Below are 88,953 nucleotides of genomic sequence, written 5' to 3' on the forward strand. Positions count from 1 at the left end.
CCACCACCAAATGATGGCATGCCGCCACCAGCACCGCCACCACCAAATGATGGCATGCCGCCACCAGCACCGCCACCACCAAATGATGGCATGCCACCACCAGCACCGCCACCACCAAATGATGGCATGCCGCCACCAGCACCGCCACCACCAAATGATGGCATGCCGCCACCAGCACCGCCACCACCAAATGATGGCATGCCACCACCAGCACCGCCACCACCAAATGATGGCATGCCGCCACCAGCACCGCCACCACCAAATGATGGCATGCCGCCACCAGCACCGCCACCACCAAATGATGGCATGCCGCCACCAGCACCGCCATCACCAGATGACGGGATTCCGCTGCCACTCTGTGCCTCTTTAAGCCTTGAGTTAACTAGGTTATCAATAGTAACCCTCAAACCGAATGCGTCCGGTATTTCAGTTGTGCTAATACTACTGCCTTGGCTGCCAACACCAGTCAAAGGGTCAGTCGCACTACCCTGGTTAGCACCGCCTGCGGATGGATTTTTACCGCCTGCAAAGATATCCCAAAAGTTGTCACCAGCGAAAGGATTACCACCATAGGCTAAATCCGGCTTACTACCAGTACCAGTACCACTACCACCAAATGGTGAACTACCGTTACCTTCTCCCTTACCAACACCACTGAATATATTGCCAAGGTCTTTATCACTCATAACTTCACTCAAGCGACCCCAGGGTGAATCTCTCAACATATTGTCCCCGCCAGGAGAAGAGTTCCCAGTACCACTATTATTCAAATCTGCCATCAGGACTAATCCTCCTAATTCTTAGAATAAAAATCTTGCTAGCATAGCAACATAAAATGGACAAGATTAAATCTTGAGCATGAATTTTATGTTGTATTTTATTAGCAAAACTAGTTAGTAGCTCTTGGTTTATTTGATTATCCTCTAAAGTGGAGATAATCAATTTTTATTCAATGCTACTTACATTTAGAATATATGTAATTTAACTTCTAATTACAATGAAAAATGTTTTGATAAATGCATCCAAATATTAAATATATTTAGAGGACAAGATAGAATATTTGACTATGAAACTGTGTAATAAAATTGTATTTTGATTAAATATCATATTGCAATGAATAATTTTTTGATAAATTTGTCAAATCTTTAGAGGATGTTTGAAAAGTTATGAGAATTCAGATTATTTAACCCAAAACCATCCTCACCGGACTTAAACATTTTTGAGGGAAAAATAAGCCTCAAACCCATACAGGGTAGGGTAAATACACCAAATACCCAAAAATGACCCAAACGCAAATATATCAACCAGGACTAACGCACAGGTAAGGGAAAATCGAACCGCAGAGAACGCAGAAGACACGGAGGAATAAAAGTTTGAGAGGTTTTTTGCGTAAGTCCTATCAACAAACGAAGCAAAACGATGTCACGTCGCTTCTCTAACGAGACGCTGCGCGTAGCAAGATCCCCGTAGGAGTGCGCTCTAAATTCACGCATTCACTAATGATCCCCATAAATAAATTTAGGGGCTTGTATCATGAGTCGTTTTCGGTCAAAGTCAATCGGTATATAGATTTGAGACTATTTTTTTGGTGTTTTTTGTCTAAGTCCCACTAAGTAATAAAATTCATTACAGACGCTGCAATCACTACCCTTCTAGCCCGGATTTCTCAGTTGTGAGAAATCCAGGTGAAAACCCCGCCCTCAGTGTCACCAGGGTGGGGTAGTTTACAGCTATTTTCAGGTAAATAGACCACACGGTAGGGGCACAGCATTGCTGTGCCCTTACGACAGATGTGGTTCAAATACATGAAAACTGCTGTAAGAAAAACTGATCAACGGATTTTTTAAAGGAAAGAATCTGTTGATCAGGTTTAGCCGTTTGCAAAAAATCGGTTAAGATTACGCTTTATCTACTTTGAGAGTTCTGGTGTGAGGAGAATCTGGTTTTCGGCAATGCTATCAAATACAGGTGTAGACCAGCGATCGACTACTTTGCCCAGAATTGACATTTCTTGAACTAAGCGGTCAAATTTATCAGGGGTGAGAGATTGAGGCCCATCAGATAAAGCCTTCGCTGGATTGGGGTGAACTTCAATCATCAAGGCATCTGTACCAGCTGCGATCGCAGCCATTGCCATAGATGGAACATATTCAGACCTACCTGTACCATGACTGGGATCAATCATAATCGGTAAATGGGTAAGCGATCGCAACACCGGAAGCACTGATAAATCTAAGGTATTGCGGGCATATTTGCCATCAAAGGTTCTGATTCCCCGCTCACAAAGAATTACATTTGGATTTCCTGATGCCAAAATATATTCTGCCGCCATCAGCCACTCGTCAATTGTGGCAGACATCCCGCGCTTCAGCAGCACTGGTTTATCTTGAGCGCCTACCTTTTTGAGCAACGAAAAGTTGTGCATATTCCTAGCTCCGATTTGGATTATGTCAGCTGTTCTCGCTACTGCTGATAAATCGGCAGCATCCATCAATTCTGTGACAATACCCAAACCGGTAGCTTCCCGCGCTGCTGCTAATAAATCTAAAGCGCTTTCACCATAACCTTGAAAGGCATAAGGTGAAGTACGGGGTTTGTAGGCTCCACCACGGAGAAACTGTGCTCCTGCTGCTTTCACCCGCTTTGCCGTATCGACAATCATCGCTTCATTTTCAACGGAACAAGGCCCGGCTACCACTACAATCGGATGGTGTTCGCCGAAATAGACATCACCGTTAGGCGTAGGTACAACGACCTCGCTGGCTTGTCCATCTCGGAATTCTCGACTTACCCGCTTGAAAGGTTGTTGTACCCGTACTACTTGCTCAATCCAAGGGTTGAACTCCTGAACCTGTAATCTATCGATGCTAATGGTATCACCAATTAGCCCCAGCACAACTTTATGCGTGCCAACGCTTTTTTCTACTGTGACTCCCCAAGTCTGACTCAGTTCTTGGCTGATCCGAGTGATTTCCTCAACAGGTGTACCGCTCTTAAGTATGATAATCATCTGTTTTTCCTTCCGTATAGTTTTAGGTGTAATACAGTCTGTTCGTAAGGGCACAGCAATGCTGCGCCTCTACAGCATGTGCATTCAAATGAGAATCGCTTATAACTTAGTGGCTAATAGGAGTTAGCAATTAGCGCAAAAATTCAGCAAGTTGTTCTAGTTTTGTCCAAGCCGCACCACTTTGCAGAATTTTCTTGGCAAGGACAATACCTTTAACACAACCTGCTAAAACATCCGTTTCCCTATCAATCGGTTGACCAACTTGGAGCGCTAGGGCTGTATTTAAAGCGACTACATCCTGCTGCGCTTGAGTGCCTTTCCCTTGAAGAACTGCCTTCAAGATTTCGGCATTTTCTGGGACATCTCCACCGTGCAAAGCCGCAGTTGGTGCAAAACTCAAACCAAGTTCTTGAGGATTGAGCGTTAGACAACGCACTTTTTTATCTTGGAGTATAGCCAAGTCAGTGGCATCTGCCAAACCAGCTTCATCTAAACGTTCCCGCCCGTGGAGTGCGATCGCTTGCTGACATCCCAATTGGGATAAAGCTTGAACAATTTCCTCTAGTAAAAGCGGGTCGTTGACACCAATAATTTGCCCTGTCGGTCGCATGGGATTTACTAGCGGGCCGAGCAAGTTAAAAACAGTCCGCACTTTCAAAGTTTTTCGCAAAGTAGCGATCGCCTTGAGTGCAGGATGCCAGCCTGGAGCAAATAAAAAGGTGATCCCGACTTCGCCCACTGCGGCTTGCACTTTTTCAGGAGTGGCGTTGAGATTTATACCCAAAGCTTCCAACACATCAGCAGAACCAGTTTTGCTAGATGCCGAACGATTGCCATGTTTGGCAACTTTTACCCCTGCGGCTGCGGCAACAAAAGCGACAGCAGTAGAGATATTAAAGGTTGAAGCTCCATCTCCACCAGTTCCACAGGTATCTATTAGGGGAGTGGGGAGGGAGTAGGGAGTAGTAGAAGATTGGGATTGTAAGACGCTAGCCATGCCTACTAATTCTTCGGCAGATACGCCTTTGGCTTGAATTGCGGTTAAAATTGCTCCTGATAATACATGAGGAATGGCATTTATCAGCCAACCTTGCATCAGATCCGCAGCTTGGGAAACCGTCAACGATTGCCGATTCAGCAACTGTTGCAATAAAGCTGGCCAGTTGTAGAACTCAGGAAGGATGAAGATGTTATCGGGTGGAGTTTGAATTACAGCCATCATATTCGTAATGGGTATTGGGCATTGGGCATTGGATATTGGATATTGGGTATTGGGTATTGGGTATTGGGCATTAGTAAAAGACAGACTATTAGTGATTAAGGATTTTTGCGACGGTTTGCACATCCTTGTCACCTCTACCAGAACAATTGATGACGATGCGGGGACTGCCTTCTAACTGAGGACAAAGGGTTTCTAAATAAGCGATCGCATGAGCAGTTTCTAAGGCTGGAATAATCCCTTCTAGTTGCGAAAGTCTTTGAAATGCTTCTAAGGCTTGCTTATCGGTAACGCTGTAATATTCGGCGCGACCAAGATCCATTAAATAACTATGCTCAGGGCCAACGCCAGGATAATCCAATCCGGCGCTAATTGAATGAGCTTCGATTACTTGACCATCATCATCTTGCAGCAAATAGCTCATTGCACCGTGCAACACACCTATTTTTCCTTTTGTCAAGGTAGCAGCGTGTTTTTCTGTATCTACACCTTCACCCGCCGCCTCGACTCCAATTAGACGCACCGAAGGTTCATGCACAAACTCATTGAATAAGCCGATCGCATTGGAACCTCCACCCACGCAAGCCAGGAGAATATCTGGTAATCCTCCCCATTTTTCTAGAGATTGAGCGCGAGTTTCTACACCGATTATCACGTGGAAATCACGGACAATCATCGGGTAGGGATGGGGCCCTGCAACCGAACCCAGGATGTAATGGGTTGTTTCCACATTCGTTACCCAATCACGGATTGCTTCAGAAGTTGCATCCTTGAGAGTTCCCGTACCTGCCTCTACTGGACGTACTTCTGCTCCCATCAACTTCATCCGAAACACATTCAGGGCTTGGCGTTCCATATCGTGGACACCCATGTAAATCACACATTTCAAACCAAACCGCGCACACACAGTTGCAGTAGCTACGCCATGTTGGCCTGCACCTGTCTCTGCAATAATCCGCTTCTTGCCCATGCGTTTAGCGAGTAACACTTGAGCCAAAGCATTATTAATTTTGTGAGCGCCTGTATGATTTAAATCCTCACGCTTTAAATAAATTTGCGCTCCCGTGCCATCTGGTCTAGCGTAGTTTGTTGTCAGGCGTTCAGCAAAATATAATGGGCTGGGTCGTCCTACATAATCCCGCAGTAGGTTTTGCAGTTCTGCTTGGAAACTTGACTCATTGCGATATTGATGAAACGCAATTTCTAACTCACTTAATGCAGGCATTAAGGTTTCGGGAACGTATTTACCGCCGAATTTTCCAAACCTGCCTAAAAGGTCAGGTTGCACGGTCGTAGATGAAATCGCAGCTTTGATATCTTGTATGCTTACCATAGTTCAAAATCCTTTAAACTTTAAGTATTTTTTACTCTTGTTACGCTGTGTGCAACTTTCTCTCAAACCTAACCCCCAACCCCTTCCCTTCTAGCGTTGGGAAATAAGAATCAAAGCCTCTCAGGAGCAAAGGAGAGGAATGGAAGAGGGGTTCCAAGCGTCTGGTTCTAAATTTTTAGAACTTATCCCAGAGATAAGATTCTTTTCGCGTTTTCTTTTCAGAGGTTTGGTAGATATAGCCCAGTTCCCTGTGATTCAAAACGTCTATAGGGCGTACCAAATCGTCAGAGTTAAAATTTGGTAATAGCGATAGTAAATCTCCTAACGCCGTAGCTTTCGGGTTAGACATACCGCCGTCCCAAGGCCACATTAGGTCTTTAGGATTGTGTCCATAAGGCTGACTATGACCATCGGGAGGATAAAAATCGCTGCCTTTATGACCGTTGTCTTGCCATTCAGCCCAGAGGCGGTCTGCGTTGGCATGATGCAACCAAAACACTGGGTCATAGGGCGAACTTGGTATATTGCTCATCGTACCCAGACTCTTAAACTTTATCGGTGTCGTAGTTGCGTCTATCTGTACCCCACCGACTAAAGCATGAATGTAGTTGTGGATGAATCCTCCTGGCGTGACTTTACCCTGCTCATCTATAGAGATAAATCCTTCCAAAGCAGGGCGAAATAGAGAATAATCATTAAGAGCAAGGACACGCTGAATATCTTTTTTGGGCACAGGATAATCACTCGCAGGAGGTAGTCGGAGAAACCGGACAAGTGATGTACCTAAAGATGTTCCGGTATCTGGGTCAATGTTTAATGCTGGATTCATAACCCAGCCATTTGCAGCAGAAAAAGCCCCAGGCACTGGGCCGCCTGTAAAGTTTCCCTGATTTGGAATTTTGATGGTTACTCCTTGACCGTTAGAACCAAGAAAGTCATCGTTAAAAATCACATCAAGTGCTTTGGCGTCAGTCCAATCCCAGTATGGTAGGCTAACAGTTGGGTCTACTGCTTGCAAAGCTTGTTCAAATCTGCGGATATATTCTCGATGCCAAGGGAAAAATGCGGCATTTTCATGAGCAAGTTCGTGAACAGAACCATCGGAATGTCCTTTATGATTATGAATCAAGCGTGTTGCCCCTAGATGTATGGCAACGAATTGGTCGTAAATACTGAGCTTGCTACCTGCGGGAATTATCGTTTTTAAGGTTTTGATAGCTTTAACGAAAGCTGTTTTCTCTGCTGATGTCAGGTCAGTTACGTTTTTTCTTACAGCTAGGTGAGCCTGTTTTGCTGGAAAATTGTAATGCCAATGATATTCGTATTGTCTGTGATCAGTGCGATCATGGGCAAAGACTGTAATAGCACAGGCGCTAACTAGAAGTAGGCTATAAATTAATATTTTGACGGATTTCAGCAGGAGTTTCATTATCTTAATGGAAGCAGGGGGCAGGGGGCAGGGGGCAGGGGGGAGAAAGAGAAATTAATCCCCTATTCCCTATTCCCTATTGCCTATTTACTAAGTTTGCGGGTGAATTTATCCCACCTCCTGAAGAGATGGACTTTCGCGCCGACTTTCTGTAATGGCTGTTTTAAGTTCTTGACAAAGCTTTTCTACTGCTTGCAATCCTTCAGTTGGGCTACCTTCAGCTAACCTTTTAACAAAGGCACTACCAACAATCACCGCATCTGCTCCCCATTCCCTTACTTGATGTGCTTGTTCTGGCCCTGAGATGCCAAAACCAACGCCAATGGGTTTATCGGTGATGCTTTGCAAATCTCTAATTAAATACTTTACACGGTCTTGAATTTGAGCGCGGACACCTGTAACACCTGTAACGCTTACCAGGTAGATAAAACCGTGAGATTGACGAGCGATCGCTTCAATTCTATCTTTAGAACTGGTAGGAGCTACGAGTAAAATTACCTCAATTCCGAAAGATGCAGCAGTTTGGATTAATTCTTCTGCTTCTTCTAAGGGTAAATCTGGTACTACCAATCCTTGCACCCCAGCAGTAGCAATTTGCGCCAAAAACGACTCAATACCCCGGTACAAAATGGGATTGTAGTAAGTAAATAGAATTATCGGCGCTTTTAGGCTAGGAATCACCATGTGCAACATCTCTAGCACTTGGTCTAATTTCGTGCCTTTTTGCAAAGCGCGGGTTGCTGCTGCTTGAATTACAGGCCCATCTGCTAGAGGATCGGAGTAGGGAACGCCCAACTCGATGAAGTCAGCACCATTGCGATCTAAGATACGTAAAGCCTCGGCAGTGGTTTCTAAGTTAGGATCGCCTGCTGTGATAAAAGGGATTAAAGCACACTGTTGGCGATCGCGTAAAGTTTGAAAGGAATCAGAGATAGAAGTCATTCAAAAAAATGGTTAATGATTAATTAATAGTTCTGGAAGAATCAACATTTAGCAATTAGCGATGTTCACCCTAGATTTTTTGTCGTCGAGTCTTTGAACCTCGTGAATGAGTCTTTTAGCTCCGTTAACGAGTCTTTTAGCTCTGTCAACGAGTCTTTTAGCTCCGTCAACGAGTCTTTTAGCTCCGTCAACGAGTCTTTTAGCTCCGTTAACGAGTCTTTTAGCTCCGTTAACGAGTCTTTTAGCTCCGTCAACGAGTCTTTTAGCTCCGTTAACGAGTCTTTTAGCTCCGTTAACGAGTCTTTTAACTCCGTCGTCGAGTATCAAAGCTTCATTTTTTTAGATTGGAGATTCTAGCAATAGGTAATGGTTTACACAAAGACACAAATTAACCATGAGCGATAAATCATAAACGTTGACTCATACAACTTGTACAACAATCTTGCCGCGTACACCCTCACCGCCTTCCTCAAACGTTTTATGCGCTTGTCCCACTTGATGAAGTGAAAAAGTTTTACTGACAACTGGATTGATATCACCCCGTTCAATTAGGTTTCTCAAGGCATCAAGCTTAGGACGGGTGCAATCTAAGTGTGTAAAGTGGACAGTAATATTTTTGAAAATAGCGATGTTGAAGTCACCTGTCACGCCTGTTATAGTGACAGCGCGACCATCAGCTTTTGTAACCGCCAAACTTTTAGCTAAAATTTCGCCGCCAACAGTAGTAAAGGTTACGTCAACACCTGCACCGCCTGTTTCCTGCATAATGATCTTAATAAAGTCTTCGTTGCGGTAATCGATCGCTCTGTCTGCACCGATGGACTTGACAAAATCGATATCATAATTGCCGCAGGTTGTGTAAACATAAGCACCTGCCGCTTTAGCTATTTGAATAGCGAATGTGCCGACACCGCCTGCACCACCATGAATCAACACAGTTTCACCGATTTTGATATTTGCTCTAATGATAAGTGCAGCCCATGCTGTACCCCCTGCCACAGGTACGCTAGCAGCTTCTAAATGAGATATATTTGTGGGCTTTTTGGCAATAGTTGATTCATTTGCGACATGATACTCTGCATTAGCACCACCACCTTCTTCATGTGGGATGGCATAATAAACTTCGTCACCCACCTGAAAATCCCTAACATTTTCGCCCACTGCCTCAAGGACACCGGAAACGTCAAAGCCGAGAATTGCAGGCAGTTTTACCCTTGGCCCAAAAATTCCTTGGCGCACCCCGCAGTCGGCTGGGTTCACGGAGGTGGCATAAACCTTGACTAAAACTTCGTTGTTCTTTGGTGTTGGTTTATCCACTTCACTTTCTGCAAAGACTTCTGGACTTCCGAAGTTTGTAATCACCATCGCTTTCATACAATTGCCTCAAAGCAAAATCAGGAACAGGGAAAGGGTTAAGGGGGAAGGGAAAAGGGAAGAATTATTTTCTATGATCCCTTAAATGTCCCCTTTACCCACCTTCAGCGAGAAGCCTATTTTCGCAAAGAGCCACTCAACCGCCTTAGAAAGGCTTACTCTCATTCCCTCCTTAATAAAGCAGGGTTAGGGAGGATCAAGTTTTAACAAAGTACGCACAGCTTGTTCTACATCGCTTTGTTTAACTAAAGACTCTCCGATCAAAACTGCACGCGCACCAGCCTCAGCGACAAAAGATAAATCAGCAGGTGTATACAATCCAGATTCGCTGACGACGGTGATATCCAAACTTTGTAATTTTTGTTGGCGCTGTGCTAAAAGTTGCTGTGTTGTTCCTAAATCAAGGCTAAAATCTTCTAAATTGCGATTGTTGATTCCTACTAAACGTAAGTCCTCAAGCTTTAGCACCCGATCCAATTCAGCCAAGGTATGGACTTCTACCAGTGCATTCATGCCTAAATCATGAATCACTCGCAAAAAAGTCTGAAGTTCTTGATCTGATAAGATAGCAGCAATTAACAAGACAGCATCTGCACCTGCTGTCCGTGCTAAATAAATTTGATAGGGGTCAATGATGAACTCCTTACACAGTAGGGGTAATGCTACTTGTAATCGCACAGCCCGCAGATTATCAAAACTGCCCTGAAAAAACTTTTGGTCAGTCAAGACTGATAAACAAGCTGCACCACCTCGTTCATAAGCTTGAGCAACACCAACAGGGTCAAAATCTGCGCGGATAATCCCACGGCTAGGTGATGCTTTTTTTACCTCGGCAATTAAGCTAGGTTGATTGGGATTTTCTTTTAAAGCAGTCAAGAAATTTCGCACACTCAAAGTTGCATTTAGCTGTTGTCGCAAGGAAGCTAAAGGCAGTTCTTGCTGCATTTGTGCAACTTCTTGCCTTTTATGCAACACAATTTCTTCAAGAATATGGCGGGGAGGGGCAACTTGGTTAGTCATAAACTGCTAGGAAGAGTGGGGAGTAGGGAGCAGGGGGAGCAGGGGGAGCAGGGGGAGCAGGGGGAGCAGAGGAGAAGTTACAGTAGTCTTTCCTCCTGCCCTTTGGCTCCTCTGCCTCTTCCAATGCCCAATGCTCCATGCCTTATGACCCATGCTTAATAACTAATGATTCTTTGGTTTGAGTATATGCACGCACCACATTTTTAATGATTTCCAAACCGACTTCTCCGGCTAGAGTCATGATTGATTCTGGATGAAACTGAACGGCGGCGATGGGAAGTGTCTGATGTTCAATGCCCATAATTACGTCGTCATCAGACATCGCTGTTACTTTCAGTTCTTTTGGCAAACGTTCCGGTAGGGCAAACAATGAGTGATATCTACCTACTGTAAAAGATTCTGGTAAATTGTTGAAGGTAACAGAATCTGAATCAGTGACGAAAATCTGTGAGGATTTACCGTGTTGAGGATAGTTGAGAACTCCCAATTCTCCATCAAAAGCTTCAACGATGCCTTGCAGTCCTAGACAAACTCCGAAAATAGGAATTTGGCGATGAAGAAGGGCACCGACAGTCTCTGAAACCCGAAAATCACTTGGTCTACCAGGGCCAGGAGATAAAACAACTAAGTCAGGGCGTTCTGTGTCGAATAGCGATTCCGAGAAACCATGACGGAGTGTAGTAACACTTGCACCAGTTTGGCGAATGTAATTGGCTAGGGTATGAACAAATGAGTCTTCATAGTCTATTAGTAAGATGCGTTTGTCAGGTTTTACACTGCCAGGTTTTACACCTGGGATGTGTTTACTTAATTTTATAGAACTAGACTGATCAATTTTCTGACTAGTTTGCTTAACACGACGAATCGTCTCAAATAAAGCAGCACCCTTAGTAATTGTTTCTTGTTCTTCTGCTTGTGGTATGGAGTCATAAAGGACAGTAGCACCAACTCGCACTTCAGCGATGCAGTCTTTTAATCGGATTGTCCGCAGAATTAATCCAGTATTTAAATTCCCATTGAAATTTAAATAGCCAACTGCTCCACCATACCAACGTCGAGCGCTCTTTTCATGCTGTTCAATAAAATCTATTGCGGCTCTTTTGGGTGCGCCGGTGACTGTAACCGCCCAAGTATGGCTCAAGAATGCATCTAAGGCATCAAATTGCGATCGCAGTGTCCCCTCAACATGATCTACTGTATGAATTAAGTGGCTATATAATTCAATTTGGCGACGACCAATCACTTGTACTGAGCCAGGTTCACAGATTCGGGATTTGTCATTGCGATCGACATCAGTACACATCGTCAACTCAGCTTCGTCTTTGTGGGAGTTGAGTAAATGACGAATTTGCACCGCATCATCAAGAGCATCTTGTCCCCGGCTAATGGTACCACTAATTGGACAGGTTTCTACCCGCTTTCCTTCAACTCGCACAAACATTTCTGGAGATGCGCCAATTAGATATTCTCCACCTAGATTAAAAATAAATCCATAAGGACTAGGATTTATTTCCTTTAAAGTTTCAAATAACTTGCTGGGTTGGTCTTCATAGCCTTCAAAAAAGTTTTGACTAGGAACAACTTCAAATAAATCGCCTCGGCGGAAATAATCGAGTGCAAGCTCAACTTTTTTGGCATACTCGCCTACTTTATGGTCAGCAGTTTTATTCGGGAGAAGATGTTTTCCACGATAATCTACAGACTCACCTGTTCGAGGAAGATTATTAGTGCTGCCATGCGCTGTTTCAAATTCATATTGTAAACGAAATGCGCGTTGCTGATAATAGTCAACAACTATTAATTCATCTGGCAGATAAAGCACTAAATCACGCTGATCTGTAGGACGTTCCAGACGTTGGGTAATTGGTTCAAACTGAAAAACTAAGTCGTAACCAAACGCACCATATAAGCCTAAATGCTCGTCTTCTTCACTAGTAAAAGTATATAGAATTTCCCGGATAACAGTAAATGCTGAAGGTTGTTTACTACGTTCTTCTTCAGCGAATAATTTTTTGGCAGGTTTAACAAAGCCTACAATATGGTTATTATCTTGGGTGACTTTCTCAATTTTTTCTGACTGGGATAAGCGCTTTAAGAGGAATGGTAAAAGGACTTGGCCGCGTTCATTCAACGCTATCAAAGTAAAAGTATTCTGCTGTGTAGTCAATTCCAATGGTGGATTGACAAATCCGATCGCCCATCTCTTGTATCTCCCTGGATATTCGTAGCTGCTCCTTAGCAAGCCTCCACGTTGAGAATTTAAGTGGAACAGAACATCTTCAAGGGCAGTGTCCATCTTAACTTCTGTCATGGAGCGATAAACAGTTACACCACCAAAAGTTTTGTAGCAATAGGAATTAAAAATCATGAGTAACTTCTCTGAAGTAGTTATTAATCAGTCATTATTTGAGAGCAATCATTATTTATGTATAGATAAATATAAATCTATATAATTTAATTTTCATATAATTAAACTTTTTTAATTTACTGATTATTTGTTAAAAATATAAATACAATTTCTTCTTCTTATTTAAGAGTACTAGATATCAAGCAGACAAGACATTGAATATTTTTTCGATTTAGTGTCAATTTATTCGCTTTTTATATTGCTTTTCTAGTACTTTTCCTAAAAACACTATTTAAAAGTCTCCGCCTCCCTCAAAAGTAGTAGATGCTCTCACAAATTTATAACGAAAAAATTGCCTTGCATCAAACCTCTGCATTACTCAGTGTTCCTACCCTGTGGAAAGGCGAAGTACCTATACGTTTAAAATTCACCCCTCAATTCACCACTAAAAAGAACCTTAAAGCTTCCGCAATAGCGATATTGCTTGCCTGTACAAAAACAAATCCGCTTCGTGAACTTCAATTCCTTTTCCAATACGTTGTAACAGCGTTAAAGTCAATTCTCCACCCAAGTGTTCCCGGAACTCGGTTAAACCCCGGAACAGACAATCAGGATGTTCCAGTTGTGATAACTTCTCATCCATTTCTGGCACATACAACGTGAAACCCAACGCCAACAAAGTATTTAATATCCGTTGCCATTCTGAACAATCCAGCAGTCCTAAAAGATAAGAATAGGTACTATCCAAAGCAATACCGATCGCAACTGCTTCGCCATGACGCAAACGATAATCTGTCAAATGCTCCAGTTTATGAGCCGCCCAATGTCCAAAATCCAGGGGACGAGACGAACCCATTTCAAAAGGATCGCCGCTATTGGCAATATGTTCTAGATGTAACTGAGCGCAACGATAGATGATCTCTTGCATAGTGTCCATGTCTCGCTGCACAAGGGCTGCGGTATGGAAATAGATAAAATGAAAAAAGTTAGCATCCTTAATCAGCGCTACTTTGATTGCTTCTGCGATCCCACAACGCCAATCGCGATCGTCTAGGGTTGTCAAAAAGGTAGAATCATTTATAACTGCATAAGGTGGCGCAAATGTGCCCAGAAAGTTCTTTTTACCAAAGGCATTGATGCCGTTTTTTACTCCAACCCCGGAATCATTTTGCGCTAACACCGTTGTCGGAATGCGAATGACGCGAATTCCCCGGTGAGCAGTTGCAGCAGCATATCCTACCAAATCCAGCACAGCCCCGCCCCCGATCGCTAATATGTAGGAGTGGCGACATAATCCGGCTGCTTCAATCTGTTGGTGGATTTTCTCTGGCAAAGTGGGATCATTTTTGGCAGCTTCTCCTCCCGAAATTATCATTGGTTGGGCTGCGATCGCTAGCACCTCTGCATAAAACTTGGTATACGCTACTAATTGCTTAACCAATTCAGGTTGATACTGCAATATTCCTGCGTCTACCACTGCAACTACTTTCTTAGGCTTTGTCTCCCCATCCGCTGTAATCACTTGCGCTAGCGTCGGGTTTTTCAACTCAAATAAATTTTGGGTGAAGTAAACCTCGTAGTTGAAAGTAACCGAAACACGTTGATGAATTGGTTGCAGATTGAATCTACTTTTTTGCTTGATCTCAACTACCATATTTTTGCTGATCTATCTATAAGTGCGGCACGATTCAAAGCTTGAAGGAACATTTCTACCGAATGAGAACCATTTATCTTGACTTTGTTATTGATGACGAAGAACGGCACACTGTTGATGCCATTTGGCAGAGCAAATGTTGATTCAGCCACAAAGGCTTTAACCGCAGCATCATCATTTAATTGCAGCCGTAATTCCCTAGAATCCATTTTGTAAGCTGTACCTATAGTAATTAGAACGTCAATATCTCCGATATTCAAACCGTTTTCAAAGTAAGCTTTATAAATGGCTTCTACGACATCATTTTTTACGTTTGCTGGTGCGAGTGCAATCAGTTTGTGAGAAAGCTTAGTATTGACAGCCAAACGGATTTTGTCAAAATGTAGCTTGACTCCAGCTGCCTCACCTGCGCGTCGTGTAGAATCAAACAGATGTTGCAGTTCTTCCGCTTTGATACCTTTTCTATTTCGCATAAAGCTGTAAAATTCGTACCCGTCAGCAGGAACAGCATTGTCGAGAATAAAGGGATGCCAGCGGATATCTACTTCTTTTTCTTGCCATTGTGCCAGTGCATCAAACAAATTCTTTATTCCAATTCTGCACCAGGGACAAACAGGATCGTGAAATATGTCTATCAGCATATTTTTTGTTCCTTAAATGCTAATATTTTTGTGCATCTGTGGTTTAAAATCTGGTTGTAGAGACGTTTTAGCCGTTGTTTTTAAAGGCTGTAGCAAAGGATTAATTTTATCTTCAAAAAAGCTTTGAGTATTTTCAAATTCTTGAATTAATGCGTCTCTATCTTTCCTCAACACCAGTTTCGCTAAACGGCTGTAAGTCTTAGCTAAAGACTTAATTGCATCACACCTCTCTTCTGTAGCTAACATAATATCAACACATAAGTGAGGATTTTGAGAAAACAAACGTTTAACAATGTCAATTTCTTGACGGTAGTTAGGAGTTGACATTGTTAGACTTTGCTCTATGTCAACCCTTGTTTGTGCTAAGAAAATACCAAGACTAAATCTACAGAAATGCTGCGTTGCTTGAATAATCACCATCATTTGATCATGTTCTTCAGGCGTGCAAACAATCAACTCCCCACCTTGACTTTTAAGAAAATCTAATAACCATTGAAATGAATCATCGTTTCGACCTGGACACACTACCACTTTTTGTCCTAAAAACGATTTTATATTTGGCCCAAACATTGGATGTAAACCCATAACTGGGCCTGAATGGTGTTCGAGCATTGCTTGAGTTGGCTGAGTATTTACACTCGTGATGTCACATAAAGCTGTATTTGGGGTAAGGTATTTAGCTGCACGCTTGATAACATCAACTGTATATTCAAGAGGAACGCTTACTAATACTAATTCTGCCTGACTTAACAGTTTATCTGCATACTCCCAATCTTCATGTTCGAGAACACTAACATTGTGACCTATTTGCTGAAGCTGCTCTTTAAATAATCTTCCCATCCTGCCACGTCCACCGATGATGGTAATTTGTCGGAGGCTAAGATGATTTGTTGCACATTTAGGAATTAAAGTGGCATAACAACTATTTATTACACTTGCCCAAACAGACTCAGGAATACCAGCTTCAGCAAGTAGGGGAGCCACACTAGCCAGTTGTTCATCTAAAGAAAGAAATTCTGATGCTGCTAATAATGATAGGCGATCGCTCAATAAGGCGATCAAGCTTTGGTCAGTTTTTTTAAGCTGATCTGAATAAGAGGATTTCAAAGGCATTTTTGCTGTCCCCAATTTTCAAATATCAACAAGTGATTCTTTAGAACTCATTTCGGGCAAGATATCCAAAGTTGTTGCTCCTTTGGCAATTACATCAGAAAATAACTCTTCATACCGATCTAATGCTTGCTCAAAGGAATAGTTTTCTACCGCAAACTTTCTTCCTCTACGCCCTAATTGCGCTGCTAATTCTGGCTGATTATATAATTCCAATACCGTCGCTGCCAAAGCATCTGCCGACTCTGGCTCAACGATAATGCCACCGTTACTTTCTCGGATAGCTTTGGCAGCAGTCCCAGTGGCGGGAACTGAAGCCACAATTGGGCGACCACTGGCTAACAGCAGTGGTATTTTAGAAGGCATATTGAAGGAAATCACATTGCGCTTTTGCACAATCAACCCGACATCTGTGGCTGCTAACATTTGTGGTAGTTTTTCTCGCGGTTGCAATGGTAAAAGCAAAACGTTATCTGCTCCACAAGCAAGACAATGTTTTTGCAACCTTTCGAGAGCTTGGGATTCCCCAGCTATAACAAAGACAATTTCTTTTAGATGACGCAAGTGAGCTGCTGCTTCTATTACTGTTTCCAAACCTTGCGTCAGAGCAATATTACCTGAATAAAGTACTACAAATTTACCATCGAGTTGATGGCTAGCTCTCCAAGAATTTTTATCCTTCGGTAAAGGGCGGATAAAATTTAGATTCACCCAATTGGGAATGCAGGCAATTTTATTAGCAGGTACACCTTTATTTATTAAATTATCTACAAAGCCATCGGCAATCACGCTAACGGTATGTGCAGTTCGGTAGGCAAATTTTTCTAACGCTTCCAAAGCGAGAATCATCAACTTATTTTTAATTAGCCCAACACGCACGGCAGCTTCTGGGAGGATATCTTGCACATTCAACACTACTGGGCAGTTGTATAACCAACCTATTAAGGTTGCAGGTAAGCAAACTAATAGTGGCGGTACTGTTGAAAGAATTACATCAGGTCGTTCGCCCTTGAGCGCTTGTGGCAAACTCGTAAAGACAAAGCTCAACTCTAGCAGTAGCCGATCTAGAAGGTTAGGTTTAGACTTAATCCGCAGGTAACTACGTTGAATTCTGACACCATTTTTCTGTTCAGTAACGTATAACTTACCCTGATACCCATCGTAAATCTGGCGCTGAGGATAGTTAGGCATACCTGTGATTACCCGCACTTGATGCCCTCGCTTCACCAGCCCTTCTGCTAGTTCAGTCATCAAAGGTGCAATACCAATTGGTTCTGGATGATAGTTATATGAATAAATCAGAATGTGCATGAGCTGTTAATGTCCTGGAAGCACCTTGATAATGTTGGCTTTGTTGTGTTACCCAGTTTTTATCTCCCTTGTTTTGAAAATTTATTAGGGGAGCCAGTAGGGTGTGTTACCGCGAAGCGTAACGCACCAAAATTATTGAGATGGTGCGTTATACCCTTGGCTAACCTACCCTACGAAACTATTATTCAAGCATCAAAACTCAGCACTGTTTTTGCAGTTCCTTCTCTAAACTGAAGACTGGCTTTTGTTGCCCACGTTTCTTCAATGTAACGGTAGCAGCCCCAAATCCAAGTAATGCTAAACCCAATATTGAACTAGATTCAGGTACTTGAGTTCTGCCCTCTACGTTTAGCACTTGGACGCGACCTTGGAAGAAATCGCCCACATAAAGCTTGTTATCTTTAAGGGCTGTCCCACCCGTCCAGTTAAATTTGCCTGGAGTGAGGTCGAGGGGGTTGCCAAATGGGGGGTCAGTTAATCCTGGAGGCGGGACTGGTTTGCCTGATGCATCTAGGGCTGGTTGACCGTAGGAAGTCAAGAATTTACCGTTTTTATCAAATACCTGAACGCGGCTGTTGATAGCATCAGCTACATAAACATTCTCTTGGTCGTCCACTTCGATACCAATTGGGTTAAGAAGCTGTCCAGGTCCGCTACCTGCTGAACCAAATGTGTACAGAGGTTTACCATTTGGATCGAGTACTTTAACGCGGTTGTTATACTGGTCAGCTAGAAAGATATTTCCACTGACTGGGGAAATTCTTATACCTGCTACACCTTGAGTTTCTCCAAGTCCAGTGCCCACAGTGCCACCAATGACACCAATTTGCTTTCCGTCAGGTGTGAATTTAAGGATTCTTTCGCCGTTGAAATCACCAACGTAAACGTTACCAGTTTTGTCAAATGTTACACCAGATGGTCCAAAGAAAAGCCTATCATTTATACGAGGGGTAAAATCTCCGTTTGCAAAGGATCTAATAAAGTTACCCTGAGGATCGAATTGATTGATGCGGTTGTTGTAAACATCACCTGCATACAAATCCCCTGTTACGGGATTAAAGTCTACAGTTGTTGGCTCGTCAAACTGTCCGGGTCCTGTGCCGCCGGAGCCAATTGCTCCAATATACTGACCGCTTGGACTAAATTTTTCAATTTTGTCACCGAGGTTGTAGTTAGGAGTACCATCCGGGTTAACACCGCGTCCGTTAGATATGAGGGTATTCCCTTGGTCATCCACCGCTATGCCTTGGGGAACAAACAGTTGCCCAGGGCCGAAGCCTGGTTCGCCGATACTTCTGTCGTAAGTTAATGTTACAGCCTTGGCTTGGGCTGCTGTTGCCAACACCAAGAATCCAGTACCGAGAATGCCGATTGACAAATTTTTGACTAAACCCATGAGTTTGAAGTCCTGGTTGTATGAGTTATACTTTTTCCTAGACTAATTTTGTTCCCAGTCCTAGTTTGGGAACCCGGAAATTTGGGCTGCTGCCTCTTGTTTGAAATGCAACTTTCTGTGTGAGGCAGCAGCCTATTTTGTAAGCATTCCCTGACAGAGCCAGGGAAAGAGGAATTAGAGAGTCTCTGCTTTGGCTAGCAACTCTTCACCCAACTTTTCTTGGCGTTTGCGCTTGGCACGAGCAGCAGTTGCCCCTACACCAGCAAGTACTAATAAGCCAACTATTGAACCAGGTTCGGGGACTACTTGCGTAACGATACCATCCACCCGAACAACCTCCCCTCGTCCTTTGCCGACACCCTGATTGGTAATATAAATCTTGCCGTCAGGGCCAATATCAATTCCATCAGCCGAATCTAACCCTTGACCTGCTGCAACAAGTGTTGTGCGAGTGCCATCAGGAGCAACTTGGATCAGAGAACCAGGTAGATTTGTGATGTCACCCCCTAACTGGGACTTGTCGCTGAACTGTAAGACGAGCAAATCGCCTTTTTCATCAAAGGTTAGGTCGGTGATATGAGTAAATCCATCCAGAAAAACTTCTGGTTTGAGATCGTCGCCAATACGGAAAATCCGTGATTTACCTGCTGGATAAGGAAAACCCGTATATTCGCCAACGTATAAAGCTCCATCGGGGCCAATTGCGCCACCTGTGGGTACTGATTGAATTGCTGTTTTTCCTCCTGGAAGCTCCTCTAATAGCCCAGGAGGTAATTGTAATCCTGGTGGCAAATCTGACTTACTAATGATGTTTTTCGGAATTGCGATCGCCTCAGACTTACTTCCGTCAAGTTTAATTTTGTAAGCAGCGTTCCCACCCCCATCAACAACATAAGCATTATCGCCATTAATAGTCAGATCATAGGGATTGGTAACCACATCCCCTTTGTCTGGATTTTTGGTGATTTCATTCTTGGCAAAGTCAAAAATACTGTTGAGCGCTCCCGTCTTCAAGTCAACTTTGTACAGTTGTGCTAAAAGCGGGGTATTCAGTACTTTATCGGCTGTTGATGGCGGAAAACTACCAAGTTGATTTTGTGGGATAGGGGATTGAGTACCTAGTTTAAATGCTTCTGGATCACGGTTTCCTGGATAACCAGCATACCCAGTCAGAAGATAAGCATCTCCTTTAGAGTCAAATTGCACGTCTTCAATACCGGCCCCTTGATTGCCTGAAGGTTGTTCTGCTAGAGACTCAAAGTTATTAAGTAGACGCTGTTGGGTGCCGTCTGGTGAAACTTTGACGAGTGAACTAGTGTTACCAGCACAGATAGGCTGAAACAGCGTACTCGGAGATGGTTGGCAATTTCCGTTTCCTCCGATACCTGGCTCTGCTACGTACATACTGCCGTCAGGGCCAAAGCTAACACTTCGTGCATTACTGATCCCACTGGTATATGGCGTTAGGGTTGCAGCTTGTGCAGATAGTGTTCCACAAATAGCGGTAAAACAAAATGTAACAGATGTAAGAGCAAATGACTTGAGTTTCATACCTTTGGAGATTGAGAATTAAATAAGTGGAAACTTTTATGGTTTTAAAGACAACGAATCTCAGTCTTTAAGAAACGCAGAGTAGACAATGCCCTTTTGAGAGGCACTGATATTGGTTTGAAACTTTTTACTTGAGCGCCACAACTCTATCTATGGGTGGTTGGGTAGTTCTCTTCTTGTGCAACAAACCAACGCCCAAAGCACCGATCACTAATACACCTAAAGCAGAATCAGGTTCAGGGACAGATTTGGTATTTTCAATTCTGAGAACTTGTCCAAGTCCTGGGCGATCGCCTCGATTTGTGACGTATACTGCACCATCAGAACCAATAGTCAAGGCGCTAGGTGACTCTAATCCATTGCCACTCAGAAGAGTTGTGCGTGTCCCATCAGTAGCTATTTTGATTACAGAACCATCAAAATTACCCTTCCAGGCTGACTGATTGGCGTACTGCAAAGCATACAAATTGCCCTCAGGATCAAATTCCAAGTCTGTGAGTTGTGTAAAACCATCTGCAAAGACTGTTGGCTTGCCATCAGCACCAACTCGATAGATTTTTGCCCCACCTTCTGGGAAGGGAAAACCAGTAAATTGGCTGACATAATAAGCACCATCAGGCCCTTTTGCCACACTTGAGGGTACTGCTTGAGTTGCAAACTGTGATTGCACCGCTTCACCTTGAGATGGCACCTGTGCCGGTTCGTTGGATGGGGTACCGGAGGGTGGAAAGATAGGATTAGTCAATATGTCTTGGGGAAACGCAGCAATTGCCTGTAAATTCCTCCCATCAGTGTTAACACTGAGTAAGTCGTTTGCACCTGCATCAGATGCAACTAACTTATTGCCATCGATTAGCAAACCCAAGGGATTGCTATCGACATCACCACCATCGGGATTGTTGGCGAGTTCATAGTTAGCTAAATCAGCAATAGTCGTCCAGGAATTGGTATTAAAATCGGGAGCGATGATTTTACCGAGGTCAGTGTTACCTAAATTGCGATCGCGGAAGGCTGGATTAGCCCCATACCCAATCAGAACATAAGGTTTACCTGTAGCATCAAATTTGATGTCACGAGGGCCAGCGCCTCCACTACCATCTGGTAATGCTAAAGAAGGGAGTCCTGTAAGTATCCGCTCTGTCTTACCATTCTCAATTTTGGTAACTGCACCACTTTTGCCATAACACAAAGAACCGCCTTGACCACTTGGTGGTGGAACACAAGCTCCACTTCCCCCTATTCCCGCCTCTGTAACATAGAGATTACCATCAGGGCCAAAGCTCAAACCTCCGGCATTATATAGACCATTGGCGATTACCGAAAATGATCCAGCTGAGGCAGCTTTCATTCCAGAGAAAGTGGCAACACAAAAAGTGAGAAAAGTAATAGTAAGTGGCTTCAGTTTCATGTGTTGCAATACAGCTTTGGATAAAATCGTGAGGAATTCAGGGGTAATTTTTAAACGCAGGGAATACGGAGGTTTTAATTAGTAATTAATAGTTAGTGATTCTTGAATTTTTGGCAGATAGCTCATTCCCCTATCAAATGATTGGAGATTGCCAGCTTTGGCTTCAAGCAAACGTTTGATGTTCATGCTCTCAGCGCCAAAATCTTCAATTTGAAGTTTGCCGTGGCTAACAGTCCCATCTGTTTTCCAGAATGTGATCCGATGTAGGATAAAACCAGAAGCTTCGGGATCAGCGAAAGCATAGGCGGTTGGGATGAGTAGCGCTACAGAACGCTGATAATATTCGTAGTCTGGATAAAAGTGTTCTTGTTCGATTAAGTAGTATTTACTCAAACTATGAACTCGCACAGAAACTTTTACTTTCTGGTCATATTCATCCTTGAATTCACCTGATTCAAGATTAATCTCACCATTTGGTCGCAGTAGATGCGCCCACTCATCTATGTTTTGTAAGTCTTTTAAGTATTCAATGCCGATTTCAATGGGAGCATCAACATAGATAGTGTCAGTATCAATAAAGTGCTTTCCTTTGGCTGCTGCGGTAAGACCAGTCTTGCGTTCCAAATTACCTTTTAAAGACCGACACTCGGAAGTATGTACTGTGTGAATTCCCTGCATAATCATCTGAGTCTGCCGTTTTGGATCAACAAAACTCAACCAGTGAAAATACACACCTTTTTCATCTGTCCCAGGCTCAATGTAGTCTGTAGGAAACAGTAAAACAGGGTAAACCTGAAAATATTTCTGATACTCTAACCCACAGTGCCACTCAATGCCATAAAACAGTTGGTTTTCTAGTTTTTTAACGTGATAATAGAGATTTTTGTGATAACCAGATGCACTTCCCAGCCAGGTATCTTCATCAATTTGCTCTTTCATCCGGCTATAAAGCGTCCATTCATCCAAGTTCTTTAAACTACAAAGGTAGTCAAAGGCTTTCTCTGGTGAAGTAGCAATGTAAGCTGATGTTGCAAAGGTATTTTTTTCCACTTCTCACTCCTTAAGATAATAACAATTAAGCTGCGATCGCCTTATTTTTGTTTTGTTTACCTCTGTTAATCCGCTCTTCTGCTAATCGTTTAGCAGCATCGTTGGTGGTAATTCCCTGTTGTTTAGCAATATCAAAAATTGCTAATAGCGTGTCATAAATTTTATGCACTTGTTTGATAGCTATTTCTTCGTCATAACCAATCATTTCGTTGTAAACATTGATTAGTCCTCCGGCATTAATTACATAATCAGGGCTGTAAAGAATTCCTTTTTTAGCAAGCATTTGACTATGTAATTGCTCATTCTCCAATTGATTATTAGCTGCACCAGCAATAATAGAAGCTTGTAAAAAAGGAATTGTATGACTATTAAGAATTCCTCCTAAAGCGCAAGGGGCAAAAATATCTACATCAAGAGAGTAAATTTCGGTTGGTTCTACAATAGTTGCGCCAAAAAGCCGTTTTACCTCTTCCGCTTTGACTGGATCTACATCGCTAACAAAAAGCTTTACCTCATGCTCATGTAAGTGCCGACAAAGATTTTTACCAACATTTCCTAGACCTTGGACTGCAACTTTTATTCCATCAAGTCTTTTGCTTTGCCAACGAGACTCTACAGCAGCTTTAATTCCTAGAAAAACTCCTAGTGATGTTATGGGAGCAGGCCCGCCAGACTTTTCTGATACCCCAACAACATATTTAGTTTCTTGATTGATTGTCCGGACATCATCAGGAGTAATATTGACATCTTGTCCGGTAATAAAACGTCCATTCAGGCTATTAACAAAACGTCCGTAAGCTCTCAACAGGTCATCTGTTTTATTTTGAGGATTAGCGATAATGACTGCTTTTCCGCCACCAGCCGGAATGTTAGCACACGCAGCCTTATATGTCATACCACGACTGAGACGAAGCGCATCTTTTAAAGCAGTTTCTTCGTTGACATAAGGCATGAGTCTTGTAGCTCCCATCGCTGGGCCCAAAGTCGTGTCATGGATAGCAATAATTGCCTTAATTTCTGGATTTTTACCGTGACAGAAGAGAACTTGTTCGTGACCCATTTCTCTAACAGTTTCAAATAGTAGCATTTTCACCTCTCGATATTCTTTGGAATTGGTTAGAGAAAGTAATGACCATTACAAAATATAAAGATATAGACACAAAAACACTCTCAAAGATTAAGATTGTATGAAGTAAAAAGATTTAGGTTTCAACAATCACAAATTTCAGATCCCAGTTTATAAAGGTTACTTTTTGGCTGAAATAAAGTTTTGCAGCTTCCAAATTTATCCTTTATATTTTTCTGAATGGACGAATCCAAACTGTGGTGTAAATTCCGCCTTATTCGAGTGTCTTAGTATCTCTAACACTTGAATAAAATTGCCAGCTTTCGAAATCAAATCATTGGAAATGAAACTTGTTTGACTGAATTTTTAGCAGAATTTGATTTAATTCCTTGTGCTGCCAAACTCTTATTACGTCCACCAGATGGTGCTGGTCGATCAGCGTCAATCACTACATCAATCAGAAAAGGAACTGTTGAAGCGATCGCTTGTTCTAATGCGGCTTCGATATCTGACTCTCTAACGACTACAATCGCTTCTGCTCCCATACCACGAGCAATCATGGCGAAGTTTGTTGGTGGAATTGTTGCGTCTGCACCCTTTAATCCCAAGATTTTCATCCCTTGATGACACATGTTGTAACGCGCATCGTTGAGTACTATCCAGATCGCCGGAATTTTGTGTTTCACAGCTGTGCTGATTTCGTTATTCATCAGCATTGCTCCATCGCCGACAATACCTACAGCTTTACCATTGTTCGCTAGCGCTGCACCCAACACTCCTGTGACGGCGTGACCCATTGCTCCAACTCCAGTGCTGACTCGGTAACGATTGGCTTGGGCAAATTGCAGTAGATGAGTTGACCAAGTAAAGGAGTTACCGCACTCTGCCATGACTATTGCATCGCTACCCTCAACAATGATCTTTTGAATTGCTGCCATCAATACTTCTGGTCGCACTGGATAATCTACATCTAGAAGAGGTTCAATTGCTTTGTGTTCTGGATGAGGTAGCGACATTGGGGAATGAGGAGCATCTGGCAATTGCTGCAACAACTCTTGCACAAAGGATTTGATGTCAGACCGAACCGCGAAAGTTTCAACGTGTGGATACGCCACTCCTGGCACTTCTGGGTCAATATCTACATGGACAAAACCTCCTTTTGGAACTAGCGCCGAACTCCAGAAGGAAGTTGGTTCACCAAGGCGGGTTCCTAATACGAGTGTGCGTAGTGGAAGTTGCTCTTCCATATAAGTCAAGACGGAAGCATGACCCCCTAAACCTGTGACACCCACAAATTGGGGATGATCTTCGGGGAAGATACCTTTACCACGGGGTGAACACATGACGGCTGCTCCAGTTTTTTCTGCGAGTTGGCGGATTTCGTCTGCTGCATCACGCGCACCGAAACCAACCCAGATAGCAAAGGGGCCTGATGATAATAACTCTACAGATTTAGCGATCGCTTCTTTTGAAGCAGTCATCGCAAAAGGAGAAACATCTAGTTGGGGTAAAGCTATATCCTCAACTAAACTTGTCTGCACAGCTGTGGGAATGCTCAAATGGGCGACAAATCCGCCCGGTTGCGCTAAAGCCAAAGCCAATTTGCGAAAAATCTGTGGTAATTGAGCCGCAGATTCAATAGTGATTGCATAGTTGAATAGCGCTCCTGGGGTAAAAATTCCCCCACTGGGCAAGGTGTAAGTGCTAGTTTCTTGAATAGCCCAACGTCCACGCTGCGGTGCTGAAGTGCAAGCCGACAGCAGAATCACCTTTGCACCTTCACCACGAGCCGCAAATAATCCGGTGAGGGAGTTGGTGATCCCCGGCCCTGCTGTGGTAAAAACTACAGTGGGGCGATTATTGGCAAAGTATGCTTCAGTCGCTGCAAATGCTGCTCCTGCTTCATGGCGGAAGTTCAACACCTCTATAGTGCTATTCGACAGCGCACCCCAAAGGCTTGCCATTGCACCACCGGCAACACCAAAAGCGTAGCTTACTCCCAAATTTTCCAACATCTGAGCGATCGCATCGGCAACTGAGAGCGTTGGGGCTGTTTCGTTGGCTAAAAAAGGCTGAATTCCCCCGTTATTCTCCGATCCATCAAGCTGATGCGAAATGTCAGACACAGACTCTACATATATGTTTGATGGAATTTCCTTGTATGGCTCAGTAGTGATTAGAGGAGAGTTTGAACCAGTATAGTTTTTACTCATTGGTTTTAGATAATTACAGGAAGTTACACAAAGGCTTTTTAGTTTACAATCACAGCAATAGCAATATTTAATACAAACAACTCTGTTGCTTTTACAGCTATGATCTAGCTTGGTCGATTGAAACGGTTAATTGCTGCTGATTGATGCTTGTGAGCGCACTACCAAAGATTTTTGAAAAGCATACAGCAATCAATACTGTGCTTCTTGTGATCAGAATAAAGGAGATAAAGACTGTTGTGCAATCAAAAATCTTTTGATAAAAGGTGTCAGATTTTTTGCTGTTATTGTAATGACAACAGTGCTTATTAAGTAGGTTGGCAGGGAAAAATCAAACCATGTAAAGGTATATAAACGAGCAACTAAGCTTAACTCAAGCACATCTCATTATCTTTACAAAACTTTACATAGTTACCTTTAATTGCACCAACATACTTATTTAAGCGCCTGGGCAGGTTCTTAACTTATGATAATTACTATGATTAAAACCTATTTGCAATAAAAAATCTTTTGATGAGGGTATCAATTCTTTCGCTTTTACCGTGGTTACGACATTTTCAACTTAGTCATTCTGAAAAAATGATATTCTGCGATCGCAGAAGCGGTACATTACCAAATTTACAATAGAAAATCTTTTGATCTGGTTGTCAATTCTTTTGCTTTAGGACTTAGACAACTTTTTATCCGAATTAAAACATGAGTCGATTTAGCGGTCTTTATATTGCTACCAAAAACTCTTTGGGTCAATTATTTGTAACGATAAAGACATTATTTCTTAACTTTTTATATTTTCTTTGAGAGATGATTAAGCATTCAGTATGTAATTGGTTTATAAAATGTTTTTTGTGACATATAATCCAATAATATATACTTAGTATAAGAATACAGCGTTTCTGTATGAGAAAAGAAACACCATCATATACCTAAAAATATACGTATTTTTGCGAGACAGATGTACTTCTTACGACGGATGACTAAGCATATTTTTCTATAGTTAAATTGCTGAGAGAGTAAGTTAAGATAAATTAAGAAAATAATTTGCTCAGTAAAATTTGTTTGTTTAAGGCTAGTCCAGCATTGCAAATTAATTTATGTTGAAAATCAAACGACTCTATCCTAGTAGAGCACGGCATGAAGAGTACTGAGTTAAAAGACCGCCCACAAGGGGCGGGGTATCAACCTTTTCCTGACAAAAGGAAAAGCGTTGCTCTTACCAAATATATCAATACTTAGTACTTTTTCTTGACTGGCACTCAGCAAGGATAAAAATTTCTATCCTTTAACTTTTCCCCCAGTTGAAACCCAGGTATTTTAGATTGATGAACCATTAGTTAGCTCTGGTGCAGGGCTAGTTTAAATTTAAAATATCTTTTCTACTTATAGATTAAGAGTTTTGAACTCTTATCTAATAAGGTTTATTGACTAATCTGGATTTGATTTGTCGAAGTTTTGTGTTGCTATAAAAAACTGTTAAAGTCAATAAGAAAAATTTTTAAATATTTAGTTTTTTTTTAGGAAAATTTGGTTCAAAAATTCACATTTTATTGCTATGATAAGTTTTGTTAAGTTAGTAATCTTTTTTAATTTACTAACTCCTTTTATTTTTTAACAGCCTAACAGTGCACCAAAGATTTTAGTAAGTTATGACTATTAACTCATTAATAGCTATGGTGCTGATTGATTACTAGGAGTAAGTAGAAATATGAATTCTGGCGATTATACATTAGCTAGATCAAAGACTGAATCGGCGCTACAACCAGAAGTAGAGATGAAGTTTGCTCACTTTCTAATAAATCATGCTGTAGATGCTGCCTTCTGTTTAGGAGCAAACGCGCAGTTTCTTTATGTCAACGATGCCACTTGCCTGATGACTGAGTATTCCCGTGAGGAATTACTATCCATGAGGCTGCATGATATAGATGTAGACTTTTCTTTACACAATTGGTCAGATATTATTTCACAGGGTTCCCTTACCTTTAAATCTCGCTACAGGACAAAAAGAGGTCGGATCTTTCTGGTAGAAATATCCATCAGCTATGTAAAAGACCAAAATATAGAATTTGGCTGTGCCTTTGCTCGTGAGAAAGCTGATGAAATAGTTGAACTGAGTGTGGAAAAGTGGACTAATGAATTAAAGGATGCTAAAGACAATTTGCAACAGGAATTTTCTCAACTCAAGGCAAAAGAAGTAGAACTAGAAACATCTTTATCTTTACTTCGTTCTACTCTGGAATCAACTGCCATTGGTATTGTTGCAGTTAACTTTGAGGGAGATATTCTGAGCTTGAATCAGAAATTTGTGGATATGTGGCAAATCCCGGAGTCCCTAATACTATCTAAGAAATGTCCTCGATGCAAAGCCTTTTTTGAGAACCAACTTAAAGACCCACAAGCGTTTAGTCGGATGATTTGGGAAGTGTCTAGCCAATCTGATTTCGAGAGCTACGACATTCTGGAGTTGAAAGATGGGAGAACTTTTGCCCACTACTCTAAACCTCACTTGTTGGAGGACAAAATTATTGGTAGAGTGTGGAGTATTTGGGACATTACTAAATCGAAACAGACTGAAGAAGCATTGCGGTTGAACGCAGCTAGATTTCGGACTTTAGCAGAAACGACAGATGCTAGCACTTTTCTGATTCAAGGCACGCGACTTTGCTACATAAATCCAGCAGTGGAGAAACTCACTGGCTACACAACCGAGGAACTGCTAACAGGCTTTGAACTGCGCCGACTGATTAAAAGCAAAAAACGTAGGCAGGTACGCAACCAGGCTGAAGCAGGTAACTTTGAATATCAAGAGATAAATATTTTGACAAAAAACGGCACAGAGCGCTGGCTAGCCTGCGCGGTTGCCATGCTAGATGGAGTTTTGGATTTTGGAGGAAAGCCAGTCGAACTGATTGCAGGTATCGATATTACCGATTACAAATATGCAGAATTAGGTCTTAATCAAGCTTTAGAACAAGCAAAACAACTTAGCGAACTTAGAGCGCGTTTTCTTTCTATGGTTTGCCATCAATTCCGGACTCCACTAAATATTGTTTCATTTTCTAATAGCTTACTAAAGGAAGAAGTAGACAAACGCACACAGAAGAAAATACAACCATTACTCGATCACATTCAAAAAGCCACCGAACAACTCGGCCAGATGTTGGATGATATTTTGTTCTTCTCTAAGGCAGAATCAGCAAAAATAAACTTTCAGCCAAAACCACTTGAGTTAGTTCATTTTTGTAATGATTTAGTTGCACAAATGCAGATGAGTGTTAGCCAAAATCCGATTTATTTTGTAAGTCAAGATAAGTCACTAACAGCGAGTATAGATAAAAAATTGTTAGAGCCTATATTGAAGAATTTGCTCGACAATGCAATAAAATATTCCCCCTCCAACATGGCAATTGAGTTGAAACTCTATTGCAAAAATGAAAAATTAATTTTCCAGGTAAAAGATATGGGAATCGGTATTTCAGTAGCAGATCAACAACGAATATTTGAGCCATTTTACCGTGGTAGTAATATTGATCATATACCTGGTACTGGACTAGGACTATCGATTCTTAAAACTCTTGTAGATTTACATCAGGGTCAAGTCTCTGTAGAAAGTCAAATATGTGTAGGCACTACGTTTACTGTGATGTTCCCATTAATCAACTCAGAGTTTACTAGTTCCGAGTTATGAATGTTGAAATTAAGATAGTTGTTAATTAATAACTTCACAATTATAACTCTGGGAACAAAGTAATTGTTCTCATGCCTATTTATATATTTCCCAAAGAGTCTAGTAAGCAGCTTCTGCAAAAAGTTCTACTAATAGAAAATCATGTCCGAATCGTCAAATAAAATTCTCGTCATTGAAGATGACAACGTTACCCGCAATCTTTATTTAAAGGGTCTTGAGGCTAAAGGTTTTGATACAATAGGTGCTGACAACGGTCTTGCTGGTATCCAGCAAGCGCAAAAGCGCATACCCGACTTAGTGATTTGCGATATTACGATGCCTGATATGGATGGTTATAGCGTTTTAACTACGCTACGCCAAGATCCTCTTACAGCAATTATTCCTTTCATTTTTTTAACTGGCAGTAGTACCAGAGCAGATGTTCGCAAAGCTATGGAATTGGGAGCAGACGACTATCTTAGCAAACCCTCTACACTAGACGAATTGCTCAAAGCGATCGCTACTCGCTTGGAAAAGCAAGCTACCCTCCAATACTGGTGCAATATTCAATTCCAGAAAGCTACAAAATCAGTATTTGAAGATAATACTATATCGAGTGCTGGAGGCGTTGGCGTTGGCGTTGGCGAAGCCTCTCGTAGAGAAGCCTCTCGTAGAGAAGCCTCTCGTAGAGAAGCCTTTGGTAGAGAAGCCATGATCGCTGATAAGTCAATCTTTCCATGCATTCCTGAATTAAAAGAAGTTTTCGACTTTATCGAAGCCCATTATCATCAAGGAATTACTTTGTGTGATGTGGCTCTTGCTGTTGGTTACTCATCTGCTTACTTAACTAACCGAGTAGCAAAGCGGACAGGAGAGACTGTAAACTGCTGGATTGTCAAACGCCGGATGGCGGGAGCTCGTTCTTTACTCCAAAATAATAATCAGACAGTCGAGAAGATAGCGAAAGCATTGGGCTATCAGGATGTGTCTCATTTCTCCCGCCAGTTTCGCCAACATCACGGTTTACCTCCCCAGGCTTGGCGCAAAGAACATCTTCACTAAGGGACTTCCAAATAAAAAAATAATCTATCGTTTTGGTAAGCAGGGGGAGAAGAAATCGGATAGTCGTATTGGATTACAGGAATTGAGTAATTTAATTTTTGGAAGTCACTAAACCAAAAAGTTTTTCCCAAAAAGCGAATGTAAGCATTCAGGTCAAGGGGTATTGACAAGTGTGACATCTGAGGCGGAATATCACAATTATGCGAAAAAACCTGCCTCTAAAACTGAACTACCCTGGCTCAAACTTTTGCACAGCCAGAGGAAGTTTATTATCTGACTTTTATAGCCGTACAAATACATCCTTTAAATCCAACACATGTAAGCCGATTTTGAAGCCCTCTGTTTTATAGCCTCGATAAATATCGACTAAGGTTTGCTGATAGTTTCCCTAAAAACCTGAAGTGAGCTTACGAACTTTGGCTGTTAAGCGTTCCACCCTAGCTAAGATTTTAAAGCAAGCTCGTATAGACTTGGAAAGATTTTTAGATTTGTTGTAGCCAAAGATGACATAAATAATTACTTCCCATCCTCCAATATCAATGTAGACTCAGCAGTACGCCCAAATTCTTCTGGTGCATATTGCAAGTGAACTTGGGCACCAGGCCAAGAAAACGTACCAGGAGTAACAGAACGGACTAAGTAATGCAGACTATAAACTCCTGGTTCCAGGTGGTCGGCGTAGGCGATAATGCGATCGCGGTAGATATTTCTAAAGCCAAGTTCCCAGCTATCGGCTTTTGCTTGTAATGCAGCTGTGGTAGTTTGAAAACTCGCATCCACCGCCTCAAAACCTGATGGTAGCGGATCTTTAATCACCACATGATCCACAGGATGATCAGCGATGATTTCTAAACCAATATCAAACACCTGTCCAGATGCTAAATTTAACGGTTTATCAAAAGCGTAAAGACCTGTTTTTTGTAAAACTTTCTCTTCATTTAATTTGCTTATTTCCCGTGTTACCCGTAAACCGTTAAACCTACCTGGCTGATTTCCTTGCAAGCGATAATTATAAGCAACCAGATAGTGCAAAGTCCCATTACCTGATTTTTGCAGTGTTAAATCATGACGCCCGCGAGGTAATTGATTCATTGGCACATTTAGTTTTAAGCTAGGATTTTGATAGCCATCAAAGCGATTTTCTCCTAACTTATTACCAGCTAATTGCACAGTGGCAACAAAATTAGGTGGCGTCGGTTGCAGTTGGCTATATTCTACCAAAGCTATTAATGCTTGGGCATTATTATAGTTAGTTTGCCATGTGCCATCCCGTCGCAATGCGAGAAGACTCTGGAATAACTTATCTATAACTTCGGGTTTACTCTGCTTGGCAATAAATAAGCGTAAAGCTTGTGCTTGCATTGTGGTAGATGAACTCATCCATCCCCAACTAGCTGGTAAACTTACAACTGCTGTGCTACCAGTTTCATATATATTCTGTTGTAACTTGTTCACCAGTTGTTGAGATTCGTCTTGCCATTCTGGGAATTGAGATAAGTATCGTGCTAATTTAATTTGAGTTACTACATCAAAATTATTACGCTGTTCATAAATATCTGCGAGGAAAGTATTGCGTTTTTCTCCTAGTTCTGATAAAGCGATTAAAGCATTAAGTTGCAGTTGCCTTTTACATAGTAGCTGTTTACAAAACTCGTATTGGCCAGGATTCGCCAGGACTTTTTGCAGATAAGTTTTGAGGCGAGATATCATTGCAGAATCGACTAAATTAGGGAACACCTGACTGGTAGCTAAAGATTCACCCACATAGGAAGAAACCCAAGGGTCGGATTTTTCTTGTCCAGGGAAAGCAGCAAAACCACCATCTGCTATTTGGAGTTTTTGTAATTTTTCAATTGCTTGATTTGGCTGTTGGCTAGGATTAAATTCTACAAAGGTCTGACCATATTTTTGTGTAAGATTTTGGAGATTAGCAGCAATGATTAACTGACTTGCAGCAGGTTCTGTAAATGGCAAATCATCATCTTCCAAAACCTGCTTTGCCGGTGCTTTAATTTCCGTTATCAAAGTACTCGCCAACTGAATATCTAAACCTCCCGCATCAGGGAAAATATTTTTATCAACATTCAGAGGAATCTTCACCTGTTTTTCAGTTACACCAGTTTCAACGACTTGTTCTGTAATTTCAATTGGCTTAATTTCCAAAGGTACTTCAAAAGCATCTGCGGCTGTACCATTTAGTTGAGTGGTAAAGCGAACTTTAGCAACTCCCACACTATCTGCCACCATCGGAAAGCGATAAGCATGAGTTGCGGATTCAGCTTTGGTTTGCAAAGCAGTAGCTGTGGGGTTTTTGTCAGCAAACTTCACATTAGTGCTAAGTTCGCCATTTATTGAAAGATTTCCTGGATTCCCAGTGTTGTTAGTTACGGATAAACCAGCAAGGATGCGATCGCCTGGACGGGCAAATTGTGGCAAAATGGCATTAGTTAGCAGTGGCTTTGTGGTGATAAACGTCGCGTCCCCATTCCCGAAACGGAGATTTCCATCGGTGGCGACAACCATCACTCGCCATGTAGTTAAATCATCCGGTAATTTAAAGGTTATCTGTGCATTACCATTAGCATCGGTGAGGACAGAACCATTGTAGTAAGCTAAGGCTTGAAAATCTGTGCGAGTGCGAGTATTCGCTGCACCAGTCGAGAAACCACCGCCATAACCCCAACCTTTGGGTTTAGCTACATCTTGTGGTTGTAAAATTACATCTGGTCGATTATCGCTAAAGCGAGTAGATATTGGCTGTTCTGCATAAACTGTATCCACCAAATTTGGTACACGATAACCAGAAAGTTGTAGCACCGCCTCATTCACCACCATGACTGTAAACTGTCCTTTGGTGGGATTGCCTTGATTATCCTTCAGTTCTAGCTGTACTGTTTCCTCTGCACCAGGTTCTAATGATGCTTGCACTGGCTTAACTTGCAGCTTTAAATACTTATCTTCTAAGTTAACTTTAAAAGGTGTAAAACCAATCTTCACCAAGTTATCTAAACTTCCTGGTTCCACTTGGTTGAGAGGTTTACCTTGCCTTACTAATACAGCTTCGATGGCTGCATTTGGCAGCATTTCTGGGGTAACTTGAAACTGAATTTGTGGTGCGCCTCCCTTAACCTTGGTAATCTGCTGATAAAGGGGTTTGTCTTTAATTACAGCAAAGTATAATTCTGCATCTGGATAGGGAGATTGAATTAGTGCAGTAGCAGTTTCACCTGGTTTGAACTCTTTTTTATCTAATTTAACTTCTAAAGCATCTTGTTCTCTAGAACCCCAAAATACTGGATTTCTCCCAGTTGCCCAAATTTGTAAATCTGTGGCACTTAATTCGCTTTTAGCATCATTAAAATTGGTTATAATCCGGTATGAACCAGATTCTGGTGCTGTTAAATTTACTGATTGTGGACTGCTACTAGATGTCATTTCTATTTGTCCGACTGTCTTATATTCGACTTGATTTTTTGGTGTTTGGCTACCTTCCACTAACTGCGTGACACTACTGTATTTAATCTGTTGTAATTCCAGACGCACCCGTTGACCTGTTATCGGTTTTCCTGTAGGGTCAGTAACAACCACTTCAATTGGAAAAGCCTTACCAGCATCAGTGATAAAATTGCTTTTTAACCCGATAAGGCGATTACTTGGTAAGGCTGTAAAAGTTTTGGAATTCGCTACAGACAGATTAGAAACATCTGCAACTTGCACATCCACCTGGTAAGTCATCGGATATGGTAAATCCTTAGCCACTGTTACCGTTTGGCTGGTTGTACCATTAGCATCTAATTGGGTATTAGTTTGTAACACATCACTAGATATTGTAGGAGTTTCCTCAGGCCATAACCATTGCCTACCAAAAGTAAATTCGTCCCACCCTTTAGGGATAAAATTAGCCTGCTGGCGAGTAATAAAGTATTTTGCTTCTCCACCTTCTACAGGCGCACCAAATAAATAATTACTTTTAGCATTAATATTAACTTTCTCGTCAATGAAAGCAAATTCTTTATCTAAGTTGAGTTCGACTTTAAAGTTGGGTGGCTTAAACTCAGCTACCCGAAATTCTCCAGAAATTTCTTGCCCGTTTTTCCCTTTCGCTTGGATTGTATGGTAGCCTAAGCGCTGAGTAGTCTTAATTGGCAACTCTAGAGAAAACGTGCCGAATTTATTTGTAGTTTGCGTACCTAAATTGGTCTTTTGTCCATCAGGATTTACCAAAGTTAATTGGTAAACAGCATTTTTATCTTGCTGGATTGTGCCATTTTGTAAGTAGTCTGCAAACCCAGTTAACCAAGCTTTTTCACCTGGTTGATACAACTGTCTATCTGAGAAGATTACCCCGCGTGATTCTGGCTTACTAGCTTGCCAACCTGCATCAATGCCATATCCATAAACGCCGCTATATTCTTCAGTTCTGACAAATGCCCAATCTTGATTTTCATGGGCAATTACTAATAATTGTGGTGATTTACTAGAGGTTTCATTCCCAGAATAACATTGCTGCAATCCTTCACGGACAATTCTAAAAGTTCCATTTTCATCAGTTTTACCAGTTGCACAAGGTAAAGGTTCGGGACGAGATTTTGCCTGTAATTTTGATTGATAAATTTCAACAGCGCTATTTTTAACTGGTGAACCATCTGTAAGATGATTGACGCGAATTAAGCCTGACTCAGGAAACCACTGAGTAAATATGCCCAAATTCGTCAATTCAACTAAGCCATAAGTTATCGGTTCTCGCCACAGTTCCTTACCATTCTCCTGATATTTATTAGTCCGGGCTTGCACTCCGTAAGCTAACATTCCCGTAGTAGCACTTATTTTTTCCCGGAGAGGAACAGCAATATCAACTGATTGATTTTTCTTACCTGATACCTTAAAGCTTTGCCAATTAGAGGGTTGTGGTAATAAATCATTACTATTATTAAAATAGACTAAATCTGTTGGTTTAACTACTCGATAAGCTGCTTGATACTTAGATTCTGGGAGATTTCCGGTACTAATATTTAGCTGTAAATCTTTACCTGTGGGGAAAATATTCAAATCTGATGCCACCCAGATATCCCCAGCTAAATCTCCAGTATCATATTTTAATGTGACAGGTTTACCCAAAGTTTGCCCAAACTTATCTTTGAGATTAGCACCTATAGTAATTGTATAAGTCTTGGCAGGTTCTAGCGCATAAGGATTGATACCGATAATTTTATCTTCATCGTTTACTTGCAGAATTCTCGAAATGGCTTTTGGGGCTGGATTAATGGTAATATTTTCTTTAGCTGAATCTGCTAATAAGACATTATTAAATTCTAGCTGCGGACTGCCTTTAAGAAATCTTCCAAAAGTTCCACCTGCATCTGGCTGTCCGTAAAAGTTAATTTTCTGAAATGCCAAAGGCGAATAAGTTGCTAACTTAGTGGCAAATTCTTTCTCTGTAGGGAGATTGCCATAAGCAGGACGTATTCCTGGAGCAAATACCAGGCGATAACGGGTTGCTTTTTCGAGATTTTGCTGTGGAATGAGATTATAAATCCAATTACGCGCTAAAGGGTCAAATTTTTCTAAAGGGTCTTCATTTTCTTCTTTTAATGGTTTTTCTTCTTTATTTAATTCAACTTTAAAACCTGTACCTTTATTTTTTCCTTCAGGAATTAACTGTAAATGTTCTTGTACAGAAGCTAAATCTAATTCTACATTTGAAGTAAACTGTAACTTTTGTTGTAAATCAATTGGTTCAACATCAGCTTTCTCAATGGGATTGACACCGGGTAAATTACTCAGGTTGATAGATTCGGTATTGAAAGTCCAAGGTAAATCTTTGTCTAAGCGATGATTTTTTAAATCAGCTAAACCTGCTTTGAGAGTGACTTGAAATCTTGTCGCTATTGGCAATGCTTTATCAGCTTGAAAACTTACCATCCGCGGTGTTAAAAAGCGAAATTGACCAGGTAAAGGCGGCGAAAGGGCAAATTTTTGTAATAATCTTTGCTGTTCTGGGCTATCAAGACTTTCAACTGGTATTAAAGCTTCTTTAAAACGGATGCGGATTTGGTTAAGAGATTTTGCATCCCCAATGGGACTAATTTGTTCAATCCAGTCTGGTAATTTCGGCGGTGTAAGTGGGGAAACTGTTGGTAGTTGTTCTTTACTTGAGTTGATACCAAAAAAATTACACCCTGCCATCCCTAGTATAAATGTAAAAATAAGAAGAAACTGTATTGTTCTCTTCCGGCTCCAATAATAGCTAAGTTTTTTTAACAAACCGTCAAAGACGCCAAGGACGCGATAAGTAATCTTATGGTGGAAACGCAGTAGAACTCTGATAATCATCTTTTTAGTAATTCAAAATTAAAAATTCACAAATTATGGCCAACAAAAGTTTGCACTCCCTCATTAAGTGAGCAATGCCAACACTAATAAAGTCCACCCATTGACTAGCTATTTATACTCACAACTTGGATTTGACTATGTTTATTTACATAGATAGCTAATTCACTGTGATTGTTCCAAAAAATAACTACAATTCTTAACTATAAAGAAGTATTTAAATTTCGCAAACATTAATTTAGATTTGCTAAGTTAGGAAAAATGAATGATTAAGGATTTAACATATTTACTGATGTAAGTAAGTCGGCGGGAAAATTAAGGTAAGTTTTCTTAGACAGGGGATTCCCTGATGAAACTAATTTCACGATCGCTAACCAAAATTAAGCACAAACTGCGTAAAACTAGTAAAGTTATTTTAGCTGGGCTGCTCATATGCCTATTGGTACGCTTACTACCTTATTTTGCGCCCCTTCGTGCCGCAGATATTGCCCAAAATCAATTGGCAATGCAATTTAGCGATCGCAATGGTTTACCATTAGGAACACTGCTCACCCGTGACCAAGAACATACATCAGTAATACCACTAAATCAGGTTTCTCCCCAGTTTATCCATGCTATTTTAGCCGCCGAAGATGGCAGCTTTTATGATCATGGGGCGTTGGATATGAAAGCAGTAGTCCGCGCCAGCAAAGAAGCAATCCATGCCAAAAGAATTGTTTCCGGTGCTTCCACAATTACCATGCAGTTGGCGCGGATGTTAGATCCTGTCCCCCGTAACTTCTCTGGTAAAGTGAGTGAGGTTTGGCTATCTTGGCGGTTAACAGCAGGAATGAACAAAGATGAAATCCTCTGTGCATATATTAATCGTCTACCAATGGGAGGGAATATATATGGTGTAGAAGCAGCTGCGCGGACTTATTTTTCCATCCCAGCTAGTGAGTTGAATCTTGCTCAAGCTAGTTTATTGGCTGCCATTCCCAATAATCCCACATACTTTAACCCTTATGAGCATTGGGAACGGCTGAAACAGCGACAAAAATACGTCCTCAATCGGATGGTACAAGAAGGGTATATTAGTGGAGCGATCGCAGCCCGAACACACACTGAAAAGGTTGTGTTTCAGTCTCGCCAACAGGGAATTATTGCTGCACCACACTTTTTATTTTGGTTAGCCAATCAGATTCCCCCAACTTCCCTTGAAAAGCAGGGCTATGTTTCCCCCTTATTAACGGGTGCTAGGGGGGATCAATCCGTTATTCGCACGACTATAAATCGTCCTTTACAGCAGTTTGTCGAAGCACAGGTGCAGCAGGTAATTTCTTCCTTAGCCGCGAACAATGTCCATGATGCAGCTGCATTGGTGATTGATAACCGCACTGGTGAAGTTTTAGCTTATGTCGGTTCACCTGATTACTTTAATGAAGCAAAACTGGGACGCAATGATGGAGTGCAGGCGCTACGTCAACCAGGATCTACTCTCAAGCCTTTTGTGTATGAATTAGCTTTAGAAAAAGATTTAATTCACCCAAATACCATTTTGGCAGATGTACCCGCCCATTATGCAATTCCCGGCGCGAAACTTTATAGCCCAACAGATTATACCGAACGCTTTCTTGGCCCAGTGCGGGTGCGAATCGCTTTAGCAAATTCCCTAAATGTACCAGCAGTGCGGGTATTAGAAAAGGTAGGCGTGGAAACTTTCTTAGAACGACTACATCAACTGGGATTTGAACACCTCAATCAAACACCAGAACATTATGGTTTGGGTTTGACTTTGGGTAGTGGCGAAGTCACTTTATGGGAATTAGCTAGAGCTTACGTTACTATGGCACGACTTGGAGACGCCATTCCTTTAGTAAGCACATTTTCCAATTCCCCAATCCAAAATCGTTCGACTGAGCCAAGCCGTTCGCGTAGCGTTCCGCAGGAAAGTCCCAAATCTAAAATCAGTTTTGAAAAGTTTGCTACGGAGGGAGACTCTTCTTACAACTTTTGTCTCCGACACGCTACGCGAACGCAAAATTCGACGAGGATATGGCAACTAATTACCAACATGCTAAGTGACAGCCATGCTCGTGCCACAGCGTTTGGTGTAGACTCTGTGTTAAATTTACCCTTTCCTTCTGCTGTTAAAACTGGCACTTCTTCCAATTTTCGTGATACTTGGACAGTTGGCTTTACTACAGATTACACCGTCGCTACTTGGGTAGGTAATTTCAACGGTGAACCGATGCGACAAGTTTCAGGCGTTACAGGGGCAGCACCTTTGTGGAATCGGATTATGTTACACCTGCACGAACATCAAGAACCAGCAGGTTTTCCACCCCCAGAAGGTTTAGTGCAATTACCTGTTTGTGCAATTTCTGGGTTACGACCAACACCAGATTGTACCTCAGTAGTGCAGGAATATTTCTATCCAGAAGATAAAATTGCTTACGAACGAGAAAACAAGTTCAATTTACCACCAGAGTATGATGAGTGGTTGGCAAAACAACAGCAATCAAATTTTACTTCTACCAATTTGAAAATTTTATCTCCGCATAATGGCGATTTATTCTTACTGTATCCAGGTGAAGAAGCGAAGCAAAAATTGGAATTTAAGCTAGCGGGAAATAAATTTGCGCCTGTAGAGTGGTGGCTGAATGGTGAAAAGTTAGATACAAACTCAGCTAATTCTTTATTTTGGTATCTGCGTCCTGGTAAGTGGACTTTGGAAGCGAGAAGTGGGGAAATGAGCGACAAGGTAAGTTTTCAGGTAGAGTTAGCTAGTCTTAAACCCACGCGTCGGGGATTTTCTATTAGTAATTATTAGGGAGATAGGGTAGATGCCCAGAGTTTCGGCATCATTTAGACCTGCTATCTGGTGTTAATATAGTTACTTCCTGTGTCTGCTTGATAGGAATCTCAATCACAAACTCTGTACCCTTACCAGGTGCAGAAATACAGTTTATTTTTCCCTTATGCTTATCTACTATAATCTGGTAACTAATAGATAATCCTAAGCCAGTACCTTTACCTATAGGTTTAGTAGTAAAGAAAGGGTCAAACAATCTAGTCTTAACTTCCTCACTTATTCCTGATCCATTATCTTTAATACTAATAATCACGCACTTTTCATTTTTAATTTGAGTATGGACAATAATAGAACTATGGTATTTTTTAACCTCTCCTTTTAAACACTCTGCTTCCCGTTCATATAAAGCATCAATAGCATTACTGAAGATATTCATAAATACCTGATTTAATCCTCCTGCATAACATTCAACAAGAGGCAAATTACCATAATCTTTGATTACTGCAATTTCTTGCTGTTTATGCTTTTCTTTGAGACGATGCTGTAAAATTAATAGCGTGCTATTAATTCCTTCATGAATATCAACAGGTTTCATTTCTGCTTCATCAAGACGCGAGAAGTTACGTAAAGTTAGCACAATCTCGCAAATGCGCTCAGTACCAACTGCCATTGAGGATAAGATTTTTGGCATATCATCAATAATAAACTCTAAATCCATCTTCTTAATCAGACTAGTTATTTCTGGGTTATAATTACAATACTCTTGCTGATACAGTTTAATTAAAGTTAGTAATTGCAGACTATATTCTTTAATATGGAGCAGGTTACCAGAAATAAAATTAACTGGATTATTAATTTCATGAGCAACACCAGCAACTAGCTGACCTAATGAGGACATTTTTTCAGTTTGAATAAGTTGTACTTGAGTGTATTGCAATTTTTGCAGTGTCTGTTGTAGTTGAAAATTTTTGTATTTTAATTTTGCCGTTCTCTCCGACACTTGCATTTCTAACCTACAATTCGCTTCTTCTAAAGCGGCTTGTGCAATTTTTTTAGCCTTTAAGTATTGCTGCAATAAATGCAATACTAAAAGCCATGCCGGAATCAGCATTGTTAAACTTATAATAGATTCTAAAACTGCCCAAAATATTCTTTTGTAATATTCATCAACTTTCTGCTGTAACTCAAGTGATATATTACGGTTTCTTTTTGCAACACCATCAGCGTAAATGTGCTTCTGATTTTCATATTCGTGGCTGAAAAGTAATAGTTGCGCTGTCTCTTTTTGATTTTTATTAACTAAATCAAAAGATTGATATTCCATTATAACCAAGCGCTGATTAGCAGCATCAATTTTTTGGGCATCTTCATTTTTATATGCTTTAGGAGCCAGTTTAATAGATTCTTTAATAGCAATATCAAGTTTAGGTTCAAATTGGCGATACCGTTGTTCCCAAGTAGAGTTTCCTGTAGCAGCATTCATGCGGGCTGACATCGTTAATACTTCATCAAGATAAGTAATTTCATCACTCAGCGTTTGTAGTTTAAATTCATGTTTAGTAATACTATTGAAGTTATAATATGCTTGCCAGTTGAGCCAAATTTGAGGAATAAACAAGAGTAATGTCAGCAGTACTGTTACAGTTACTAGTTGAGAGGCAACGAATCTCACTTTATAAGGTAGGTGCATTTTAATAGTATTTTTTAGATATATTAAAAGTAGATACTAACCAAATTTAATTTGATTACATAAATTTTATATGCTCAGTATTAATCCCAAAAAAATTTCTCAAATATCCTACAGATTCAGTTTTATAATTTTCAAAGTCAAGTATATTTATTTGTTTTGTTTTAATGCTTTTGCCATATATAAAACCTAAATCAAAAATTATTAAATCTGACTTAGAAAAATTATAAGGATATGGATATATAAATCTAGCAAAAAATTTATAGATGAATAAATGTAGTTTATTAGTCTTTAAGTCATTACCCATTGTAAATCCAATTACAAAAGCTTCATCTTGAGGAGAAATACCTCTACCTAAAAGTATGTGAATATAATCATGATGGCGCAGACTAATTTTTCCAGGTAACGCCAATAGACTATTAGGGTTCTCTAGTAACCAAATTACAAAAGGAATTTTAGGTTTATGTAAACTAAATACTACTGAATGTACTTCATTTAAATTCATTTGAGCTATATCTAGTTGAACAATTTCATCTAAATCAAAAGCCATATGTCTATTTGTAACAAAAGAACTAACTTATTAATATTTCTTTTTCTTCTAATTTGTCTATATTTACCAAAAAAATTATTTTTATTTTCATATTATATATAATAACACCTATTTTTTATAAAGCTTAAGGGTTATTACTTAGATAATTAATAAGGGCAAAGACATCTAAATGAGGAATTATCGACTGATACAGATTGCTGCAATTCTGCTGTGAGAAACTGCCTAAAATAATAATGATGAAGAATTAAAGCAATCTATTTACACTTGAGAAGTAAGGAAGTGCAAGTAAACAATAACTGTAAAAGAATAAGCTATATGCTATCCACCTTTTGAAAGGGGAAAATCTTAGTTTAGTTTTTTCAAGCAGCGATCGCCTTCCAATCCCCAGTTGCACTCCAGAACCTGAAATCTTCACCTCAGACTTACAACATCCGAACAAAAAGCCTGAAACTTACCCTTCTGAACTCCAAGCTTCACTCTCAGAACTGCACATTTGATCCTGTGAACTCGAAACTTGGACTTCAGAAGCTCAAACATCCCCTTTAAAACTGGAACATTTGACTTCAAAACCCAGTTGACGTTGAAATCATTAAAATATCACTAGTACAACACGGCAAAAATAACGCTACCATCTCAATTAACAAGATTTGGGGCTTAACAAGTAAGTTGCTCAGAGCAACTTGTTAAAAGTAGGTAAACTTTCGCCACAGTGTACTAGTCCGGTCATAGACTCTTGTAGGTAAGTTCTGCATTTGCCCAGTCGGTTTCTGCCAGAAATTCCCTAAATGTGGTCAGAAGTCCAGGAAACTCCTGTTCTCGTAAACGCTGGACATCGGCTTGATAACCTTGTTTGCGATACCACTGAATCAAATCGAACAGTTCCCTTTGCAGCAAGAGTAAGAAAATCCAGGCGGGTGTCTCTTTATGGACAACTTTCAGCCCCTGCGCTTGGGAGAATGCCTCTGCCATCTGAAGAGGAGTCAGCACATCGCCAGCTAGCTCAATTTCTTGACCAATATACTTGGTGGGATGTTTAATTACGTAGGCAGCAACGCGGCCCATGTCCTTCGTTGTAATTAGATGAAGGGGCTTATCTGGCTGAATGGAAAATGGGAAACTACCTTTGAGGATGGAAGGTCGCGTGTACTTCTTCCAGAACTCCTCCATAAACAAGCAAGCTCGCAACATAGTAGTCGGTAAGCCAGCTTCTTTGAGAATTTGCTCCACTTGGTACTTTTGCTCAATGCGGGGGATTCCTGAATTCCTGTCCGCCCCACCTGCGGAATTGTAGACAAAGTGTTTAATGTCAGCAAGCTTTGCAACTTGTGCAACTCGCTTTGCCCTCTCCACCTCTAGGGGATCAATTTTAGTGGAGTCCGCAGAAGTAGCGTGGCAGTAAACAGCCGAAATCCCTGTAAAGGCTGCTATGAGGGAGGTTTCATCGTCGAGGTTAGCTTTTACCAGTTCAACTTTGGCATCATTGAGCTTTGCAAGAGTTGGACGATTAAGGTCAATTTCTCTAGTGATGACTCGCATCTTTGTAACTCCCTGTTCCAGAAATCCCTTGACGACATTTCCACCTGTGCCGCCAGTAACTCCGATGAGTAAGACTTTATCGGTGTTTGACTCTGTGCGATCGGGGAAATTTGACATTCTCTCTTCTACCTGGAGTTCTTTATTTAAATTAAGTTTATACAAAGACAGGAGAAGCAAACAATAATTAAGTAGCAACCTGATTTAAACAATCCAATTATCCTTGCTGGTACAGTTATCACAAGACCAAAGACTAGGACTTACGCACAGATGTTTTGATCTGAATTGACAGATAAACTTGTACGATCGCGCTTGGTGGCGTAGGCGTAGCCCGCCGTTCGCAAAGCGTCTCGTAGAGAAGGCATCGCATTCTATAGAATTTGGTGAGGAATTTTGGACAATAACACCGATAATCTCAACTCATTCCGGGCCTTGGCACTCCAAGTTACGTGCCATGCAGTCAACCAAGCAAGCGATCGCTACCAAGCGCGATCGCTCATGCAAAACTCCATCAATCGCCTAGCTCAACAAATTGCTGCCAGTATCGCTTTCATTGGCTTTGATTGTCGTTTAATTGTACTGCCAGAATATTTCCTCACTGGTTTCCCGATGGGAGATTCTCTCTTCGGCTGGGCAGAAAAAGCTGGTGTGGAAATGGCTGGTGCTGAGTATGAGGCACTTGGTAAAATTGCCCAAAAGCATAAAATCTTTTTAGCTGGTAACGCCTACGAAGTTGACCCCAACTTTCCCGGATTGTACTTTCAAAGCTGCTTTATACTTGACCCCTCTGGCTCAATCGTCTTGCGGTATCGGCGGCTGAATTCTTTGTTTGCTCCCACTCCCCATGATGTTTGGGATAAGTATCTCGACTGCTATGGTTTAGAGGGAGTTTTCCCCGTAGCCAAAACGGAGATCGGTAATTTGGCAGCTTTAGCATCAGAAGAAATTTTATATCCAGAAGTGGCGCGGTGTCTGGCAATGCGAGGAGCGGAGATTTTTGTGCATTCCACTTCAGAAGTGTATAACAAAAACCTCACCCCCAAAGACGCGGCAAAAATCACTCGCGCTGTCGAAAATATGGCGTACGTAGTTTCAGCTAATACCGCAGGTATCGCTAATATTGCCATCCCCATTGCTTCGGCTGATGGTGGCTCTAAAATCATTGACCATCGCGGAATCGTTTTAGCAGAAACAGGCGCAGGCGAGAGCATGGCAGCATTTGCAGAGATTGATTTAGGAGCATTACGCCGCGATCGCCGCCGACCGGGGTTAAATAATTTACTTGCACGCCAGCGGTTTGAGCTATACGCCGAAAGTTACCGTCAGTCACACTTTTACCCCGCTAATACTATGCTGGAGGGAGAAGTAGACCGCAAACACTTCCTCCAAACGCAGCAAGCCACCATTGAGCGGTTAGCCAAACTGGGAATAATTTGAATTTGGGAATGGGGCACTGGGGAGCCAGTGCGTTGTCCGGGTTTCCCCGCTTGTATCCCGTAGGGGATCTTGCTAGCAAGAGCGTCTCCCTTAGGAGAAGCAAGTGGTGTCATTGGGGAGCTACTGCGTTGCCGGGTTCCCCCGGTTATTCGCGCAACGTCTCCCTTAGGAGAAGCAAGTGGCGTTATGGGGCATTGGAATACAAATAAAATAACTCCTAACTTCTAATTCCTGTACAGACGCGATTAATCGCGTCTCTCCTAACTCCTGTACAGACGCGATTAATCGCGTCTCTACTCCTAACTCCTGTACAGATGCGATTAATCGCGTCTCTACTCCTACTAACTCCTGCCTCATGACAAAACCAATAGAAGTCCGCAATCCCCGAACTGGCAAATTTGACTACGTAATTATCCCGCCGCCTCCAAGGCTGCTGGCACAGCAATGTAAGCGTACCCGCAGGGCGCAAGTTCGCTGGCAGCAGTTGGGTTTAGAGGGGAGAATTGAAGCCTTACAGCAGTGGAAACAAGCGATATTATCTGGACGCGATCGCCTCACGGAAGCTTTAGTAAATGATACGGGAAGATTGTCAACCTCAGTACTAGAAATAGATTCCTTCCTCTCTAGCATTGATCGCTGGTGTAAGTTAGCACCGGAGTTGCTGCAAGAATCTGCAAAAAATACAGCAATTCCGTTTATCGCCTTGCAACAAGCATCTGTTCCTTATCCCCTAGTTGGGGTAATTAGCCCGTGGAATTTTCCGCTGTTGCTGTCTACCATTGATACCATTCCGGCATTGCTGGCTGGTTGTGCCGTCATTGTCAAACCCAGTGAAATCGCTCCCCGCTTCGTAGCACCACTGACAACAGCACTCAACGCCGTTCCCAAATTGCGCGAGGTCTTAACTTTTGTTGAAGGAGCAGGAGAAACCGGATCTGTTTTGATTGAAAATGTAGATTTGGTATGTTTTACAGGCAGTGTGGACACAGGGAAAAAAGTGGCAGAAGCGGCTGCTAAACGGTTTATTCCAGCTTTTTTGGAATTAGGAGGAAAAGATCCTGCGATCGTTTTAGAATCAGCCAATTTAGAATTAGCAACCTCAGCAATCTTGTGGGGTTCCGTCGTCAACACCGGACAGTCATGCCTATCAATTGAGCGAATTTATGTTGCTGAATCGATATTTGAAAAGTTTTACCATCAACTAGTAGCCAGAGCTTATCGCCTTGGGCTAGCCTACCCCACGCTTGAGAGTGGAGAAATTGGCCCGATCATCGCCGAAAGACAAGCAGCAATTATTAGCGACCATCTCCTAGATGCAGTTGAAAAGGGAGCAGTAATTCACTGCGGCGGTGTAATTGAAGACTTAGGTGGAGGTTGGTGGTGTCGTCCGACAGTTCTCACCCAGGTTAATCATTCCATGAAAGTCATGACCGAAGAGACTTTTGGCCCGATTATGCCAATAATGCCTTTTTCCACAGTAGAGGAAGCAGTCTCTTTAGCGAATGACTCAATTTATGGATTGAGTGCTGCTGTATTTGCCCAGTCAGAAGCAGAAGCCTTAGAAGTTGCCCACCAAATAGATGCGGGTGCTATTAGTATCAACGATGCTGCACTCACCGCCCTGATGCACGAGGGAGAGAAAAACGCCTTTAAATTCTCTGGTTTGGGAGGGTCACGCATGGGTGCAGCAGCGTTGAAACGGTTCATGCGAAAAAAAGCTATTTTGATCAAAACTAATGCTACTAATGACCCTTGGTGGTTTGATAGTGAAGCTTGACACTTTCAGTTAAGAAATTCAAATCTAGGGTGCGTTATCTCTGAGAGTACGGCATCGTCAACAATTCAAGGTGCGTTAACCTACGGCATAACACACCCTACAAATTTATGTGGATTCATATACATTGAATTTTTCTCGCCAACTTACTTAATGCATCGACTCACAATGCGATTGGATCAACTTACAATGGCATTGCATCGACTCACAATGCGATTGCATCGACTCACAATGCGATTGTATCGACTCACAATGGCATTGCATCGACTTACAATGTTAATGCATTGACTTACAATGCCAATGCTAATATTCAGCAGTTTTTGTAGGGTGAGCATTGCTTACCCGCTCAAACTGTTATTCTTACCTTGTATTGTACGCCTTACCTATGTTTATTGAGAGGTGAATTGCAATGTCAAATATTCGAGAAGGAATGCCCGTACTTGCCCGTCATCAAGGAGATTGGGTAGGAACTTATACATTAATTGATACAACAGGAAAAATCCTTGATAAGAATGAGTCTCACTTAACTTGTCAATTTCCAGAAAATGGCCCTCATCCCTACTACCAAATCAATCGCTACAATTGGTCTGATGGTAAACGAGAAGAGTATGAATTTCCAGGAAGCTATAAAGATAATAAGCTCTGGTTTGACACCGATCGCATTCAAGGAAAAGCTTGGGAAGTAGATGATTCAGTTGTTATTTTGTGGTTTTCTTATAAGACAAACCCAGAAATGACCATATATGAAATGATCTACATTAGTCCTGACAATAACAATCGTGCCCGCACTTGGCATTGGTTTAAGAATAATCAAATCTTTCAACGCACCCTAATTCAAGAAGAACGGCTAAAATAGTAATTTCTCCCCTCAGAGATAAGCACTCATTTTTTTATTCTCCAGTAGTTTTGTAGTTTTGTAGGGTGTGTTATGCCGCAGGCATAACACACCATCTTAGATTTTCAGTGCATTATGGACATTAATCCTAATGCACCCTGCCAGATTAGTAAGGTACATGCATGGCAAAAGGTGACAAAATAAACTTTTCGACTCCTAGCGGTTTTCCAGAATTTCTGCCTAGTGAAAAGCGTCTAGAACTATATTTGCTAGATATCATCCGTAGAGTTTTTGAAAGCTATGGATTTACGCCCATTGAAACACCTGCTGTAGAACGTTTAGAAGTGCTGCAAGCTAAAGGGAATCAAGGCGATAATATCATCTATGGCATTGCTCCCATCCTGCCACCAAATCGACAAGCTGAGAGAGATAAATCGGGCGAAATTGGTTCGGAAGCAAGAGCTTTAAAGTTTGATCAAACAGTTCCTTTAGCGGCTTATATTGCCCGTCACCTGAATGAGTTAACCTTTCCCTTTGCCCGCTACCAAATGGATGTAGTTTTTCGGGGAGAACGGGCAAAAGATGGACGTTTTCGTCAGTTTCGTCAGTGTGATATTGATGTAGTTGCTCGGCGTGAACTCAGCTTGCTCTATGATGCTCAGATGCCTGCAATTATCACTGAGATATTTGAAGCAATTAATATCGGCGATTTTCTGATTCGCATCAATAATCGCAAAGTTCTTACAGGTTTCTTTAAGTCCGTGGGAATTGCTGAAAATCAAATTAAATCCTGTATTGGTATCGTCGATACTCTAGAAAAAATTGGTGAAAGTAAAGTAAAACAAGATTTAGATAACCAGGGAGTTTCAGAAGAACAAACTCAAAAAATTATTGATTTTATTAAAATTGATGGTTCGGTCGATGAAATATTAGATAAGCTCAAACACCTCGCAGAAAATCTATCAGAAACTGAGCAATTGAGCCTGGGAGTTACCGAATTAGAAACGGTAATTGCAGGCGTGCGTAATCTCGGAGTAGCCGAAAATCGTTTCTGTATAGATTTATCCATTGCCCGTGGTCTTGATTACTATACCGGCACAGTTTACGAAACAACCTTATTAGGACATGAAGCTTTAGGTAGTATTTGTTCTGGCGGGAGATATGAAGAATTAGTCGGGGTATTTTTGGGTGAAAAAATGCCTGGTGTAGGCATTTCTATTGGCTTAACTCGCTTAATTAGTCGCTTGTTAAAAGCTGGCATTCTTAGTACCTTAGCTGCAACACCAGCCCAGGTGATGGTAGTGAATATGCAAGATGATTTAATGCCAACTTATTTAAAAGTTTCTCAACATCTGCGTCAGGCTGGAATTAATGTTATCACTAAGTTTGATAAGCGTCCCTTGGGTAAACAATTTCAACTAGCTGATAAGCAAGGAATTCAATTTTGCGTAATTATTGGTTCTAAGGAAGCAGCAGCGCAAAAGTCTTCGCTCAAAGATTTGAAAACAGGTGAACAAGTAGAAGTGCTACTGGTAGATTTGGCTGAGGAAGTTAAAAGAAGACTTGGCTAATAAACTTTCAAGATGACTTCTAAAATCTCTTTTTCTCTCTGCGCCCTTTGCGTCTCTGTGGTTCAAAAGTTTTTTTATTTAACCACAGAGGCACAGAGGACACAGAGTCAAGAAGTTAAAGAGGATTTTCTTGAGGGTTAATATTTGATTAACTGACAAATCTTTTTTGTTGCAGCTTAACAAAGTTGTTCAGTCAACCAGGGGTTAACATAGGTTTTATATAGATAACTTCGATTGGGTTGCACCTTAATCAAGTAAAAATAATATATGACAATTCTCAACGCTCGTAATTTATCTCTAGAAGAAGTTCATCGTCTGTTTGGCTTTCAAAAACAGTACAATGACTCATTTTCTAATTATTTATCTCTGGAGCCTCTCACCGAAACAGAACAGCAGGAACTTAAACAAATTCAGCATGATTTTGATAGATATCTTACAGCAGGCAAAGTTTCTGAAGGTCAAGTAAAGTTTCTCGCAGTTGCGCCTTTACTAAGATTAGCTGGTTTTTATCGCTATCCTATTGAGATTGTTTTAGAAGAGAATATTGCTGATATTGAAGTTGAAGATGAAGACATCAAAATTAAAGGAAGATTTGATATTTTAGGTATTAGTAAAGCTAAACATACAAAAGCTCAAACATATTTCTGGGTACTGTTAATTGAATCTAAAAATTGTCAAGTTGATATATCAACAGGTTTACCTCAGCTACTCACGTATGCTTTTAAAAATTTAGATAATCAAAAATCAGTTTGGGGATTAACGACTAATGGTAGAAGTTATCAGCTTGTCTATATTGAACAAGGAAATCTGCCTATTTATTATCTGTTACCAGAATTAAATTTAATGGAAAGAGAGCGATCAAGTCAGTTGCTACAAGTTTTAAAAGCCATTTGTCAGCTTTAAATGCTTCACTTGTCTCGCAATCACTAAAATACTAGACGTGTATAGAGCCTTTGACTTTTAGAACTTGGGTCTGTTTTACTTTGACTATTAACCAATTTTTCGATGTCTGTCTTTTAAAAGTTGTGGTAAGTGTTCTTCTATTTTCTTTCTTCCCCTCGCACTATAATTATCAACACAGTTGATACCACTTTTTAGCTCATGCATCCCTTTGCGGATGGTGCATTTATCCCATACATACTCTCGTTCTGCCAATGATTCTCCTCCATATCCTAATGACAATACTGTTTGTGCAATAAACTGCCGCTTGGATTGATTGAGATGCTGGCGAAAAACATGGATTACTTCAAGGATAAACCCGACCATCTTCCCAAAACGACCATCCTGCTTGACAACGGGTATCATCCAGGCGTGCTGACAAAAACGCTAGAGCCGATTTATCCTGAGGTCATGACCAAAATTCAGTTTTAACTGGCTCCCAAGCCTACCCCAGCCCAAAAGCAGGAGCAAGGAAAGACGGGATTTGTCGTGGTAGCTCAAACGGTTGGCGAAGGTATAGATCCCAAATGGGTTCTATAAAACGCGAAGTCTTAATTATCACTATCAATTGGATAAATTGTCATTGTTTAACAATGGTTCTGAATTACGAATTACGTAGCCTGCTTCTCGCCTTTGGCGAGTATTACGAATTAGCCCGATCGCAATACACTTCACCAAAGCTATGATCAGCATGAATCTCAATCACTAGATCAACCGCTGTTGCATCTTTTACCAACGGCTTGATGAATAATTCGGGGTGAAGCGATCGCCAAAAATAATTGACAAATTCCTCTATATCTGCATTGCTCATACCCGATTTACCCGCAGCAATCATCTGCTGTTCCGCCTGTTTGCGCCACTCCAAAGAATAGCGGTAATCGGTGGGATATAGCACAATTAAGCTATCTAATCGCTCCCACAGTGGTAAATAATCGTGGAGGCGAAGATTAATATCACGCGCAAATGTTCTATCCTCATCTGTGATAATTGGCGGTGGTGCAGTATCAAATACATCTGGCTCAATTGGGCGCACACCCACAAACCAACCTTCAAATAGTACAATATCTACATCTATTACCATTTCTGAACTCGTGCGATCGCCAGCGCCGCCATAGGCAGATTTATCAAAGCGGGGAACCATAACTGGACTTTGCAATTGACGGATTTGATCTAGTACATTTAAGCCTAAATCTACATCGTGGGTTCCTGGTGGGCCGCGCCAAATCAAGCGGGGATCTTGCTGTGTTAAGATCAAGCGATCGCTGTAAGTTTTATACAAGTCATCCAAAGACAAACTCAAAGTCCGGTATCCCAACTGATTGAGAATCAACTTGAGAACATTGGACATTGTGGTTTTCCCAGTCCCTTGTCCTCCCAATATTCCCTGAATCAGGGGGCGTTTCAACTGCTGGCGCTGCGATGCGAGTTTGATCCCCAAAGGAAGCCACAAGTCCCACAATACCTGTAACATTTTCTGGGGTTCTATCTGGAGGTTAGTTAGGCAGAATTGACTAAAGGCTGGGAAGACAGATTTTAGTAAATGCGATCGCTTTTCGATCACTTGATCGACATTTTCCGGCGTGATCCCAAAAGCTTTAGCCCTTAACGTATCTGCCAGCGCTGCTTCTGTTGCTTTGCGTTGCCAAGTTTCCCCCACTGGATCCGTTGCCAAAATTTCATCCACCCACAAATTCATAAATTCCCCATCTCACTACGATCCCAGCTTAAAGGCTTCGAGAAACAGGCTGTAGATGAAACCAATTTTGAGGAAATTTAGTAAGTCTACCAAGAGGGATCGCTTTTCCAAAAAGCTGCGACTATAAAATATCCTACTAGTAATTTCTGTCAGCAGTACTAAAAAAGCAGCTACCACAATGTCGAATACACCCTCTTGACCGGCTGTAGTGGAAACTGCGTTTCCCAGAAAAAAACCGAACAAAAAACTAATTATCAGCAACGATAGTCGCCGCCAAGGATTTAAAAACCATTGCCCCAAGCGTGTAGCAATGGCATCCAACAAGTTATTCAGGCGAGTGTTTTGCATCAGATAGACTTCTAGGGAAAAGTCAAGATATCTTGAAATATCTTTATATTCAAAGAGGATATTGGTTTGAGCCTAAGCTTGTTTGTTAATATTATAGATATGTGCTGGGCTTCCAGTATTGATTTAAATTTGCACATCCGATCATCTTTAGGGAAGTACATGTCCTTAAAAGGGTGGTTATTATAACGCAACATGAAATATACATCTTAGATTTATCTAAGGTTTGACAAAGGACGCTTTGTTGAAGCCGCTAGCGGTTTTAGGAAGCTTTGATTTTTTTATCTAAATGAATTGGCTGGCTCGGTATCTAATTTTCTTGTTTTTATCTAAGCTTACGGTCAAGATACAAACCAGTGGGTGTTTATACCCCTTGTTTGTCATCAAGGAAATAATTTACTCCGAATATTTTTTACTTAAAATGATACTTATAATACATTGGTATGCCTAATTTTAGGAAAGTCTATATTAGGCTACTTTCTATGATTGCCTTTTGTGATAATAGGCTACTATTTGGTCAAGCCTAGACAAAATATTTATTTCTAAAAATTATCAATATGAAATCTTCAGTGTATCGCAACGTCGGTGTTACAGCTTGTTGCTTGGGACTGCTTGTTACTCTAATGGGATGCTTTGGAGTGAGCGTATCCTTAGAGTCTACAAACCCAGATACATCTTCACAACTTTCAACTAAAACTACTCAGTGGAATACAACTTCGTCTACACCCGTTTCACCTGAAAAAGGTATTTCCACTAGTCTATCGACTCCAGAAGCGACCCCAACTAATCAAGTAGAACATAGCAGTAGAGAGAATACTCATCCTGTCTTGGCAGATCGTGATAAATCAGCAAGCAAAGCCAACGAGCAAGGGACTTTGCGAATGAGCAATCAAACAAATCAGCCTGTGCGCCTGGCTCTACTGGCGCGACAGTCGGTAGCAAAAGGTGGTACTAAACAGACTAACTATGATGTACCGGCACATTGGGATTTTGCTCCCCAAGAAGGTAGTGATAAGGGACTGATTCTATCCCTACCTCAGAATAATTTAAAGTTGGAGAAGGGAGATATTTTAGTTGCTTTTGCACAAGATGGCTCCCGTCGTTACTGGGGCCCCTATGTTGTTGGAGAAACTCAATTACCTAAATGGAATTCCCAAAACAGAGAATGGCAACTAGTGCTGAGTCCATAGTTGATATTCAGTACTACTGAATAAATAGTCTACAAAGCGCGTAAATTCAGCTACCATCACCCAGACAAAGGACTTAGACAAGGGGATTTTGCCCCTTGTCTAAGCTAGGTAAACGCCATAGTGTACTAGTGTGTTAGAGAACTTTCTCTAGTGACTTGGAGCAGCTGGCGTTACTGAACGGGAAAAAGTGTAGAGTACTCAGTAGAAGAAAATTGTTGAATTTAAAACTCCGAAGAACAAAAGATAGATAACCAACGACTATTGATTAGTGATTGTTGACTATTGACTAATGAGCATGAAATTGAGTGTTAAGCACACTGTTGATCAGTGGTTCAACAAAATAGCAAAGAATCCAGCCCTTGGTGTAACTGTGTCGATTTTGTGGTTAATATTAATTGGCTGGATAGCTTTTGGGTGGAATTTGGGCAACACTGGCTTGGTTGATGAGACAGAGCCGCTATTTGCCGAAGCTTCCCGCCAGATGTTCGTCACAGGTGATTGGATTACCCCATTTTTTAATGGTGACACTCGTTTCGATAAACCTGCTTTAGTTTACTGGTGTCAGGCGATCGCCTATGCAATTTTTGGGGTGAATGAGTGGGCAGTACGCCTTCCTTCAGCGATCGCAGCCTTAGGCTTAATTTGTTTAGCTTTTTACACCATCCAGTGGTATACGGCTAAACAAGACGAATTAGAGCAAGTTTCACGTCCTACTCGCCGCTATTTAACATCTTTTATGGTAGCAGCGCTCATGGCACTCAATCCCGAAACTATTATTTGGGCGAGAACGGGTGTCTCTGATATGCTGCTCACTGGGTGTATGGCATCAGCTTTGTTATGTTTCTTTCTAGGGTACGCAGGAAAGCAAGGGAGCAGGGAGCAGGGGAACAGGGGAGCAGAATTAATAACCAATACAACTCTTGCAGAGGCTGCGCCAACGGTTTCGGCTCCATCGAGCGTACCCCTACGGGGAAGCAAGCTTGGCGCAGCGTCTCGTAGAGAAGCCGTCAGTACAAGTGCCCCATTCCCTAATAAGTGGTACTTAGCTTTTTATGTGCTGATTGCAGGCGCAATTTTGACTAAAGGCCCAGTAGGAATTGTTTTACCAGGGCTAATTGTTGCGGCCTTTTTGCTTTATGTGGGAAAGTTTCGAGAGGTGTTGCGGGAAATGCGCCTTCTCATGGGCATACTGATAATTTTAGGTTTATCAGTACCCTGGTATGCTTTAGTAATTTGGCGCAATGGCTGGAATTACATTAACTCCTTTTTTGGTTATCACAACCTGGAACGCTTTACAGAAGTAGTTAATGGTCACTCAGCACCTTGGTATTTTTACTTTTTAGTCGTGCTGCTGGGTTTTGCGCCCTACTCAGTGTATTTACCAGTCTCTATAGTAAGACTAAAGTTTTGGCAGCGATCGCACTGGCGATCCCTTGAACGTTTTCAGCAGTTTGGTTTATTTGCCTGGTTTTGGTTTGCTAGCGTCTTTGGCTTTTTCACCATTGCTGTTACCAAACTCCCTAGTTACGTCTTGCCTTTAATGCCAGCAGCGGCAATCCTGGTAACCCTGTTGTGGAGCGACCTTTTACCAAAAACGGATAATCCAAATGACACCGCGACACAAGGACACAAAGACACGGAGAGAGGATTTAATCATCTCCCAGCGTCTTCTTCCATTCCCCCCTTACTCCTCTGGAGTGGTTGGGTGAATGTAGTGTTTTTATCATTTTTGGCAACAGCACTGTTTAACATCAGCCACATATTAGGTACTGATCCAGCCATAAGTAACTTCCACGAATTAATTCAACGATCTGGTTTACCACTAATAGCCGCCGTAATTTGGCTGGTTTGTGCTGTTTTGGTTGCAGGTTTATTACTGAGTCGCCGTTGGAACTACATTACCAGTATTAATTTATTAGGATTTGTGGCGTTTATAATTTTTGTCTTAACGCCTGTTTCGTTCTTTATTGATCGAGAACGTCAATTACCCTTAAGGGAGTTGTCTGCGGTCATCCTACAAGCAAAACAACCAGATGAAGAATTGATTATGCTTGGCTTCAAAAAGCCTAGTGTAGTTTTTTACAGCCACATTCATGTAAATTATTTAGGATTTCCCCAACAGGCTGTAGAGCATATTAAAAACCAGGCTGCCAAAGGACTAAAACCTCCCTCAGTGCTGGTGTTGGCTGAACAGAAAAAGTTTTTACAAATGGACTTACAGCCAGATGATTACAAGAGTTTATCAACCAAGGGTGCTTATAACTTGGTTAGAATTCCTTTTAAGAAAAAGACAAATGAAAAAATGGATATATCATAATTGGGCATTGGGCACTTGTACTGAGCGACTTGTGCCGAGCATCTCGACTTCGCTCGATGGAATCGGAGCCGAGGTAAGCCGTTGGCGTAGCCTCTCCAAGAGTTGTATTGGTTATTAATTCTGCTCCTGTGCCCCTCTGCCTCTTCCCCATTCCCAATTAACACTTGTGATTGTAACCATTGACAGCTAAAGCTTGATTGATTTGGTTTAAGAGGTCTTCCATTGATATTGATCGCGGTAATATTTGGGTAGCGATCGCACCCAGAACAGTTTCTAAAGATTCCAAACCATTCTTCTTCTGCTTGTCAATTTTCTCGTAAGCTACCCCAGGCTGGGAAATAGTTTCCGGGCGATTTAATCGCTGATTGAGTACCAAAATTGGTGGTAACTTGTCAGGCGAATCTCCCAATGTTTTCAGTGCTTTTAGCACGTCTTTGTGGATAGCGGATTCTCCTAAACAAATTAGCAGTAAGTCAACGCTTTGGTGGCGAATTTGTTGTAACACTTCTGCCCAACAGGGACTGATCGCCGCTTTGAAGCCTGCTGTTTGTAGGTACTGAATTAAAGCTTGGAACCACTCAGACCCCCGTTTAGCAGTTTCACTACTAATTGAGCAATTTTTTTCTGTCTGATAACCCTTAACTTGCTTGCGTCTTCCCTGTGGAAAATCACGCAGCATTGTCAAATCCACTACTAAGATGTTGGCAGGGCAGCAAATACCAGAAGCAATTTGCAGTACTGATAGTAAGGCATCTGTTTTCTCAGTGCGACTGCTCTTGTCTTTAGGAAATGGTGTTAAGTAAGGAAATACAGATAACCCTGGTATTTTAGAAGCTATTAGTGTGGTTGCAACATCGCAAGTAACCAGTGGTATAGCCGCCAAACGTGGATGCCCAATTAGTTGTTGCAAATAAATTTGGGCAGTGGTACTTTCGACATCTAGCAAAATTACATCAAACTGCCATACCCGCGCCAAGAGTTCTGCCTGATCTAGGTCATCTACTTCAATCACCCGGTGTTCTCGAAGTGAGGGGTGGGGATTGACCGATTCCAAATGGGGATTCACCAACCTGAGAATTCGCAGTGGAGTCTTAGTTGGGATAATTGCGCTATTGTCTAACCCTAGCTGCAAAACTGCTTGTGCAGCACATAATTTTTCTAGAACTGGTGCTAATACCTGATGCTCTACTGGCAAACTTAAGAAACCATCGGCTCGGTTAGCAAATGCTTGCTCCTTTTCGGCTGCCGTCGCTGTCACAATTACAGATATATGACGGGTTGCGCTGTCAGATTTCAGTAAAGTCAGCACATCCCAGCCTGATAGCAGGGGTAGTAACGGATTCAAAAATATCGCTATTGGTTGCAAGCGCCGAGCTTTTTCGACTGCTTCTGTTCCTGATCGCGCAATCACTACCCGATATCCTAAACCTTTGAGTTTTTCGGTCAAGTCTTCAATATATCGGGCTACTGCCTCAACTACCAAGACCAACCGTTGCGAACTAGCGGGATGATGGTGTGTGGGCGTACTGACATGCTGACGATCTGCCACAGAGTTTTCCCGTGTCTTTTGGTGTTGCATCTGTTCGTCTTCTCTGATTCCCACATCTGGTTCAGAAAAGCCTGTTTTTGGCGGACTGGGCGGCAGAAGTAGTGTAAACTGGCTACCTTTACCTTCACGAGATAAGAAGCTGACATCTCCTCCGTGGAGACGAGCTAGGGCCCGAGTTAATACCAGCCCCAAACCAGTGCCTTCAAATTGGCGGGTGAGGGGATTTTCTAGTTGTTGAAATTTTTGAAAGATTAAGTGTTGCTGGTGTTCAGGAATGCCAATGCCTGTGTCCCAAATTGTAAAGGCAATCCATCCTTCCCAACGACTCACCCGCAGCCCAATTTCGCCAGATATTTCGGTGAACTTAAAGGCGTTGGAAAGTAGGTGTACTAGCATCTGGCGCAAGCGCAATTCATCTGCCACTATCTGATCTAAGCCTAGTTCAATGGATAGGCTGAATTGGGAAGCAGATGAACGGGCATTTTGTTGAGTTTGGGATGTAGCTTTGCTAGGTTGGGTGTGGATGGCTTTGGCTTCTGATAGGGCGCGATCGCACACAGCCTGAATTTTTACTGGCGTCAGTGTCAGATCCATTTGTCCCGTTTCCATGCGGGTCAAATCTAAAATGTCATTAACCACACTCATCAAGTGGCGTCCGCTTTGATGAATCAGTCCCGCATAACGGGCTTGACGCTCGTTAAGTTCTCCCAACTGCTGATCTACAAGCAACCGTGATAATCCCAGAACCGCAGTTAGGGGAGTTTTGAGTTCATGACTAATACAAGCTAAAAACTCATCTTTCAACCGATTTAGTTGAATTAAATCAGCATTCTTTGCTGCCAGTTCTTTGCAAAGCTGTTGTTGCTCAGTGACATCAGTAGCTAAAACCAACCATAAATCATTGCTGAGTGCAACCTCTGAATCTGCACTCATGACTTTAAACTCAGGACTATCTAATGGAATTTTGGCAAACTGCCAGATTCGCTCCTGACCATTTTGCACTTCGACAACGCAGGTACAAGTACCCACCTGACTATCCAAATAGCAGCGACTGTATACAGCATCTGGTGATGCTTCTTGCTGGGTCGGTTCCTCTGCACCACCATGGTCATTTTCCCTACCATTGGGATGAACCGTGATTGCTCGTTGAGTGACATATTCGGGTTTTTCGGAGGGCTTCGGCACAAGTATTGCCTCCACCTGTTGCCTAACTCCTTCTGGGTCTTTCAAGACTCCTAATTGCTGCCACCAGGCGGGATTTCGTGCTACTACCTCGCCAGTACCCGTTTGCAACATCAAAGGCCAAGGCAGTCTTTCCAGCAACTGTACCAGTGGCTGGTGTCCCAATGATTTGGGTTCATTTGGTGTCTGCACACTAGCATCATACTCATGGCGATGCTCACCAGACGATTTCTGGATGCCTGAGCTTAGTGACCCAGCTATGCGTTCCTTAGCCAACAATCGCAACAGACGTGAACTATCCAGCAGCCCCAAATATTGACCATCAGAGTCAATCAATGCCCAATCTAAGGAGGAGTGTTTTTCAGCTTGTTGATAACCCAAGCGCAAGCTCAATTGCTCTACAGGCTCAGAACCTAATATTGTCTGTATTGGCTCAATTAGACCTTGACCCCAGGTAGAAATTGATTGGTGTAAATTTAGATTTTTATCGTCACTATGTGCTAATAATATTTGGATTAAACGGGCAGAATACAGCAATCCTATGGGGCGTTGCTGTTGATTCACTACTACCAAGCGATCGCATTGCTCTTGCTCAAAAATCTCCAGCACCACTGCCAAAGAACTTGTTTGGGGGCAGCTAGGTACGGTTGCCTGAAAGTCATAAAGCGGGTAATCTAGCATTAACATAGGGCTTTGGGGGTTCTTCTTCCTGTGGAAACCTCCGGCATCTCCATCTGCCAACTGTTGATGGTCTTTTCGCCTGAAGCCATATCCTCTAAGAAGACTCATATAAGCAACTCTGGTTATTTCAACGCCATTAAAACAACGGGATTTCCCCTCACGGACACTTACTTGCAAACGAGTGCATTTTTCTAAGAGGCGACTTTTCCTTTTGCCGCTTCTCATTTTTAGCAACTAGCCTCCCCAGTGTCTTACTGGTATTTAAACTCCTCATCGATAGCGACGGCTACAACAATTATGGCCCCAAAGGTTCGCTTTAGAACCTTGAGGAATTATAATGATTTAGAATGCGACAATCCTTTAAGTTCGTTTAAGTATCTTATCAAGGAGCAAAATAAAAAATTTATCTATTTATTTATATACATAGATGAGATACAAATAATAAATTAGCTACTCTGTCTTGTTATGCCGACAGATACCTGATCATCAAAGACCTACTAAGTCCTACCATTCAGTTGCTGCACTATGTTATTTAGTGGCTAGCACTATCTGTTAACACAGAGCGTTATTTTTTTGGGGTCGAATCAACAGTTTACTCTACATCCAGTATTACCATAGAAGCGTTAGCCAAACTTATCAGCTCACGTTTCTTGGTCAGGGCGATTAAGGAGATGTATTCAAGAATAGATGTTATTACCGATATTGATTCTGCAACCTGATGTTAATAAATGTTTAAATAATCCAGTTGACTTAGACAACCAAAAAGGTTTGAGCAGGTGGGTGTGGAAATTTATTGACGAGATTATTGCCCAATTTTACTACCTACCTATTGTTGCAACTACCTCTGGAAAAATCAACTATTTACCAAATTGGCTGCAACCAAATCCAAATAAGGCATACGCTGACAAGTACGTCTATGTATTTGCCAGCCACACCCAAAAAAGCCAACAGCATTTTCAGGAGATGACTCCAGCAGAACGGCAAGGATTATTAAGACAGCTTAAGTCAGATTACAGCCTAATTCTTATAAATTATTTTACCACAGACAAAACACTCAAAGAAAAAATTGATAAATTTATAAATATTATATTTTATGCTAATATTCCTGTGCCACAAATCATCGAAATTCACATGGAGGTAATTGAAGAATTTTCTAATCAGCTAAAATTAGAAGGAAGGAGCAATGAAACGTTACTTGATTACCGCCTGACGTTAATAGAGATCCTGGCTCACCTATGCGAAGTCTATAGGAGTTCGATTTATAAATAAATTAAATTTATTGATGTTTAACTTGGAACAAGCTACTGCTGTTAGTTAGTCCAAATGCGCGAACATATATTGTATTTTTATTATAATGACTAGGCATTAAGTATATGAATAAAGCCAAAAAAAACTACGTTCTCAAGCTTTATGTAGCAGGTAACACCCTGAATTCAGTCCGGGCATTAAAAACACTCAAAGATATTTTAGAACAGGAGTTTGAAGGTGTTTATGCTTTAAAAGTGATCGACGTACTGAAAAGCCCACAACTGGCGGAAGAAGATAAAATATTGGCGACGCCGACATTATCTAAAATTTTGCCTCCACCCGTTCGCAAAATTATCGGGGATCTTTCAGATAGAGAAAGAGTATTAATTGGATTAGATTTGCTCTATGAAGAACTGAGTGAAGAAGATTTTGAAGAGTAAAATAATTAATGATGCAAGAGAGCATTTATAAAGTAAATTTTAACTGTGTAAGGTAGGGGTGTTAGAGCGTAGCGCAACGCACCATTTATCTCGTTGCGTTCCGGCAAAATAATTTACTTTCGCTATCTTAAGTCAGATTGTGCCGTAACACACTCTACTTAATATGAAAGTTTCTAAATAGTCTCGAAAAAAATTGAATCTCAAATTTAATAATAAAAAAACAGTTTTTAATCCCCTTTTGTTATCAAGCAATGAGTGAAAACGAGCAACTAGAACCAAAGCAACCACCGAGAATTAGGGGTATAGAAAAAATTCGCACGATGATCGAAGGGTTTGACGACATTACTCATGGTGGTTTACCAATTGGTAGAACTACCTTGATTAGCGGCACATCTGGCACAGGCAAAACTTTATTCTCTCTTCAGTTCCTCTATAACGGTATCACCTACTTTGATGAAGCAGGAGTATTTGTTACCTTTGAAGAATCACCCAGTGATATTATTAAAAATGCCCATGTTTTTGGTTGGAACTTGCCACGCTTAATCGAAGAAGGCAAGTTGTTTATTCTTGATGCATCTCCCGATCCAGAAGGTCAAGATATCGTTGGTAATTTTGACCTTTCTGCACTAATTGAGCGTCTGCAATATGCCATTCGCAAATACAAAGCTAAACGAGTTTCAATAGATTCAATAACAGCGGTATTTCAGCAGTATGAAGCGATGGGAGTAGTGCGACGCGAGATTTTTCGCCTGGTAGCACGTCTCAAACTACTAAGTGTCACCACTGTGATTACCACTGAACGTAGTGAAGAATATGGCCTCGTTGCCTCTTTTGGTGTGGAAGAATTTGTTTCCGATAATGTAGCAATTGTTCGCAACGCTTTAGAAGGAGAACGCCGCCGTCGCACAATTGAAATTCTCAAGTTGCGCGGCACAACTCATATGAAAGGCGAATATCCTTTCACGATTACTAATGAAGGAGTTAACATCTTCCCACTGGGAGCAATGCGTTTAACTCAACGGTCTTCTAATGTCAGGGTATCTTCTGGTGTCAAAACCTTAGATGAAATGTGCGGTGGTGGTTTCTTTAAAGATTCAATTATTTTGGCGACAGGAGCTACAGGTACTGGCAAAACCCTCTTAGTCAGTAAGTTTATTCAAGATGGCTGCCTCAATGGAGAACAGGCAATATTATTTGCTTATGAAGAATCACGCGCCCAACTATCTCGCAATGCTTCCTCTTGGGGGATTGATTTTGAAGAATTAGAGGATCAAGGTTTACTCAAAATAATCTGTACTTATCCTGAATCAACTGGTTTAGAAGACCACTTACAAATTATTAAATCCGAAATTGCTGTCTTCAAACCAGCTCGCATCGCCATTGATTCTTTATCAGCACTAGCTAGAGGAGTGAGCAATAATGCATTTCGGCAGTTTGTGATTGGTGTGACGGGTTATGCTAAACAAGAAGAAATTACTGGTTTCTTTACCAACACAACTGACCAATTTCTAGGAGCGCATTCGATTACTGACTCTCATATCTCCACGATTACCGACACAATTATCATGTTACAGTACGTAGAAATTCGCGGAGAAATGTCGCGGGCAATTAACGTGTTCAAAATGAGAGGGTCTTGGCATGATAAGGGCATTCGTGAGTATAATATCACTGCTGATGGTCCCGACATTAAAGATTCTTTCCGGAACTACGAACGGATTATCAGCGGTGCTCCTACTCGCGTTAGTATCGATGAAAAGGCGGAACTTTCTCGCATTGTTAGACGTTTTGAAGACAAACAGAGTTCCGAACCCTGAATTTAGTATCGTAGTATATTCTTTCCTAAATTTAGTATCGTGCTATATTCTGTGGTGAAGAAAGGTTTTCTGCCGCTAGATTGATTTTCGTGTGAGGGATGCGGTGAAAGGACAGCAATTATTCTATAGCTTCTTGCCTGGTGTGACGGCAGCGGTCTTAACAACTCAGCCTGTTTGGGCTGGTACTGGGAAACTAACTGAGGTACATCTGGCGTCTTCTCCTAGTGTTTTGACTTCTAGTTATGGTCAAGACTTGGTTGTGGACATCATGAATACCCAACTGCCTAACGGTGCAGATGTTAGTACTCCAACCCAAGTACCTGTTTTTGGTTTCACTAAACTTAGCATGAAGCCTTTAAGTAATAACAGTATTCCAGTGTTCACGATTGGAAATACTGTTGTGCCAATAAAACAACTACTTAAGAAAGATGAAGGTAGATTTTTCAGTTTGACACCTACCTCTAATCCTTCCCAACAGCTTGATGTCAGTCGTTCTGCTCCAAATAATCAAAAACAGAGTAATTCAAGCGCTTATGGGGATAAATCAAAGAGGATAGTAGTTCCCAACTACACTTCAAAATCCCCTTCTGTCCAAAAAGAAATTTTGTCCCTGTTTTCTGTCCAGCAGCCAGTGGTTCAAAAGCTAAATACTGTTACTCAGTTGCAAACATTTTTAGAAACTTCAGCCATAGGTGTAGGAGCAGCAAAACTGCTGTCAGCGCAGACGTGTCCACAGGAGTTGAGAAAAAGTAAGACTGACTCCTTGACTAATTTGCTACTGGCCTCAAGCACTTGCTTACAAAAAAGTGCTATTGGCCGCGTCGCTCAGAGTAATACTCCGATTCCGACAGATTCGACACCAACTCCCACTGTGCCAGAAACTGTAACTCCTGTACCAGGGGGTTCAGTGCTACCTCCCATTGTACCGACAACCGTAATTCCTGCACCAGGGGGTTCAGTGCAACCTCCAACTGTGCCGAGAACCGTAACTCCTGTGCCATCAGGACCAGTGCAAATTCCTGATAACCTGATTCCTAGCTCAAATCCTCTGCAATTTCCCACCAAACCAGAGGAAGTGACATTTCAGGGAAATCAGCCGATTACTTTGGCACAGGCTCTGGAGCTAGCACGGCGTAATAATCGGGATTTACAGGTATCCCAATTCGAGCTAGAACGCAATAAAGCGGCTTTACGCGAGGCGCAAGCTGCTTTATTGCCCACTCTGGGAATTAGCACTGGTCTTAGTCGTAGTCAGTCTTCTAGTGGTCAGCTTCAGGACGAATTAAACAGGCAAAATCCGTTCGCCGCTAAACAAGATCGACCTAATACATCTTTTACCGGTCAAGCACAACTTTCATATAACCTTTATAGTTCTGGGAGAGTGCAAGCACAAATCAGAGCAGCTGAAGAACAGGTACGTTTCTATGAGTTGGCTGTAGAAACTCAGTTTGAGACAATCCGTTTGAATGTTGCCACTGACTACTACAATCTGCAACAAGCGGATGAACAAGTACGTATTGCCCAGTCAGCTGTGCTGAACTCCGAAGCTAGTTTGCGTGATGCAGAAGCTTTAGAGCGAGCTGGGGTTGGTACTCGCTTCGATGTGCTACGCTCTCAGGTAAATTTAGCAAATGCCCAACAAGATTTGACTAATGCTAGATCCCAGCAGGCAATTGCCCGTCGTCAATTAGCAACTCGGATAAGTTTGCCGCAGGCGATAAATATCAGTGCCGCTGACCCTGTACAGTTAGCTGGTCTTTGGAACCCAACGCTAGAACAAAGTATTGTGCTGGCTTATCAAAATCGTCCAGAACTGCAACAGCAGCTAGCACAACGCAATACCAGTGAGCAACAGCGTAGGCAGGCCCTTGCGGAACTGGGTCCTCAAATTAGTTTGGTCGCCAGCTACGACCTGCTAGATCAGTTCAATGATAATGTCAGCGTTACTGATGGTTATTCATTGGGAGTTCAGGCAACCCTAAATTTGTATGATGGAGGAGCAGCAAGAGCAAGGGCAGATCAGCAGAAAGCTAATATTGCGATCGCAGAAACTCAATTTGCTGAACAGCGTAACCAAATTCGCTTTCAGGTAGAACAAGCCTATTCTACCCAGCAATCTAGTTTGGAAAATGTTCAAACCGCTAATACCGCTTTAGAACAAGCTAGAGAAGCTCTACGTTTAGCGCGTTTGCGATTCCAAGCTGGTGTAGGTACTCAAACTGATGTAATTAACTCTGAAAACGACCTCACACAAGCTGAAGGTAATCGAGTCAGAGCAATTTTGGATTACAACCGCGCTTTAGCTCAGTTACAACGGTCTGTTACCCTCAGAGCACTACGCTAATTAGCCGAAACTCAACTGTCAATACTTTTGACTGCTGTTGTGTTTTGTAATGCACTTTGCACCTGCCCTCAAGGCATTACAAAGTCCAGTAGTATTTCTGCTCGAAAGCTCCTACAAGCCTCATTTTTCAGTAAACACATTGATAAAATGAGGCTTTTTAGTAATAAAAGCAGTAATGGAAATTTTTATTTTTTAGAAGTCCTTTAGCGATCGCTTGTGGATGATAATTCAATACAGTTTAGTTAAAAATTTCTTCCTTCTCTTTGCCACAGCAGGGCGGTTGGGGGGATCTAAGACTGAAATTTTTAGCAATAAGCAAGAGTTAATGATATTTTTTCCAGTCTATTGAGAATAGACTACTATTATTGATATGATGCGGTCGCCCTGCGATGGTTTTGGGTTGACAAAAGGATTCGTTTGCGATCGCGTACCCACCCAAACTAAATAATCGCACAAGAGTTTAGTTGCAAGAAAGTTACTCGAAAAGCAAATTTTATTGTGGTTCTCAACACGTTGTCAAAAACGCCACTATTCATAAAAAGTCTCAAACCAAGACTTTTATCAACAGGGCTATTGTATTAGTCAAAATTGGACTAACATAACTGAGTGTTCGTAGTTTACCGCCGTAGGCATCGCTTGCCTTGTCAAAGACTCATGACTAAAGTAACATCTCAAGAAATTGCACAGTTTCGCTCTCAATTGGCAGATGATCCCAGCGATATGGAAGCGCTGGATTTGATTGAAGACTGTGATGGAGATTTAGAAGATGCGGCAATGACGCTAGCTATCCGAGCCGGACAACAACCAGAAAGAGCAAATTCCGAGTGGTTAGATGCCTTGGCTAGAAAATGGCGTGTGGTCATTTGCGAACAAGAATATCGAGAAGATTTGCTTAATACTTCACTTCAAAAAATGATGGAACATCTAAAAGCAACACCGACGTTTCCTAAGATTTTGGCAACGCCAGTTTTGATTTATGTCCTCAAGCATGGCGTGAACAATTTTTGTGAGCCACTAGATTCGCTAAAGTGAGCAGCCCATGTATATTTAACTTGTATTATAACGGTTTGCAGTTGAGTTGAATACAAACCTAACCCCCAATCCCAACCCTTGTAGCGTTGGGGAGTAAGAATCAAAGCCTCTCCAAACTCCTGTACAGAGGCGATTAATCGCGTCTCTACTCCTACCCAATGCAAGATTGATTCCACCAGGACTGATACGCTGTTAATTAAGGCAAAACTTTTATTAGACAAATTGTAAAATCAATGAATTACCTTGTTGCCGTATTACCAGACCGCATTCAAGCCGAAGCTGCTTACTTAGCTTTAGAAGAAGAAGGCATAAACAGTACTATCCTGGGGAAGGGATATAAAACGGCTGACGAGTTTGGCTTAATTGACCCCAAAGACCAAGCCAAAAAGCAAGCACAACTGATGGCAACCTGGCTGATACCATTTGGCTTTTTTGCAGGTTTTACATTCAGCCTGATCACTGGTTTAGATACTTTTGCCTGGGCGGGTGAAGTTGGCAATCACATTATTGGTGGACTGCTGGGTGCTGCTAGTGGTGCTATGGGTGGTGTTTTAGTGGGTGGCGGAGTCGGTTTACTCGTGGGTAGTGGTGATGCATTACCTTATCGCAATCGCTTAGATGCGGGTAAATACTTAGTTGCCGTTCAAGGTTCTGAAACTCTCACTCGGCAAGCAACCCGAATATTACGTCAGTTTGATCCAGAAAATATCCAAGGTTATGCTGACACAAGTAGCGTGTAATGAATCATAGTTTATACATTACGACACAGCGACTTGAGTTGCTTCCCTGTTATTGGTAAATGATCTTTCCCAGTTGGGTTGGGGTGTCTGGCTAATGATTCATATGCCGATTCTACTTTAATTGGCGATTTGGGTTTTATTGACAAACCCGATCAAACAGGAATTGGAGAAATCGGTTATGAAGTGCTATCAGCTTATCACCAGAAGGGATTTGCTATTGAGGCAGCAGAAGCACTGATCTATTTTGCCTTTACTTTGCGAGAACTTAAGAGAATTATTGCTCAATCTTCAGACAATCATGGTGCCTCGATTCGCATTCTGAAAAAATTAGGAATGGAACAAATTGGTAGAGATGAAAACCTGCTCAAATGGGAATTAAAGTTAGAATCAAGACAGTTTTAGCAGATGAATTCTCAACTCATAACTCATAATTTTTAAGAATGTTGCCACGAGAAGAACTTTTAAAAGGTGTTGAAAATCGAGATAGTGTAGCTCGTGTAATTGATCAAGCAGAGCAAGCCATCAAAACTTGGGAAGTGGTTTTGACAGATTTTCTATCTCCCCCAGAATTGGTGGAAATTCAACGGGTGTTTAACCGATTAACAGAAGTGCAATTAGTTGTGTGGGGCGGATATCCACAAGCTGAACGCCAAAGAATTGCGATCGCTCGTTCGGAACTTCCCTTAGATCAATCTCAAGTCAGCCTTGTCGCTGTGGAAATTGCTGGTAATTTCCTGTTTGATACCGCCTCTCACCGAGACTTTTTAGGCGCAATGTTGGGAACGGGAATTGTTCGGGAAAAAACGGGAGACATTATAGTTTTGGGAGAACGGGGGGCGCAGGCGATTGTCGCACCAGAGTTGGTAGAATTTTTGGAAATGAGTCTTAAACAGGTGCGATCGGTTCCTGTGAAAACTCAACAGATTGAGGTAACTGAATTAAAGGTTCGGGAACCCAAGAAAAAAGAATTAACTACTGTGGAGGCTTCTTTGCGATTAGATGCGATCGCATCTGCTGGTTTTGGCATGTCCCGCAGCAAAATGGTTGATTTCATTGATGCTGGTGATGTCCGCGTTAATTGGAAGGAAGTTACTCAAGCTAGTTCTCAAGTAAAATCCGGCGACTTAATCGCTATTCGCTCTAAAGGGCGTTTAGAAGTTGGGGAAATCGCCGTTACAAAAAAAGACCGCTACCGAGTTCAATTAACAAGATATATCTAATAAGTGAGGAGTAAGAAGTAAGTAGTTAAAAGTGAGGAGTAAGTAGTTAAAAGTCAAGAGTTTTAAATTTACCACTTTCTTGAACTCCTAACTCCTAACTATATACTTATATAACATATGTAAATATTCTTCGCAAAAACCCTAGTGTTCCTATTTTTACAGCTAAATTTTCGTGGTAAATAAGCGAGCGCCACTTCATGATTAACACAACTTTTAAAGTATAAATGTCACTTTTAGCACTTGATTAAGTTTTGCGTTATGCAAATGCATACGCAGTATATCGCTGGATATTCCTGAAATTCGTCGTCAACTAGAAGCTTTATTTAACACATAATTCCATCTTTTGGCTGCTTAATACTGCATTTAATAGGAGTATTTTTATGACTTTTATCACTTCTAAATTTTATCTACCTATGGATTCTATTGTTATTTAAATAAAAAGTGTTTAATAAAGTTAGCAAATATCTAGTGTAGGTAAAAAATGAAAGGTTTCAAGAAGCTATCCTCAATAGTAGTATTGCTATTTGCCTTCGCCTATCCACCGTTATTAGCTGAAGCAAAGGCTAGTTCTGTGATTAGCTCCCTTAATAAAGAAAGTGTTGCAACACAGACAAACTTAGTTGAAGGTCAAACCGGAGAGCTATTGATTGCTCAAAGGCGCTATAGATCGCGTGGCTATTATGGAGGCTCACGCTATAGATCACGTGGCTATTATGGAGGCTCACGCTATAGATCACGTGGCTATTATGGAGGCTCACGCTATAGATCACGTGGCTATTATGGAGGCTCACGCTATAGATCACGTGGCTATTATGGACGTCCATCAAGATCAGGGATCTATATCCGACTGTAGTAAAAACCTCTAGAGCGGAATGGCACTAAGAAAAGCCGAAATCTTGTCTATAAATGGGTGTTGGGGGGTGGCTGATTGGGTGTAGTGTTTAAGACAATTGAATTTTAGTACATCAAAGAGAACTTTGTCTTCTAAGCGATCGCACGACTGAGATCATCTGTCTAAAAGTTTATGGACACACACTACACAGGCGTTTTAAGTCTTCTAGCTTCACGTTTTTAACTTGTTTATAGGTCATAGATGTCACCTCATTCTCACCGACTTATCTTATCTCACTGAGGACTTTTGCAAGAAGTCTAATGTATCGGCTTGCAATGTTAATGCAGCCGATGCATTATTAATACATCGACTTGTAAAAATTAACCCACCATACGTTAGGAAGCAGTTCTAAAAGCCTTGTGTGTACACGGTAGCTCTTAAAAAGGCTTGCTCTAATTTCCTTCTTTTTTAGAGGGTTATACTATTTCTTTGTGAGGCTGCGCCAAATTTTCTTGGCTTCTTATTCTTTCCTTCTTTGTGTCCTACCCTGCGGTCAGCCACAACTCTTGGAGACGCTTCGCGTAGCTTGCTTCTCCGTAGGAGTACGTGTATATGCGTCCTTTGCGGTTCCTCATTTCGTTTGGCGCATCTTTATACAGAATTGGTATTAGGCTTTAAAATGTTTTGCTAACATATTCAGCAGAAGTTTGCGCGGTACAAGCCGAGATAATTTGCTTCTAAGTTGAGTGTTAGTATCAGAACTAATAACGGTTGGATACCCTTTTTCCAAAGCCTCTAAAGATTCCCAAACTACTTTTTCACAAGAATACACCTTATCTGTACTGCTTGCCAGCGCTGGAGGAAAATTAGCTTCTGCAAAAAAGTTTGTTTCTATTGGCCCTGGACAAGTGACTAAAATACGGACACCATATTGACGATTTTCTGCCCATAGTGCTTCACTAAAGCTGAGGATAAAAGCTTTACTGGCAGCATAAACAGAAAGGTATGGTATCGGTTGAAATGCAGTAATAGAGGATACGTTAATAATACTTCCAGAACGACGTTGCCGCATCAAGGGGAGAAATTTATGTGTTAAATCTACCAATGCCAAAATGTTTAATTGTACGATTTTGACTTGTCTTTCTCCATCCCCTTCAGCAAAGTCGCCGTAGTAACCAAAACCAGCATTGTTGATTAATAAGTCAATAGTTAATCCCTTTAGTTTAGTGGCATCAAATACAGCAGATGCTGCATTAGGTTCTGTAAGGTCTTTGACTATAACATCTACTTGAATTTTGTATTGTTCTTGTAATTGTTTCGCTAATTGGCTTAGTTTCTCTTCGGAACGAGCAACGAGTACAAGATTTGTCTTGCGTGCAGCTAGTTCTTGGGCAAAAGCTTTACCAATACCACTAGAGGCACCAGTAATCAAAGCAGTTGGCATTATACATATTAAGATAGTTTTTAGGCACTTTATAAATTTTAGCTATGCTAGCTATAAGTTTTAACTACCCAAAGTGATATATCCAAAAGGGTAAAAGCAGCACCTAATACTGAAATCTGAGTGGAGGAAGTTTCCACTCAAAACTTCTCCTTCCCTAAGACTTGACTTTTGGAAGCTATATGAATTCTCCAACTACACCAATATGGGAGATTCTTAAATCTTCTTCATCTATATATTGAATAGACGAGTCGATTTTTTCTGGTAGTTCTTTGTCCCTACACGACCATTCAAATACAAATTTAAAGTCCAAGTACTTGAGGTTAGCAAATATGTTCTTCCATTGGCTTCGTCGAATTCGATTTCCCCATCAAGCAAGCTGCACCGTCTTTGTTAGGAGAAGGGTACATAACTTTTAAAGACAGAAGTTGAAACATAGATTTACCATCTTCCCAATCTCAAAAAATGGTTTGTAGGAATTTTTACTAAATCAGCCTAGCCATAGGATCATTCTTGTTGTATAGTTTTTTTTAAGCATAATTATCACTACTTCGCATCTTTTTTCTCAAATAGGATGTTCTAAATAATTATTTTTATAATGACAATTCAAATTCATTTTGAATTGTTAATTACCATTTTTCATACCAATAGATAATTTCTGAAGCTGAACTATTAATAGCAACGCCGTAGCTATCTCCATGATTCCACTTGAAGCCAGGTCTACCTTTGTTATCTGCATTTAATACCAGTATTTCATAAGTAGCTGGAAAAGATTCCGTATGAGAGTCACTGGTGTAGAAGAAAGTTGTCGGCACACCGTTAGGCTGGTTTATGTGGTCGTTTGTGTTACCACCCCTATATTTGTGCTTTGCACTATTTCTGTATTGTGAAAGTAATTTTTCTATCTTGTTTGGTGGCTGTTTCAGCCTAATTTGAAAAAAACTACTTCCTTGCAAAAATTCGGGAGAGTAAGCAATGTGAACGCCTTTGGCATCAGTGGGAATTTCATTAGGAAAATGTTTTACTTGGTCATTATTGGACCATAGTTGATTACGAATTTATTTGTAGCGTGATGTATCAGTTATTATTTTAGGTTCGCTAGTACTGCTAAAATTTCTTCTCATAAAAAAGCTTCCCCCGACAATACTAAGACTAGCAAGGGCTAAGAGAAATTGCGATCGCTTCATCGAGTTGGGTGCTTCTAACTTTTATAGTCATATACCCAACTAATAAACTAAATTCGTACTATTGCGGATATAGTGTCAGAGATATTAACAGAAACTTTGTGTATCCAGCAGGAATTCGGGGTAATTGTAAAATTACTGTGAAGTTGGTCAATGATTACCTAGTCAAAAACCGTAGGTTATCCTGATTGAGGCTAGTACTACTCTTATGGCTAACGAAATCAATTCCACAGCTATCCATTTTTTTTCAATTCTTCCTGATGTAGGAATAATTAAGGCGGATATATAAATAGTAGATGCACCTTAATTAAATTATAGCCCCTAGCTTTTAGCTGAGGGCTTTTTTTATTGCTGATATTTTTGAAGATGGCAATAAAATTTATTTTATTATTATAAGTCTAATTTTCCCGGATATAGCAATCAAGAAAGCGGATTAATAAATGGTAGATGCACCTTAATAAATTACAGCCCTCAGCTTTTAGTTGAAGGCTTTTTTATGGCTGATATTTTTTATTTCATGAAGAAAATAACTTTTTACACAATTTAAATATTCCCGGATATATCAATCAATAAAGCGGATTAATAAATGGTAGATGTACCTTAAAAATTACAGCCCTCAGCTTTTAGTTGAAGGCTTTTATTATTTAAATATAGATGGCAGTAAGCTGGGAGCTAACCATACTGCATAACCAAGAAATCCAAACAGCAAGGTAATTAGGACAGTAATGCCGTAGCTAATGCAAATTAATAAACCGTCAGATTCGATGGTGGCAACAGTCAAAAGTAAAATACCCACAGTGGGGATGGGATTTGTAAACGGAATTGGTAATATTAGTAATACTGTTAAGAAAGAGATACAAAACCCATTAATTCGCCAAATCAAAGGATTATGGGCTATTTTTGCCAATCGGGGACGGGCGATTTTCTGTAAGACTTTGGTAAGACGTCCCAAATTTTGCAAAAGCAACTGGGCAAAGGGACGAGGAAATTTGTAGTTAGCGATTCTTTTCGGTAGCCAAGGCGATCGCCTCCCTAAAACCATTTGCACTGACAACAGTAAACAAGCACCACCAAAAGGGCCAGTTAATCCTGGTGGCATAGGAAATAAAAAGGGCAAAATTAATAATGTAATTACCAGGCTGAACCCTCGTTCTGAGGTTTCTGCCAGAACATCACCTAGAGTCAGCGGTTGTTCAGCTAGGCGTTCTAACAGGGACTTTATATCTTGAGAAAATCTCAGATGCATTTGGCGTGAGTTGATGCGAGTTCCCACATTTTTAGCAGAGGTAGATAGGGCAGAATAACTCCTAACTACTAACTCATGATTTCTGGAGGTACTAAAACAGCTATAACTTTAGGTATAACGCGAAAATGAGCAGGTGTGTAGGTAGTGATTTCACCATCTGTATTGATAGGGCGCGGTTTGTGGGTATGCACCTCTATTTCTTCACCTTGAAGAGAGCGTACACTCTGCCAATGTATATGTCGCCCTTCTCGCATTGCTGGGAATATTGGTATAATATGCAACCAATGTTTTAGCTCTAAGCTATAGAGATCTAGCCTTTGGTCATCTATTGTGGCATCGTGAGCCACTGCCATGCCACCCCCGTAATAGCGGCCGTTACCCACAGCAATTTGCACTGTTTTCACACGAACTGATTCACCATTGATTACAATCTCGGCAGTAAAAGGTCTAGCTTCCCAAATCACTTGCAATGCAGTGGCAGCATAAGCAAATATTCCCCAACGGCGTTTGACTTGTTTGGTAAGTCGCTGGGTAATTTTTACACTCAATCCCATACTGGCAACGTTAAAAAAGTGCTTGCCGTTCACCCAACCCAAGTCGATGCGGCGTAAATTTCCATAGGCAATAATTTTGCAAGCTTTGCTGAGGGAATTCGGGATTCCCAAAGTCTTCGCTAGGTCGTTGGCAGTTCCCAGAGGCAAGATTCCCAAGGGCAACTGAGTATCAACTAAAGCATCTACTGCGGCATTGAGAGTCCCATCTCCTCCACCAATGATTACCAAGTCAACTTGATACTGATAGCGAAATATAACTTCAGCAAGATGTTTGTGGTCTTCTGTAAACTCCTCAATTAAATCAAAACCGAGTGTCTTCAGATATTGAATTGCTTCCAACAGACCCTTTTGCCCTTGGCGGGCATGACGATTTATTAACAGCAGTGCGCGGTAACTCATGGGTAGTACCTTTTATATTTGATAAGTCCAATTATCCGCATCTATGTATTCTGCTTGAAGTTGACTATAAAAAAGTGTTTAAGTTATTATGACCGTTATCAACAATTCATTTCGTCAATACTTATAATCTTATGATTACTAATTTTTCATTTCTATTTTATCTAGTTTATCTTTATTAGCCCTCGGTGTGTTAATATTCAGTCAATATAATTATTACTCACTAAATGATTGGATTTAGGTATTTTTCTTGATAAGAGAAATATTTTTGCCAATATTATAATACCTAGAAAATAATGCTAAACAATAGGATATTTTTTCTTGGTATAAATACATATTTGTAAAAATATTATTAATAGTTATAATTATTTAACTTTTGGCTGAGAAGACATTTATATATATCAATTCCTGCTGTGGCAGATTAGAAATTGTCTACGAATCGGAAGGCACTATTTATACTAATTCCTTCTATAGGAATCCGGTTTCATTTTTGAACAAGGTTAGGTATTACTTTTTTGCCACAATAAAGTCAGGATATGTATAATCTTGTTCTTGTCAATTGACCGTGAAATTCTTCCAACTTCGAGCCATAGTTGCAGTAGCAGATCGTGGTAACTTTTGTGAGGCAGCCTTAGAATTGCAGCTTTCCCAGCCTGCGATTAGTCATGCGATCGCCACCTTAGAAGAAAAACTAGGTGTCCTTTATTTGCTAGAGGGCGTCACGGTGCGGTGTTGACACCTGCTCAAGAGCGCATTTTGTATCATGCTCGTCAGGCTATGCAGTATCTAGAGATGATGTCAAACTAGGAAGAGTGAGAATTCGTATTTGGACAAGAAAACCGCCAATGCATCTGAGTAGCTAGGAGGATCATATTGATGGAGACTACTTGTCATACGGCGAGAACCTCGGTACTCAGTGTGGCCTATGAGCAGACTGGCCCCGATTCTGGGGAGCCGATTCTTCTGCTTCACGGCTTTCCCTATGATGTGCGCGAGTATGACGGTGTGCGCGATCGCATCATGAGCAACCATCGCCGGGTGATTGTGCCTTACCTGCGCGGCTTTGGGCCAACCCGGTATCTCTCGAAAGAAGTGTTTTGTTCGGGACAACAAGCTGCATTAGGAAAAGACGTTGTTGATCTGCTTGATGCTCTAGGCATCGAACGCGCTACGCTCGTCGGCTATGACTGGGGTGGACGTGCCGCATGCGTCGCAGCAGCACTTTGGCCGAAACGGGTTCGTGCTCTGGTGTCGGTTGGGGGATATACCGTCCAGGATATTGCAAAGTCAGCGACCACCCCTCAAACCGCAGAACAGGAGAAGCAACTCTGGTATCAGTGGTATTTCCAAACGGAGCGAGGGCAGCGAGGTCTTGAGGAAAATCGAAACGAACTTTGCAAACTAATGTGGAGCACATGGTCTCCTACTTGGCAGTTTGATGAGGATCTGTTCGCGACGACTGCGAAATCCTTCCAGAGTCCCGACTTCGTACCCACAGCCATCCACTCCTATCGTCACCGTTATGCATGCGCTCCAGGTGATCCGGCGTTGGAAGAGTTCGAGACGCGTTTGGCGGAAAAACCCGTGATTTCATGTCCAACCATCGTGCTGCACGGAGATAGCGACCCTGTAGATCCACCCTCGACTTCTGAAGGACAGGAGTGCCAGTTCACAAATCGCTACGAACGCAGGGTTTTGCATAACATCGGCCACTGCCCACCCGCAGAGGAGCCTGAGGCGGTGAAACAAGCTATCGAAGATATCGCTCATTCATAGATTAAAGTAAGTCTGAAAAATCACTGAAAAATTATTAGGTATCGTACTTCCTTTGCCGCTTAACCGGATTCATCCACACTTCTAAGCGACTAAATGCCTGTGAAGAAAGTAACGTCAAGCATAAATACACCAAAGCTACAGCCGCGTAAATTTCAAAAGCGCGATAATTATCGGCGACAATTAGCTGTCCTTTGCGAAACAATTCTTCAAAACCAATCACTGCAACTAAGCTTGTATCTTTCAACAAACTGATAAACTCATTACCTAAGGGTGGGATCATCCGCCGGAAAGCCTGGGGAAAAATTACATAACTCATGGTTTGTATAGAACTCAAACCTAATGACTGTGCTGCTTCTGCTTGTCCTGTTTCAATTGATTGAATCCCAGCACGGACAACTTCAGCAATGTATGCAGCACTATTCAAACTTAAAGCAATTACTCCAGCTACTAAACGATCAAAAGTAAATGTCAAACCAAGTTCTTGTAAAATTGCTGGTAAACCGAAGTAAATCATAAAAATTTGCACCAACAAAGGCGTTCCCCGGAAAAAATCCACATACGCCCTCGCCACCCAACGCAAAGGTGCAATATGAGAAAGGCGGACAATACCAATCAGGGAACCCCCAATTAAACCAAACACTACAGAAAGTATTGTCAATTGCAACGTTACCAAAGCTCCTTGTAATAAAGTCGGAAAAGCCTGTAAAATCACACCAATTGAGGTTAATATTTTAGGTGCGCCAGCGCTAGTCTGGTTCTCAAATGGTGATTTAACTGGTAATGATGGCGGCTCGGCTTTAAACCATTTTTGATAAATTTGGGAATAAGTACCATTTTTCAGCACCCTATCCAAACCGTTGTTTATTAATGCCAAATTCGGCGAATTTTTAGCTGTAGCAATCCCGTAAAATTCCTCCGTCAGCAATTGCTGTACTATTTTAATTCCCTTGAGATTACCCGTATTAATAGCATACAAAGTCACTGGTGCATCATTAATTACCGCATCCACATTAGCATTGAGCAATTCTTGCAGGGCTAAAGGTGCTGAATCAAAACTGCGAATTTGCACTCCAGGAATACTCTTAGCCTTTGCAGCCCCAGTTGTACCAACTTGTACCGCAATTTTTTTATTTTTGAGACTGTCAAAGCCAGTAATATTTTGATTGTCTGCGCGGATTGCGATCGCTAACCCAGCTTTAAAATAAGGGCGGGAAAAAGAAATCGTCTTCGCCCTCTCCTCTGTAATGGTGATCGAACTAATCGCCGCATCTACCGTTTTGGCTCCCAAAGCTGGGATAATGCCATCAAAAGGCAGACTTTGAAATTCCACTTTAAAGTTAGCAGAGGAAGCGATGCCTGCGGCGGGCTGCGCCAACGCATTCATCAAATCAATGGAAAAACCCTGTAACTCACCACCTTGTCCTTTAAATTCAAAAGGTGGAAACGCCGGTTCAGTAGCAACCCGTAGAGTTTTCCCAGCACTAGAATTCACCCCACAGCCAGCCAGTAACAAACAGCTAAAACCTACAACCACACACCAGCGCAGCCAACAGATAAAACTAAATTTAGCCATATTATATTCTCTTCCCTCTGCGCTCTCTGCGCCTCTGCGGTTCGTTCAAGTTATATCTTGCAACTGTCCAATCTCCCGCCAAGAAATAAATTTCACAGGTTTTCAGATCAAGTCTACTTAAATAGACTAAAACCCTTACTTAGTCTTCTTTAGAAGACTTTAGCTATTAGCCTCAAAATTCATTCTGAGGCGTTTTTTAGGACTACTGCACGTCTACATGAAAAACCTTACAATCAACTGTAGAACAGCTTGACATAAGTAATGAACAATACCATCCCCGCCATTATTTTTGACAATATCGAAAAAAACTTTGGTTCCCTAAAAGTCCTCAAAGGAATCACAGGCGAAATCAACCGGGGAGAAGTTGTTGCAGTTATCGGTTCCTCCGGCTGTGGTAAAAGTACCCTACTACGCTGCTTTAACCGCCTAGAAACCATTGACAAGGGGCGTTTAATAATCAACGGGATCAACTTATCCCGACCCACTGTCAACTATAACCAACTGCGGCAACTACGAACACAGGTAGGTATGGTTTTCCAACAGTTCAACCTGTTTCCTCATCTCAGTGTCCTGGAAAATATGACACTCGCCCCTCGGAAAGTCTTGGGAAAAACACCAAAGGAAAGTGCCCAATTAGCAAGATTATATTTAGAAAAAGTCGGCTTATTTGACAAAGCCTCTGCTTATCCCGAACAACTTTCTGGCGGACAAAAGCAACGAGTAGCGATCGCTCGTAGCTTATGTATAAATCCCCAAATCATGCTATTTGACGAACCCACCAGCGCCCTAGATCCTGAACTCGTCGGCGAAGTTCTGCAAGTCATGCAGCAATTGGCAGCAGAAGGGATGACAATGGTGGTTGTCACCCATGAAATGCAATTTGCACGGGAAGTAGCCCATCAGGTGATATTTTTAGACCAAGGTATTGTGACAGAACAAGGCCCAGCCTATGAAGTACTGACCAATCCGCAAAGCGATCGCCTACGTATTTTCCTCAGTCGCCTCAACGTTAGATAGTTAGGAGCAAAGCCGGAGACGCTCCGCCTCCGGTTAGGAGTTAAGAGTTGGAGTTGTCAATTAAAGATTTTTTCATAACTGTTCACTCATAACTGTTTAAAGATATTCGCGCAAGAAATCAAAGGGATCATCTTCCCAACAAGGTTCAGGTATCAACCAAAATAAACTACTGTTGATATCGGCTTCAATTTCATCACCGTCGTCTCTATCAAATAGTTCTATCAAAGCTATCCAATCACCTTCTCTCAGAAACGTTAACGATGGGGCATATACCTGGAGATTATTTGAGTAATTCACACGCAAAGTTGTGCTTGACAGCCGTAAAAAGTTAGTATATAAATTTGTAAATAATCAGATTATAGCTTTGATAACCGTAGTTAAATAGTTATTTTGATACTATTAAATATGGACTACTCTGATGAGTGTCTCACAATTTAAATAGGACTGCTATAGTATTTATTACATAATTACAAGCTGAATTTACTCAAACCGGAAAAATCTTTCAGGCTGCGACTCGACTAATTCCACGTCAAAGACTTCGGCAAAGGACTGGGCTAGATAAAAACGCACTTCTTGGCAAGTGATTCCTGGAATCCATTCAGCTAAACTGCCTACAGGTTTATCAGAAATACCGCAAGGTACAATGCGCTCAAAGCCTGTCATATCAGGACAAACATTTAATGCAAAACCGTGCATGGTAATCCAACGGCTAACTTTAATCCCAATAGCCGCAACTTTTCGCCCTTGCAACCAAACGCCAGTAAAAGCCGGAATTCTTTCTCCCTGCAATCCATAAACTGCTAATAAGCGAATTATGACTTCTTCGAGTTGCCGTAAGTACCAATGAAGGTCTTTACGATAACGCTGCAGATTTAAAATTGGATATCCTACCAGTTGACCGGGACAATGGTAAGTAACCTCACCACCCCGTTCAACTCGATGCACATCAAATTCACCTTTGTCAATATCAAATTTAAGAAAATCTGAATTGGCTCCTTGTCCCAGAGTGTAGACAGGTGGATGTTCTAGCAAAATTAACACGTCATCTAGACTGGGGTCATGGATACGCTCAGTCAGGAGCGATCGCTGCCATCCATGAGCATCCAAGTAAGGCATTAATCCTTGGTTATACAGTAAACAAAGGTTTTGGTGTGGTTCGTTACTATGGATCATGCCAAAAATCAACTGAGATTGGGAACAAAATATATTTCAAGTTAGAAGATTTGAGTCAACAATTGTCAAGCTTTGCAAAGGATTTTAAAGGAAAGTCAAGGGAAGCTGCATTATAAAATACAAAGTGCTAGCTTGAATATTAACCTCAATAGGTTTTTAGGAGGAATTCTCTGCAATAAGCATCACGCCAAGACAACAAGAACGAATGTACTGGCTGATGACTCTAATTATATTGTTTGCATTTAAAACAGAATCAAACTTCCACAAAAACTCGTGTTCTTGCTCAACAGTGAGCAAACCTTAATCGAACACAGAAGGAGCAACTATCAACAGTTCTGTGAGCGTTCCTTGAAAAGAGAAGGTAGTCACGGGAGCTACGACTCAAATTTCCTCACAAAAGAGTTCTATGTGGAAATCCAATTTGGATATCAGCGCAGAGATGAGGAGGGAAATCAAGGGTATACTTGACAAAAACTCAGATACAGGAAGCTTAGAGACAGCTTACCAGCAATACATACAAAGAGTTCACAATTTGTTTTGGCGGGAGTAATAGACCTTACCGCAACTTCTTTTCATACAAAGCAAATTCACACATCCAAATATTCACCGGGAGAGTTTACATGAAGCTTGTCATCCACGGCAAAAATATTGAAATCACTGATGCAATTCGTGAGTATGTACATCAAAAGATTGAAAAAGCAGTTAGTCACTTTCAGAACATTACAAATGAAGTGGATGTGCATCTTAGCGTAGCCCGTAATCCCCGAATTAGTCCTAGACAAGCGGCTGAAGTAACTATTTATGCAAATGGTAACGTTATCCGTGCCGAGGAAAGCAGCGAAAGCCTATATGCCAGCATTGACTTAGTTGCAGATAAAATTGCTCGTCAACTGCGGAAATACAAAGAACGGCGTCAAGACCAGAAAACTCAAGCCCAACCAACAGAAGTAGTTGTTACAGAGTCGATAGTCACAGATTTAATTGGCGATCGCACCCCTGAACTACCCAGCGAAGTTGTCCGTACAAAATATTTTTCCATGCCGCCGATGACCCTTGCAGAAGCCTTAGAACAACTGCAACTCGTAGGACACGACTTTTATATGTTCCACAATTCTGAAACTGGAGAGATTAATGTAATTTACGAACGTAACCACGGCGGTTATGGTGTGATCCATCCCCGCAATAGTAACGGTCATACTAACGGCAAGAATGGCAAGTCAAGCCACACTAATATTGTCATGCCGGAAAAGTCGCACTCGAATAAAGTCTAATTAAAACGCAAAGGTTCGCAGAGTATTTTTTGCATTAACCTTTGCGTTTAAAAACTTTTTACTTAGCCGCAAGCTGTTGCAAAGTTTTCAGTGCTTCCTCAACATGTCCTTTAAAGTTAAACATTGAGTCAAACACGTATTGCACAATTCCTTGTTCGTCAATGACGTAAGTAACGCGACCAGGGAATAAGCCAAAAGCCGCTGTTGCGCCATATAGCTTCCGCACTTGGTCGCCTTTGTCAGTTAACAGGGTAAAAGGTAGATTATACTTTGCAGCAAATCGCTGGTGAGATTCGCTAGAATCAGCACTCACGCCGACAACTTCAGCGCCAGCGGCTTTAAACACTTCATACTGATCACGAAAGGCGCAGGATTCAGATGTACATCCGGGTGTGTCGTCCTTGGGGTAAAAATATAGGACAACAGCTTTTTTGCCACGAAAATCTTGGAGGCTAATTGTTGAGCCGTTTTGGGCAGGTAGAGTGAAATTAGGAGCGGTATCTCCAACTTTGATTGGCATAACGAGTGGTGGTAATTACTTAATAAAATTTTACCTTGTATCCAAGTCTATAAATTTTGCTTGATGCACGTAATCAAGCAAAGTAGCTTAGATACTCATCTAACATAAAATTCCGTTTATGCGCCTGACTTCACTGGATGTTTTTCGCGGCATTACGATCGCTGGGATGATTCTCGTCAATATGGCGGGAGTCGCTGATGATGTATATCCTCCCTTAGCCCACGCTGATTGGCACGGTTGCACACCAACTGACTTGGTATTCCCCTTCTTTCTCTTCATTGTCGGTGTAGCGATGACTTTCTCACTGTCAAAGTACACCGAAGATAACAAACCAACCTCAACTATTTACAGGCGGATATTGCGCCGCGCTACTATTCTCTTTGCCTTGGGATTCCTACTAAATGGCTTTTGGAATCAGGGTATTTGGACTTTTGATTTGAATAGCATCCGCATTCTGGGAGTGTTGCAACGCATCAGCATTACCTATCTGCTGGCTTCTTTAGCAGTTCTCAACCTGCCGCGTAAAGGTCAATGGATACTAGCAGCAGTGCTACTCATCGGCTACTGGCTAACGATGATGTATCTACCAGTGCCCGATTATAGTGCAGGAGTTCTGACACGGGAAGGTAATTTCGGCGCTTATATTGACCGCCTGATTATTCCTAAAACACATTTATACAAGGGTGATGGTTTCAACTTTATGGGAGATCCAGAAGGACTTTTCAGTACTATTCCTGCGATAGTAAGCGTCCTTGCTGGCTACTTCACAGGTCAATGGATACGCAGCCAACCTGTACAGTCACGCACAAGTATAGGGTTAGGATTATTTGGAGTCGGTTGCATAATAATCGGTTGGGCGTGGGGGTGGACATTCCCCATCAACAAAAAGCTGTGGACAAGTTCCTATGTAATCTTCACCAGCGGTTGGGCGTTACTTTTGCTAGCAGCTTGTTATGAACTCATCGAAGTCCGGCTGAATCGTCGCTGGAGTAAACCTTTTGAAATTATGGGCTTAAATGCGATCGCTCTTTTCGTTCCATCCGTTTTGTTGATTAAAATCTTAGTGAAAACCACTATCGGCACAGGCAAAGACGCTCCTAATACTTACAATTGGATTTACCAGAATTTTTTCGCATCTTGGGCGGGAGTCCTGAATGGTTCCCTGTTGTTCGCCATAGTCACCGTGTTGTTGTGGTGGGTTGTTGGTGTTCTGATGTATCGACAACGTTGGTTTCTCAAGGTGTAAATTTGAAAGCATGTGGAAGAAAATGAAAAGATTTTTGTTGTTATTTACGTTTTAGCGTTAGCAAGCTTACTACAGGTATTAAGTAATATTTTTGTAATTCCTTAGGAACAAAGGCGATTGCAGCTTTATCAATATCTATATAGTGCGTTAATCTGGGCTTTCATTAGCGAATCTACCAAAGTTCTGATGTCTGAGAACAAGCTGCTTCCAAAGTTTCCAATGGCAAAAGCGTCTACAGACAACTCTTTGTGTTGAAAATTCAAATTTTCTGTTAATTCACTAAATTAATCCATAGAAAAATTGTGAGGTAATGAATGCGTCGCATGAAATTTTGGGTATTTTTGCCATTTACCTTGATATTCGGCTGCTCAAATCAAATGTTTCAATCTAACCCATCTGTGACAAACTCTAACCCAGCAGTAGTTCAACCAGCCAGTCCAACTTTATTAGCAAAGGCGAGTTATCTTTCACCACTGGAACAACAGGTAATTGTTGAAACAAATAAGGTACGAACAAATCCCAAAGCATACCTCCCGATTCTGGAAAACTATAGAAAGCGCTTCCAAGGTGACCGAGTCAAAATTTCTGATAAGAGCTATTTACTGACTCAAGAAGGAGTCAAAGCAGTCGATGAAGCGATCGCATTTCTGAAATCAGCACGTCCTGTGGGAGCGTTAACTGCATCTAAAGGTATGTCTTTAGGAGCAAAAGACCACGCTAAAGACCAAGGCCCAAAAGGTGCCGTAGGTCATGATGGTAGCGATGGTAGCAACCCCTTTACTCGCATCAACCGCTATGGTGCATGGCAAACGATCGCAGGCGAAAATATCAGTTATGGTTCCAAGACTGCTCAAGATATCGTCATGCAGTTAATTATTGATGATGGTGTGAGCGATCGCGGTCATAGAAAAAACATTTTTAATGGCGCTTTTAAAGTGTCTGGCGTTGCTTATGGAACTCACAAATCATATAGAACAATCTGCGTAATTGACTACGCTGGGGGGTATAGGGAAAAATAATATTCTGCACAAACATCCCGATAAGTCAAGGGGTAATTCACCGATGACTGGTAATTTGTCCGTGGTGATTTCTTCACGGATTGGAGCAAAATTGCGATCAAGATAAGGATTAACTGCTATTGTTACCATTGTCTTGATTTATAGAATCTGGTAATGTGATGCATATGGCTTTTGATGATTGATAACACTGATCGCTATCTTCAACCAATCAATATAAGTCTGTTCTCTTCGGATCACCAACTCCAGCACGAGCCTTTGCATTACTTGCTCACGGTTGGCAGACTGATCACTGAGCAATGGTAAATCGATGGTTTCACATTCAGCAAGCTTTTTGCTTCGAGCTGCCAGTTGTTGCTCCAGTAGGTGAATAATGGTTTCATTTGACAACTGATCTGCAAAATGCAACTGGACTAGCATTGGTTCTCGAATAGTCGGTAAGAGCTGATGAGTCCCAAGCCATCGGGCGAATTCGGCTTTCCCTGGCTCCGTCACACTGTAAACTTTGCGGTTGGGGCGATCGTGCTGAATCTCAATCTTACAGGTTATCCAGCCTTGCTCAACTAGCTTATCGAGAGTTCTGTAAATTTGTGCCTGGTCTGCTGGCCACAAATGGGCAATGCATTGATCAAAGCAGCTCGTTTTCAGGTCGTAGCCCGTCATTTCTTGCTGCTGAAGAAGACCTAGAATTATATATGCTAGCGACATTAAGACGGTTTTCCCATAATTGACATTTTCTCGATAGATTCTATGACTATGTACTTCTTATATAAGTTTATGCTAATATATGATTAATCAAATATAAGATATAACGGTTATAAAAAGATATGTTGATTGTCATGCGTCTTAACAAAGAAACCGAATACATGAACTGAGGTTGGGCAGATGGCTAATGGTGCTGTTTGCACAAGAGAGTGATCAAGTAGCGATGTATTTTGAGTGCCGCTTCCGTACCCCTATGGGGATTTTACTACGTGGAGCATCAGTCAAGAGAAGGGAAGTGAGAAGTTCTGATCAGAGCGGCAAGCCTCCTGGTGAGCCTCTATGCCACCATTGGATATGCTACTCATCGCTAGTGTATCACTCAACAAACCAGTTGTTCGCTACAGTCTATTCGTGATAAAAATATTGACGCAGAAATTATTTAAGCCATTTGAAGACTATTGTAATCAGAGGATGGGTAACATTGACTTCTAACACACTTTCACAAAGAATACGTCAACATCAATATTTACGTGATTTACGAAACAAATTACTCCACCTTCACAAGACGTTGCTGGAGACAGAACGCATTGCCTACGAACAGGTTAGTGGACGAGTATCAAGCGGAGAACTACTTCAGCTAGTTATCGCTCATGAACAATTTGCTTGGCTACATCGCATTTCTGAGGTGGTTGTGCAAGTTGATGAAATGCTCGAAGCAGATGAACCGATATCGATGGATGATTTTGAAAAGTTGATTGCTGATGTCCGCACGCTGATTGTACCGTTAGAAACGGGCAATACCTTCGAGAGAAAGTATTACAACGCTCTCCAGCGCGAACCTGGTGCTGTGTTGGCACATGCGGAAATATCAAGATTTCTCACGTCTAAGGTTTAAGGGTAACTTAGAGCGATTTTCAATAGCCACACAGTGGATTTTATCTGAATAAACCTCAGTAAGTAGGGTGGGCATTGCAATGCCCACCCTATGATTTATCACCTTGTCCCCTTGTCTTTTTCTTCAATTTTTACGGGAAGTTATCTTGTATCAGATAACATGGTCATGAATAATACAGAGGAGAAGCTTCGCGTAGGCATAGCCCAACCCAGGCATCGCTAGCCACCCTTATCACAATGACCACGGTAATATTTGTACATGGCACTGGCATTAGAGAACGAGAATACAACGATACCTTTGAGATAATTGAGCAAAAGATTCACGCTCAACGTCCTGACATCAAAGTTGCTCCCTGCCTTTGGGGTGCATTAGGCGCAAAGTTCAATGAGAATCGGGCATCAGTACCTTTGGAGGATGCGACACTGGCTTTATCTCAGCCAGAAGAAGACGCAGATATTGTCATGTGGCGGCAATTATACCGCGACCCTCTTTATGAATTGCGGCTGTTGTCTTTGAAACCTGGTGATAAGGCAGGAAATGCTTTTGGGGAAGATCCAGGGGATGTTTTACAATCTCGTGTAGAGAGTCTCACACCGACATCTCAACTGCAAGCTAAGTTGCAAGAGGCAGGAATTGCAGAGGTATTTAAGCAAGCACGAGAAGATGTTATCCACAGTGAACCGTATAAAGAGGCATTGCTCACAGTTTCCGAATCTGATTTGAGTGAATATTATGCACCAATAGTTAGAGCAGTTGTGGCTCAAGCAATGTTTCTTAGCGAACAGCAAGAAAAATTTCCCCCGATACTCACCGATGCCCAATTGCGCGATAAAGTTGTGGAATTGCTGACTCTGGCTTTGACAGAGGCGGAGTTAGGATTGGGTGGCTGGTTATTAAAGCCAGTTGTAGAATTAGCCTTGCCAATCGGAACGAATTATGTCAGAGGAAACCGCTTTGAGTTAACTGATAAAATTTCGCCTATGCCTGGTGATATTTTGTTGTATCAGACGCGGGGTGAAAAAATCAGGGCGTTTATCCAGCAACAAATTGAAGAAGCAGAACCGCCTGTGGTTTTAATTGCCCATAGCTTGGGAGGTATCGCTTGTGTCGATTTGCTAGTGCAGCAGCAGTTGTCTCAGGTGGAATTATTGGTAACAGTTGGTTCCCAAGCACCATTTTTATATGAGATTAATGCCCTCTACAGCTTAGAATATGGGCAGTTATTGCCAGAGCATTTCCCGGAATGGTTGAATATCTACGATTTACGGGATTTTCTCAGTTACGTGGGTAATAAAATTTTTATTGATAGAGTACAGGATGTGCGAGTGGATAGCAGACAACCATTTCCCCGTTCCCACGGTGCTTATTGGACAAATGCTAAAACCTGGGAGGCGATTATTCCGAGGTTGCCATAATGGTTTACCCCACCCTAACCCTCCCCTTGTAAAGGGGAGGGAACTAGATTTATTGTTTCCCCCCTTTCTAAGGGGGGTAATTTGACTTATGTGTCGTAGCCTTTTTAAGGGGGGATCAGAACCTTACGCAGCAACTCTAAAAGACTTGTGCGTACACCGTAGATTCCCTGCTAGGAAAGGGGGTTAGGGGATTAGGGGGTTAGGTCATTTTCCATAGGAGGTGAGAAACTAAATTATCATGCAGTTGATGGCGAAACCTGAGCGGACATTTGGGTTAATTGTGGGTATTGAAAAGTACCACGAATCTACTTGGAATGTGACGGGTGGAGGGCCAGCCGATGACGCGCTGAAATTTGCTGATTGGCTGCATCGGCGCGGTGTACCGAAGGAGAATATTCGGTTATGTTTATCAGCACTGGAAGAAAATCAGCAGTTAGTTGGGGAATGTGGGTTAACTGTAGAGTTAGCAACAGAGCAAAATATCTCTGACATTGTGACTAAGTTTTTATCCCCAAAGTCGGGGGATTTGCTCTACATTTTTTGGGCGGGACATGGTTTGATTACCTCAGAACGAGAGCGTCGGTTGCTTTGTGCTGATGCAAATAAACAGAATTGGCAGAATTTAGATTTGAATTCTTTATTAGTTTTGTTGGGTTCCGATAAATTTCAGATTCGGAATCATATTTCTATTATTGATGCCTGTGCCAATTATGTTTTAGAGGCGAAGGGAAGACCAACTAACTTAGGTGGCAAAGCTTTTTTGAGCGGTCAGCCAAGGACAGATAGTCAACAATTTGTGTTACTGGCTACACGGGAAGGAGAAAGAGCTAAGGTAAATTCTGAAAATAAAACAGGATACTTTTCTCAAGCAGTGCAAGAGGCTTTCGCTAAAGCTAATGGGACTTTTCCGCCGGATATGAGGGAAGTTACCGAGGCAGTGAAGCAGCGATTTAACGGTATAGATAAAAAACAACTGCCGACTTATTTTTATTCCCGAAGTTGGGATGGAGATATTGAAAAATCTCATTTCAACCCGTTTGATATCCCGCATAATATCCCACAGAGTCAAGCTCGTAAGTTTGTTGGGAGGGATGAGCAAATAGAACAATTGCATCAGCTATTACAAACAAATGATGTGGTGGCTATTAGCGATGTGACTGGACAAGGTGGGGTAGGTAAAACAGAGTTAGCTATTCAATACTCATGGCAATATTTGGAAGATTATTCTGGCGGGTGTTGTTGGTTAAATCCCCAAGGTATTGATTTGGGAACCCAGTTAGTAGAGTTTGGAGTTGTGAATTTACCTGACTTTAATCGACCGGATGGATTAAGCCTAGCAGGTCAAGTTGCTTATTGCTGGAAGAAGTGGCAAGCTGGCAAAGTTTTATTAGTATTTGATGATGTGAAAGACTGGATGCAAATTCAACCCTATCTACCACCTAAAGGTTCTCGGTTTAAGGTGTTAATTACCACTCGTCAAAACACAGGGTTAGTATATCCATCACTGCCGCTAGGTGAGTTGTCACCAGAGGCAGCCTTAGAATTATTAGCAAAGCTATTGGGGGATGAATATGTTCAACAGGACATAGAGACAGCAAAAAAACTTTGCGAACATGTCGGTTATATCGCCATTGGAATTTACCAAATAGCGGCTATCTGCCGTAAGCCAGGGAGAGTATTATGCTAGCAGACATTCTCGCACAGCTACAAAAGCAAGCATCAGCAGGTGAGTCTGGTGTAGCAGCAGCTTTTGAGTTGAATTGGCAATGCTTAGAAGCAGAGGCGCAAAAATTGGCTTGTCTGTTGAGTTTGTTTGCTTTGGCTCCTATCCCCTGGTCTTTGGTAGAATCAGCAGCAAGTTATAGCGATTTGGAATTTGACCTCAAAGCTAACTGCACCGTTTTAGTTGAGCGTTATCTGCTGCAAGAATTGGCAGAGGACACCTACCAATTTCACGAACGCATTCGGGAATTATTGCAGCAGAAGTTAGAAGAGTTAGCTGAAGGTGATGAACTCAAGCGCGGCTTTTGTCAAGCAATGGTAGCCTTAGCAAAAGATATTCCTCAGACACCCATATTGATAGAAATTGCTCAAGCAACTCTTGCCATCCCACACCTTGGGGAAGCTGCCACAGTTTACCAAGATTGGTTAAGCGATGATGATTTAATCTGGCCTTTTGTAGGCTTGGCTAGATTTTACGAAGGTCAAGGAGCCTACCTGCAAGCTTTACCGTGGCGTGAACAATGTTTATCAGCTGCTAGAAAACGTTTTGGGGATGAACACCCCGATATGGCAACTAGCCTGAACAATTTGGCACTCCTCTACAAATCACAGGGAAGGTACGGCGATGCCGAACCTTTGTTGATCGAAGCTTTGGCGATGACAAAACGCCTGCTGGGGGATGAACACCCTGATGTGGCAACTAGCCTAAACAATTTGGCATTACTCTACGATTCACAGGGAAGGTACAGCGAAGCCGAACCTTTGTACATCGAAGCTTTGGGGATGAGAAAACGCCTGCTGGGGGATGAATACCCTTCTGTGGCAACTAGCCTGAACAATTTGGCATTACTCTACGATTCACAGGGAAGGTACAGCGAAGCCGAACCTTTGTACATCGAAGCTTTGGGGATGAGAAAACGCCTGCTGGG

At 41.6% G+C, this 88,953-nt stretch carries 62 protein-coding genes and 3 pseudogenes; 29 read left to right on the forward strand and 36 right to left on the reverse strand.

Annotation, left to right across the window (positions count from 1 at the left end):
• The 6 genes from V7K40_RS20060 to trpA form a co-directional block, all read right to left on the reverse strand.
• Positions 1-779: hypothetical protein (locus tag V7K40_RS20060; RefSeq protein ID WP_334962740.1), on the reverse strand; the 779-nt coding region annotated here is incomplete at its 3' end.
• 1,130 nt (positions 780-1,909) lie between these two features.
• Positions 1,910-3,010, reverse strand: a complete 1,101-nt coding sequence (gene aroF, locus V7K40_RS20065) for a 3-deoxy-7-phosphoheptulonate synthase (RefSeq protein ID WP_334962742.1) — start codon at positions 3,008-3,010, stop codon at positions 1,910-1,912.
• A gap of 130 nt (positions 3,011-3,140) precedes the next feature.
• The gene (gene trpD, locus V7K40_RS20070; protein WP_334962852.1) at positions 3,141-4,232 is read right to left on the reverse strand and encodes an anthranilate phosphoribosyltransferase; all 1,092 of its coding nucleotides are present in this window, start codon (positions 4,230-4,232) and stop codon (positions 3,141-3,143) included.
• 88 nt (positions 4,233-4,320) lie between these two features.
• Positions 4,321-5,562, reverse strand: a complete 1,242-nt coding sequence (gene trpB / locus V7K40_RS20075) for a tryptophan synthase subunit beta (RefSeq protein WP_334962744.1) — start codon at positions 5,560-5,562, stop codon at positions 4,321-4,323.
• Positions 5,563-5,737: 175 nt separating this feature from the next.
• Positions 5,738-6,991, reverse strand: coding sequence for a tyrosinase family protein (locus V7K40_RS20080; RefSeq protein ID WP_334962745.1), 1,254 nt, complete (start codon positions 6,989-6,991; stop codon positions 5,738-5,740).
• Between the two features lie 108 nt (positions 6,992-7,099).
• Positions 7,100-7,933, reverse strand: a complete 834-nt coding sequence (gene trpA / locus V7K40_RS20085; RefSeq protein WP_334962747.1) for a tryptophan synthase subunit alpha — start codon at positions 7,931-7,933, stop codon at positions 7,100-7,102.
• Between the two features lie 93 nt (positions 7,934-8,026).
• On the opposite strand from trpA, the gene V7K40_RS20090 reads away from it, so the two are divergent.
• A complete protein-coding gene (locus V7K40_RS20090; RefSeq protein WP_334962749.1) occupies positions 8,027-8,290 on the forward strand; it encodes a hypothetical protein in 264 nt (87 codons plus the stop codon).
• A 63-nt stretch (positions 8,291-8,353) separates the two neighbouring features.
• On the opposite strand, the gene V7K40_RS20095 is transcribed toward V7K40_RS20090, so the two are convergent.
• From V7K40_RS20095 to scyA, 13 genes are all read right to left on the reverse strand, one after another.
• Positions 8,354-9,298 carry a zinc-binding dehydrogenase gene (locus V7K40_RS20095; protein ID WP_334962751.1) on the reverse strand — a complete coding sequence of 315 codons (945 nt, stop codon included), beginning with the start codon at positions 9,296-9,298 and terminating at the stop codon, positions 8,354-8,356.
• Positions 9,299-9,493: 195 nt separating this feature from the next.
• On the reverse strand, positions 9,494-10,327 hold the full coding sequence (gene trpC, locus V7K40_RS20100) for an indole-3-glycerol phosphate synthase TrpC (protein ID WP_334962753.1): 834 nt from the start codon (positions 10,325-10,327) through the stop codon (positions 9,494-9,496).
• A gap of 142 nt (positions 10,328-10,469) precedes the next feature.
• A complete protein-coding gene (locus tag V7K40_RS20105) occupies positions 10,470-12,695 on the reverse strand; it encodes an anthranilate synthase (protein WP_334962755.1) in 2,226 nt (741 codons plus the stop codon).
• A gap of 436 nt (positions 12,696-13,131) precedes the next feature.
• Entirely contained in the window at positions 13,132-14,328 is a 1,197-nt protein-coding gene (locus V7K40_RS20110; RefSeq protein ID WP_334962757.1) for a 3-dehydroquinate synthase, read from the reverse strand.
• Entirely contained in the window at positions 14,322-14,969 is a 648-nt protein-coding gene (locus V7K40_RS20115) for a DsbA family oxidoreductase (protein WP_334962759.1), read from the reverse strand. The genes V7K40_RS20110 and V7K40_RS20115 overlap by 7 nt, the downstream gene beginning before the upstream one ends.
• A gap of 12 nt (positions 14,970-14,981) precedes the next feature.
• Positions 14,982-16,082: a bifunctional chorismate mutase/prephenate dehydrogenase gene (gene tyrA / locus V7K40_RS20120; protein WP_334962761.1), complete on the reverse strand. Its 1,101-nt coding sequence runs from the start codon at positions 16,080-16,082 to the stop codon at positions 14,982-14,984.
• Between the two features lie 18 nt (positions 16,083-16,100).
• Positions 16,101-17,390, reverse strand: a complete 1,290-nt coding sequence (locus V7K40_RS20125; RefSeq protein ID WP_334962763.1) for a glycosyltransferase family 4 protein — start codon at positions 17,388-17,390, stop codon at positions 16,101-16,103.
• Between the two features lie 199 nt (positions 17,391-17,589).
• On the reverse strand, positions 17,590-18,786 hold the full coding sequence (gene scyF / locus V7K40_RS20130) for a scytonemin biosynthesis PEP-CTERM protein ScyF (protein ID WP_334962765.1): 1,197 nt from the start codon (positions 18,784-18,786) through the stop codon (positions 17,590-17,592).
• 174 nt (positions 18,787-18,960) lie between these two features.
• Positions 18,961-20,337 (reverse strand): ScyD/ScyE family protein, encoded by a 1,377-nt coding sequence (locus tag V7K40_RS20135; protein WP_334962767.1) that lies wholly within the window; start codon positions 20,335-20,337, stop codon positions 18,961-18,963.
• 127 nt (positions 20,338-20,464) lie between these two features.
• Positions 20,465-21,745, reverse strand: a complete 1,281-nt coding sequence (locus V7K40_RS20140; protein ID WP_334962769.1) for a ScyD/ScyE family protein — start codon at positions 21,743-21,745, stop codon at positions 20,465-20,467.
• 78 nt (positions 21,746-21,823) lie between these two features.
• On the reverse strand, positions 21,824-22,795 hold the full coding sequence (gene scyC, locus V7K40_RS20145) for a scytonemin biosynthesis cyclase/decarboxylase ScyC (RefSeq protein ID WP_334962771.1): 972 nt from the start codon (positions 22,793-22,795) through the stop codon (positions 21,824-21,826).
• A gap of 25 nt (positions 22,796-22,820) precedes the next feature.
• Positions 22,821-23,882 carry a tryptophan dehydrogenase ScyB gene (gene scyB / locus V7K40_RS20150; protein WP_334962772.1) on the reverse strand — a complete coding sequence of 354 codons (1,062 nt, stop codon included), beginning with the start codon at positions 23,880-23,882 and terminating at the stop codon, positions 22,821-22,823.
• Between the two features lie 308 nt (positions 23,883-24,190).
• A complete protein-coding gene (scyA, locus tag V7K40_RS20155; protein WP_334962774.1) occupies positions 24,191-26,074 on the reverse strand; it encodes a scytonemin biosynthesis protein ScyA in 1,884 nt (627 codons plus the stop codon).
• Positions 26,075-27,773: 1,699 nt separating this feature from the next.
• On the opposite strand from scyA, the gene V7K40_RS20160 reads away from it, so the two are divergent.
• Both V7K40_RS20160 and V7K40_RS20165 read left to right on the forward strand, forming a co-directional pair.
• On the forward strand, positions 27,774-29,753 hold the full coding sequence (locus V7K40_RS20160; RefSeq protein WP_334962776.1) for a scytonemin biosynthesis sensor histidine kinase: 1,980 nt from the start codon (positions 27,774-27,776) through the stop codon (positions 29,751-29,753).
• A gap of 141 nt (positions 29,754-29,894) precedes the next feature.
• Positions 29,895-30,794, forward strand: coding sequence for a response regulator transcription factor (locus V7K40_RS20165; protein ID WP_334962778.1), 900 nt, complete (start codon positions 29,895-29,897; stop codon positions 30,792-30,794).
• A 516-nt stretch (positions 30,795-31,310) separates the two neighbouring features.
• Here the strand turns inward: V7K40_RS20165 and V7K40_RS20170 are convergent.
• Positions 31,311-36,980, reverse strand: a complete 5,670-nt coding sequence (locus V7K40_RS20170; RefSeq protein ID WP_334962780.1) for an alpha-2-macroglobulin — start codon at positions 36,978-36,980, stop codon at positions 31,311-31,313.
• Between the two features lie 493 nt (positions 36,981-37,473).
• Here V7K40_RS20170 and pbpC point away from each other — a divergent pair, with 493 nt between their 5' ends.
• Positions 37,474-39,936, forward strand: a complete 2,463-nt coding sequence (gene pbpC / locus V7K40_RS20175) for a penicillin-binding protein 1C (protein WP_334962783.1) — start codon at positions 37,474-37,476, stop codon at positions 39,934-39,936.
• A 31-nt stretch (positions 39,937-39,967) separates the two neighbouring features.
• Here pbpC and V7K40_RS20180 read toward each other — a convergent pair whose 3' ends face one another.
• The 3 genes from V7K40_RS20180 to V7K40_RS20190 form a co-directional block, all read right to left on the reverse strand.
• A complete protein-coding gene (locus V7K40_RS20180) occupies positions 39,968-41,608 on the reverse strand; it encodes an ATP-binding protein (RefSeq protein ID WP_334962785.1) in 1,641 nt (546 codons plus the stop codon).
• 55 nt (positions 41,609-41,663) lie between these two features.
• Positions 41,664-42,155, reverse strand: coding sequence for a hypothetical protein (locus V7K40_RS20185; protein WP_334962787.1), 492 nt, complete (start codon positions 42,153-42,155; stop codon positions 41,664-41,666).
• A 723-nt stretch (positions 42,156-42,878) separates the two neighbouring features.
• Entirely contained in the window at positions 42,879-43,808 is a 930-nt protein-coding gene (locus V7K40_RS20190; RefSeq protein ID WP_334962789.1) for an NmrA family NAD(P)-binding protein, read from the reverse strand.
• Positions 43,809-44,081: 273 nt separating this feature from the next.
• Between V7K40_RS20190 and V7K40_RS20195 the strand changes: the two genes are divergently transcribed.
• The 5 genes from V7K40_RS20195 (at position 44,082) to V7K40_RS20215 (ending at position 50,208) form a co-directional block, all read left to right on the forward strand.
• Positions 44,082-45,125, forward strand: coding sequence for a nitrilase-related carbon-nitrogen hydrolase (locus V7K40_RS20195; protein ID WP_334962791.1), 1,044 nt, complete (start codon positions 44,082-44,084; stop codon positions 45,123-45,125).
• A 355-nt stretch (positions 45,126-45,480) separates the two neighbouring features.
• Positions 45,481-46,902, forward strand: coding sequence for an aldehyde dehydrogenase family protein (locus tag V7K40_RS20200; RefSeq protein ID WP_334962793.1), 1,422 nt, complete (start codon positions 45,481-45,483; stop codon positions 46,900-46,902).
• Between the two features lie 406 nt (positions 46,903-47,308).
• A complete protein-coding gene (locus V7K40_RS20205; protein WP_334962795.1) occupies positions 47,309-47,755 on the forward strand; it encodes a DUF3598 family protein in 447 nt (148 codons plus the stop codon).
• A gap of 161 nt (positions 47,756-47,916) precedes the next feature.
• Entirely contained in the window at positions 47,917-49,305 is a 1,389-nt protein-coding gene (gene hisS, locus V7K40_RS20210; protein ID WP_334962797.1) for a histidine--tRNA ligase, read from the forward strand.
• 267 nt (positions 49,306-49,572) lie between these two features.
• The gene (locus tag V7K40_RS20215; protein WP_334962799.1) at positions 49,573-50,208 is read left to right on the forward strand and encodes a restriction endonuclease subunit R; all 636 of its coding nucleotides are present in this window, start codon (positions 49,573-49,575) and stop codon (positions 50,206-50,208) included.
• A 32-nt stretch (positions 50,209-50,240) separates the two neighbouring features.
• On the opposite strand, the pseudogene V7K40_RS20220 reads toward V7K40_RS20215, so the two are convergent.
• From V7K40_RS20220 to V7K40_RS20230, 3 genes and pseudogenes are all read right to left on the reverse strand, one after another.
• Positions 50,241-50,517 (reverse strand): annotated as a pseudogene (locus V7K40_RS20220) (ISAzo13 family transposase); the annotation flags it as partial.
• 370 nt (positions 50,518-50,887) lie between these two features.
• Positions 50,888-51,940 carry a glycerate kinase gene (locus V7K40_RS20225; RefSeq protein WP_334962801.1) on the reverse strand — a complete coding sequence of 351 codons (1,053 nt, stop codon included), beginning with the start codon at positions 51,938-51,940 and terminating at the stop codon, positions 50,888-50,890.
• Between the two features lie 15 nt (positions 51,941-51,955).
• Entirely contained in the window at positions 51,956-52,288 is a 333-nt protein-coding gene (locus V7K40_RS20230; protein ID WP_298910836.1) for a DUF565 domain-containing protein, read from the reverse strand.
• A 554-nt stretch (positions 52,289-52,842) separates the two neighbouring features.
• On the opposite strand from V7K40_RS20230, the gene V7K40_RS20235 reads away from it, so the two are divergent.
• Together V7K40_RS20235 and V7K40_RS20240 are read left to right on the forward strand one after the other, a co-directional pair.
• Entirely contained in the window at positions 52,843-53,475 is a 633-nt protein-coding gene (locus V7K40_RS20235; protein WP_334962804.1) for a hypothetical protein, read from the forward strand.
• Between the two features lie 289 nt (positions 53,476-53,764).
• Positions 53,765-55,792 carry a glycosyltransferase family 39 protein gene (locus tag V7K40_RS20240; protein ID WP_334962806.1) on the forward strand — a complete coding sequence of 676 codons (2,028 nt, stop codon included), beginning with the start codon at positions 53,765-53,767 and terminating at the stop codon, positions 55,790-55,792.
• A gap of 157 nt (positions 55,793-55,949) precedes the next feature.
• Here V7K40_RS20240 and V7K40_RS20245 read toward each other — a convergent pair whose 3' ends face one another.
• Positions 55,950-59,210: an ATP-binding protein gene (locus tag V7K40_RS20245; RefSeq protein ID WP_334962854.1), complete on the reverse strand. Its 3,261-nt coding sequence runs from the start codon at positions 59,208-59,210 to the stop codon at positions 55,950-55,952.
• A gap of 681 nt (positions 59,211-59,891) precedes the next feature.
• On the opposite strand from V7K40_RS20245, the gene V7K40_RS20250 reads away from it, so the two are divergent.
• From V7K40_RS20250 to V7K40_RS20285, 8 genes are all read left to right on the forward strand, one after another.
• Positions 59,892-60,473, forward strand: coding sequence for a KaiA family protein (locus tag V7K40_RS20250; protein ID WP_334962808.1), 582 nt, complete (start codon positions 59,892-59,894; stop codon positions 60,471-60,473).
• Positions 60,474-60,577: 104 nt separating this feature from the next.
• Positions 60,578-60,892, forward strand: coding sequence for a circadian clock protein KaiB (gene kaiB / locus V7K40_RS20255; protein WP_334962810.1), 315 nt, complete (start codon positions 60,578-60,580; stop codon positions 60,890-60,892).
• A 251-nt stretch (positions 60,893-61,143) separates the two neighbouring features.
• Positions 61,144-62,706: a circadian clock protein KaiC gene (gene kaiC, locus V7K40_RS20260; protein WP_334962812.1), complete on the forward strand. Its 1,563-nt coding sequence runs from the start codon at positions 61,144-61,146 to the stop codon at positions 62,704-62,706.
• Positions 62,707-62,809: 103 nt separating this feature from the next.
• The gene (locus V7K40_RS20265; RefSeq protein ID WP_334962814.1) at positions 62,810-65,050 is read left to right on the forward strand and encodes a TolC family protein; all 2,241 of its coding nucleotides are present in this window, start codon (positions 62,810-62,812) and stop codon (positions 65,048-65,050) included.
• Between the two features lie 654 nt (positions 65,051-65,704).
• Entirely contained in the window at positions 65,705-66,082 is a 378-nt protein-coding gene (locus V7K40_RS20270; protein WP_334962816.1) for a hypothetical protein, read from the forward strand.
• 233 nt (positions 66,083-66,315) lie between these two features.
• Positions 66,316-66,822 carry a hypothetical protein gene (locus tag V7K40_RS20275; RefSeq protein ID WP_273763224.1) on the forward strand — a complete coding sequence of 169 codons (507 nt, stop codon included), beginning with the start codon at positions 66,316-66,318 and terminating at the stop codon, positions 66,820-66,822.
• 78 nt (positions 66,823-66,900) lie between these two features.
• Positions 66,901-67,224: a GNAT family N-acetyltransferase gene (locus V7K40_RS20280; protein ID WP_334962818.1), complete on the forward strand. Its 324-nt coding sequence runs from the start codon at positions 66,901-66,903 to the stop codon at positions 67,222-67,224.
• Between the two features lie 38 nt (positions 67,225-67,262).
• Positions 67,263-68,042: a photosystem II S4 domain protein gene (locus tag V7K40_RS20285; RefSeq protein WP_334962820.1), complete on the forward strand. Its 780-nt coding sequence runs from the start codon at positions 67,263-67,265 to the stop codon at positions 68,040-68,042.
• A 1,499-nt stretch (positions 68,043-69,541) separates the two neighbouring features.
• On the opposite strand, the gene V7K40_RS20290 is transcribed toward V7K40_RS20285, so the two are convergent.
• From V7K40_RS20290 to V7K40_RS20305, 4 genes and pseudogenes are all read right to left on the reverse strand, one after another.
• On the reverse strand, positions 69,542-70,318 hold the full coding sequence (locus tag V7K40_RS20290) for an SDR family oxidoreductase (protein ID WP_334962822.1): 777 nt from the start codon (positions 70,316-70,318) through the stop codon (positions 69,542-69,544).
• Positions 70,319-70,944: 626 nt separating this feature from the next.
• A pseudogene (locus V7K40_RS20295) lies at positions 70,945-71,502 on the reverse strand (hypothetical protein).
• A 637-nt stretch (positions 71,503-72,139) separates the two neighbouring features.
• Positions 72,140-72,745 (reverse strand): exopolysaccharide biosynthesis protein, encoded by a 606-nt coding sequence (locus V7K40_RS20300; protein ID WP_334962856.1) that lies wholly within the window; start codon positions 72,743-72,745, stop codon positions 72,140-72,142.
• Positions 72,746-72,813: 68 nt separating this feature from the next.
• The gene (locus V7K40_RS20305) at positions 72,814-73,698 is read right to left on the reverse strand and encodes a lipid kinase (RefSeq protein ID WP_334962824.1); all 885 of its coding nucleotides are present in this window, start codon (positions 73,696-73,698) and stop codon (positions 72,814-72,816) included.
• 562 nt (positions 73,699-74,260) lie between these two features.
• Between V7K40_RS20305 and V7K40_RS20310 the strand changes: the two are divergent.
• Both V7K40_RS20310 and V7K40_RS20315 read left to right on the forward strand, forming a co-directional pair.
• A pseudogene (locus V7K40_RS20310) lies at positions 74,261-74,493 on the forward strand (LysR family transcriptional regulator); the annotation flags it as partial.
• 78 nt (positions 74,494-74,571) lie between these two features.
• Positions 74,572-75,471 (forward strand): alpha/beta hydrolase, encoded by a 900-nt coding sequence (locus V7K40_RS20315; protein ID WP_334962826.1) that lies wholly within the window; start codon positions 74,572-74,574, stop codon positions 75,469-75,471.
• Between the two features lie 34 nt (positions 75,472-75,505).
• Here V7K40_RS20315 and V7K40_RS20320 read toward each other — a convergent pair whose 3' ends face one another.
• Positions 75,506-77,044, reverse strand: a complete 1,539-nt coding sequence (locus tag V7K40_RS20320) for an ABC transporter permease subunit (RefSeq protein ID WP_334962828.1) — start codon at positions 77,042-77,044, stop codon at positions 75,506-75,508.
• 261 nt (positions 77,045-77,305) lie between these two features.
• On the opposite strand from V7K40_RS20320, the gene V7K40_RS20325 reads away from it, so the two are divergent.
• Positions 77,306-78,061 (forward strand): amino acid ABC transporter ATP-binding protein, encoded by a 756-nt coding sequence (locus V7K40_RS20325; RefSeq protein WP_298910786.1) that lies wholly within the window; start codon positions 77,306-77,308, stop codon positions 78,059-78,061.
• Positions 78,062-78,157: 96 nt separating this feature from the next.
• Here V7K40_RS20325 and V7K40_RS20330 read toward each other — a convergent pair whose 3' ends face one another.
• Together V7K40_RS20330 and lipB are read right to left on the reverse strand one after the other, a co-directional pair.
• Positions 78,158-78,358 carry a hypothetical protein gene (locus V7K40_RS20330; RefSeq protein WP_273763239.1) on the reverse strand — a complete coding sequence of 67 codons (201 nt, stop codon included), beginning with the start codon at positions 78,356-78,358 and terminating at the stop codon, positions 78,158-78,160.
• A gap of 183 nt (positions 78,359-78,541) precedes the next feature.
• On the reverse strand, positions 78,542-79,234 hold the full coding sequence (lipB, locus tag V7K40_RS20335) for a lipoyl(octanoyl) transferase LipB (protein WP_334962831.1): 693 nt from the start codon (positions 79,232-79,234) through the stop codon (positions 78,542-78,544).
• A 620-nt stretch (positions 79,235-79,854) separates the two neighbouring features.
• On the opposite strand from lipB, the gene raiA reads away from it, so the two are divergent.
• Positions 79,855-80,505: a ribosome-associated translation inhibitor RaiA gene (gene raiA / locus V7K40_RS20340; protein WP_334962833.1), complete on the forward strand. Its 651-nt coding sequence runs from the start codon at positions 79,855-79,857 to the stop codon at positions 80,503-80,505.
• 58 nt (positions 80,506-80,563) lie between these two features.
• Here raiA and V7K40_RS20345 read toward each other — a convergent pair whose 3' ends face one another.
• Entirely contained in the window at positions 80,564-81,025 is a 462-nt protein-coding gene (locus V7K40_RS20345; RefSeq protein WP_298910782.1) for a peroxiredoxin, read from the reverse strand.
• 118 nt (positions 81,026-81,143) lie between these two features.
• On the opposite strand from V7K40_RS20345, the gene V7K40_RS20350 reads away from it, so the two are divergent.
• Positions 81,144-82,271 (forward strand): acyltransferase family protein, encoded by a 1,128-nt coding sequence (locus V7K40_RS20350; protein WP_334962837.1) that lies wholly within the window; start codon positions 81,144-81,146, stop codon positions 82,269-82,271.
• Between the two features lie 314 nt (positions 82,272-82,585).
• Entirely contained in the window at positions 82,586-83,290 is a 705-nt protein-coding gene (locus tag V7K40_RS20355) for a CAP domain-containing protein (protein WP_334962839.1), read from the forward strand.
• Positions 83,291-83,428: 138 nt separating this feature from the next.
• Here the strand turns inward: V7K40_RS20355 and V7K40_RS20360 are convergent, their stop codons facing one another.
• Positions 83,429-83,995, reverse strand: a complete 567-nt coding sequence (locus tag V7K40_RS20360; RefSeq protein ID WP_334962842.1) for a PadR family transcriptional regulator — start codon at positions 83,993-83,995, stop codon at positions 83,429-83,431.
• A gap of 478 nt (positions 83,996-84,473) precedes the next feature.
• Here V7K40_RS20360 and V7K40_RS20365 point away from each other — a divergent pair, with 478 nt between their 5' ends.
• From V7K40_RS20365 to V7K40_RS20380, 4 genes are all read left to right on the forward strand, one after another.
• Positions 84,474-84,887, forward strand: a complete 414-nt coding sequence (locus V7K40_RS20365; protein ID WP_334962844.1) for a hypothetical protein — start codon at positions 84,474-84,476, stop codon at positions 84,885-84,887.
• Between the two features lie 236 nt (positions 84,888-85,123).
• The gene (locus tag V7K40_RS20370) at positions 85,124-86,302 is read left to right on the forward strand and encodes a hypothetical protein (RefSeq protein WP_334962846.1); all 1,179 of its coding nucleotides are present in this window, start codon (positions 85,124-85,126) and stop codon (positions 86,300-86,302) included.
• A gap of 247 nt (positions 86,303-86,549) precedes the next feature.
• Positions 86,550-87,989, forward strand: a complete 1,440-nt coding sequence (locus V7K40_RS20375) for an NB-ARC domain-containing protein,Caspase domain-containing protein (protein WP_334962848.1) — start codon at positions 86,550-86,552, stop codon at positions 87,987-87,989.
• A partial coding sequence (locus tag V7K40_RS20380; RefSeq protein WP_334962850.1) for a tetratricopeptide repeat protein occupies positions 87,983-88,953 on the forward strand: 971 nt, incomplete at its 3' end. The genes V7K40_RS20375 and V7K40_RS20380, both read left to right, overlap by 7 nt.

The sequence above is a fragment of the Nostoc sp. genome, assembly GCF_036917195.1.
GTDB lineage: Bacteria > Cyanobacteriota > Cyanobacteriia > Cyanobacteriales > Nostocaceae > Nostoc.

Coding starts and splice junctions, on each gene's coding strand:
- aroF (WP_334962742.1), bottom strand. CDS start 3,010: ATGATTATCATACTTAAGAGCGGTACACCTGTTGAGGAAATCACTCGG.
- trpD (WP_334962852.1), bottom strand. CDS start 4,232: ATGATGGCTGTAATTCAAACTCCACCCGATAACATCTTCATCCTTCCT.
- trpB (WP_334962744.1), bottom strand. CDS start 5,562: ATGGTAAGCATACAAGATATCAAAGCTGCGATTTCATCTACGACCGTG.
- V7K40_RS20080 (WP_334962745.1), bottom strand. CDS start 6,991: ATGAAACTCCTGCTGAAATCCGTCAAAATATTAATTTATAGCCTACTT.
- trpA (WP_334962747.1), bottom strand. CDS start 7,933: ATGACTTCTATCTCTGATTCCTTTCAAACTTTACGCGATCGCCAACAG.
- V7K40_RS20095 (WP_334962751.1), bottom strand. CDS start 9,298: ATGGTGATTACAAACTTCGGAAGTCCAGAAGTCTTTGCAGAAAGTGAA.
- trpC (WP_334962753.1), bottom strand. CDS start 10,327: ATGACTAACCAAGTTGCCCCTCCCCGCCATATTCTTGAAGAAATTGTG.
- V7K40_RS20105 (WP_334962755.1), bottom strand. CDS start 12,695: ATGATTTTTAATTCCTATTGCTACAAAACTTTTGGTGGTGTAACTGTT.
- V7K40_RS20110 (WP_334962757.1), bottom strand. CDS start 14,328: ATGGTAGTTGAGATCAAGCAAAAAAGTAGATTCAATCTGCAACCAATT.
- V7K40_RS20115 (WP_334962759.1), bottom strand. CDS start 14,969: ATGCTGATAGACATATTTCACGATCCTGTTTGTCCCTGGTGCAGAATT.
- tyrA (WP_334962761.1), bottom strand. CDS start 16,082: ATGCCTTTGAAATCCTCTTATTCAGATCAGCTTAAAAAAACTGACCAA.
- V7K40_RS20125 (WP_334962763.1), bottom strand. CDS start 17,390: ATGCACATTCTGATTTATTCATATAACTATCATCCAGAACCAATTGGT.
- scyF (WP_334962765.1), bottom strand. CDS start 18,786: ATGGGTTTAGTCAAAAATTTGTCAATCGGCATTCTCGGTACTGGATTC.
- V7K40_RS20135 (WP_334962767.1), bottom strand. CDS start 20,337: ATGAAACTCAAGTCATTTGCTCTTACATCTGTTACATTTTGTTTTACC.
- V7K40_RS20140 (WP_334962769.1), bottom strand. CDS start 21,745: ATGAAACTGAAGCCACTTACTATTACTTTTCTCACTTTTTGTGTTGCC.
- scyB (WP_334962772.1), bottom strand. CDS start 23,882: ATGCTACTATTTGAAACTGTTAGAGAAATGGGTCACGAACAAGTTCTC.
- scyA (WP_334962774.1), bottom strand. CDS start 26,074: ATGAGTAAAAACTATACTGGTTCAAACTCTCCTCTAATCACTACTGAG.
- V7K40_RS20160 (WP_334962776.1), top strand. CDS start 27,774: ATGAATTCTGGCGATTATACATTAGCTAGATCAAAGACTGAATCGGCG.
- V7K40_RS20165 (WP_334962778.1), top strand. CDS start 29,895: ATGTCCGAATCGTCAAATAAAATTCTCGTCATTGAAGATGACAACGTT.
- V7K40_RS20170 (WP_334962780.1), bottom strand. CDS start 36,980: ATGGCAGGGTGTAATTTTTTTGGTATCAACTCAAGTAAAGAACAACTA.
- pbpC (WP_334962783.1), top strand. CDS start 37,474: ATGAAACTAATTTCACGATCGCTAACCAAAATTAAGCACAAACTGCGT.
- V7K40_RS20180 (WP_334962785.1), bottom strand. CDS start 41,608: ATGCACCTACCTTATAAAGTGAGATTCGTTGCCTCTCAACTAGTAACT.
- V7K40_RS20185 (WP_334962787.1), bottom strand. CDS start 42,155: ATGGCTTTTGATTTAGATGAAATTGTTCAACTAGATATAGCTCAAATG.
- V7K40_RS20190 (WP_334962789.1), bottom strand. CDS start 43,808: ATGTCAAATTTCCCCGATCGCACAGAGTCAAACACCGATAAAGTCTTA.
- V7K40_RS20200 (WP_334962793.1), top strand. CDS start 45,481: ATGACAAAACCAATAGAAGTCCGCAATCCCCGAACTGGCAAATTTGAC.
- V7K40_RS20205 (WP_334962795.1), top strand. CDS start 47,309: ATGTCAAATATTCGAGAAGGAATGCCCGTACTTGCCCGTCATCAAGGA.
- hisS (WP_334962797.1), top strand. CDS start 47,917: ATGGCAAAAGGTGACAAAATAAACTTTTCGACTCCTAGCGGTTTTCCA.
- V7K40_RS20215 (WP_334962799.1), top strand. CDS start 49,573: ATGACAATTCTCAACGCTCGTAATTTATCTCTAGAAGAAGTTCATCGT.
- V7K40_RS20225 (WP_334962801.1), bottom strand. CDS start 51,940: ATGAATTTGTGGGTGGATGAAATTTTGGCAACGGATCCAGTGGGGGAA.
- V7K40_RS20230 (WP_298910836.1), bottom strand. CDS start 52,288: ATGCAAAACACTCGCCTGAATAACTTGTTGGATGCCATTGCTACACGC.
- V7K40_RS20235 (WP_334962804.1), top strand. CDS start 52,843: ATGAAATCTTCAGTGTATCGCAACGTCGGTGTTACAGCTTGTTGCTTG.
- V7K40_RS20240 (WP_334962806.1), top strand. CDS start 53,765: ATGAGCATGAAATTGAGTGTTAAGCACACTGTTGATCAGTGGTTCAAC.
- V7K40_RS20245 (WP_334962854.1), bottom strand. CDS start 59,210: ATGTTAATGCTAGATTACCCGCTTTATGACTTTCAGGCAACCGTACCT.
- V7K40_RS20250 (WP_334962808.1), top strand. CDS start 59,892: ATGTTATTACCGATATTGATTCTGCAACCTGATGTTAATAAATGTTTA.
- kaiB (WP_334962810.1), top strand. CDS start 60,578: ATGAATAAAGCCAAAAAAAACTACGTTCTCAAGCTTTATGTAGCAGGT.
- kaiC (WP_334962812.1), top strand. CDS start 61,144: ATGAGTGAAAACGAGCAACTAGAACCAAAGCAACCACCGAGAATTAGG.
- V7K40_RS20270 (WP_334962816.1), top strand. CDS start 65,705: ATGACTAAAGTAACATCTCAAGAAATTGCACAGTTTCGCTCTCAATTG.
- V7K40_RS20275 (WP_273763224.1), top strand. CDS start 66,316: ATGAATTACCTTGTTGCCGTATTACCAGACCGCATTCAAGCCGAAGCT.
- V7K40_RS20285 (WP_334962820.1), top strand. CDS start 67,263: ATGTTGCCACGAGAAGAACTTTTAAAAGGTGTTGAAAATCGAGATAGT.
- V7K40_RS20290 (WP_334962822.1), bottom strand. CDS start 70,318: ATGCCAACTGCTTTGATTACTGGTGCCTCTAGTGGTATTGGTAAAGCT.
- V7K40_RS20300 (WP_334962856.1), bottom strand. CDS start 72,745: ATGCATCTGAGATTTTCTCAAGATATAAAGTCCCTGTTAGAACGCCTA.
- V7K40_RS20305 (WP_334962824.1), bottom strand. CDS start 73,698: ATGAGTTACCGCGCACTGCTGTTAATAAATCGTCATGCCCGCCAAGGG.
- V7K40_RS20315 (WP_334962826.1), top strand. CDS start 74,572: ATGGAGACTACTTGTCATACGGCGAGAACCTCGGTACTCAGTGTGGCC.
- V7K40_RS20320 (WP_334962828.1), bottom strand. CDS start 77,044: ATGGCTAAATTTAGTTTTATCTGTTGGCTGCGCTGGTGTGTGGTTGTA.
- V7K40_RS20325 (WP_298910786.1), top strand. CDS start 77,306: ATGAACAATACCATCCCCGCCATTATTTTTGACAATATCGAAAAAAAC.
- lipB (WP_334962831.1), bottom strand. CDS start 79,234: ATGATCCATAGTAACGAACCACACCAAAACCTTTGTTTACTGTATAAC.
- raiA (WP_334962833.1), top strand. CDS start 79,855: ATGAAGCTTGTCATCCACGGCAAAAATATTGAAATCACTGATGCAATT.
- V7K40_RS20345 (WP_298910782.1), bottom strand. CDS start 81,025: ATGCCAATCAAAGTTGGAGATACCGCTCCTAATTTCACTCTACCTGCC.
- V7K40_RS20350 (WP_334962837.1), top strand. CDS start 81,144: ATGCGCCTGACTTCACTGGATGTTTTTCGCGGCATTACGATCGCTGGG.
- V7K40_RS20355 (WP_334962839.1), top strand. CDS start 82,586: ATGCGTCGCATGAAATTTTGGGTATTTTTGCCATTTACCTTGATATTC.
- V7K40_RS20360 (WP_334962842.1), bottom strand. CDS start 83,995: ATGTCGCTAGCATATATAATTCTAGGTCTTCTTCAGCAGCAAGAAATG.
- V7K40_RS20370 (WP_334962846.1), top strand. CDS start 85,124: ATGACCACGGTAATATTTGTACATGGCACTGGCATTAGAGAACGAGAA.
- V7K40_RS20375 (WP_334962848.1), top strand. CDS start 86,550: ATGGCGAAACCTGAGCGGACATTTGGGTTAATTGTGGGTATTGAAAAG.